General features: G+C 71.1%; 97 protein-coding genes and 7 pseudogenes (2 of these 104 cut by a window edge). 67 read left to right on the top strand and 37 right to left on the bottom strand.

Annotation, left to right across the window (positions count from 1 at the left end; all coding sequences use genetic code 11):
* Positions 1-846, bottom strand: partial view of a sensor histidine kinase gene (locus tag ACGFRF_RS27115; protein WP_393744195.1) — the 5' portion only. Its footprint begins 267 nt before the window's first position; 846 of the gene's 1,113 nt are visible here — the first part of the coding sequence; it begins with the start codon at positions 844-846; its stop codon lies beyond the left edge, outside the window.
* Positions 843-1,508, bottom strand: coding sequence for a response regulator (locus tag ACGFRF_RS27110; RefSeq protein WP_393744193.1), 666 nt, complete (start codon positions 1,506-1,508; stop codon positions 843-845). Before ACGFRF_RS27110 ends, ACGFRF_RS27115 begins: the two co-directional genes overlap by 4 nt.
* A 423-nt stretch (positions 1,509-1,931) precedes the next feature.
* Here ACGFRF_RS27110 and ACGFRF_RS27105 point away from each other — a divergent pair, with 423 nt between their 5' ends.
* The 11 genes from ACGFRF_RS27105 (at position 1,932) to pqqE (ending at position 13,873) form a co-directional block, all read left to right on the top strand.
* Positions 1,932-3,347, top strand: coding sequence for a DEAD/DEAH box helicase (locus tag ACGFRF_RS27105; protein WP_393744191.1), 1,416 nt, complete (start codon positions 1,932-1,934; stop codon positions 3,345-3,347).
* Positions 3,348-3,561: 214 nt separating this feature from the next.
* Entirely contained in the window at positions 3,562-3,804 is a 243-nt protein-coding gene (locus ACGFRF_RS27100; RefSeq protein WP_393744189.1) for a DUF5302 domain-containing protein, read from the top strand.
* A gap of 643 nt (positions 3,805-4,447) precedes the next feature.
* The gene (locus ACGFRF_RS27095; RefSeq protein WP_393744187.1) at positions 4,448-5,842 is read left to right on the top strand and encodes a LytTR family transcriptional regulator DNA-binding domain-containing protein; all 1,395 of its coding nucleotides are present in this window, start codon (positions 4,448-4,450) and stop codon (positions 5,840-5,842) included.
* Positions 5,843-5,884: 42 nt separating this feature from the next.
* A complete protein-coding gene (gene katG / locus ACGFRF_RS27090; RefSeq protein WP_393744185.1) occupies positions 5,885-8,122 on the top strand; it encodes a catalase/peroxidase HPI in 2,238 nt (745 codons plus the stop codon).
* A 280-nt stretch (positions 8,123-8,402) separates the two neighbouring features.
* Entirely contained in the window at positions 8,403-8,864 is a 462-nt protein-coding gene (locus ACGFRF_RS27085; RefSeq protein WP_393744183.1) for an MSMEG_3727 family PQQ-associated protein, read from the top strand.
* Positions 8,865-8,885: 21 nt separating this feature from the next.
* The gene (locus ACGFRF_RS27080) at positions 8,886-10,595 is read left to right on the top strand and encodes a PQQ-dependent dehydrogenase, methanol/ethanol family (protein ID WP_393744181.1); all 1,710 of its coding nucleotides are present in this window, start codon (positions 8,886-8,888) and stop codon (positions 10,593-10,595) included.
* Between the two features lie 47 nt (positions 10,596-10,642).
* Positions 10,643-10,738, top strand: a complete 96-nt coding sequence (pqqA, locus tag ACGFRF_RS27075) for a pyrroloquinoline quinone precursor peptide PqqA (RefSeq protein ID WP_100829469.1) — start codon at positions 10,643-10,645, stop codon at positions 10,736-10,738.
* 113 nt (positions 10,739-10,851) lie between these two features.
* Entirely contained in the window at positions 10,852-11,739 is an 888-nt protein-coding gene (pqqB, locus tag ACGFRF_RS27070) for a pyrroloquinoline quinone biosynthesis protein PqqB (protein ID WP_393744179.1), read from the top strand.
* A 4-nt stretch (positions 11,740-11,743) separates the two neighbouring features.
* Positions 11,744-12,442: a pyrroloquinoline-quinone synthase PqqC gene (gene pqqC / locus ACGFRF_RS27065; protein WP_393744177.1), complete on the top strand. Its 699-nt coding sequence runs from the start codon at positions 11,744-11,746 to the stop codon at positions 12,440-12,442.
* A 5-nt stretch (positions 12,443-12,447) separates the two neighbouring features.
* A complete protein-coding gene (gene pqqD / locus ACGFRF_RS27060) occupies positions 12,448-12,777 on the top strand; it encodes a pyrroloquinoline quinone biosynthesis peptide chaperone PqqD (protein WP_393744175.1) in 330 nt (109 codons plus the stop codon).
* Positions 12,770-13,873: a pyrroloquinoline quinone biosynthesis protein PqqE gene (pqqE, locus tag ACGFRF_RS27055; RefSeq protein WP_393744173.1), complete on the top strand. Its 1,104-nt coding sequence runs from the start codon at positions 12,770-12,772 to the stop codon at positions 13,871-13,873. Before pqqD ends, pqqE begins: the two co-directional genes overlap by 8 nt.
* Positions 13,874-13,978: 105 nt before the next feature.
* On the opposite strand, the gene ACGFRF_RS27050 is transcribed toward pqqE, so the two are convergent.
* The 4 genes from ACGFRF_RS27050 to ACGFRF_RS27035 all read right to left on the bottom strand — a co-directional run bounded on the left by ACGFRF_RS27050 (position 13,979) and on the right by ACGFRF_RS27035 (position 19,798).
* Complete coding sequence (locus ACGFRF_RS27050) at positions 13,979-14,572, bottom strand: manganese efflux pump MntP family protein (protein WP_393744171.1); 594 nt, start codon at positions 14,570-14,572, stop codon at positions 13,979-13,981.
* Between the two features lie 163 nt (positions 14,573-14,735).
* On the bottom strand, positions 14,736-16,928 hold the full coding sequence (gene katG, locus ACGFRF_RS27045) for a catalase/peroxidase HPI (protein ID WP_393744169.1): 2,193 nt from the start codon (positions 16,926-16,928) through the stop codon (positions 14,736-14,738).
* Between the two features lie 360 nt (positions 16,929-17,288).
* Entirely contained in the window at positions 17,289-18,440 is a 1,152-nt protein-coding gene (locus ACGFRF_RS27040) for a homoserine O-acetyltransferase (protein WP_393744286.1), read from the bottom strand.
* Positions 18,437-19,798, bottom strand: a complete 1,362-nt coding sequence (locus ACGFRF_RS27035; protein WP_393744167.1) for a bifunctional o-acetylhomoserine/o-acetylserine sulfhydrylase — start codon at positions 19,796-19,798, stop codon at positions 18,437-18,439. The genes ACGFRF_RS27040 and ACGFRF_RS27035 overlap by 4 nt, the downstream gene beginning before the upstream one ends.
* Before the next feature lie 584 nt (positions 19,799-20,382).
* On the opposite strand from ACGFRF_RS27035, the gene ACGFRF_RS27030 reads away from it, so the two are divergent.
* Genes ACGFRF_RS27030 through ACGFRF_RS27015 form a run of 4 tightly spaced genes read left to right on the top strand, consistent with a single transcriptional unit; the run spans position 20,383 to position 26,122 of the window.
* Positions 20,383-21,366, top strand: a complete 984-nt coding sequence (locus ACGFRF_RS27030; protein WP_393744165.1) for an ABC transporter permease — start codon at positions 20,383-20,385, stop codon at positions 21,364-21,366.
* A gap of 1 nt (position 21,367) precedes the next feature.
* Entirely contained in the window at positions 21,368-22,306 is a 939-nt protein-coding gene (locus ACGFRF_RS27025) for an ABC transporter permease (RefSeq protein WP_393744163.1), read from the top strand.
* Positions 22,303-24,387: a dipeptide ABC transporter ATP-binding protein gene (locus ACGFRF_RS27020; protein ID WP_393744161.1), complete on the top strand. Its 2,085-nt coding sequence runs from the start codon at positions 22,303-22,305 to the stop codon at positions 24,385-24,387. The genes ACGFRF_RS27025 and ACGFRF_RS27020 overlap by 4 nt, the downstream gene beginning before the upstream one ends.
* A 52-nt stretch (positions 24,388-24,439) precedes the next feature.
* Entirely contained in the window at positions 24,440-26,122 is a 1,683-nt protein-coding gene (locus ACGFRF_RS27015; protein WP_393744159.1) for an ABC transporter family substrate-binding protein, read from the top strand.
* 119 nt (positions 26,123-26,241) lie between these two features.
* On the opposite strand, the gene ACGFRF_RS27010 is transcribed toward ACGFRF_RS27015, so the two are convergent.
* Positions 26,242-27,066 (bottom strand): DUF1684 domain-containing protein, encoded by an 825-nt coding sequence (locus ACGFRF_RS27010; protein WP_393744157.1) that lies wholly within the window; start codon positions 27,064-27,066, stop codon positions 26,242-26,244.
* A gap of 79 nt (positions 27,067-27,145) precedes the next feature.
* Positions 27,146-28,069, bottom strand: coding sequence for an LLM class F420-dependent oxidoreductase (locus ACGFRF_RS27005; RefSeq protein ID WP_393744155.1), 924 nt, complete (start codon positions 28,067-28,069; stop codon positions 27,146-27,148).
* A 187-nt stretch (positions 28,070-28,256) separates the two neighbouring features.
* Between ACGFRF_RS27005 and arr the strand changes: the two genes are divergently transcribed.
* Positions 28,257-28,667 (top strand): NAD(+)--rifampin ADP-ribosyltransferase, encoded by a 411-nt coding sequence (gene arr, locus ACGFRF_RS27000; protein WP_393744153.1) that lies wholly within the window; start codon positions 28,257-28,259, stop codon positions 28,665-28,667.
* A gap of 554 nt (positions 28,668-29,221) precedes the next feature.
* On the opposite strand, the gene ACGFRF_RS26995 is transcribed toward arr, so the two are convergent.
* The 4 genes and pseudogenes from ACGFRF_RS26995 to ACGFRF_RS26980 form a co-directional block, all read right to left on the bottom strand.
* Positions 29,222-29,764 carry a TetR/AcrR family transcriptional regulator gene (locus ACGFRF_RS26995; protein WP_393744151.1) on the bottom strand — a complete coding sequence of 181 codons (543 nt, stop codon included), beginning with the start codon at positions 29,762-29,764 and terminating at the stop codon, positions 29,222-29,224.
* Positions 29,710-30,526, bottom strand: a pseudogene (locus ACGFRF_RS26990) (aldo/keto reductase). The gene ACGFRF_RS26995 and the pseudogene ACGFRF_RS26990 overlap by 55 nt, the downstream one beginning before the upstream one ends.
* A gap of 102 nt (positions 30,527-30,628) precedes the next feature.
* Entirely contained in the window at positions 30,629-31,141 is a 513-nt protein-coding gene (locus tag ACGFRF_RS26985) for a hypothetical protein (RefSeq protein WP_393744290.1), read from the bottom strand.
* Positions 31,142-31,244: 103 nt separating this feature from the next.
* Positions 31,245-31,700 (bottom strand): annotated as a pseudogene (locus ACGFRF_RS26980) (MFS transporter); the annotation flags it as partial.
* A 196-nt stretch (positions 31,701-31,896) separates the two neighbouring features.
* On the opposite strand from ACGFRF_RS26980, the gene ACGFRF_RS26975 reads away from it, so the two are divergent.
* From ACGFRF_RS26975 to ACGFRF_RS26965, 3 genes and pseudogenes are all read left to right on the top strand, one after another.
* Positions 31,897-32,496: a LysR family transcriptional regulator gene (locus tag ACGFRF_RS26975; RefSeq protein ID WP_393744149.1), complete on the top strand. Its 600-nt coding sequence runs from the start codon at positions 31,897-31,899 to the stop codon at positions 32,494-32,496.
* A pseudogene (locus ACGFRF_RS26970) lies at positions 32,379-32,683 on the top strand (LysR substrate-binding domain-containing protein); the annotation flags it as partial. The gene ACGFRF_RS26975 and the pseudogene ACGFRF_RS26970, both read left to right, overlap by 118 nt.
* Before the next feature lie 37 nt (positions 32,684-32,720).
* The gene (locus ACGFRF_RS26965; RefSeq protein WP_393744147.1) at positions 32,721-32,870 is read left to right on the top strand and encodes a hypothetical protein; all 150 of its coding nucleotides are present in this window, start codon (positions 32,721-32,723) and stop codon (positions 32,868-32,870) included.
* 335 nt (positions 32,871-33,205) lie between these two features.
* On the opposite strand, the gene ACGFRF_RS26960 is transcribed toward ACGFRF_RS26965, so the two are convergent.
* On the bottom strand, positions 33,206-34,987 hold the full coding sequence (locus ACGFRF_RS26960; RefSeq protein WP_393744145.1) for a PucR family transcriptional regulator: 1,782 nt from the start codon (positions 34,985-34,987) through the stop codon (positions 33,206-33,208).
* Between the two features lie 277 nt (positions 34,988-35,264).
* On the opposite strand from ACGFRF_RS26960, the gene dnaK reads away from it, so the two are divergent.
* The 11 genes from dnaK (at position 35,265) to ACGFRF_RS26905 (ending at position 45,759) form a co-directional block, all read left to right on the top strand.
* The gene (gene dnaK, locus ACGFRF_RS26955) at positions 35,265-37,166 is read left to right on the top strand and encodes a molecular chaperone DnaK (RefSeq protein ID WP_393744143.1); all 1,902 of its coding nucleotides are present in this window, start codon (positions 35,265-35,267) and stop codon (positions 37,164-37,166) included.
* Between the two features lie 8 nt (positions 37,167-37,174).
* On the top strand, positions 37,175-37,783 hold the full coding sequence (grpE, locus tag ACGFRF_RS26950) for a nucleotide exchange factor GrpE (RefSeq protein ID WP_393744141.1): 609 nt from the start codon (positions 37,175-37,177) through the stop codon (positions 37,781-37,783).
* Between the two features lie 6 nt (positions 37,784-37,789).
* A complete protein-coding gene (locus ACGFRF_RS26945; RefSeq protein ID WP_393744139.1) occupies positions 37,790-38,743 on the top strand; it encodes a DnaJ C-terminal domain-containing protein in 954 nt (317 codons plus the stop codon).
* Positions 38,740-39,147 (top strand): chaperone modulator CbpM, encoded by a 408-nt coding sequence (locus ACGFRF_RS26940; protein WP_393744137.1) that lies wholly within the window; start codon positions 38,740-38,742, stop codon positions 39,145-39,147. The genes ACGFRF_RS26945 and ACGFRF_RS26940 overlap by 4 nt, the downstream gene beginning before the upstream one ends.
* Entirely contained in the window at positions 39,138-41,777 is a 2,640-nt protein-coding gene (gene clpB / locus ACGFRF_RS26935) for an ATP-dependent chaperone ClpB (protein ID WP_393744135.1), read from the top strand. The genes ACGFRF_RS26940 and clpB overlap by 10 nt, the downstream gene beginning before the upstream one ends.
* Positions 41,774-42,220, top strand: coding sequence for a thioredoxin (gene trxA / locus ACGFRF_RS26930; RefSeq protein ID WP_393744133.1), 447 nt, complete (start codon positions 41,774-41,776; stop codon positions 42,218-42,220). The genes clpB and trxA overlap by 4 nt, the downstream gene beginning before the upstream one ends.
* Positions 42,221-42,225: 5 nt before the next feature.
* Complete coding sequence (locus tag ACGFRF_RS26925) at positions 42,226-42,489, top strand: UBP-type zinc finger domain-containing protein (RefSeq protein WP_393744131.1); 264 nt, start codon at positions 42,226-42,228, stop codon at positions 42,487-42,489.
* On the top strand, positions 42,489-44,303 hold the full coding sequence (locus ACGFRF_RS26920; RefSeq protein WP_393744129.1) for an FAD-dependent oxidoreductase: 1,815 nt from the start codon (positions 42,489-42,491) through the stop codon (positions 44,301-44,303). The genes ACGFRF_RS26925 and ACGFRF_RS26920 overlap by 1 nt, the downstream gene beginning before the upstream one ends.
* Before the next feature lie 48 nt (positions 44,304-44,351).
* Positions 44,352-44,852 carry an Hsp20/alpha crystallin family protein gene (locus ACGFRF_RS26915; protein WP_393744284.1) on the top strand — a complete coding sequence of 167 codons (501 nt, stop codon included), beginning with the start codon at positions 44,352-44,354 and terminating at the stop codon, positions 44,850-44,852.
* Between the two features lie 90 nt (positions 44,853-44,942).
* Positions 44,943-45,080, top strand: coding sequence for a hypothetical protein (locus tag ACGFRF_RS26910; protein WP_393744127.1), 138 nt, complete (start codon positions 44,943-44,945; stop codon positions 45,078-45,080).
* A 286-nt stretch (positions 45,081-45,366) separates the two neighbouring features.
* Positions 45,367-45,759, top strand: coding sequence for a DUF2267 domain-containing protein (locus tag ACGFRF_RS26905; protein ID WP_067043084.1), 393 nt, complete (start codon positions 45,367-45,369; stop codon positions 45,757-45,759).
* A 514-nt stretch (positions 45,760-46,273) separates the two neighbouring features.
* Here the strand turns inward: ACGFRF_RS26905 and ACGFRF_RS26900 are convergent.
* Positions 46,274-46,460 (bottom strand): annotated as a pseudogene (locus ACGFRF_RS26900) (serine/threonine protein phosphatase); the annotation flags it as partial.
* Between the two features lie 253 nt (positions 46,461-46,713).
* On the opposite strand from ACGFRF_RS26900, the gene panD reads away from it, so the two are divergent.
* On the top strand, positions 46,714-47,133 hold the full coding sequence (gene panD, locus ACGFRF_RS26895) for an aspartate 1-decarboxylase (protein WP_393744125.1): 420 nt from the start codon (positions 46,714-46,716) through the stop codon (positions 47,131-47,133).
* Between the two features lie 28 nt (positions 47,134-47,161).
* Entirely contained in the window at positions 47,162-47,506 is a 345-nt protein-coding gene (locus tag ACGFRF_RS26890) for a GNAT family N-acetyltransferase (RefSeq protein ID WP_393744123.1), read from the top strand.
* 610 nt (positions 47,507-48,116) lie between these two features.
* Here the strand turns inward: ACGFRF_RS26890 and ACGFRF_RS26885 are convergent.
* Positions 48,117-48,272, bottom strand: coding sequence for a hypothetical protein (locus ACGFRF_RS26885; RefSeq protein ID WP_393744121.1), 156 nt, complete (start codon positions 48,270-48,272; stop codon positions 48,117-48,119).
* A gap of 483 nt (positions 48,273-48,755) precedes the next feature.
* Complete coding sequence (gndA, locus tag ACGFRF_RS26880) at positions 48,756-50,195, bottom strand: NADP-dependent phosphogluconate dehydrogenase (RefSeq protein ID WP_393744119.1); 1,440 nt, start codon at positions 50,193-50,195, stop codon at positions 48,756-48,758.
* A 271-nt stretch (positions 50,196-50,466) separates the two neighbouring features.
* Between gndA and ACGFRF_RS26875 the strand changes: the two genes are divergently transcribed.
* The gene (locus ACGFRF_RS26875; protein ID WP_393744117.1) at positions 50,467-51,702 is read left to right on the top strand and encodes a transglycosylase family protein; all 1,236 of its coding nucleotides are present in this window, start codon (positions 50,467-50,469) and stop codon (positions 51,700-51,702) included.
* A gap of 700 nt (positions 51,703-52,402) precedes the next feature.
* On the opposite strand, the pseudogene ACGFRF_RS26870 reads toward ACGFRF_RS26875, so the two are convergent.
* Positions 52,403-53,230 (bottom strand): annotated as a pseudogene (locus ACGFRF_RS26870) (DMT family transporter); the annotation flags it as partial.
* A 252-nt stretch (positions 53,231-53,482) separates the two neighbouring features.
* Between ACGFRF_RS26870 and ACGFRF_RS26865 the strand changes: the two are divergent.
* The 8 genes from ACGFRF_RS26865 to ACGFRF_RS26830 all read left to right on the top strand — a co-directional run bounded on the left by ACGFRF_RS26865 (position 53,483) and on the right by ACGFRF_RS26830 (position 64,502).
* Positions 53,483-54,244: a (2Fe-2S)-binding protein gene (locus ACGFRF_RS26865; RefSeq protein WP_393744115.1), complete on the top strand. Its 762-nt coding sequence runs from the start codon at positions 53,483-53,485 to the stop codon at positions 54,242-54,244.
* A 40-nt stretch (positions 54,245-54,284) separates the two neighbouring features.
* Positions 54,285-55,436 carry a glycogen synthase gene (gene glgA, locus ACGFRF_RS26860; RefSeq protein WP_393744113.1) on the top strand — a complete coding sequence of 384 codons (1,152 nt, stop codon included), beginning with the start codon at positions 54,285-54,287 and terminating at the stop codon, positions 55,434-55,436.
* 50 nt (positions 55,437-55,486) lie between these two features.
* Positions 55,487-56,707, top strand: a complete 1,221-nt coding sequence (gene glgC, locus ACGFRF_RS26855) for a glucose-1-phosphate adenylyltransferase (RefSeq protein WP_393744111.1) — start codon at positions 55,487-55,489, stop codon at positions 56,705-56,707.
* Between the two features lie 288 nt (positions 56,708-56,995).
* Positions 56,996-59,317 carry a GH92 family glycosyl hydrolase gene (locus tag ACGFRF_RS26850; RefSeq protein ID WP_393744109.1) on the top strand — a complete coding sequence of 774 codons (2,322 nt, stop codon included), beginning with the start codon at positions 56,996-56,998 and terminating at the stop codon, positions 59,315-59,317.
* Positions 59,318-59,464: 147 nt separating this feature from the next.
* A complete protein-coding gene (locus ACGFRF_RS26845) occupies positions 59,465-60,796 on the top strand; it encodes a wax ester/triacylglycerol synthase family O-acyltransferase (RefSeq protein WP_393744107.1) in 1,332 nt (443 codons plus the stop codon).
* 880 nt (positions 60,797-61,676) lie between these two features.
* Positions 61,677-63,206, top strand: a complete 1,530-nt coding sequence (locus tag ACGFRF_RS26840; RefSeq protein ID WP_393744105.1) for an SDR family NAD(P)-dependent oxidoreductase — start codon at positions 61,677-61,679, stop codon at positions 63,204-63,206.
* Between the two features lie 579 nt (positions 63,207-63,785).
* Positions 63,786-63,959, top strand: a complete 174-nt coding sequence (locus tag ACGFRF_RS26835) for a hypothetical protein (RefSeq protein WP_393744103.1) — start codon at positions 63,786-63,788, stop codon at positions 63,957-63,959.
* A gap of 57 nt (positions 63,960-64,016) precedes the next feature.
* Positions 64,017-64,502, top strand: a complete 486-nt coding sequence (locus tag ACGFRF_RS26830; RefSeq protein WP_393744101.1) for a GNAT family N-acetyltransferase — start codon at positions 64,017-64,019, stop codon at positions 64,500-64,502.
* Positions 64,503-64,508: 6 nt separating this feature from the next.
* Here ACGFRF_RS26830 and ACGFRF_RS26825 read toward each other — a convergent pair whose 3' ends face one another.
* The 5 genes from ACGFRF_RS26825 to ACGFRF_RS26805 form a co-directional block, all read right to left on the bottom strand.
* On the bottom strand, positions 64,509-65,861 hold the full coding sequence (locus tag ACGFRF_RS26825) for an amidase (protein ID WP_393744099.1): 1,353 nt from the start codon (positions 65,859-65,861) through the stop codon (positions 64,509-64,511).
* A 24-nt stretch (positions 65,862-65,885) separates the two neighbouring features.
* Positions 65,886-66,746, bottom strand: a complete 861-nt coding sequence (locus ACGFRF_RS26820) for a transposase (RefSeq protein WP_393744097.1) — start codon at positions 66,744-66,746, stop codon at positions 65,886-65,888.
* A 454-nt stretch (positions 66,747-67,200) separates the two neighbouring features.
* A complete protein-coding gene (lepB, locus tag ACGFRF_RS26815) occupies positions 67,201-67,935 on the bottom strand; it encodes a signal peptidase I (RefSeq protein ID WP_393744096.1) in 735 nt (244 codons plus the stop codon).
* 111 nt (positions 67,936-68,046) lie between these two features.
* On the bottom strand, positions 68,047-68,595 hold the full coding sequence (locus ACGFRF_RS26810) for a hypothetical protein (RefSeq protein ID WP_393744094.1): 549 nt from the start codon (positions 68,593-68,595) through the stop codon (positions 68,047-68,049).
* An 83-nt stretch (positions 68,596-68,678) separates the two neighbouring features.
* Complete coding sequence (locus ACGFRF_RS26805) at positions 68,679-70,193, bottom strand: DNA/RNA non-specific endonuclease (RefSeq protein WP_393744282.1); 1,515 nt, start codon at positions 70,191-70,193, stop codon at positions 68,679-68,681.
* Between the two features lie 164 nt (positions 70,194-70,357).
* Here ACGFRF_RS26805 and ACGFRF_RS26800 point away from each other — a divergent pair, with 164 nt between their 5' ends.
* Both ACGFRF_RS26800 and ACGFRF_RS26795 read left to right on the top strand, forming a co-directional pair.
* Positions 70,358-70,876: a hypothetical protein gene (locus ACGFRF_RS26800; protein WP_393744092.1), complete on the top strand. Its 519-nt coding sequence runs from the start codon at positions 70,358-70,360 to the stop codon at positions 70,874-70,876.
* Complete coding sequence (locus ACGFRF_RS26795) at positions 70,873-73,317, top strand: FG-GAP-like repeat-containing protein (protein WP_393744090.1); 2,445 nt, start codon at positions 70,873-70,875, stop codon at positions 73,315-73,317. Before ACGFRF_RS26800 ends, ACGFRF_RS26795 begins: the two co-directional genes overlap by 4 nt.
* Positions 73,318-73,408: 91 nt before the next feature.
* Here the strand turns inward: ACGFRF_RS26795 and ACGFRF_RS26790 are convergent, their stop codons facing one another.
* Positions 73,409-74,131 (bottom strand): hypothetical protein, encoded by a 723-nt coding sequence (locus ACGFRF_RS26790; protein WP_393744088.1) that lies wholly within the window; start codon positions 74,129-74,131, stop codon positions 73,409-73,411.
* Between the two features lie 127 nt (positions 74,132-74,258).
* Entirely contained in the window at positions 74,259-74,687 is a 429-nt protein-coding gene (locus tag ACGFRF_RS26785) for a CU044_2847 family protein (RefSeq protein ID WP_393744086.1), read from the bottom strand.
* A gap of 263 nt (positions 74,688-74,950) precedes the next feature.
* Between ACGFRF_RS26785 and ACGFRF_RS26780 the strand changes: the two genes are divergently transcribed.
* Positions 74,951-76,978, top strand: a complete 2,028-nt coding sequence (locus ACGFRF_RS26780) for an endo-beta-N-acetylglucosaminidase (RefSeq protein ID WP_393744084.1) — start codon at positions 74,951-74,953, stop codon at positions 76,976-76,978.
* Entirely contained in the window at positions 76,975-77,124 is a 150-nt protein-coding gene (locus ACGFRF_RS26775) for a hypothetical protein (protein ID WP_393744082.1), read from the top strand. The genes ACGFRF_RS26780 and ACGFRF_RS26775 overlap by 4 nt, the downstream gene beginning before the upstream one ends.
* A 62-nt stretch (positions 77,125-77,186) precedes the next feature.
* Here the strand turns inward: ACGFRF_RS26775 and ACGFRF_RS26770 are convergent, their stop codons facing one another.
* Complete coding sequence (locus tag ACGFRF_RS26770; protein ID WP_393744080.1) at positions 77,187-77,594, bottom strand: LysR substrate-binding domain-containing protein; 408 nt, start codon at positions 77,592-77,594, stop codon at positions 77,187-77,189.
* A gap of 271 nt (positions 77,595-77,865) precedes the next feature.
* Positions 77,866-78,567 carry a FadR/GntR family transcriptional regulator gene (locus tag ACGFRF_RS26765; protein WP_393744078.1) on the bottom strand — a complete coding sequence of 234 codons (702 nt, stop codon included), beginning with the start codon at positions 78,565-78,567 and terminating at the stop codon, positions 77,866-77,868.
* A 165-nt stretch (positions 78,568-78,732) separates the two neighbouring features.
* Between ACGFRF_RS26765 and ACGFRF_RS26760 the strand changes: the two genes are divergently transcribed.
* The 8 genes from ACGFRF_RS26760 to ACGFRF_RS26725 are packed head-to-tail and all read left to right on the top strand — an operon-like array spanning position 78,733 to position 86,554.
* Positions 78,733-79,806 (top strand): sugar ABC transporter substrate-binding protein, encoded by a 1,074-nt coding sequence (locus ACGFRF_RS26760; RefSeq protein WP_393744077.1) that lies wholly within the window; start codon positions 78,733-78,735, stop codon positions 79,804-79,806.
* Complete coding sequence (locus ACGFRF_RS26755; protein ID WP_393744076.1) at positions 79,803-81,293, top strand: sugar ABC transporter ATP-binding protein; 1,491 nt, start codon at positions 79,803-79,805, stop codon at positions 81,291-81,293. Before ACGFRF_RS26760 ends, ACGFRF_RS26755 begins: the two co-directional genes overlap by 4 nt.
* Positions 81,286-82,314, top strand: a complete 1,029-nt coding sequence (locus tag ACGFRF_RS26750) for an ABC transporter permease (RefSeq protein ID WP_393744075.1) — start codon at positions 81,286-81,288, stop codon at positions 82,312-82,314. The genes ACGFRF_RS26755 and ACGFRF_RS26750 overlap by 8 nt, the downstream gene beginning before the upstream one ends.
* Positions 82,315-82,349: 35 nt before the next feature.
* The gene (locus tag ACGFRF_RS26745) at positions 82,350-83,690 is read left to right on the top strand and encodes an L-fuconate dehydratase (protein WP_393744074.1); all 1,341 of its coding nucleotides are present in this window, start codon (positions 82,350-82,352) and stop codon (positions 83,688-83,690) included.
* On the top strand, positions 83,687-84,442 hold the full coding sequence (locus tag ACGFRF_RS26740) for an SDR family NAD(P)-dependent oxidoreductase (protein ID WP_393744073.1): 756 nt from the start codon (positions 83,687-83,689) through the stop codon (positions 84,440-84,442). Before ACGFRF_RS26745 ends, ACGFRF_RS26740 begins: the two co-directional genes overlap by 4 nt.
* Positions 84,439-85,407 (top strand): aldo/keto reductase, encoded by a 969-nt coding sequence (locus ACGFRF_RS26735; RefSeq protein WP_393744072.1) that lies wholly within the window; start codon positions 84,439-84,441, stop codon positions 85,405-85,407. Before ACGFRF_RS26740 ends, ACGFRF_RS26735 begins: the two co-directional genes overlap by 4 nt.
* A complete protein-coding gene (locus ACGFRF_RS26730) occupies positions 85,404-85,718 on the top strand; it encodes an L-rhamnose mutarotase (RefSeq protein ID WP_393744070.1) in 315 nt (104 codons plus the stop codon). The genes ACGFRF_RS26735 and ACGFRF_RS26730 overlap by 4 nt, the downstream gene beginning before the upstream one ends.
* Positions 85,715-86,554, top strand: a complete 840-nt coding sequence (locus ACGFRF_RS26725) for an amidohydrolase family protein (protein ID WP_393744068.1) — start codon at positions 85,715-85,717, stop codon at positions 86,552-86,554. Before ACGFRF_RS26730 ends, ACGFRF_RS26725 begins: the two co-directional genes overlap by 4 nt.
* On the opposite strand, the gene ACGFRF_RS26720 is transcribed toward ACGFRF_RS26725, so the two are convergent.
* Positions 86,542-87,963 (bottom strand): lipase maturation factor family protein, encoded by a 1,422-nt coding sequence (locus tag ACGFRF_RS26720; RefSeq protein ID WP_393744066.1) that lies wholly within the window; start codon positions 87,961-87,963, stop codon positions 86,542-86,544. The genes ACGFRF_RS26725 and ACGFRF_RS26720 overlap by 13 nt on opposite strands.
* A 160-nt stretch (positions 87,964-88,123) precedes the next feature.
* Between ACGFRF_RS26720 and ACGFRF_RS26715 the strand changes: the two genes are divergently transcribed.
* Together ACGFRF_RS26715 and ACGFRF_RS26710 are read left to right on the top strand one after the other, a co-directional pair.
* Entirely contained in the window at positions 88,124-90,208 is a 2,085-nt protein-coding gene (locus tag ACGFRF_RS26715) for a SpoIIE family protein phosphatase (RefSeq protein WP_393744064.1), read from the top strand.
* Positions 90,209-90,263: 55 nt separating this feature from the next.
* On the top strand, positions 90,264-91,127 hold the full coding sequence (locus tag ACGFRF_RS26710) for an Fpg/Nei family DNA glycosylase (protein ID WP_393744062.1): 864 nt from the start codon (positions 90,264-90,266) through the stop codon (positions 91,125-91,127).
* A gap of 4 nt (positions 91,128-91,131) precedes the next feature.
* Here ACGFRF_RS26710 and ACGFRF_RS26705 read toward each other — a convergent pair whose 3' ends face one another.
* The 3 genes from ACGFRF_RS26705 to ACGFRF_RS26695 form a co-directional block, all read right to left on the bottom strand.
* Positions 91,132-91,785, bottom strand: a complete 654-nt coding sequence (locus tag ACGFRF_RS26705) for a zf-HC2 domain-containing protein (protein ID WP_393744060.1) — start codon at positions 91,783-91,785, stop codon at positions 91,132-91,134.
* 151 nt (positions 91,786-91,936) lie between these two features.
* Positions 91,937-92,452 (bottom strand): hypothetical protein, encoded by a 516-nt coding sequence (locus ACGFRF_RS26700; RefSeq protein WP_393744058.1) that lies wholly within the window; start codon positions 92,450-92,452, stop codon positions 91,937-91,939.
* A 142-nt stretch (positions 92,453-92,594) separates the two neighbouring features.
* Positions 92,595-93,164, bottom strand: a complete 570-nt coding sequence (locus tag ACGFRF_RS26695) for a sigma-70 family RNA polymerase sigma factor (RefSeq protein WP_393744056.1) — start codon at positions 93,162-93,164, stop codon at positions 92,595-92,597.
* Between the two features lie 216 nt (positions 93,165-93,380).
* Here ACGFRF_RS26695 and ACGFRF_RS26690 point away from each other — a divergent pair, with 216 nt between their 5' ends.
* The gene (locus ACGFRF_RS26690; protein ID WP_393744054.1) at positions 93,381-94,535 is read left to right on the top strand and encodes a CapA family protein; all 1,155 of its coding nucleotides are present in this window, start codon (positions 93,381-93,383) and stop codon (positions 94,533-94,535) included.
* Here the strand turns inward: ACGFRF_RS26690 and ACGFRF_RS26685 are convergent, their stop codons facing one another.
* Positions 94,536-95,960, bottom strand: a complete 1,425-nt coding sequence (locus ACGFRF_RS26685; protein ID WP_393744052.1) for an amino acid permease — start codon at positions 95,958-95,960, stop codon at positions 94,536-94,538.
* A 476-nt stretch (positions 95,961-96,436) separates the two neighbouring features.
* Entirely contained in the window at positions 96,437-96,907 is a 471-nt protein-coding gene (locus ACGFRF_RS26680) for a universal stress protein (protein WP_393744050.1), read from the bottom strand.
* On the opposite strand from ACGFRF_RS26680, the pseudogene ACGFRF_RS26675 reads away from it, so the two are divergent.
* Together ACGFRF_RS26675 and ACGFRF_RS26670 are read left to right on the top strand one after the other, a co-directional pair.
* Positions 96,843-97,664, top strand: a pseudogene (locus tag ACGFRF_RS26675) (hypothetical protein); the annotation flags it as partial. The gene ACGFRF_RS26680 and the pseudogene ACGFRF_RS26675 sit on opposite strands and share 65 nt — an antisense overlap.
* 167 nt (positions 97,665-97,831) lie before the next feature.
* Positions 97,832-98,662, top strand: a complete 831-nt coding sequence (locus ACGFRF_RS26670; RefSeq protein ID WP_393744048.1) for a polysaccharide deacetylase family protein — start codon at positions 97,832-97,834, stop codon at positions 98,660-98,662.
* Positions 98,663-98,692: 30 nt separating this feature from the next.
* Here ACGFRF_RS26670 and ACGFRF_RS26665 read toward each other — a convergent pair whose 3' ends face one another.
* Positions 98,693-99,364: a class F sortase gene (locus ACGFRF_RS26665; RefSeq protein WP_393744280.1), complete on the bottom strand. Its 672-nt coding sequence runs from the start codon at positions 99,362-99,364 to the stop codon at positions 98,693-98,695.
* 999 nt (positions 99,365-100,363) lie between these two features.
* Between ACGFRF_RS26665 and ACGFRF_RS26660 the strand changes: the two are divergent.
* Positions 100,364-100,768, top strand: a pseudogene (locus ACGFRF_RS26660) (hypothetical protein); the annotation flags it as partial.
* Positions 100,769-100,901: 133 nt separating this feature from the next.
* Here ACGFRF_RS26660 and ACGFRF_RS26655 read toward each other — a convergent pair.
* Positions 100,902-101,666: a hypothetical protein gene (locus ACGFRF_RS26655; protein WP_393744046.1), complete on the bottom strand. Its 765-nt coding sequence runs from the start codon at positions 101,664-101,666 to the stop codon at positions 100,902-100,904.
* A gap of 31 nt (positions 101,667-101,697) precedes the next feature.
* Entirely contained in the window at positions 101,698-101,826 is a 129-nt protein-coding gene (locus ACGFRF_RS26650; RefSeq protein ID WP_393744044.1) for a hypothetical protein, read from the bottom strand.
* A gap of 833 nt (positions 101,827-102,659) precedes the next feature.
* On the opposite strand from ACGFRF_RS26650, the gene ACGFRF_RS26645 reads away from it, so the two are divergent.
* The 3 genes from ACGFRF_RS26645 (at position 102,660) to ACGFRF_RS26635 (ending at position 106,851) form a co-directional block, all read left to right on the top strand.
* The gene (locus ACGFRF_RS26645) at positions 102,660-103,625 is read left to right on the top strand and encodes an SCO0930 family lipoprotein (protein WP_393744042.1); all 966 of its coding nucleotides are present in this window, start codon (positions 102,660-102,662) and stop codon (positions 103,623-103,625) included.
* 272 nt (positions 103,626-103,897) lie between these two features.
* Positions 103,898-104,710 carry an SAM-dependent methyltransferase gene (locus tag ACGFRF_RS26640; protein ID WP_393744040.1) on the top strand — a complete coding sequence of 271 codons (813 nt, stop codon included), beginning with the start codon at positions 103,898-103,900 and terminating at the stop codon, positions 104,708-104,710.
* Positions 104,707-106,851: a putative bifunctional diguanylate cyclase/phosphodiesterase gene (locus ACGFRF_RS26635; RefSeq protein ID WP_393744038.1), complete on the top strand. Its 2,145-nt coding sequence runs from the start codon at positions 104,707-104,709 to the stop codon at positions 106,849-106,851. The genes ACGFRF_RS26640 and ACGFRF_RS26635 overlap by 4 nt, the downstream gene beginning before the upstream one ends.
* Positions 106,852-106,971: 120 nt before the next feature.
* Here ACGFRF_RS26635 and ACGFRF_RS26630 read toward each other — a convergent pair whose 3' ends face one another.
* Positions 106,972-107,856 carry a LysR family transcriptional regulator gene (locus ACGFRF_RS26630; RefSeq protein ID WP_393744036.1) on the bottom strand — a complete coding sequence of 295 codons (885 nt, stop codon included), beginning with the start codon at positions 107,854-107,856 and terminating at the stop codon, positions 106,972-106,974.
* A gap of 120 nt (positions 107,857-107,976) precedes the next feature.
* On the opposite strand from ACGFRF_RS26630, the gene ACGFRF_RS26625 reads away from it, so the two are divergent.
* The 5 genes from ACGFRF_RS26625 to ACGFRF_RS26605 all read left to right on the top strand — a co-directional run bounded on the left by ACGFRF_RS26625 (position 107,977) and on the right by ACGFRF_RS26605 (position 113,299).
* Positions 107,977-108,648 (top strand): succinate dehydrogenase, encoded by a 672-nt coding sequence (locus tag ACGFRF_RS26625; RefSeq protein ID WP_393744278.1) that lies wholly within the window; start codon positions 107,977-107,979, stop codon positions 108,646-108,648.
* A gap of 1 nt (position 108,649) precedes the next feature.
* Positions 108,650-110,599 carry a fumarate reductase/succinate dehydrogenase flavoprotein subunit gene (locus ACGFRF_RS26620; protein ID WP_393744034.1) on the top strand — a complete coding sequence of 650 codons (1,950 nt, stop codon included), beginning with the start codon at positions 108,650-108,652 and terminating at the stop codon, positions 110,597-110,599.
* Entirely contained in the window at positions 110,596-111,345 is a 750-nt protein-coding gene (locus tag ACGFRF_RS26615; protein WP_393744032.1) for a succinate dehydrogenase/fumarate reductase iron-sulfur subunit, read from the top strand. Before ACGFRF_RS26620 ends, ACGFRF_RS26615 begins: the two co-directional genes overlap by 4 nt.
* A 308-nt stretch (positions 111,346-111,653) precedes the next feature.
* Positions 111,654-112,424: a GNAT family N-acetyltransferase gene (locus ACGFRF_RS26610; RefSeq protein ID WP_393744030.1), complete on the top strand. Its 771-nt coding sequence runs from the start codon at positions 111,654-111,656 to the stop codon at positions 112,422-112,424.
* Positions 112,424-113,299 (top strand): lysophospholipid acyltransferase family protein, encoded by an 876-nt coding sequence (locus tag ACGFRF_RS26605; protein WP_393744029.1) that lies wholly within the window; start codon positions 112,424-112,426, stop codon positions 113,297-113,299. Before ACGFRF_RS26610 ends, ACGFRF_RS26605 begins: the two co-directional genes overlap by 1 nt.
* Here the strand turns inward: ACGFRF_RS26605 and ACGFRF_RS26600 are convergent.
* Positions 113,275-115,343, bottom strand: the 3' portion of a protein-coding gene (locus ACGFRF_RS26600) for an ATP-binding cassette domain-containing protein (protein WP_393744027.1). It continues 262 nt past the right edge of the window; 2,069 of the gene's 2,331 nt are visible here — the last part of the coding sequence; its start codon lies beyond the right edge, outside the window; the stop codon is at positions 113,275-113,277. The two genes, ACGFRF_RS26605 and ACGFRF_RS26600, sit on opposite strands and share 25 nt — an antisense overlap.

Raw genomic sequence — 115,343 nt, 5'->3', positions numbered from 1 at the left:
GCGGTAGACGGCGCGCTGGACCGTGGGCGGGAGCTCCTCGGGCAGGTCGGCCTCCAGCCTCGCCTCGATGCCGCTGGACTCGACGAGGCGCTCCAGGTCGGCGAGGGAGGGCTGGGGGGTGAGCTCCGTGGGCCGACTGCCCGAGGCCCGCAGCACACTGACCATGTGCCGCAGTTCGTCCAGGGTCTGCACGCTGAGGCGGCGGATGGTGGCGGCGGCCTGTCTCGTCTCGGCGTCCTGGCTGCCCACCTGAAGCGCTCCGGCCTGTACGGCGATGAGGCTGACCTGGTGGGATACGACGTCGTGCATCTCCCGGGCGAGCTGGGCGCGTTCCTTCGCCAGAACGCTCTGGGCGGTCAGCAGCCGTTCGTGCTCGCGGGCCTCGGTGATGTCGGCGAGCCGCAGGGACAGTTCGCGTCGGGCCTGGACGAGTTGGCCCAGGAAGACGGGAGCGGCTGCGGTGGCCAAGGTGTAGCTGAGGTAGAACAGGCCGCTCGTCTGGGCGAGCTCTGTGGCATCCAGGGACGACCACGGCCAGGGCATGAAGTCGGTGACCGCGTACGTCAGGGCGCAGCCGGCCAGCAGCAGACGGTGGCGGCTGAGCGAGGAGAGGGAGTACAGCGCGGCCGTGGGGGCGACCACCGCGTCGGTGACCATGGCGGTGGGGAGCGTGAGGACGAAGGTCGTCAGGGGCAGGCGGCGACGCAGGGCGAGGGCAAGAGCGCCGAGCAAGGCGCACGCCATGGCCGCTTGATCTTCGATGTGGACGTTGGTCCATGCGTCCGCCAGCGCGAACCCGACCAGGGCGGTGTCGAGCAGCAGAGCCGGCGGCCGTCGCAGGCTCACCGGGCTCCCTCCTGCGATTGCGCGAGCAGCCCCGCGCGCTCGGCGATCAGCGCCGCCTGGACGCGGCTGCTGACCTGCAGTTTGCCGAGCACGTTGGTGACGTGGCCTTTGACGGTGCCGGTGCTCAGGTGCAGCCGTTCACCGATGTCGGGGTTGGCGAGCCCTTCGGCCATGAGGACGAGCACGGCACGCTCGCGCTCGGTCAGCCGGGCCACGAGGCGGACGGCGGTGGGCTCGTGCACGCCGTGGTCGAGGTAGCCCTCCACCACCAGGCGGGTGACCTTGGAGGACAGTACCGTCCCACCCTCGGCCAGCGTGCGCACCAGATGGGGAAGCTGCTCGGGGTCGGTGTCCTTGAGCAGGAATCCGACGGCGCCCGCGCGCAGGGCGGCCGCCACGTATTCGTCGGTGTCGAACGTCGTGAGCATGGCGACCACCGGGGCCTGCGGCATGCGGCGGAGGTCGGCCAGGATGGTGAGCCCGTCCACGTCCGGCATCCGGATGTCGAGCAGGACGATGTCGGGCTGCAGCTCCCGCACGGTGCGGACGGCCTCACCGCCGGGCACGGCAGCGACGACCTCGATGTCGTCCGCTGTGTTGAGAATGTGCGTGAAGCCCGTGCGGATCAAGGCTTCGTCATCGACCACCAGTACCCGGATCACGTGCGCTCCGCTCGTCGCATGCTCACCGTTCGATGCGTACCCCGCGCGGGCCGCCCTTGGGCGACCGGGACGGAATTCCCGCCGGTTGGCGGCGTGACACCAGCCGGTCGGCGGGGGCGCCTTCGGCCGGTCGGCGGCGCGACCACAACCGCCTGCCTCTGCTCACTGTCTGCGGTGGTCCTGGCCGATGCCGGTCCAGTGAGACGGGAACCCGCACACTGTGCCGCACAACTGTCGGGCCGCGTCGGGTCATCGCCGCGGGAGCGGGATCGGTATCACGGCGCGACGTCATGCCTTGTGTTAGTCTCATGCGTTTGCGTGGTCGTCGCGGTGGGCGATTCTGCCTGTTCGGTTCCACTGGTGCGTGGGCTGTTTCCATCCTGCCGGGCCTTCCTCGGTACGTTCCCCTGCGGAAGGCTGTTCATGAAGCATCCCCATGACTCCGGCATCGCTCACGGCGGTCCCGCCCAGCCCGGGGCCACGGCCCCGGCGCTGCCCCCGGCCGTCTCCTTCGTCGGCCTGGAACTGCCGGTGGAGGTGCTGCGGACACTGAGCGGTCTCGGGGTGCGCGAACCCTTTCCGATCCAGGCCGCCACACTGCCCGATGCCCTGGAGGGGCGCGACGTCCTGGGGCGCGGGCGCACCGGCTCGGGCAAGACGCTCGCCTTCGGCCTGCCGCTGCTGACACGTACGGCCGGGCGGCGCGCCGAACCGAAGCAGCCCCTCGCCCTGATCCTTGTGCCCACCCGGGAGCTGGCCCAACAGGTCACCCAGGCGCTGGCGCCGTACGCCGAGGCGCTGCGGCTGCGGATGGCCACGGTCGTCGGCGGCATGTCGATCGGCCGGCAGGTCGCCGCGCTGCGCCAGGGCGCCGAGGTGGTCGTCGCCACCCCCGGACGCCTGCACGACCTGATCGAGCGCAACGCCTGCCGCCTGGGACGGGTCAGAATCACCGTGCTGGACGAGGCCGACCAGATGTGCGACCTGGGATTCCTGCCGCAGGTTGTCGACGTGCTCGACCAGGTACACCCCGACGGTCAGCGGATGCTGTTCTCGGCCACTCTGGACCGCGACGTCGATCAGCTGGTCCGCCGCTACCTCCACGACCCCGTCGTCCACTCGGTCGACCCGTCCGCGGGCACGGTCTCGACGATGGAGCACCACGTTCTGGTCGTCCACGGCCCTGACCGCTACGCCGTCACCACGGAGATCGCCGCCCGCGACGGCCGCGTACTGCTGTTCCTCGACACCAAGCACGCCGTCGACCAGCTCACCCGGCATCTGCGGGCCAGCGGGGTGCACGCCGGGGCCCTGCACAGCGGCAAGTCCCAGCCACAGCGCACACGGACCCTGGCGCAGTTCAAGAACGGCCAGATCACCGTTCTGGTGGCGACGAATGTCGCGGCCCGTGGCCTGCACGTCGACGACCTCGATCTCGTGGTCAACGTCGACCCGCCCACCGACCCCAAGGACTACGTGCACCGGGCGGGCCGCACCGCCCGCGCCGGTGAGTCCGGCAGCGTGGTGACGCTCGTGCTGGCGGGCCAGCGCCGCGAGGCGAGCCGCATGCTGGCCGGGGCCGGCATCGAGCCGACCGTCACCAAGGTGCGCTCGGGCGAGGCGGAGCTGAGCCGGATCACCGGCGCCCAGGCTCCCTCCGGCACCCCGCTCGACGGCGGGCCCGCCGTCCCCCGGCCCAAGAACACCAACGCTCCCTTCCGAGGCCTCGGCACCAGCAAGGACCCCTCCCGCGGCGCCGGCGGCAAATCCCGAAAGGCCGGCGAGGCCCGCAAGCTCGCCGAGGCCCGCAAGGCCGCCCTCGTGCGCCGCAACGGCTGAGAGCCGTTGCCCTGTCAGCGAATGTCCTGGCCGCGGGAATCGACTCCCCTCGGCCCGGCCCGAAAGCCCGTCCTGTGCCCCCACCTGCGGGGCGAACGCCCTCGAACGCGAGAGGGATACCCGCAGAAACCGGGCAGGACGATGTCGGCGGCGCCCCGCACTGCGCCCGGCATGACAAGCTGTGCTTGCCTACCCCCGAACCCAGGAGGTCACCATGACCGCAGAGCCCGTATCGACGGAAGGTTCGGAGCCGGCCGACGCCGAGACGTCCCCACTGGCGCCTGACAGCGACGGCAACTACGACCTCAAGCGCAAGTTCCGCGAAGCCCTGGCGCGCAAGCGCGGTGCGCAGGCGGATGCGGCCGATGCTGCCGCCAACCCGGATGCGTCGAAGGTACGTGCGGCGCACGGCCCGGCTGCGACCCAGCGGTCGTTCAGGCGTAAGAGCGGCGGCTGAGTCGATCGGTCCCGCGGTCTTGCCGCCCTACCGGCACCCAGTGCGTTGTCCACTCGCGCGCCGGTGCCGTGGCCCGCAACGTGCGCATACCCGTGTGCGCGTTGCGGGCGAGGCGTAGCCGGGGTTCTCGCTGGAACGCGACCGAGCTGCGCGAGATCGTCGACCGCTCGCCGCGCACGATGAACGCGGTGCACGCGCCGGCGACCTGGGCGGCTCGCGGACCGTGGTCAGTGGCGGATCGGTGAGAGCGACCAGGGGCGAGTCGTCGAAACCGACGACGGGCCGGGCAGGGCCGCCCCCAGAAGACGCCGCACGCCGACCGAGCCCGACGGCGAGGCCTGAGGAGAAGGAGCCGCGCGGCCTTCCCCGGAGGCGAGCGTGGGCGTGGAGAACGCCCACGGCCGGCCAGGAAGCGGCATTTCGCGCATGCGTTCGGGGCAGATAGGTGCGCAGGCCGGCAACGGTACCTAGGGTGGGGAGTGCAGGTCTGTGACACAGCCACAGCCTGGAACGAGTGACGAAGCAGGAAGACGCGCGACGCAGGGCCCCATCCGCTGCAGGCCCGGCCGCGACGAGCGGCGGCCGGCACGGACGGCGCGCATGCCTTCGGGCGTTGGGGATGGACCAAAGGTGGTTCTGAACCATGAGGGATGTACATCAGCTCGAGCCCGGCTCGGCGAACCTGGACGGCGATGCCGTGCTCGCGGCTTGGGAACGGTTCGTGCAGGGCGAGGATCAGGTCCCGGACGTCCGGCCCCTGGTCGCGATCTCCTGGCATCGCTGCCGAGAGCAATACCGGGTCGATCCTCACCTCACCCAGGCTCCGGTGGCCGTCGCGGAGCTCGACCATACGCCCGAACACGATGTCGTCTTCGCTGAGCTGGGTTTTCGTGCCGCCTCCGTGGCACATGAAGTGCGCAGCCTCGGTGGCGTCGTCACGGTCACCGATGCCACGGGCCGGATCCTGGCCGAGTGGGGTGACCAAGCCACGCTCGCCAGAGCCGGCGACCCCCGTCTGGCGCCCTGGTTCTGCTGGTCCGAGTGCGCGGTCGGCACGAACGGCATGGGCACCGCGCTCGAGGCGCACGGCCCGGTACTGATCAGGGGTGCGGAGCACTGGTGCCGGGCGCTCCACGACTGGGTCGGCGCGGGCATCGCGGTGCGCGACGTGGTGACCAGGGAACCGATCGCGGTCCTGACCATCTGCCGCTGGCGCAGCCGGCTTCCCGCGTCCACGGAAAGCTGGCTGGCGAACGCGGCCACCATGACCCAGTGCCCCCTGAAGAGGCGCGCCCGGGACAGCGGTGCCGAGTTGGTCGCGGCCTACACCCAGGCCAGGGCACGCTCCGGTGCGGCACTCGCCGCGGTCGACACCGCGGGCAAGGTGGTGATCGCCGACGACATGGCCAGCGTGCTCCTGGGCGTCCCGGCCTGCACCCCGGCGGTCGATCCCACGCTGCGATGGAACCCCGGGCTGCCCGAATTGATCACTGCCGCCCGGTATGCCGCCAGGCAGGCGGCCCACAACCCTGACTGGGTCGGCTCGACGCAGATCTTCGCCCACCTCGCCGACGAGCCGACGTCGATCAGCATCCGACCCGTCTTCTCGTCCGGACGCCTGATCGGGAACCTGGTGTCGTTCGGTGCCTCCGACGGGGCGCGGTTGCCCCCGTCGGAGGGGGCCGCGCACCTTCGGGCGCAGCCGCGCCGACTGGTCGCGGTGCGGGACAACCGGATGGTGCTGCTGCGGCTGCCGGAAGTCTCCTTCGCCGAATCGCAGGGAAACGATGTATGGCTCTCCACCGATCAGGGGCGATTGCGAGCCGCCTCTCTGAGCCTGGACAAGCTCGAAGGTGAGCTGGCGGATGTCGGCTTCCTGCGGGTGCACCGCCGGTACGTGGTCAACCTCAGCCGTATCAGGGAGATAGCGCGCGGGCTCAAGGGCGAGCTGTCTCTGGTCATGGATGACCGGGCGAACGAGATGGTGCCTGTTTCCCGGCGGCACACCCCGGCCGTGCGTCGCGCGCTGGACATCTGAGCGCCCCCGCACACGACCTCTGTTCCCGGAAGGAAGAGTCCCGTGTCTGACAGTCCGGACGCCGTTGCCGGCGAGAAGAACGCCGGGGGCGCGGGCGGCCTCGGCCTTTCTGCCCCGGCCGGGCACCGCGGTCACGCGATGGGGGGTGCGAGCAACCGCGACTGGTGGCCGGACCAGCTCGACCTGGCCATTCTCCGGAAACACCCCGCCACGGCCGACCCCATGGGTGAGGACTTCGACTACGCCGCGCAGTTCCTGACGCTCGACCTGGACGCCCTGGCGCGGGACGTCGACGAGATGCTCACGACGTCGCAGGAGTGGTGGCCGGCCGACTTCGGCCACTACGGGCCGCTCATGATCCGGATGGTGTGGCACAGCGCGGGCACGTACCGCATCCACGATGGCCGGGGTGGGGCAGGCGCCGGCATGCAGCGTTTCGCGCCGCTGAACAGCTGGCCGGACAATCGCAACCTCGACAAGGCCCGTCGGCTGCTCTGGCCGGTGAAGAAGAAGTACGGCCGCACGATCTCCTGGGCCGACCTGATGATCTTCGCGGGCAACCGCGCCCTGGAGACGATGGGTCTGAGGACCTTCGGCTTCGCCGGCGGCCGGGCGGATGTCTGGGAGCCCGACGAGGACGTCTACTGGGGTCCCGAGCACGCCTGGCTCGGCGACGAACGCCACGGCGGCGTCCGCGCGCTGACGGCCCCTCTGGCCGCCGACCAGATGGGTCTCATCTACGTCAACCCGGAGGGACCGAACACCGTCCCGGACCCGCTCACCGCGGCCCGGGACATCCGCGAGACGTTCCGGCGCATGGGGATGAACGACGAGGAGACCGTCGCGCTGATCGCGGGCGGCCACACGTTCGGCAAGACCCACGGCGCGGCCGACCCGATCGCCCACCTCGGCCCCGAACCCGAGGGCGCCCCCCTCGAGGAGCAGGGCCTGGGCTGGAAGAACAGCTACGGCACCGGAAAGGGCACGGACACCATCTCCAGCGGGCTGGAGGGGACGTGGACACCCACCCCGACGAGATGGGACAACAGCTTCTTCGAGACCCTGTTCGGCTACGAGTGGGACCTGGAGCTGAGCCCCGCCGGTCTGTGGCAGTGGATCCCGAAAGGCGGCGGGGCCGGCACCGTTCCGGACGCCCACGACCCGTCGACGACACACGCCCCGACGATCCTGACGACGGACCTCGCGCTGCGGTCGGACCCGGTCTACGAGTCGATCTCGCGACGCTTCCTGGAGAACCCGGACCAGCTCGCGGACGCGTTCGCCCGGGTCTGGTTCAAGCTGACGCACCTCGACATGGGCCCGATCCAGCGCTACCTCGGACCGCTCGTCCCCCGGGAGACACTGCTCTGGCAGGACCCGGTCCCTGCCGTGGACCACGAGCTCGTCGGCGAGGCGGACATCGCCGCGCTCAAGAGCCAGGTCCTCGCCTCCGGGCTGTCCGTCTCCCAGCTCGTCTCGACCGCGTGGGCGTCGGCCTCGACGTTCCGCGCCAGCGACAGGCGTGGCGGGGCGAACGGCGCACGCATCCGCCTCGAGCCGCAGCGGGGCTGGGAGGTCAACGACCCCGACACCCTGGCACAGGTGCTGCGCACCCTGGAGGGGATCCAGGAGTCCTTCAACAGCTCCCGGACCGGGGACGAGAAGATCTCGCTGGCCGACCTCATCGTGCTCGGCGGAGCCGTCGCCGTCGAGCAGGCCGCCAGGACCGCCGGCCACGACGTCCAGGTCCCCTTCAGTCCGGGACGCACGGACGCCACGCAGGAGTGGACCGATGTGGAGTCCTTCGCCGCGCTCGAGCCGACCGCGGACGGGTTCCGCAACTACCGCGGCGAGGGCGGCCGGCTGCCGCCGGAGCACCTGCTGGTCGACCGGGCGAACCTGCTGAACCTGAGCGCGCCCGAGATGACCGTCCTCGTGGGTGGCCTGCGGGTGCTGGGCGCCAACCACCGGCAGTCGCCGCTGGGTGTCTTCACCTCGGCACCCGGGTCGCTGACCAACGACTTCTTCGTGAATCTGCTCGACCCGGGCACGGAATGGAAGCCGACATCCGCGACCGCGGAGACCTTCGAGGGGTACGACCGTGCCACCGGCGAGGTCAAGTGGACCGGTAGCCGCGTCGACCTCGTCTTCGGCTCGAACTCCGAGCTGCGTGCCGTCGCGGAGGTCTACGCGAGCGACGACGCCGGGGAGAAATTCGTGCGGGACTTCGTCGCCGCATGGGTCAAGGTCATGAATCTCGATCGGTACGACCTCGCTTGATCGGCGCGACGCAGTGCGGCCCGGCTGCTCTCAACGGTGGCACATCGGGTGCGAACGGCAGACGGGGGCGGGCGAACGGCATGATCCGGCCCGAGCCAGGACTGACCTTGTCGGTGTGATACGTCCGGCGTAGCGTGTTTCTTGACCATCGATTTCGCATCCTTTCCGGTGTTATTCATTCGGCGTGGCACGCACCTCGAGCAAACAAGTCATATTTCGAGGTGTGTGCAGCCGCCTGCGAAGTGGATACAGGGATTCGGATGAGGGGAGAGAAGCCCCGATGACGACCGCGCATGAGCGAGCCGACCTGCTGGACAAGCTCGGGTTGGCCACACAGAACAAAGCAGCGCTGGGCCAAGTGCTGGGGACCGGAAGTATCGGGCAGGCCACCGAGGGATCGGACGGCCGCATGAAGGCCACAATTCGTATCCACCCGGATGAGCTGACCTGGGATCCTTCTATTCTGGTCATGCCCCACGGAGGCGATATCGAACTCGAGCTCGTCAATGACGACATGAACACGCACTGCGCACTTCTGCCGAGCAATGGCGACAGGAAGTTCATCTGGTTGGTCAACCATTCGCACGGGCATGCGCACCTCAACCTCGACGGTCCGGGCTACTACTGGTTCGGCTCACCCACGGGCAACGACGAGGGCCGGGGGCTGACCGGGTCCATCGTGGTCCTGGGGGACGCTCCGCCGGAGGCCCGCCTCGACCGTCCCGAACAACCGCGGCCGTAGCAGAAGTAGGAGGTGGAGGACATGACCGTCGACTACGCCGACTACGTCGACGCGGGTGAGGCTGTCGATCAGGGAACCCTGAACTACAAGACCCCGGGCGGAGACGTCGCGCCGCCGGTAGTGGCCGGCGTCGACTACGAGCGCATACTCAATGCCCGCGAGGAACCCCAGAACTGGCTCACCTACTACGGCGCCTACAACGGGCAGCGCTACAGCCCGCTGGACCAGATCAACACGGACAACGTCAAGCGCATGGTCCCCGCCTGGGTCTTCCAGGCCGGCACGACCGGCCTGATCGCGGGCGCGTCGACCTACTCGTTCGAGGCCGCCCCGATCGTCGTCGACGGGGTCATGTTCCTCTCCGGCTGGGACGGCTGGGTCTGGGCCCTCGACGCGAAGACAGGTGTGGAGATCTGGCGGTACAAGCACGCGGTCCCCTTCGACGTGTCCTTGTGCTGCGGGAACGTGAACCGCGGGGTCGCCGTGGCTCAGGGGAAGGTCTTCTTCGTCACGGCGAACGCCCGTGTGCTCGCGCTCGACGCCACCAGCGGCAAGCGGGTCTGGGACAAGACCTACGGAGACGTCCGGGCCGGGGAGAGCGCCACGCTCGCCCCACTGGTCGTGAAGAACATGGTCATCGTCGGCAGTTCCGGCGGCGAGTTCGGCGTACGCGGCCACCTGGACGCGTTCGATCTCGAAACCGGAGAGCACCAGTGGCGCTGCTACACGGTGCCCAAGCCCGGGGAACCCGGCTCGGAGACCTGGCCCGCCGACGGCGAGGCCTGGGCCCGGGGCGGGGCGAACTGCTGGGTCACCGGCACCTTCGACCCGGAGACGAACCTGCTGTACGTGGGCACCGGCAACCCGGCGCCCGACTTCGACGGAGCGGTCCGCGAGGGCGACAACCTCTTCACCGACAGCATCATCGCCGTGGACGTGGACAGCGGTCAGATCCGCTGGCACTACCAGTGCACCCCGCACGACGTGTGGGACTACGACAGCATCGCCGAGTGCATCCTGTTCGAGCAGGACGGGCGCAAACTGCTCGGGCACTTCGACAAGAACGGCTACTTCTTCGTCCTCGACCGCACGAACGGCGAGAGGGTCTCGATCACTCCCTTCGTCGACCGCATCACATGGGGCGCGATCACGAGGGACGGACAGGTGACGGCGAAGGTGTACCCGGACAAGGAGGGAGAACCGGTCCACTTCTACCCGGGTCCGGCCGGTGCCAAGGAATGGACCCACGCGTCCTACAGCCCGAAGACCGGGCTCTTCTACGTCCCGGTCCAGGACACCGGTGCCACGGCCACCCGGCGGCGCCGGGAGTTCAAGGAGAGCATTCCCTACTGGGGCGCGGGCGTGCAGGTGGACATCGAGGACATGGCCGGGTCCGTCAGCGCGTTCGATGCGGGCGGCGAGGAGAAGTGGCGCTGGCGCAACGAACTCCCGATGTGTGCCTCGACGCTGGCCACCGGCGGTGACCTGGTGTTCGCCGGCGAGGCCTCCGGGGAGTTCAACGCGCTCGACGCCCGCACCGGGGAACTGCTGTGGCAGTTCCAGTGCGGAAGCGGCCACCACAGCAGCCCGACCACCTACATGGTCGACGGCAGGCAGTACGTGGCCGTGCCGGTCGGCTGGGGCGGATGGGCCGAGGGATTCCTCCCCGGCATGCTCGGCGCGGGACACGGAAGCGCCCTGATCACCTTCGCCCTCCCGGAACCGTCGTAGCGCGTGACCAGAGCCTGCCGTGATCCCGGCAGAGAGGAGGTGAATCCATGGAGTCTCAGCTCGCTGTGTGGGAGACCCCCGAGTTCGACGAGATCGCAGTCGCGGCCGAGGTGACCATGTACCTCGCTCGGTTGGAGGACTAGCGGACGTGGGGCGGCGCCGGACCTGGTCCGGCGCCGCCCGACGGCTCGGGAGGCCACGGACGGCCGGGTCGGCGACGGACCGGCCCTCGACGAACGACGGACGGAGTGTCGACGTGTTGCTGCGCGTGCTGGGCTCGGCGGCGGGGGGCGGCTCCCCGCAGTGGAACTGCGGCTGCCCCGTGTGCGCCGCGGTCCGCTCGCGGGCCGGCCTCGCGCGCACCCAGTCGTCGGTCGCGGTCAGCGCCGACCGCCGCCGGTGGTTCCTCATCAACGCCTCGCCCGACGTCCCCGCCCAGATCGAGGACTTCCCCGGCCTGCACCCGCGCGACGACCGGACGACGCCGCTGGAGGCGGTGCTGCTCACCGACGCCGAGCTGGACCACACCCTGGGCCTGCTCCTGTTGCGCGAGGCCCGATCCCTGCGGCTGTACACCACACCGGCGGTCCGCAAGACCCTGTCCGACGGCACGGGGATTCTGCGCACGCTCGAGCGCTACTGCCAGGTCGAGTGGCGGGCAGTGATCCCCGGCACCGGCTTCGCCCTGGCGGACGGGCTGTCCTGCCGGGCGTTCGACGCACCCACCACCAAGCGCGACCGGTTCGGGACCGGGGTGGACCACGGCCGCGTCGTGGGCTACCGGCTGACCGACGAGCGCAGCGGGGGAAGCCTGGTGTACCTGCCGGCGGTGCAATCACTGACGGCGGCAGTGCGCGCGCAGATCGAGGGCTGCGCATGCCTGCTGATCGACGGGACCTGCTGGCACGACGACGAGCTCGTACGGCTCGGCCTGGCCGGCAAGACCTCACGGGAGATGGGCCACCTGCCCATCGACGGCCCGGACGGCAGCCTGGCGCAGCTCCCGTCGCTGGGTGTGGAGCGGACGGTCTTCGTGCACATGAACAACACCAACCCGATCCTCCTGGAGGACACGCCCGAGCGACGTACCGTGGAGGACAGCGGCATGGAAGTGGCCATGGACGGCCTCGAGGTTCAGGTGTAGAGCCGTGACGACGACAACCACCACCACCGGCGCCGACGGCTTCGTCGAGACGTTGCGGGCCCACTCGCGGCGATACCACGACCAGCACCCGTTCCACGTCCGGATGAACGCCGGCCGGCTGAGCCGCCGGCAGATCCGGGGCTGGGTGGCCAACCGCTTCTACTACCAGGAGAACATCCCCCGCAAGGACGCCGCGATCCTCTCCAACTGCCCCGACCTCGAGGTCCGTCGCCGCTGGATCCGACGGATCGTCGAGCACGACGGCACCGCGGCGGGCGAGGGCGGCATCGAGGCGTGGCTGCGCCTCGGCGAGGCCGCCGGGCTGACCCGTGAGGAGGTCCGGGACCACCGGCACCTGGTACCCGGGGTGCGGTTCGCCGTCGACGCCTACGTGAACTTCGCCCGGACCCGCCCATGGGTGGAGGCGGTGGCGTCCTCGCTCACCGAGCTGTTCGCGCCCGACCTGATGGCGGCGCGGCTCGCCGCGTTCGAGCGGTGGTACCCGTGGATCGATCCCGAGGGCCTCGCCTACTTCCGCGCCCGCCTGGAACAGGCCCCCCGCGACTGCGAGCACGCCCTCGAGGTGGTCACCGCGCACTGCCTCTCCGCCGAGTCGCAGGCGCGCGCCGTCGACGCGCTGTCGTTCAAGTGTGACGTCCTGTGGAGCCTGATGGACGCCATCGACCAGGCCTACCTGGAGTGACCACCATGGACCCGACCCCTACCGGAACGACCCAGACCAGCAGCACGACCCGGCCCGGCGTCGGGGTGTCCGGCTCGGACCGGCCCCGGTTGGCGGCCCATGTCCGGCTCACCTTCTGCCGGACCAGGCAGCGTAAGGTCCTGCTGCACCCCGAGACGGTGGTGGTTCTGAACGGCAGCGGCGCGGCCATCCTCGAGCTGTGCGACGGGCAGCACACCGTGGCCGAGATCGTGGCCGAACTGGGCGCGCGCTACGAGACCGTCCCCGACGACGAGGTCCGGCAGTTCCTGGCCCGGCTCGTCGCCCGGCGTTGGATGGAGCTCACCGATGGATAGCCCCTTCGGGCTGCTCGCCGAGCTCACCTACCGCTGCCCGCTGGCCTGCCCGTACTGCTCCAACCCACTGAACCTGGCCGACTACCAGGACGAGCTGACCACCGACGAGTGGCTGCGGGTGCTGACCGAGGCCGAGGACCTGGGAGTTCTGCAGTGCCACCTGTCCGGCGGGGAACCGCTGCTGCGGCGCGACCTGGTGGAGCTCGTGACGCACGCCCATGCCCTGGGCCTCTACACCAACCTCATCACCAGCGCCCTGGGGTTCTCGCGACCGAGGGCCGAGCAGCTGCGCGCCGCCGGCCTGGATCACGTGCAGATCAGCATCCAGGCCGACGAACCGGCCATGTCGGACCGGATCGCCGGGATCCCGTCGTTCCGACGCAAGATCGAGGCGATGGGCGTGGTCAAGGAGCTGGGCTGGCCCCTGACCATGAACGTGGTGCTGCACCGGCACAACATCGACCGCGTCGCCGACGTGCTCGCTCTGGCCGAGGAGGTGGGCGCGGACCGGGTGGAGCTGGCCAACACCCAGTACTACGGCTGGGCCTGGCGGAACCGTGCCGCGCTGCTGCCGAGCCGGGACCAGCTCGAGGCCGCCGAGGCCGTCGTACGGGCCACCGCCGAGCGGTTGCGGGACCATATGGACATCATCTACGTCATCCCCGACTACTACAGCCGCTACCCGAAGCCCTGCATGGGCGGCTGGGCCTCCCGGCAGCTGACCGTCACGCCGAACGGCGACGTCCTGCCCTGCCCGGCCGCCCAGTCCCTGCCGCTGCCGCGGGCAAGTGTGCGGGAGGCCACGCTGGAGCGGATCTGGACCGATGCCCCCGTCATGACCGCGTTCCGCGGGACCGGCTGGATGCCGGAACCCTGCCGGAGCTGCCCCCGGCGGGAGGTGGACTTCGGCGGGTGCCGCTGCCAGGCGTTCCTGCTCACCGGAGACGCCGCCCGCACCGACCCGGTCTGTTACCTGTCGCCCGACCACGACCTGGTCGCACGGGCGGTCGAGGCCGCCAACGCCGACTCGCGGGACGACGATCTTCCGCTGGTCCCCCGCCCGCACCGACCCGGTCTGCCACCTGTCGCCCGGTGACGAACCGGTCGCCCGGGCGGTCGAGGCCGCCCCTGCCGACCTGGGGATCTGCGATCTTCCGCCGCTCCCCTCGCCGCAGGCCGGGCTGCCTCCCGCTGGAGCGGGTCAGCCGCCGAACCACAACGGCAGCGCCGCAGCGGCGATGATCAGGGTGACCCCGCTCAGCAGGTCCGAGCGGATCCGGATGAGGTGCGCCGCCGCCCGCCCGAGCTGCAGCCCGACCAGCGACAACACTGCCGTCATGGCACCGAAGACGGCGGCCGAGAACCACGGCGAGAGTCCGAGAACCCCCAGGCTCGCCCCGGCGAACAAGTTGTCCAGGCTCAGCGTCAACGGGATGCCGAACAACGCCCACGGATGGTCCAACTCGTCCGGCTCGGGCTTCCGGAGGGATGAGACGACGAGGTAGAGACCGTACCCGCCGAGCGCGGCAGCACCCACCACGTCGGCGACGTCCCCGACGGACTCCCCGATCTGGTGACCGATCAACAGCCCGACCAGGGGCATGATCGCGTCCCACAGCCCGAAGGCCAGCGCGACCTGCACCGCGCGCTTCAAACCGAAGGGCACCGTGCCGAGCGCGATCGATACTCGGAAATTGTCGAGACTGAGTACGAAACCCAGGACCAGTATTTCCCAGATCATGGCGACGCCGCTTCCCGATGAGGATCGGTGTCGGCGGAGACGACTTCGCGCCATCTCCCAGCCACCATAATTCTACGCGGTATCTCAGGGGGTTCGCACAATAAACCTGTCACGCCGATTTCCGGAGGATTTCCGGACACTACTTACCGACGGTGACCGGCGATGGAAAAGGCTCACACGTCCCGGCGGCCGGTGGGGGCCGACCGGGACGTCGGGCTCAGGCCAGGTCGAACCGGTCGAGGTTCATCACCTTGTTCCACGCCGCCACGAAGTCACGTACGAACTTCTCCCCCGCGTCCTGGGACGCGTAGACCTCCGCGACGGCTCGGAGCTGGGAGTGCGCACCGAAGATCAGGTCGACGGCGGTGGCGGTCCACTTGACCTCGCCGGTGGCGCGATCCCGGCCCTCGAACACGTTCTCGTCCGCGGCCGACACCTTCCACTCCGTGCCCATGTCGAGCAGGTTGAAGAAGAAGTCGTTGGTCAGGATTCCCGGCCGGTGGGTGAGGACACCGTGGGGGGATCCCTTGAAGCCGGTGTTCAGGGCCCGCATTCCGCCGATCAGCACCGTCATCTCGGGAGCGGTCAGCGTCAGCAGGTTGGCGCGGTCCAGCATGAGGGTCTCCGGCGACAGCTTCTCGCCCGCCGGAAGGTAGTTGCGGAAGGCATCCGCCTTGGGCTCCAGCACGGCGAACGACGCCGCGTCGGTCTGCTCCTGCGAGGCGTCCGTACGCCCCGGTGCGAACGGGACCGGGACGTCGTACCCGGCGTTCCTCGCGGCCTGCTCGACGGCCGCGCACCCGCCGAGGACGATCAGGTCGGCGAGGGAGACCCGCGTTCCGCCGGTCTGGGAGAGGTTGAAGTCCTGCTGGATCCGCTCGAGGGTGTGCAGTACCTCGGTCACCTCGGGGAGGTCGTTGAGCTCCCAGTCCTTCTGCGGCGCGAGCCGGATGCGTGCTCCGTTCGCCCCGCCGCGCTTGTCGGTGCCGCGGAAGCTCGCCGCCGACGCCCACGCGGTGGTGACCAGCTGGGAGACCGAAAGGCCCGAGCGGAGGATCCTGCCCTTGAGGGCAGCGATGTCCTCGTCCCCGACCAGTTCGTGCTCGACGGCGGGAACGGGGTCCTGCCACAGCTGCGGCTCGGGAATCCACGGGCCGAGGTAGCGCGAGAGGGGTCCCATGTCGCGGTGCAGCAGTTTGTACCACGCCTTGGCGAACGCCACCGCGAGCTCGTCCGGGTTCTCGTGGAACCTCTTCGTGATCGGGCCGTAGACCGGGTCCACCTTCAGCGCGAGGTCCGTCGTCAGCATCATGGGGGCGTGCCGCTTCGACGGATCATGGGCGTCGCGCACCGTGTTCCTGGCCGCGGGATCCGAGGGAGTCCACTGGTGGGCGCCGGCGGGGCTGCTCGTCAGCTCCCACTCGTACCCGTAGAGATTGTCCAGGTACCCGTTGTCCCACTGGGTCGGCTCAGTGGTCCATGCGCCCTCCAGACCGCTGGTGAGCGCGTGAGGCCCCGTGCCGCTGCCGTATGTGTTCCGCCAGCCGAGGCCCTGCTGCTCGATGGAGGCGGCCTCGGGCTCCGGGCCGATGTAACTGGCGTCGACCGCGCCGTGACACTTGCCGAAGGTGTGGCCGCCGACGATGAGTGCGACCGTCTCCTCGTCATTCATCGCCATGCGCCCGAACGTCTCGCGAACGTCCCGGGCGGCAGCCATCGGGTCCGGGTTTCCGTTGGGCCCCTCCGGATTGACGTAGATCAGCCCCATCTGCACGGCGGCGAAAGGACCGGTGAGTTCCCTGTCGCCGCTGTAGCGCTCATCTCCGAGCCATGTGTCCTCGGGCCCCCAGAAGATCTCCTCGGGCTCCCAGATGTCCTGTCGCCCGAAACCGAACCCGAACGTCTTGAACCCCATGGATTCCATGGCGCAGTTTCCGGCGAAGACCAGAAGATCGGCCCAGGAGATTTTCCGGCCGTACTTCTGTTTGACCGGCCAGAGCAGACGGCGCGCCTTGTCCAGGCTCGCGTTGTCCGGCCAGCTGTTGAGGGGGGCGAAGCGCTGTGCGCCGCTGCCGCCACCGCCGCGGCCGTCCTCGATGCGGTACGTTCCCGCGGCATGCCAGCTCATCCGGATGAAGAGCGGCCCGTAGTGACCGTAGTCGGCAGGCCACCAGTCCTGGGACGTCGTCATCACCTCGAAGACGTCACGCTTCAGCGCGTCGACGTCGAGGGTCGCGAACTCTTCCGCGTAGTCGAAGTCCTCGCCCATCGGGTTGGATCGGGGCGAGTGCTGGTGGAGAACCTGAAGGTCCAGCTGATTCGGCCACCAGTCCCGGTTCGTCCTGGGCCGTCGAGTCGGCGTGGGTGTGGGTGAAGGGATAGCCGGATTCTCGCTTTCACTGCCGGACATGCCCGTCCTTCTTCCTGTATCGGTGTTCCTTCTGCCGGCTGCGGCTCCTGACGTCGTTGGTTTCGCTGGTGACGAGCACGTCGCCGCACCGGCTGGAAATTGTGCTGTGCCGCGTCCGTATGGTCGCGCACGGAAGACCACACCTCCATGAAACACGCAGAGCATCCCGTATGACAGACGTGAGAGAAGTGGCGCTCTTTGCGGATGTTCGGCAGCGGCGGCGGACAGAGCGCCGACGTCGCAGGCCGTGACGGTCCGTGTTGGGCCGCCGACCGCGTGGGTCGTCGCCGAGGACGACGCGCCCGCCCGCGAACCACGCCGACCGGGTGCGTTCCTACCGACTCCACGTCGAAGAGTGGTCTAGCCGACGAGTTCTCCCACGAGTGCGGCGACTTGCTCCAGTTCGATGAGGAAGCCGTCGTGACCGCACGGGGATTCGATCACCCGGAGGTGATCCGCGGTAGGGATGCCGGCTGCCAACTCGGACTGCTGGGACAACGGATACAGACGGTCGGAGTCGACTCCGGCGACGAGTGTCCTGGCCGTCACACGGCTCAGGGCGGTCCGCGTACCGCCCCGGCCGCGACCGATGTCGTGACTGTTCATGGCCTGTGTCAGTGTGACGTAGCTGCCCGCGTCGAAGCGGCGCACGAGCTTGGCGGCGTGGTGGTCCAGGTAGGACTCGACCTGGTACCGGCCGCCGTTCCAGGGCTCCTCCGCACCCTGCGGTGTGCGCCCGAAGCGGGTCCGCAGCTCCGGTTCGCTGCGATAGGTGATGTGGGCGAGGCGGCGGGCCAGGCCGAGGCCGGCATGCGGGCCGAGCCCGGGGCCGGCGTCGTGGTAGTCCCCGCCGCGCCAGTGCGGGTCGCTGCGGATGGCATGGAGCTGGATGTTCGCCCAGGCGATGTGTTCCGCGCTCGCCGCGGCAGCCGTGACGAGCACCAGGAGCGCCCGCGTCCGTTCCGGACGCGACACGGCCCATTCCAGCGCCCGCATCCCGCCCATCGATCCGCCGACGACCAGTGCCCAGCTGTCGATGCCCAGGGCGTCGGCCAGGCCGGCCTCGGCAGCCACCTGGTCGCGTTGCGTCAGGAAGGGGAAGCGACCACCCCAGCGGCGTCCGTCCGGCGTGCGGGACGACGGTCCGGTGCTGCCCTGACAACCGCCGAGCACGTTCGGAGCCACGACGAACCAGCGGTCCGTGTCGAGCGCACGCCCTGGGCCGATGAGCCCGTCCCACCAGCCGGGAGTGGGGTGGCCGGGCTCGGCGGCACCGGCGGCGTGGCTGTCACCGGTCAGTGCGTGCAGCACGAGCACCGCGTTGGACCGGTCGGGTGCGAGCCGCCCCCACGTCTCGAACGCGAGCCGCACGCGCGGAAGTTCACCACCCGCCTCCAGGGCAAGGGGCTCCTCGCGCTCGTACCACTGGCGACGCCCGGCCGGGTCCCCCTCCCGCCAGGCCCCGGAGGCCGGCGGGAGGGGGACCGAGGAGGGCGTCAGTACGGTGTTCAGGACGCGCCCTTCGCCGCGCGGAACCCCGCCTCCAGGTCGGCCTTGAGGTCGGCGAGGTTCTCGAGGCCGACCGACAGGCGCACCAGGCCGGGGGAGGCGCCGGTGGCGGCCAGTTGTTCCTCGTCGAGCTGGCTGTGCGTCGTGGACGCCGGGTGGATGATGAGGCTGCGCACGTCGCCGATGTTGGCGAGGTGGCTGAACAACTCGACCGCGTCCACGAACCGCTTGCCGGCCTCGACTCCGGCTCGCAGTTCGAAGGAGACCACGGCACCCGCACCCCGGGGAAGATACCTCCGCCCCGCCTCGTACCACCTGCTGGTCTCCAGCCCCGGGTAGTGCACGGCGGCGACCTCGTCCCGCTGTTCCAGCCACTCGGCCAGGGCCTGGGCGTTGGCGGAGTGCCGTTCGATGCGCAGGCTGAGCGTCTCCACGCCCTGCAGGAGCAGGAAGGCGGAGTGCGGGGAGAGGGCCGGCCCGAGGTCGCGGAGCAACTGCACCCTGAGCTTGACGGCGAACGCACCCGGTCCGAGCGCGGGCCAGTACCGCAGTCCGTGATAGCTGGGGTCGGGCTCGGTGAAGTCCGGGAACCGCTCGGCGTGCGCCCCGAAGTCGAAGGTGCCGCCGTCGACGACCACACCGGCGATGGCCGTGCCATGCCCTCCCAGGAACTTGGTCGCCGAGTGGACGACGATGTCCGCGCCGTGCTCGAGGGGCCGCAGCAGGTAGGGGGTCGGGACGGTGTTGTCCACGATCAACGGCACCCCGGCCGCGTGCGCCACGTCCGCGACCCCCTGTACATCGAGTACGTTGCCGCGTGGGTTGCCCAGCGTCTCCGCGAACAGGGCCTTGGTGTTCGGCCGGATCGCCGCCCGCCACGCCTGAAGGTCGTCCGGGTCGTCCACGAACGACACCTCGATGCCGAGCCTCGGCAGCGTGTGCCGGAAGAGGTTGTACGTCCCGCCGTACAGGGACGTGCTGGAGACGATGTGGTCGCCGGAGCCCGCCAGGGTCAGGATCGCCAGGGTCTCCGCCGCCTGCCCGGAGGAGAGCGCCACGGCCGCGACCCCGCCCTCCAGGGCGGCGATGCGCTGCTCGAAGACGTCCTGGGTGGGATTGTGGATACGGGTGTAGATGTTGCCGGGCTCGGCCAGTGCGAACAGGTCGGCGGCATGCTGCGTGTCCCGGAACACGAACGACGTCGTCTGGTAGATGGGCGTCGCGCGGGCGCCGGTCGTCGGGTCGGGCGTGGCACCCGCGTGGATCTGCTTGGTCTCGAAGGACCAGGCGGAGGTGTCGGGACCGGCGGGTTCGTCCTCGGGGGTGTGGCCGGCGGTGACGGAGTCGATGGGCTGGCTCATGGTGGTGCTCCCTTGTGCAGAGGGGGAGATGCGCGCGGTGAGGCGCCGCGGATGCGCGAAAAGTGCCGCAGGGCTGCGAGCCGGGACCGGAAGAGGGCGGCGTTCAGCGCGGTGCGGTGGAGAAGAGACTGCTCAGAGGCAGCAGCGCGGCTTCAGCTCGCGGCAGGACAGCGCGTGGTGGTGACACGCACGTAGTCAACGTGGCGGCGGGTCACGAGCACGGTCATGGAGCCAGATAACCACACGGGCGTGGCGACGCACCAGCGAACGTGGTCGTTTCACCTGCCGGGACGCGCTGCTCGTCCAGCACGGGCACCTGCGGGAGCCGGCCGGGACGTAACGGACGCGCACTTCAAGATCAGCTGAATTGCATGGGTTTTCCGGACTCAGTGCTACGGCAACATGTCGACCTCATGGCGGCGCCAGGCGAAACCTGGTGCTGCGGCACAGCACGGACCAGGCTGACGTGCACACATCGCTCGCTCCGTTCCGTACCTGCAGAAAGCTTCACCCCGCATGTATTCGACCTGTCTGCCCGGTGCTCCTGAGGCGCACATCCCGTGTGTGGCGAGGAGGTGCCGCACATGGTGCGCCATGTGACACGCAAGGCGGTCGGCTGGCTCCTGATGATCGCGGTCGCGACGAACGCGACCTACTTCCTCGCCAGTTGGTTCCTGGACCCGCGGTCGAACTTCAAGGAACTGCGGCCCGTCCGCAGCGAGACACAGATCGACCGGGCCCTCGCGCCGTACAACCTGGACCCCAGGGTGCCGTTGGTGCACCGCTGGTGGGACTGGCTGACCTCGGTGACCCTCCACTTCGACTGGGGAAAGTCCCCCACCGGCGTCTCCGTCAACGGCGAAGTCGGCTACCGGGCGCTTGTCAGCGCGGAGTTGGTCGTCCTCGCCACCGTACTGTCCGTCGTGATCGGCGTTGCTCTCGGCGTCTACACCGCCGCACGGCAGTACGGCTGGGCCGATCGGGTGTCGCAGGCGGTGTCCATCGTGGTGTTCAACGTCCCCACGTCCGTCGCCGCCCTCGCCGTGGTCTTCGTCGCCATCTGGCTGAACCAGCACGCCGGGCTGCACTTCCTCTACGTCGCCGGGGAGAACTCGCCGGGCGTCGAAGGACTGCTCCCCACCATCGGTGACCGCCTCCTGCACCTGATCCTGCCGACTGTGACGCTCACGCTGATGGGCTATGTCGGCTACCACCTGACGCAGCGTTCACTGCTGCTCGACACGCTCAACGCCGACTTCGTGCGAACCGCCCAGGCCACCGGCCTCACCCGCAGTCAGGCCATCCGCAGGCACGCCCTGCGGGCCGCGCTCATCCCGACGGCGGCTTCCGTGGCGTTCAGCGTCCCGGCCGTCTTCACCGGTGCCGTCATCACGGAGACGATCTTCGGATGGAACGGCATGGGCCGCTACTTCATCCAGACCATCAGCAAGAACGACGTACACGGCGTGGTCGCGACGGCCGCCTTCGCCGCGGCTCTGACCGCGATCGGCGCCATCCTCGCGGACATCGCCACGGTCTTCCTCGACCCGAGAGTGCGGGTGAGCTGACGTGACCACCGACGCGCCCACCCGTCCGGCCGCGGAGCAGACTCCAAAAACCGCGACGACCGCGCCGAAGCACCCGAACCTCGGCCTCGGCCGGCTCTATCTGCGGCGCTTCCTGCGCAACCGCCTCGCCGTCGTCGGAGTGGCGATCTTCGCGCTGCTGGTGCTGTTCGGTGCCTTCGGTGACCGATTCACCTCCTACGCGTACACCGACGCCGACTTCACCGCGCTCACCCGGCCTCCGAGCAGCCTCCACCCGTTCGGCACCAACCAGGGTGGCAACGACATCTACGCCTGTGCCGTCCACGGACTCCGGCGCTCCCTGATGATCGCCGTGAGCGTGTCGGTACTGACGATCGTCCTCGCCGCGGTCATCGGCGCCGGCGCCGCGTACGTCGGGGGCCGGGTCGAGCGGGTGACCCTCGCCGTCATCCACTTCCTCCTGATCGTCCCCTCGTTCCTCATCCTCGCTCTGGTCTCCCACCGGCTGGCCGGCGACTGGCGCGCTCTCATCATCGTGCTGACCGCGTTCGGCTGGATGTCCACCGCGCGGGTGATCTGGTCCGTCTCGACCTCACTGCGCGAACGGGACTACGTGAAGGCGGCCGAGTTCATGGGAGTCGGTCCACTGCGGATCATCCTCCGCCACATCATCCCCAACCTCGGCTCCCTGCTGATCGTCAACCTCACGCTCGGAGTCGTGGCGACCGTGCTCGGCGAAACCGCCCTGTCGTTCCTCGGGTTCGGCGTCCAGACCCCGGACGTCTCACTCGGGACGATGCTCGCGGACGGCGCGAACAGCGTCACGAGTGCCCCCTGGCTCTTCGCCTTCCCCGCCGGCCTGGTCGTTCTGCTCACCGTCTCGATGACCTTCATCGGCGACGGCTTGCGCGACGCCCTCGACCCCACCTCGGTGACCGGCTCGGCAGGAGGCCGACGATGACCCTCGCGACACCGCTGCCAGCCCCGGCACCACCCACCGACGCAGCCCCCGTCCTCTCCGTGCGGGACCTGCGGATCTCCTTCCCCTCCGAAGCGGGCACCGTCGAGGCGGTGCGCGGCGTGAGCTTCGACCTGCTGCCCGGCCGGACCCTCTGCGTCGTCGGCGAATCCGGCTCGGGCAAATCGGCCACCGCGATGGGCATCATGGGCCTGCTGCCGCCCACCGCCGACCTGCGCGGCAAGGTGCTGCTCGGCGGACAGGACCTCATCGGCCTCGACGACCGGGCGCTGTCGAAGATCCGCGGCAACTCCATCGGCATGATCTTCCAGGACCCCTTGTCCGCCCTCACACCGATCTTCTCGGTGGGCAGGCTGCTCTCCGACGCCCTGCGGGTCCATCAGGACCTGACGAGGCGGGCGGCCTGGGAACAAGCCGTGCACCTGCTCGATCTCGTCGGCATCCCGGACCCGCGCGGCCGGGCCGCCGCCTTCCCGCACGAGTTCTCCGGCGGCATGCGCCAGCGCGTGGTCATCGCCATGGCCATCGCCAACAGGCCGTCCGTGCTCGTGGCCGACGAACCCACCACCGCACTCGACGTCACCGTGCAGGCCCAGATCCTCGACGTGCTGCGGCTGGCGCAGCAGGAGACCGGCGCCGGTCTCGTCCTGATCACGCACGACCTCGGGGTCGTCGCGGGCCACGCGGACGATGTCGCCGTCATGTACGCGGGCCGGTTCGTGGAACACGCGGGCGTCGAGGAACTCTTCCGTCGGCCGGTGATGCCGTACACAGCGCGGTTGCTGGCCGCCGTGCCGACCGTGGACGGCGGAACCCGCCGCACCCTGGTCCCCGTCGGTGGGGAGCCACCCGCCCCGGTGGCCCTCCCGGACGGCTGTCCCTTCGCACCCCGGTGCGCCGTCGCCCTCGACGCGTGTCGCTCCGACGAACCGGAACTGCGCCATGTCACCGGACACGGACACGTGGCCTGCCTGCGCGCCGCCGAGATCGCCGACGGATCCCTGGACCCCACGGGGGACGCCCCGCCCGTCGGCCGCCCGGCGCCCTCGCCTCGTGCCGGGAACGGCGACGTGGTGCTCCGTGTCGAGGACCTCGTCAAGACCTTTCCGGTCACCAAGGGTGCTCTCCTCAAGCGCCGGGTCGGTACGCTGCACGCCGTCAACCGGGTCAGCTTCGAGCTGCGCGCCGGCGAGACGCTCGGCCTGGTGGGGGAGTCCGGCAGCGGCAAGACCACGACGCTGATGGAGATCCTCCGGCTCGAACGGCCCGAAGGCGGCCGGATAGAGATCTCCGGCACCGACGTCGGCGCGGCCGCATCCGGCGCGCGCGCACGGGAGCTCCGGCAGGACGTACAGATCGTCATGCAGGACCCCCTGGGGGCCCTGGACCCCCGCATGCCCGTCTTCCACTTGCTGGCCGAACCCCTGCGGGCGATCGGGCGTGATCGCCAGTCGATCCGCGCACGGGTCCACGAACTGCTGACCCTGGTGGGTCTGGACGACTCGGTCGCCGACCGCTTCCCGGCCGCACTGTCCGGAGGCCAACGCCAACGGATCGGTATCGCCCGTGCTTTGGCGACCGAGCCGAAGCTGCTCGCGCTCGACGAACCGCTCTCCGCCCTGGACGTCTCCGTGCAGGCCGGGGTGATCAACCTGCTGGCGCGGCTCAAGCGTGAACTCGGCCTGGCCTACCTCGTGGTCGCCCACGATCTGGCCGTGGTCCGGTACATCTCCGACCGCATCGCGGTGATGTACCTGGGGCACATCGTCGAGACCGGCGACACCGAGGCGATCTTCTCCGATCCGAAGCACCCCTACACCCGTGCGCTGCTGTCGGCGATCCCGATACCCGACCCCGAGCGGGAACGCACCCGCGAACGCGTCGTGCTGGAGGGTGAGCAGCCGAACGCCGCGCGCCTGCCCGCCGGGTGTGTCTTCGTCGACCGCTGCCCGCTGTACCGCCTCGCCGACGAGGAGCTGCGGCACCGCTGTCGCACGCAGCCCCCCGTGCCGTCTTCCGCGCCTGGACTCTCCGCCCACCAGTACGCCTGCCACGGCGTCTGAACACCGGCCCCGGCGATGTTGTCCCTCACCGACCCCTAAGGAACCTTCCGTCATGCGCACGAGACCGGCCCTGCCTCTCGCTCTGATCGCCGCCCTTTCCGTCACCGCCACCGCGTGCCAGTCCTCGTCAGGGAAGGACTCCGCGCCGTCGGACGCGAAGAACGCTCCCTCGGCCGCACCGTCCGTCGCCGACTACAACCCCGAGCCGTACGACCGGATCAAGGAGGGAGGCACGTACACCACGGTCGGGACCTTCGACGATCAGGGCAACCCGTTCAACGTCAATGCCACGCTGACGGCGTCCCGTATCTGGGCCTGGTACAACGCGGACGCGATCACCTACTCGCCGACCGGTGACGTGCAGTACAACCCGGACTACTTCAGCGACGTCAAGGTATCCGTGGAAGGCGGGAAGCAGAAGGTCACGCTCACCATCAACCCCAAGGCCGTGTTCAACGACGGCACCCCGATCGACTGGACCGCGATCAAGGCCACGTGGCAGGCCGACAACGGTTCCGACAAGGCCTACGCCGCCTCCTCCACGGACGGCTACGACCAGATCACCTCGGTCGAGAAGGGCAGGAACGCCAAACAGGCCGTGATCACCTTCAAGGCAGTGAACCCTTCCTGGTCGAGCCTGTTCACCACCTTCCTGCACCCCAAGGCCGCAACGGTCGAGAACTTCAACAACGCCTACGTCAAGAAGGCCCACCCGGAGTGGGGCACGGGGCCGTACACGGTCGGCACGTGGGACACCCACTCGGGGAACATCACGTTCGTCCGCAACCCGAAGTGGTGGGGCAGGAAGGGCAAGCTCGACAAGCGCGTCTACGTCAACCTCGAATCGACCGCGGCGATCAACGCCTTCAAGAACGGGCAGCTGGACTACGTCTCCGCGGTCGACGCCGAGAGCCTCAAGCAGATCAAGGGCCTCAAGGGCACCGAGATCCGCAGTGGCGGAAGCCCCTTCGAGTACTCGCTCTACTTCAACACCGAGTCCTCCGTCCTCGCCGACGAAACCGTGCGCAAGGCCATCGAGGAGAGCATCGACCGCACGCAGATCGCGAAGATCCGGTTCCGGGGCCTGGACTACAAGGAGCCGCTGCCCGGTTCCGCCATCCTCTACAGCTTCCAGAAGGGCTACGAGGACAACGTCGCAGCCGTGCTGAAGTACGCGCCGGACGACGCCAGGAAGGCACTCGACGCGGCGGGCTGGAAGCCCGGGGGCGACGGCGTACGGGTCAAGAACGGCAAGAAGCTCGAAGTCGGCTACACCCTCCTCGGCGACGACCCGCTGGACAAGGCGACCGCCGGCGCCTTCGCGGCGATGCTGAAATCGGTGGGCATCCGCCTCGACATCAGGAAGGCGGACGAGGCGGATTTCTCCAAGATCCTCAGCGACCGCAAGTTCGATCTGTTCCTGTCGGGAAACCGCTCGATGGACCCGTTCGGCGCCCGCTACCTGTGCGACTTCTACTGCTCCGACCGCGACTCCAACATCACCGGTGCGGGTTCGCCCGCGCTGGACACGCAGATCCGTGCCACCAGCGAGATCGCCGACCTCGGCAAGCAGGCCGCGGCGGCCAACCGGGTCGAGCGGAAGGCGCTCCAGGAGTACGCCTTCCTCCCGCTGTTCAGCGGCCCCTCGACCTACGGCGTGAAGAAGGGCCTCGCCAACGTCGGCGCGACCATCTTCTACAACCCGCTCCCGGAGACGGTCGGCTGGGAGAAGTAGCCGGCCCGCGGGACATCGCCGCAGGACAGGCAGAAGGACCTGGGGAGCCTGACGCTCCTCCCGACTGAGCCGGGCGGGGCACGGCTGCCGGCCGCCGTCGACTCGGCCGGCAGTCCGGCTCAGGACCCGCCGCGCTCGCGGGGGATCTTCAGGCCCGCCTCGATCGCCACCGGCAGCCGGTTCTCGGCCGGTGGCAGCGGGCAGGTGGCCAGGTCCGTGTAGGCGCACGGCAGGTTCGCGGCACGGTTGAAGTCCAGGACGACCGTGCCGTCGGCGGCAACCGGCTCCAGGGCCAGGAACCGGTTGGCGGCGTAAGTGGTGACCCCGGAGGTCGAGTCGGTGAACAGCACCATCAGCCGGCCGGCACCATGTCCGGGGAACGCGGTCAGGGACAGCTGACGCCCGTGCAGCTCGAACTCGATCCTGCCCGGAGCGTCGTACACATGCTCCAGGCCCTCGACGGCCGCGCCCACGGTGGTCGGCCGCGGCTCGTCGAAGGGGACGTACCGGCCGGTCACGGCCCAGCGCGGGTCGGGGGCGTAGGCGGGTGTTCCGGTGAAGGCGGTGCGCAGCGGCGCGTCCGGGTGCCGGGGGCGCACGATGTCGTGGCCCCCGCGCCTGGCGACCTCGATGACGGCGTCTTGCCAGACCGCGTCGACGCTGCTGCGCTCGGCAAGCACGCCGAAGCGGTGTTCACCCCGCACCGGCGTTCCGTCGACGACCAGTTCCTCGCCGTCGTCGAGCTCTACGACGACCCCCTCGGGGCCGGTGTGCCACGTACCGGGCGCGTCGGGGAATCGCTGCGGCCGGTCGTCGAGCCAGTGCAGGCTGGTGATGGCCAGGAACCCGTGCGGGTCGGCGAGCCTGGCCTCCTGGGCGCGGTACCAGTCCAGCCAGTTCTCGGTGAAAGCCTGGAGGTCTGTCGTGGTGACCTCAGTCGTCATGAGTTCTCCTCGGTCGAGCGAGGCTCGGCCTCGCACAGGGGTGTGGGGCATCTGCCGGGTCGAGGCCCGGTGGGTGCGCTCATCCGGCCAGTTCGCCGAGGAGTGCCCAGGTGCGACGGCGGTCCGCCTCACCCGCGATCTCGGTGCCCGAGAACACGACCTCGGTGGCGCCGGCGTCGCGGTAACGGCGTACCTCGGCCTCGACCGCCTTCTCGTCGCCGATCACGGCCACGTCGGCGGCCCGGCGGCCGCCGGAGAGTTCGATGACCCGTGCGTAGGACGGGATCTGTTCGTAGAACGCGAGGCTGTCGGTGGCCTTCGTCCGCACCGCGTCCACGTCGTCCGTGACCACCCCCGGCACCAGGGCCACGATCCTGGGCGCCGGACGGCCGGCGGCCTCCGCCGCGGCGGTCAGGGCGGGGACGATGTGTTCCGCCAGGGCACGCGGGCCCGCCAGGTACGGCAGGATCCCGTCCGCCAGCTCACCGCTGACCCGCAGCGCCTGCGGCCCCATCGCGGCGACGAGCACGGGGACGCCCCCCTCGGCGCCCGGTACCCGTGCCGGAACCGGGGTGGTGGCGGTGAGCAGCTCACCGTGGAAGTCCGCAGTGCCGGTCTGGGTCAACTGCCGTAGCGCCGTGAGGAATTCACGCAGACGGGCGATGGGGCGCTCGAAGGGCAGGCCGAAGCCGGTCTCCGTGAACAGTTTGGTGCCCAGGGCCAGACCGAGGTGGTAGCGGCCGTGCGTCGCGGCCTGGGCGGTCTGGGCCTGGCTGGAGACGAGCAGTGGATGCCGCCCGAAGACGGGGATCGCGGAGGTGCCGACCTGCAGTCCGGGCACTTCGCGCCCGACGATCGCCGCGAGCTGGGGTGAGTCCGCGCCGAAGGTCTGGCCGAACCAGGCCGACCGCAGACCGGCGGCCGCGGCCTCCCGGGCCAGCTGCACGCTGGCGTCGACCTGGTTCTGCGCGCCGGAGGCGTTGAGTGCTACTCCAACAGTCATGCCAGTCAGAACGGGCGCCCGCCGGACCCGCATTCCGGTACGTGTGTGACAGCTTTTTGTCAGTCATGTGTACGGGAGCCGTATCTCCCCGCATCACCAGCGCGGGCATACCGGCGTCGGCCCCGTCGACGAGCGCTAAGCGGTGTCATCTCGCCGTCGCGACAGCCCGGGTTGATAGCCTGTGGCGATGGACGAGGCGTTGGACCAGGGGCCGTTCTTTCACGGCACAAAGGCCGACCTGCGGGTGGGAGATCACCTCACCGCCGGTTTCCGTTCCAACTACCGGCCCGACATCGTGATGAACCACATCTACTTCACCGCGTTGCGTGACGGCGCGGGACTCGCCGCCGAACTCGCCGCCGGCGACGGGGCCCCGCGAGTGTATGTCGTCGAACCGACTGGGGAGTTCGAGAACGATCCAAACGTCACCGACAAGAAGTTCCCTGGCAATCCCACCCGCTCCTATCGCAGCAGGGAACCGCTCCGAATCGTTGGAGAGGTCACCGACTGGACGCGACAGACACCCGAAGCTCTCCAGATATGGCGAGACCGGCTGGCCGCAATCCGCCTGGATGACCGCGCCGAAATCATCAACTAAGCGTTGCCGTAACTGCTGGTCACGGGTGAGATGATCTTGTCGTGGCTGGTGTGATCACGGCGTAGGAGCCGTCGTGATCTCTGCGGGGCCGGGCGCGGAAAGATCCCGGCCGCAGCCCACAGCCGGACCGCGTCGATCTTGTCGTGCCGTAGTGGCCGGCCTCGCTTTGGAGGTAGCGGCTGCGGCACCGGCCTGCTCACCGCCGCGAGATCCTCGGGCGCTGGACGCGCCACAATCCGGACTTCACGACCGAGCCGCTGCTTGGCCTGGTGGTGACCAGCTTCGACATTCCGGCCTGCCGGCACCGCTGAGTCTCGTGCTCCAAGCCACCACGGCCCCCTTCCTGGCCGCCCGCCTCGTGGGAAACTGCACGTCGGCACCGTCGGGCGGCACGATCCGCTTCCGGGACCGTCGCCGCCCAGCACGAAGGAGGACCTCGGCAATCGTTGCGGCAGGAGGGCGGGCAGGCCACCGTATCCGTTTGCCCTCCGGTGCCGGCCGGAAGTGTGGCGCATAGGGCAGCGGTGTGGCGGGGAGCGAGTCGCACCGCCGGGTCAGGGTCGAGGCAGCTGGGACAGCGCGGCGTGGCCGATCTGCAGGAGGGCCGATCCGTCCATGTTGGTCTTGGCGAGGAACTCGATGCCCTGCAGGACCGCGAGGAGCAGGCGTCCGAGCTCTTGCGCGTCGGCACTGGGATCCAGGTCTCCTTCTCGCTGTGCCTCCTTGACGCAGGCGATCAGGAGGTCTTCGACACGCTGATAGGTCGTTCGGGCTCGGGAGACCACCTCGGGATCCTGGCTGTGCAGCTCGGACGTGCTGTTGACCATGAAGCAGCCGCGTCGCTGCGCGTCTCCGGCGAAGCCGTTGGCCGCGCCTTCCAGGAGGTGGGTCAGGCGCTCCAGGGCCGGCCCTGGTCCGGTGAGGATCTGCCGGACGCTGGTGAGCTGCTCGTCGCGATAGCTGTCCAGTACGTGCAGGAAGAGCTGGCGCTTGTCACCGAACGCTCCGTACAGGCTTCCTTTGCCCAGACCTGTGGCGGCCGTCAAATCCTGGAGCGATGTGGCTGCATAGCCGCGGTTCCAGAACTGCTCGCGCACGGACTCCAGAACCTGGTTCTCACCCGAACGTGGTCGGGTGATCCGGAACGCGGGATCGCGGCCACCCCCTGTTCCAGCACCCAGCGAGTGCCACCTGGGCCGGCGTGGCGCCGAGGGCCCGGCCCACGGCACCCAAAGCCTCGACCTTCAGCAGCCGCCCCTGCTCGACCGGGGAGTAGGCCATGACCGTCACCCCGGCCTCGCGGCACCAGGGGAGCAGATCCCACTCGATGCCGCGCCGGAGAAGTTGTACAACACCTGGTCGACGGCCACGGCGTCGCCGCCGGGGAGGGTGGTCAGCTCGGTCATGCCGGTGACGTCCAGATTGCTCACGCCCCAGTAACGGATCTTCTCCGCCTCCATCAGGTCGGTGAATCCCGCAAGGGTCTCCTCGAGTGGCCACCGTCCCCGCCAGTGCAGCAGGTAGAGGTCCAGCCGTTCCGTACGGAGCCGCCGCAGGCTGCTCTCGCAGGCGGCGACGGTGCCTTTCCGGGTTGCGTGGCCGGGCAGCACCTTGCTGACGAGGAAGACCTCTTCCCGGCGTCCCCGGATGGCCTCCGCGACGAGTTCCTCGGATGCGCCGTCGCCGTACATCTCCGCCGTGTCGACGACGGTCATGCCCAGGTCCACGCCCAGCCGCAGCGCGGCGATCTCCTGTTCACGCCGGGCCGGGTCCTCGCCCAGGTACCAGGTGCCCTGCCCGAGCGCCGCGATCTCCTCACCGGAGGGGAGCGCGATCGTTCTGGCCGATGGCGCAGACATCTCGGGCCTCCCGTCTGCCGCGGGTCCGCGTCACGCGCGCCCGCACCGGGTGCCCGGGTCCGCGCCTCCCAGACAACCGGTGTCGCATGCGCCGCAGGGAGGTCAGTAGGGGCGAGCGGACTGCGCCGAGAGCGCGCCGGGACCGGGTGCGCGGTCGCGCAACGCGACGGCGACCGACACGACGGCGCCGCAGGAGAGGACCGCCGCGAAGCCGATCATCGCGGTCTGCACGGCGAAGTGCCGCAGGGCGATGCTGAACAGGACGGAGGGCAGGCCCATTCCCAGGTACGCGACGACGAAGAACACGGCGAGGACCCCCGCGCGTGAGGCGGGCGCGGCCACTGAAACGGCACGTTCGACGCCTCCCTTGAACAGCAGCCCGGAGCCGGCTCCCGACAGGGACACGGCGACCAGGTAGAGCCAGAGCGCCGGGTGGTAGAGGGCGACGGCGCACAGGACCAGGCCGACCGGGAAGGCCACTGCCCCCACGGTCAGGAGCCGGGGCAGTAGGAGGCGGCCCAGCACGAGCTGGGCGGCCGCCGCGGAACCGAACATGAGGAAGGCCGCCAGGCCGACCACGAGGTGCGAGTCGGTGTGCAGGGTGCCGTGGAGCACGCTCGCCCCGAGAGAGGAGATCAGGCAGCTCCAGGTCCACGGTCTCCGGCGTGGACAAGACCAGCACCAGGCACACTGCCATGGCGAGCGTGAAGATCGCCTGGGTGGTGATCAGGGGCGTGGGAAGCCATTCGGCGGCGGCTCCGGCGATCAGGGGCCCTGAGGCCAGGCCGCCGAGGTTGGCGGCGGTGGTGGCCACGATGCCGGGCAGCACCGGACCCGTCCGTTCCGGACGGGCCTCGTGGTGGAGGTCGTGGAGGTACGTCGTCGCGGTCGAGGCCATCAGCCCCAGTCCGACACCGTTCAGGATCCTGCCCGTGATCAGCTCCGGCAGGTCCCGCCACACGATCAGTACGACCGATGCGACGATGCCGACCAGCAGCGCCGGGACGATGATGCGTCGCCGGCCGAGCCGGTCCGACAGGTGACCCAGTCCGAGGAAGGCGGCAGCTGCGCCCACGACCATCGAGGCGTACGCCATCGTGACCGTGGTCGCGCCGAAGTGGTCCCGGGCCTGGTACAGCGGCCACAGCGGGGTCGGCGCCGTGCCGAAGGCCATCAGCACGGTGAAGGCCACCGCTACGAACCAGAACCGGTCGTGTGCGAGGCTCGGCGCCGGGCGGGGGCGCGGGGCGGCAGGCCGGCGGGAGCGGGTGCTGGGATCCGGTGGGTCGGGTCGTCGGAAGCGTCGGCTGTGGGACGGCTCAGCGCGTCGGAAACGGCAGGCAGGGGTACCCCTCCTCGGGAGGAAGTGGATGGCGCTTTCCCTCCTCACCAGGCAGGATCAATGCCAACGAATGTTTCTGCTGAGCTCGAGCAAGGCGAGTGTTACTTCTCGTGTGGAGCTACGTCAGCTGGAGCACTTCATCGCGGTCGCCGAGGAGCTGGGTTTCACGCGTGCCGCACGTCGGCTGCACGTGGTGCAGTCGGGGGTGTCCGCCGCGATCCGCTCCCTGGAGCGCGACCTCGGCGGCGCGCTGTTCGAGCGCACGTCGCAGCAGGTCCGGCTCACCGGGGCGGGCGCGGCGCTGCTGCCGGAGGCTCGGGCCACCCTGCACGCCGCCCAGGCGGCCCAGGACGCCGTGCGCGCCGCACAGGACACGCTGCGCGGCACGGTGAATGTGGGCGCCATGGCCTCGGTCGAGGTGGTGGACCTGCCTGCGCTTCTCGGGCAGTTGCACGCGCGGCATCCGGCGATCGACGTCGGCTGCGGCTGGCCACGACCGGATCGGCGGGACTGGCGCACGCGCTGCTCAGTGGCGACCTGGACGTGGCCTTCCTGTCGCTGCCCGAACGCAAGCCCGCCGGGATCGACGCACGGGAGCTGGCCACCGTGCCGCTCGTCCTGGTGGTGAGTGCGGCCATCCGCTCGCGCAGCGGGAAAAGGTGGCACTTGCGGACCTCGCGGGGGAACCCTTCGTGGACTTCCCGCCGGGCTACGGCTACCGCGAGGTGGTCGACCGGGCGTTCGCGGCGGCGGGCGTCGTACGCCGGGTGGCACTGGAAGTGCCCGACATCGACATGGGGGCGGCACTGGTCCGGCACGGTCCGGGCATCGCCTTCCTGCCCGCGTTCGCCGTTGCCCGCACCCCCCGGCCTGCACGTCCTGGACATCCACGACGCCATGCTCCGCTGGAGCATGCATCTCGGCACGTCGTCGACCCGACGGCCCAGCGCGGCTCTGCGGGCGCTGCTCGACCTGGTCGACCTCCACGTCATCGCCCTGTGACGCCCGGGCCGCGGCCCGGACGTCACCCGTCGGTGGTGTCCGGCCCCCTGCGTTCGCCTCGCTCCGGCCGCGACACCTGCCGCAGCATCCGCTGACGCTCCCGCTGCCGTGGTCCACAGGCGGCGTCGGACACCTTCTCGGCCCCTCCGAGGCTGGTGCGGAAGGCCACGCCGGTCATAGCGATGGCGGTGATGAACCAAGGCCCCCATCTTCTGGCGCGACGCGACCTCGCTGGATCAATCCGGGGAAGGGCCACCCACCCACTGCAGCGCTGTAGCAGGGCAGCCCGCCCAACTGCTACCGACACCGCTCGGCGCAAAAGTTCCAGTGAGGCATCAGCCCGGTCCGCCCAGCACGATCTTCCACACTCGGGTCGCCACCTGGAGGTTCAGCCGGTCCTCGACGTTCGCGAGGTCGTGGCCGCTGATGTCGCGGATGCGCTGGAGCCGATAGCGCAGCGTGCTGCGGTGGATCGCGAGGGAGTCGGCGGTCTCGTCGTAGTTGCCGCCGCAGTCGAAGTACCAGGACAGGGTCTCCACCATGGCCGCGTGGTGCCGGGAGTCGTAGTCGATGAGCTGCCCGAGCCACTCGTGGACGAACGTCTCCAGTTCCCGGTAGTCATTGCCGGGTCCCAGGATGCGGTAGAGGCCGAGCTCGTCGAAGAACGTCGTGCCGTAGCGCTCGTGGGAGTGGCGGCGCACGTCCAGGGCGCGCTGCGCCTCCTGGTAGTGGTGGGGGATGTCGTCCACGGCGTCGCAAGGGGCGCTCACCCCGATCGTCCCGGACCGTGTTCCGGTCTCCCGGGCGAGCGCCTCGTACAACGCGCGGGCGTGCGGCCTGTCGCCAGTGATGAGGACGACGTGGTCGGAGCGGCGGGTCAGTAGCGAGCGCATGCCCACCGCAACGGCCGCCCGACTCACGGTCTGCGCGAAGGAATCGTCGGCGGTCCGGTTCGACCACTGCACCACGACGACGTAGTGGCTGCCGTGCAGGTCGTGTCCGACTGCCTCGGACCGGGCGTAGGCGCTCGGCTCGTCCGTCCCTGCCAGGAGGTCGTCGGCCAGCTCGCGGTGCAGCCTCAGCTCCACTTCGGCCAGATTGCGCAGGTGCGTCAGCTCCAGGGCGAGCGACGCGGCGGCGTATCCAAGCGCGAGTACGGTGTGCTCGTCGGCCTCGTCCCGGGCATCGACCAGGGCCAGCACGCCCAGGATCTCGCCGTGCGGGCGGATCAGGGTGATCAGCCGGTCCCTTATCCGCACCGGCCCGGTCTCTTTGGCGACGGCGTGCAGCATGTCGTCCTGGCGCACGGGGTCCGGTTCGGGATAGGGGACGGGGCGGTCGGGACCGGTCCAGGACCTCAGCCGACCGAAGCGGTCCTCGACCAGCGCGGGAAGTCCAGTGAGCCCGTGCAGTGCGCGGGTGACAGCTTCGTCGCCGCCGCCGGAGGCAGCGACGTCGGCCATGAGAGCGTGAACGGCTCGCTCGTAGCCCAGCTCAGCCACCACAGAGATCAGCTGCCGATGGAGGGCTGTGCGCTCCTCCCTGAGTCGGCGCAGCTCCAGCGCGTCCTCGCGTTGGCGGCGGTGTACGAAGGCGACCGACAGTGCAGCAGTGGTGTGCCGGACGAGCAGGGCGAGCAGGGATCGCTCGGCCCTGGTGGGCCGGGAGCGGGATGTGACCACGAGGTAGCCGTGGAGTCCCTCAGGTCCGCGTAGCCCCAGGGCTCGGCCCCAGGGCCTGCCGGCCACGGTCACGTTGCCGTCCTGCCCGCCCAGCTCGCGCACCCTCCGGCCCACGGCCAAGGCATGCGGCTGCCTGCTCCTCGGGCTGGGGACCAGGTCGTCGTCCATCTTGAGGTATCCGGCCTCGGCGCGGTATGGCCCCGCGGCGGCTATGTGGTCCATGGCCAGGCGCAGGATCTCGCCTTCGTCCGGAGCGTCGAACAGGGCGCGGGAGAGCGCGACCAGTTCGTGGAGGGCATGGTCGGCTGGGGTGCGAGCGGGCAGGCGGGGTCCCCTGCGCGCGGCCGTGGGGCGCCGCCCGACGCTGCGCCGTGGAAGGCTGCCCTTTCGGTCGGAGTACCGGTGGTACGGGCTGTATGCCCGACTGCCGACCATGGGATCACTCCGTCCTTCGGAGGTGAGCGGCTTTCGCGTACCCGCTCCCGGGCCGGCTACCCGAGACGTGTGGGTTCTTTGTCTCGTACTCGTGGGGCGACCGGACCCGTGCGTTCCTGACTCGCCAGGCGCAGGCGTGGAGCCACCCGGTTCGTCACCCTGGGGAGTGCTCGAGACCCTCCGTGCGCACCGGTGGGAAACCGGCGGAGTCCCACCTCTACCTGAGCGAACGTGATCCGGAGAGTCGACGCAGGCGCTGCACCGGGAGGAGTTCCTCATGGCCAAGGCAGTGGGCATCGACCTGGGCACCACCAACTCGGTGATCGCCGTGTGGGAGGGCGGCGAGCCGTCCGTCGTGCCCAACAGCGAGGGCAACCGCACGACACCGTCCGTGGTGGCCTTCACCGACACCGGGGAACGTCTGGTGGGCCAGCTGGCCCGGCGCCAGGCGATCCTCAACCCCAAGGGCACCATCTACTCGGCCAAGCGGTTCATCGGCCGGCACTTCGACGAGATCTCCGACGAGGCCAGGGCGGTGGCGTACGACGTCGTCGAAGGCGACGGCGGGGCGGCCCGCTTCAAGGTGCGCGACAAGCTGTACGCGCCTGAGGAGATCAGCGCACAGGTGCTGCGCAAACTCGCCGACGACGCGTCCAAGCAGCTGGGGGAGCGGGTCACGGAGGCGGTCATCACGGTGCCCGCCTACTTCAACGACGCTCAGCGCACCGCCACCAAGGACGCCGGGCGGATCGCCGGACTGGAGGTGCTGCGGATCATCAACGAGCCGACGGCGGCCGCCCTCGCGTACGGCATGGACAAGAAGGAGCACGAGACCGTCCTCGTCTTCGACCTGGGCGGCGGCACCTTCGACGTGAGCATCCTCGACGTCGGCGACGGCGTGGTGGAGGTGCGCTCCACCGCCGGTGACAGCCACCTGGGCGGCGACGACTTCGACCGGCGTCTGGTGGACTACCTGGCGGACGGCTTCCAGAAGGAGAACGGCATCGACCTGCGCAAGGACCCGCAGGCGCTGCAACGACTGTTCGAGGCGGCGGAGAAGGCCAAGACCGAGCTCAGTTCGGTGACGCAGACGCAGGTCAGCCTGCCGTTCATCACCGCTGACGCCTCGGGCCCCAAGCACCTCACCGACTCGATCATGCGGTCCACGTTCGAGCAGATCACCGGCGACCTGGTGGAGCGTTGTCTGGGACCGGTCCAGCAGGCCATGGCCGACGCCAAGGTCGGCGAGAGCGACATCGACGAGGTCATCCTCGTCGGCGGTTCCACCCGCATCCCCGCCGTCCAGGCTCTGGTCCGCCGGCTGACCGGCGGCAAGGAACCCAACATGAGCGTCAACCCGGACGAGGTCGTGGCCCTGGGCGCAGCGATCCAGGCCGGGGTGCTCAAGGGCGAGGTCAAGGACGTCCTGCTGCTCGACGTCACACCCTTGTCGCTGGGCGTGGAGACGCGCGGCGGAGTGATGACGAAGATCATCGAGCGAAACACCACCATCCCCGTGCGCCGCAGCGAGACCTTCTCCACCGCCGAGGACAACCAGCCGGCCGTCGATGTGGTGGTCCTCCAGGGCGAGCGCGAGCGGGCCGCCGACAACCGGGTGCTGGGCCGGTTCCAGCTCACCGACATCCGGCCGGCGCCGCGGGGCGAACCACAGATCGAGGTCACCTTCGACATCGACGCCAACGGCATCCTCAACGTCAAGGCCCGCGACCGGGACACCGGCAAGGAACAGGGCATCACCATCAGCGAGAGCTCCAACCTGGACCGCAGTGAGGTCGAACGCATGGTCCAGGAGGCCGAGCGCAACCGGGGCCAGGACCAGGCACTCCGCGAGGCCGTCGACGCCCGCAACGAACTCGATGCCGTCGCGTACCAGGTCGAGAAGCGCCTCGCCGAACTGGGTGACGCAGCGCCCGCGCACGAGAAGGCACGCGCCGAAATGCTCGTGTCCGACGCCCGGGCGGCGGTCAAGGAAGAGGCGGGCGTAGAACGCGTGCGGCCTCTGACCTCCGAACTCCAGCAGGTACTCGCCGGGCTGGCGGCCCATCAGGGCGCCGCCGCCACAGGGGGCGGTCCCGGCCAGGACGCCGCCACCGGCGGTCCCGCGAGTGGCGGTGGCGGTGACGATGATGTCATCGACGCCGAGTTCGACAAGAGCTGAGGCGCGCCATGCCCACCCACCCCCAGGAACCCGACCGGGCCGCGTCGGATCCGGGCGCACGGGTCCCGGAAGGCGCCGGACCTCCTCCTCGCGGGGATTTGCCCCAGCCGGCCCCGCCCCGGCCCGGAGCGGCGAACGGCGAACCGGGACCGGATGCCGCCGGCCCCGTGCCTGCCGAGGACGAATACACGACCGCGATCCAGGAAGTGGAGGACCGCTGGCGGCGCGCACTCGCCGACCTCGACAACCTTCGCAAGCGTCACGCCAGGGAACTGGAGCGCGAACGGGCGGTCGAGCGGTCCCGCACGGCGGCCGCCTTCCTACCCGTCCTCGACAACCTCGAACTCGCCCTGACCCACGCCGGCGCCGATCCGGGCGCGATCGTGGAGGGCATCCGGGCCGTACGCGACCAGGCGGTGAACGTCCTCGAACTGCTCGGCTACCCGCGGCATGCGGAGGCCGGCGTCGCCTTCGACCCGGCCCGGCACGAGGTGGTCGGTGTCGTCCAGGACCCCGACGCCCCACCGGGCACCGTCGTCGAGGTACTGCGCCCCGGCTACGGGGACGGCGAACGGCAGCTCAGGCCCGCCGCCGTGACGGTCGCGAAGCGGGAGTGACCGGTCATGGCACGGGACTTCTACGAGGTGCTGGGCGTGTCGCGGACCGCGAGTCAGGACGAGATCCAGCAGGCATATCGCAAACTCGCCCGCAGGTACCACCCAGACGTCAACAAGGACCCCGAGGCGGAGGAGCGTTTCAAGGACCTCAATGAGGCATACAGCGTCCTGTCCGATCCCAAGACCCGGGTCCGCTACGACCGCTTCGGCGAGGATTTCCGGAAGATCCCGGAGGACTTCGACGAACGGGTCGCGGCGGGAGCGGGCGGCGGCTTCCGCGGTCGGAGGACCGCAGGCGGTGGCGGTCCTCGCGTCCGGTACGCCACCGGCTTCGGCGACGACTTCGGCGCGGAGGGCATCGACATCGAGGACCTGCTCGGCTCCATGTTCGGAGCCGGCGCCGCCCGAGCCGGCGTCCCCGGAGCGGACCAGGAGGCGGAACTGCCGCTCACTGTCGAGGAGGCGTACCGAGGCGGCCGTCGCACCGTCACACTCGCCGGTCCCACCGGGCAGCCGCGGCGGTACGAGGTCGATGTGCCGCCGGGCGTCACCGACGGGCAGCGCATCCGGCTGGCGGGTGAGGGCGGCCGGGGCACTGGTGACGCCGCCGCGGGCGACCTGTACCTGCGGGTGCGTATCCAGCCCCACCCCCGGTTCCGGCTGGACGGCCGTGACGTGCACGTCCAGGTCCCGGTCGCCCCGTGGGAGGCGGCCCTGGGCACGACCGTGCCGGTGCCCACGCCCGGCGGCGGCACGGCGAAGGTCACGGTGCCTGCGGGCTCGTCCAGCGGCCGGCGGCTGCGGCTGCGCGGCGAGGGCATGCCGAACCCGCGGGGCGCGAACGGCGACCTGTACGCCGAACTTCGCGTCATGGTGCCTCCCGCCCTCGGCGACCGGGAGCGCGAACTGTTCGAGGAGCTCGCCGCCACTTCCTCGTTCGACCCCAGGAGGACGCGATGAACGACCGACCCGCGGGAGCGGGGGGCATCGGCCGGGCCGGCGTGGGCGCCCGTCCGGTACGAGCGGACGCCGACATCACCGCCTCGACGGCTGTCCGGTACGCGCTCGTCCCCGTCCCCAGGCTCTCCCTGGCCGCCGTGGCCCTTCGCTCGGGCCTCCACCCTGATCTGATCCGCCGGTTCGTCGCCCTCGGCCTGGTCGAGGCCGAACGCGACTCCGCGGGGCGACTGGTGTTCGACCCCACGGCCCCGGCGGTTCTCGCCCGTATCCAGCGGCTGCGCACCGGACTCTGCCTCAACTACGCATCCATCGGCCTGGTGCTCGACCTGCTCGACCGCATCAGCCTGCTCGAAGCCGCCCTGCGCGGCCGCGGCACGAGGAGTGAAACACCCCCATGGACATGAACCGTCTCACCCAGAAGTCCCAGGAAGCCCTCCAGGAGGCCCAGAGCGCGGCCGTCGGTATGGGGCAGACCGAGGTCGACGGGGAACACCTGCTGCTCGCGCTTCTCGATCAGGAGGACGGTCTGATCCCACGGTTGCTGCAACAGGCCGGCACCGAGCCGAAGGAGCTGCGCGCGGCCGTGCGCGAGGAACTCTCCCGCCGCCCGAAGGTCACCGGTCCCGGCGCGGCACCCGGTCAGGTCTTCGTCACCCAGCGCCTGTCCCGCCTGCTCGATGCCGCCGAGCGGGAGGCCAAACGCCTCAAGGACGAGTACGTGTCCGTGGAGCACCTCCTGCTCGCCCTGGCCGAGGAGGGCTCGGCGACCGCCGCCGGGCGCCTGCTCAAGGAGTACGGCGTGACCCGGGATTCGTTCCTGAGCGCGCTCACCCAGGTCCGTGGCAACCAGCGCGTCACCTCCGCCAACCCTGAAGTGGGCTATGAGGCTCTGGAGAAGTACGGCCGCGACCTGGTCCTCGAGGCTCGGTCCGGGCGGCTCGACCCGGTCATCGGCCGTGATGCGGAGATCCGCCGCGTCACCCAGATCCTCAGCCGCAAGACCAAGAACAACCCCGTCCTCATCGGCGATCCCGGCGTCGGCAAGACTGCCATCGTCGAGGGCCTGGCCCAGCGCATCGTTCGCGGCGACGTCCCAGAGGGCCTGCGCGACAAGACGGTGTTCGCTCTCGACATGGGCTCCCTGGTCGCGGGCGCCAAGTACCGCGGCGAGTTCGAGGAACGACTCAAGGCCGTGCTGTCCGAGGTGAAGGCCGCCCAGGGACGCATCCTGCTCTTCGTCGACGAACTCCACACCGTCGTAGGCGCGGGCGCCGCCGAAGGGGCCATGGACGCGGGCAACATGCTCAAGCCGATGCTCGCCCGCGGCGAACTCCACATGATCGGCGCCACCACCCTCGACGAGTACCGCAAGCACATCGAGAAGGACGCCGCCCTCGAACGCCGCTTCCAGCAGGTGCTGGTCGACGAGCCGAGCGTGGAGGACACCATCTCCATCCTGCGCGGACTGCGCGAACGCCTCGAGGTCTTCCACGGCGTGAAGATTCAGGACACCGCGCTGGTCTCCGCGGCCACCCTCAGCCACCGCTACATCACCGACCGGTTCTTGCCCGACAAGGCCATCGACCTCGTCGACGAGGCGTGTGCCCGGCTGCGTACCGAGATCGACTCGATGCCCGCCGAACTCGACGAGATCACCCGCCGCGTCACGCGCCTGGAGATCGAGGAGGCGGCTCTTTCCAAGGAGACCGACGCCGCCAGCAGAACTCGCCTGGAGGAACTGCGCAAGGAACTGGCCGACCTGCGCGGCGAGGCCGACGCCAAACGCGCCCAGTGGGAGGCCGAACGGCAGGCCATCCGCCGCGTGCAGGAACTACGCCAGGAACTGGAGCAGGTCCGCCACGAGGCGGAGGAGGCCGAACGCGCCTACGACCTCAACCGCGCCGCCGAACTCCGCTACGGCCGCCTCCAGGACCTGGAGCGCCGACTGAAGGCCGAGGAGGAGCAACTGGCCACCAAACAAGGGCAGAACCGGCTACTGCGCGAGGTCGTCACCGAGGAGGAGATCGCCGAGATCGTCGCCGCCTGGACCGGCATCCCCGTCGCCCGCCTCCAGGAGGGCGAACGCGAGAAACTGCTGCGCCTCGACGAGATCCTGCGCGAGCGCGTCATCGGCCAGGACGAGGCCGTCAAACTCGTCGCCGACGCCATCATCCGCGCCCGCTCCGGCATCCGCGACCCGCGCCGCCCCATCGGCTCGTTCATCTTCCTCGGCCCCACCGGCGTCGGGAAGACCGAGCTGGCCAAGACCCTCGCGGCTGCCCTGTTCGACTCCGAGGAGAACATGGTCCGCCTCGACATGAGTGAGTACCAGGAGCGGCACACCGTCAGCCGGCTCATGGGCGCACCCCCCGGATACGTCGGCTACGAGGAAGGCGGCCAGCTCACCGAGGCCGTCCGCCGCAAGCCGTACTCGGTCGTGCTGTTCGACGAGATCGAGAAGGCGCACACCGATGTCTTCAACACCCTGCTGCAGGTCCTCGACGACGGCCGCATCACCGATGCTCAGGGCCGCACCGTCGACTTCCGCAACACCGTGATCATCATGACGTCCAACATCGGCTCCGAGCACCTCCTCGACGGCGCCACCGCCGAGGGTGAGATCAAGCCGGACGCCCGCGCCCTGGTGATGGGCGAGCTGCGCGGGCACTTCCGCCCGGAGTTCCTCAACCGCGTCGACGACATCGTGCTGTTCAAGCCGCTCGGTGAGCGGCAGATCGAGCGGATCGTGGAGCTGCAGTTCGACGAGCTGCGCCGCCGGCTCGCCGAACGCCGCATTACCGTCGAACTCACCCAAGCTGCACGGGAGTTGATCGCCCACCAGGGCTACGACCCGGTGTACGGGGCCCGGCCGCTGCGCCGCTACATCTCCCACGAGGTCGAGACGATGGTCGGGCGCGCCCTGCTGCGCGGTGACGTCCAGGACGGCGCGACGGTCCGCGTCGACGCCGAACATGGAGAGCTGGTGGTCACCTACGACCAGCCCGAGGACGTGAAGGGAGCGCGGGCGGCATGAGCACGATGCATGCGGCGACCGTCAGTTGTCCCCACTGCGGGCGCACCAACCGGGTGCCCGTGGCCGCGGAGGGCCGGCCCAAGTGCGGCCACTGCAAGCAGCCCCTTCCGTGGATGGTGGACGCGGGCGACAACGACTTCACCGAGGTTGCCGAGCGGGCCGATGTCCCCGTCGTGGTCGACCTGTGGGCCACCTGGTGCGGCCCCTGCCGCATGGTCAGCCCCGCACTGGAGAAGGTCGCCACCGATCTCGCCGGCCGAATCAAACTCGTCAAGGTCGACGTCGACAAGAACCCGCGACTGTCGCAGCGTTTCGAGGTCCAGGCCGTACCGACACTGCTGATCCTCGACCGGGGCGAGACGGTCGCCCGGCAGGCGGGGGCGGCGCCCGCCCCCGCTCTTCGCCGGTGGGTGGAACAGTCGATCACCGCCCGGAAAGGGTGATCCGGATGACCCTGCATGCAGACCCCCACCTCGCGCTTGTCCGGCCGGTCCAGCCGCTGAGCCCAGAAGGGTGTCAGGAGTGTCTGATGCTCGGCTCCCCGTGGGTCCACCTGAGGCTCTGCCTGACCTGCGGGCACGTCGGCTGCTGCGACTCCTCGCCGAACAAGCACGCGCGCACGCACGCAGCTGCCGTCGCCCATCCGATCGTGCAGTCGTTCCAGCCCGGCGAGGAATGGCGCTGGTGCTACGTGCACGAGGCGTTCGTCTGATGTCCGGCGACCAGTCGCTGCCGGGCGGAGAACCGGTGCCGGAGAAAGCGGACGAGGCCGCCTTCTGGGAGACCCCGGACATCTACGGCGCGTATCCGCGCCTCACGGAGGACCAGACAGCACGTCTGGCGGACCACGGGCAACGCCGGACCATGGCTCCGAACGACGTGCTGATCCGGGAGGGGGAGCGCTGCGAGACGTTCTTCGTCGTCCTCAGCGGTACCGTCGCCGTCGTCGAGGGCTACGGCACTCCCGAGGAGCACGTGCTGCGCGTGCACGGCCCAGGTCGCTTCATCGGCGAACTCGGCCTGCTGTACGGACAAGTGGCCTTCTACACCGCTGTCGCCAGGGAGCCGGGCGAGGTCCTCGTCGTCTCCTTGGACCGGTTGCGCCACCTGGTGTCCCAGGACTCCACCATCGGGGACATCGTCCTGCGCGCCTGTCTGTGCCGTCGCGCGCTGCTCGTCGGACAGGGCGCCGGCTTCCGCATCATCGGCTCGCGCTACTCGCCCGACACCAGGCGGCTGCGCGAGTTCGCCGTCCGCAACCGGCTGCCGCACCGCTGGATCGACCTGGAGACGGATGAGGAGGCCGAGGAGCTGCTGCGCCGCTTCGGCGTCGGCCCGGCGGAGACACCACTCGTCATCTGGCGGGACACCACCCTGTTGCGCAACCCCAGCAACGCGGAACTGGCCCGGCTCATCGGCCTGCCGTCACTACCCGCCGGAAACCGTCACGGCGACGTCCTCATCGTAGGCTCCGGACCCGCCGGCCTTGCCGCCGCGGTCTACGCCGCCTCCGAGGGCCTGAGCACCACGGTGGTGGAGGCGATGGCCACCGGCGGCCAGGCCGGCACGTCGTCCCGCATCGAGAATCTGCTCGGCTTCCCATCCGGCATCTCCGGCGCCGAACTCACCGAACGCGCCGTACTCCAGGCCGACAAGTTCGGCGCCAGGATCAGCCTTCCGCTGGAGGCGACCGGTCTCCATCCCAAGGACGACGACCACTACGTCGTGGCGTTCGCCGACGGCAGCGAGATCGCCGCCCGCGCCGTCGTCCTGGCCATGGGTGCCCGCTACCGCCGGCTCCAGGTGCCCGGCATCGAACGCCTGGAGGGAACGAGCGTGCACTACTCCGCGACCGTCTACGAGGCCCAGCAGTGCCGCACCGACCCGGTGGCCGTCGTCGGCGGAGGCAACTCAGCGGGCCAGGCGGTGCTGTTCCTCGCCGGGTACGCGCCGAAGGTGCACCTGCTGGTCCGAGGAGCCAGCCTTGAGGCCAACATGTCCCGCTACCTGGTCGACCAGGTCGAGCGCCATCCGCGGGTGGAGGTCATGCTGCACACCGAGGTCACCGAGGTCATCGGCCAGGAAGTGCTGGAGGAGCTCGACGTGGTCGACAACCGCACGGGCGTGCACCGCCGGCTCGCGGTACGGAGCCTGTTCGTCTTCACCGGTGCCGAACCTCACACCGAGTGGCTCGCCGGCATCATCGCCCTCGACTCCCGCGGCTTCGTCCTCACCGGGCCGGAGGCCCAGGAAGCCTGCGCCCACCCCGAGGTGTGGCACGGCCGAGGGCGCTCGTGCATGACCCTGGAGGCCAGCCTGCCCGGGGTCTTCGCGGTAGGGGACGTCCGTAGCGGCTCGGTCAAGCGGGTGGCCTCCGCGGCCGGTGAGGGCGCGATGGCCATCCACTTCGTGCACCGGCACCTGGGGCACTCGGCCGTACCCGGCACCACGGGCACGTCAGCTGTGGCGGGCCACTCGGACGTCTCCCCACGCGTACGTCACAAGGAGTCCGCATGGCTCGCATGACGAATGGCGGACGACGAGATCACGAGAAGGAAGAAGGAGGCGATGGCGATGGCCATGCCCGTCCGGCGCCACCGCGGTGGCGGCCTGCAGGAAAGGCCCGTCTGGGCACCCACCCCTCTCAATCCCCTGGCCGAGTTCGACGAACTGCTCAATCAGATGAGCGGCCTGCTGGAGTCGACGGTGGGCGCGGCACCCGCGGTTGCGTGGACGCCTCTCGCGGACGTGTCGGAGTCCGAGGACGCGTTCCACATAGAGATCGAACTCCCCGGAGTGAAGAGCAAGGACATCGACGTAGAGGCCAACGGTCCCGAACTCGTGGTCACCGGAGAGATCAAGGAGCGGGAACGCAAGGGTGTCCTGCGCCGCAGCACCCGCCGCGTCGGAGCCTTCGAGTACCGTTTGCGGCTGCCCGGAGAGTTGGACACCCACAAGATCAAGGCTGAGATGCAGGACGGAGTGCTCAGCATCACCGTCCCCAAGGCCGACGTCGCAAAGCCGCGACACGTCGAGATCAGCGAGACGAGTGAAAGTACCGAGAGCAGCGGCTGAGGCGCGAGCGCCGCGGTTCCGGGCACCCATCCGGGACTGCGGCCGGGCCGGCGAGGCTCGACACCCCTCACGGCGGCGGAGACGCGCTGCGTGGCTCCCCACCGTTGGTGGTTCTTCCTGCTGGTCTCGCTGACCTTATTCGTGGCGTACGCGGGAGCGAACTCGGCCGGTCTGACGGTGAGCGAGGTCCTGAAAATCGCCGACCTCACCGCCCGCCGCCGGGAGTAGTAGCGCGCCGGAGTCCGCCGTTACCGCCCGGGCACCGGACCGGGCAGCACCCTGTACTAGCCGAGGATGGCCGGCACCGCGGGCACGGCAAGTCGTACGTCCGCCACGGCCGGACAACGCCTCGGCCGTTCCTGGGGCTCCGGGCGCTTGCGCCGTGCCCTGCGTGAGTCTCTGGCCAAGGGCCTTGCGAACGGCAGCTACGCGCCGGCGGACGGACGCGGCCGCCCCGACGGCGCTCCGGCCGCCCCCCATGACCAGCGGTGACCAAGGCAGAAGGAAGTCAGCTATGAAATACGATGGATTCCTCGCCCGTGTGCGCGAGCGAGGCGAATACAACGACCAGGACGAAGCCGCGGACGTCACCAACGCCGTGCTGGAAGTGCTGGCCCAACGGATCAGCCCGGGAGAGGTCAAGGACCTCGCATCCCAGCTGCCCGGCCCGCTGGGACAAGTCCTGGACCATGCGGCGCCGCAGCAGGCGCGAAGCTTCGGGATCGAAGAGTTCTACCGCCGGGTCGCCGAGCGCACCCATGCCCGACCTCGTACGGCGCAGTGGGACGCCAGCGCGGTCCTGACCACCGTCGCCGACGCTGTCACCGGCGGAGAGCTGAATCAGATCATCAGCCAGCTCCCCTCCAGTTACGCGGTCCTGTTCGGCAAAGCCGACCTTGCGGACTGAGCCCGTGAGGCGCGGTGGCTGCTGAGCGTAATGATCGTCTGGCTTCTATGGGATGGATTTTCGTGGTCCTGCTGCCGAAGTGTGAGGGGTCCAAAACGCTCTGTCCGGAACTTCCGGAAGTACCACTTATGCGTTCGAGGGGCCGGCTGCCGGCACAGGACCGCCGGTCGCTGAGCAGCGCCAGCATCGGCCGGTCCGTCCAGCAGTCCGGCCCGATGGCTGGCTCCTCCAATGCGGCGACAACCTGGACCAGGTCATGTCGGGCAGCGAAGAGGGAACCCGGGAGTTGATTTCCACGATGGGTACGAGCCGGGAACAGCTCCAACCCGGCGCAATTCCGCAAGAGCGTCGTGGATCCGTTTCCGCCGGACGCCATGGCGGCCGGCTGCGAGACGGTGTATCTGCGGCTGGACACCACGGAACCCGTGCCTTCGGCAACATCCACCGGTAAACAGGGCGCGCGGCGGCGTCCTCGCAGTGCCGACACCACGGCTGCACCCTCCGGCTCTTGCGGTCACGGATCAGGGGGCTGCCACTCGAACATCCAAAGCGTGGCGTCGTCGCTGACTTTGTTGTGTCGATGCTCGAGGATGGCATGGATGAGCAGGCGCAGCACTTCTGGGGCGCTTCTGCCCCGCTGCGGTCGACCGGATGAAGTAGTCGGTGAAGCGTTCCAGACCGAACTCTTCGCCCGCCTCGTCGCCGGCCCGGTCTGACGTATCGTCAAGCAAGTCAGCGTCTGATCAGCATCAGTCCCCGGAGGGTCTTCCTGGCAGCCGTCTGATCGGCGGCGTCACAACAGCCTGGTTCGCACGGCAACGCAGGCAGGGAACCCTGTCGCCTGAGTGAAGCGACGTTCCTCACAATCATCGACTCCGACGCGTGCCGGTGTACAGTAAAGACCGCCCTTGACCTGCACAAAGCAGGCAGGGAGCCGTCTTCCAGGAGTCCAAAGTGCTGCGTACTCTGTTCAAGTCCAAGATCCACCGTGCCACCGTCACCCAGGCCGACCTGCACTACGTGGGATCGGTGACCATCGACGCGGACCTCCTCGACGCCGCCGACCTGCTGCCGGGCGAACTCGTGCACATCGTCGACATCACCAACGGCGCCCGGCTGGAGACGTACGTCATCGAAGGCGAACGCGGGTCCGGGGTGATCGGGATCAACGGGGCGGCAGCCCACCTCGTGCACCCCGGAGACCTGGTGATCATCATCAGCTACGCTCAGGTCACCGATGCCGAGGCACGGCAACTGCGGCCGCGGGTCGTACACGTCGACGGCGACAACCGGATCGTGTCCCTCGGCGCCGACCCGTCCGAGCCGGTACCCGGCTCCGACCAGCAGCGCAGCCCGCAGGCCGTCCAGGCCTGACCGGCGGACCCAGACCAGGAGCGTGCTCATGAGCCAGATCGAGATCCGCGACGACCGGGCGGCGGGCCGCCTGGAAGCTGTCGGCGAGGGCGAAGTGGTCGGCCACATCGAGTACTTCGTTCTGGAGGAGCCCGCGCGCGCCCTGGTTCCGGTGCACACGATCGTGGAGCCGGCCCACGAGGGCAAGGGCATCGCCGGTTCCCTGGCCCGTGAGCTGTACGCCCTCGCCGAGCGCGAGGGCGTCCCGGTGGCCCCGCTCTGCCCGTACGTCGTCAAGTGGGCCGAACGCCACCCCGACGTGGCTCCGCCGGCCGATCCCCGGTTGCTGGCGGCCGCGAAGGACTGGCTCCGGGCCCACCCCGGTAAGTTCTGACCGACCCCGACCGACCCGGACCGACTCTGACCGAGCGGGGCCCGCCAGCCCTCGGGACCCCGCCTCGGTGGCCGAGCCCCGGCGCGGGTCTCTGCCTGCAGTCCTCAGCCGCCGAGCCCCGCCGGAACCCGGTCCGAGCAGCCAAGCCCCACCAGAACGCCAACCTCGGCAAGATCTCGGCTGGGCGCGCTGGACGCCCCGATCGGTCCCGGGTTCCGGTGCCCGAGCCACTGGGGCCGGCTCGCGGTGTCCTGCGCTGGTGCGCTGGGGGCAACTCGCGGACTCCTGCGCCGGCGCGCTGGGGCGGGCTCGCCGACTCCTGCGCTCGGCCCGCTGGAGCCGGCTCGCGTACTTGGTGCCCGGCCGCTGCGGTCAGGTCGGGGACTCGGTGCTCGGCCGTTGTGGCCGACTCCCGGATTCCGGCGCCCGGGCCGCTGGGGGCCGGTTCGCGGATTCCGGTGCCCGGCCGTTGTGGTCAGGTTGCGGATGTCCGTGCTGCCGGCCCTGGCCGGCTCGCGGGCCCCGTGCCTGGGCCGCTGGGGCCGGCTCGCGGAGTCCGTGCCCGGGCCACTGCGGTCCGGCCGCCGCTTTCAGGCCCGTCGACGTGCCCTCACTGCAGCGCCGCCTGCCCTCCCCCGCAGAGCAGAGCCGCGTGCCCGCCCGGCAGAGCCGCGTGCCCGCCCGGCAGAGCCGCGTGCCCGCCCGGCAGAGCCGCGTGCCCGCCCGGCAGAGCCGCGTGCCCGCCCGGCAGAGCCACGTCCCCCACGGCCCCCACCCACCCGGACCCGTCCAGTGCTGCCGTCGGGTGAGTGCCGGAGCAGGTGTCGGGTAGGCGGGGGAGTAGTCCAGAGGCGACGTCCAGTGACTGCCCGGAGGACACCGATGACGAACCCGCACCCCGACCCCGTACCGCCGGGACCGGGCCCGACCCCGCCGGACCCGTATCCCAGCCCCGTCCCGCCCCCGCAGCCGGGACCCCAGCCCACCCCGCCGGGCCCCGGGCCGGAGCCGACGCCGCCCGCACCGGGCCCCGACCCGACCCCGCCCCCGGCACCACCGGCCCCGGGCCCGCCGGAACCCTCACCGTCCCCGATCCCCCCGGGCCCGGAGCCCGTACCGAATCCGGAACCCGGGCCGCCGCTGACGTGAACACGCCGAAGGGGCGCGGGGAACGGCGCGACCGGCGACGACGAAACCGCACTCGCGCCGAACAGTTCCCCTCGCCCCCTCAGGCGCGCACAACCACCGCTCAGGCCGAGACCTCCGACCGGTCCCCGCCCCACAGCGTGTGGAACGACCCCTCCTGGTCCACCCGCCGATACGTGTGGGCCCCGAAGAAGTCCCGCTGGCCCTGGGTCAGCGCGGCCGGCAGGCGTTGCGCACGGAGCGCGTCGTAGTACGCGAGCGCCGCGGCGAAGCCGGGGGTCGGCACGCCCTGCCGGGTCGCGGCGACCAGGACCTCGCGCCAGTCGTCCTGGGCGCCGGCGATCTCCCGTGCGAACGTCTCGTCCGACAGCAGGCTCGGCAGGTCGGCGCGGGCGTCGTAGGCGGCGCGGATGCGGTCGAGGAAGGCCGCGCGGATGATGCAGCCGCCCCGCCAGATCGCGGAGACGGCACCCAGGTCGATGTCCCAGCCGTACTCCTCGCTGCCGGCGGCCATCTCGTGGAAGCCCTGGGTGTACGACACGATCTTGGACGCGTACAGCGCCTGCTCCACCCGGTCCGCGAACGCGGCCGCCTCCGACTCGCTCAGCGCGGACGCCGTCGGACCGGCCAGGTCCCGCGAGGCCTCGCGCAGCGCCGCGTGGCCGGACAGGGAGCGGGCGAAGACCGCCTCGGCGATGCCGGAGACCGGTACGCCCAGGTCGAGGGCGATCTGCACGGTCCAGCGGCCGGTGCCCTTCTGCTCGGCCTGGTCGACGACCACGTCGACGAACGGCTTGCCGGTCGCCGCGTCCACGTGGGACAGCACCTCGGCGGTGATCTCGATCAGGTACGAGTCCAGCCGACCGGTGTTCCAGGTGCGGAAGATGTCCGCGATCTGCGCGGGGGAGTACCCGGCGACGTCGCGCAGCAGCTGGTACGCCTCACCGATCAGCTGCATGTCGGCGTACTCGATGCCGTTGTGGACCATCTTCACGAAGTGCCCGGCGCCGTCGGGGCCCACGTGCGTCACGCAGGGCGCCCCGTCCGCCGCCTTCGCGGAGATCTTCTCCAGCATCGGACCCAGGGACTCGTACGACTCCTTCGAACCGCCCGGCATGATGCTCGGCCCGTGCAGCGCGCCCTCCTCGCCGCCGGAGATGCCCGTGCCGACGAAGTGGATGCCCCGCTCGCGCAGCTCCCGCTCCCGGCGCCGGGTGTCCGCGAAGTGCGCGTTGCCACCGTCGATGATCATGTCACCGGGCTCCAGCAGCGGTGCGAACTCCTCGATCACCGCGTCGGTCGGCTCGCCCGCCTTGACCATGACGACCAGCCGGCGCGGGCGCTCGAGCGCCGCCACGAAGTCCTCGGCGGTCTCGGCCGCGATGAAGTCCCCCTCGTGCCCGAACTCCTCCACCAGCGCCTTCGTCCGCGAGACCGTACGGTTGTGCACGGCGACCGTGTAGCCGTTGCGGGCGAAGTTGCGGGCGAGATTGCGGCCCATGACCGCGAGTCCCGTGACGCCGATCTGCGCTGAAGTGCTCATACCGCCTGCTCCCTAGCTGCCTCGTGACTACGGCTCCGTCAGTACGGACCCTCGCCCATCCTTACGTGCCGCCACGGCGAGCGCATATCCGACCCGCCACGCTTGATTACGCGGCGACAGCGCCCTGAGCCTCAGTCTTCGGTGATCCCGTCCAAGGACCGGCCGTTCCCGGCCACTTCGCAGGGCCGCAAGGCCGATTTGCTGTCTTGTCATGGCCTGTTCGCCGCGCTTACTTTTGCCCCTCCTGACGCATGCCGAGGGGATTTCGGACATGGCAGTACGCGGCCGGCACCGCCGGTACCAGCCGAACAGGATCAACCGCGCCTCACTCACCGTCACCGCGGGCGGCGCCGGCCTCGCGATCCCGCTGGTCGCCGCCGGCACCGCGGACGCCGCCGACGCGGCCACCTGGAACAAGGTCGCCGCCTGCGAGTCCAGCGGCACCTGGGACATCAACACCGGCAACGGCTACTACGGCGGACTGCAGTTCACCCAGTCCACCTGGGAGGCGTACGGCGGCACCCGGTTCGCACCGCGCGCCGATCTCGCGACCCGGGGCCAGCAGGTCGCCGTCGCCGAGAAGGTGCTCGACGGGCAGGGGCCAGGAGCCTGGCCGGCGTGCTCGGTGCGGGCCGGGCTGACGCGAGGCGGTGCCGAACCCGATCTGCACACGGACGGCGTCGCCACGCAGCCGGCGCGGAGCGGCCAGGGGACCCGGGCCGCGAAGGCCGTCCCGGTGCAGGACGTGCGGCCGCAGACCACCCCGCAGTCCCGCGCCGGCCGGGCCGAGATGTACACGGTCGTGCACGGCGACACCCTCTCCGGGATCGCCGGCGAACAGCACGTCCGGGGCGGCTGGCGACAGCTGTACGCGGGCAACCGGGCGACCATCGGTGCCGATCCCGACCTGATCCTGCCGGGCCAGCGGCTCAGCCTGCGCACCACCGGTGCCGCGCCCGACGCCCGCACGACGACCAAGTCGCCGAAGAAGAAGGCGCCTTCGGAGAAGAAGAAAGCTCCTGCAGAGAAGAAGAAAGCGCCTGCGGAGAAGAAGGCCCCCGCGGAGAAGAAAGCGCCTCCCCGCCACACCTCCCCGGCCGGACACGCGCTCGTGGCGCCGGTGGACGCGCCCGTCGGCACCAGCTATCGCGTGGCGGGCTCGCACTGGTCGAAGGGCTACCACACGGGTGTCGACTTCCTCGTGCCGACCGGGACCTCCGTGCGGGCGGCGGAGGCCGGGCAGGTGGTGTCCGCTGGGTGGGGCGGCTCGTACGGCTACCAGGTCGTGCTCCGGCACGCCGACGGCCGCTACAGCCAGTACGCGCACCTGTCGGCCATCTCCGTGCGGGCCGGTCAGCATGTCACCACGGGCCAGCGCCTCGGCCGCTCCGGTGCCACCGGCAACGTCACGGGCCCGCATCTGCACTTCGAGGTGCGGACCGGGCCCGGCTTCGGCACGGACATCGACCCGCTCGCCTATCTGCGGGCCGGTGGCGTCAGGATCTGACGCGGGTGCGGGGCCGGTCCAGGGCCGGCAGCGGCACGAAGATGCTCAAGGGCAGCTCGGCGTACGGCGGCGGGGGCACGGGGCGGGCCGGCGGTTCGCCGCCCTCGGTGTCGCCGCCGCTGCCCTGCGGGCCCGGTCCCGGTACGAGCAGCTCCCGCAGGCCCGGCTCGTCCGCCTCTCGCACGCCGACCGGTTCCCCCGGGCCCCCTGGCACCGGTTCCCCCGGCTCCCGCAGGACCGGGTCGGCCGTGTCCAGCAGAACGCCCTCGCCCGAGTCCGGCAGGACGCGCTCGTCCGGCTCCAGCACTACCGGGTCGGCCGTGTCCAGCAGGGCGCCCTCGCCCGGCTCCCGCAGGACACGCGCGCCCGACTCCCGCAGGACCGGCTCTGTGCACCCTCCGCCAGCCCCGTCCAGCTCCCGCCGGACCGGCTCCACAGACCCGCTGTCGGCCCCGCCCGGCTCCCGCCGGCTCGTCCTCTTCGCCTCGGGTTCCGCCGCCGGCCGCTGCTGCGGCACCGTGCGGAGCAAGCCCCGCGCGGGAGCCGACTCGGAGGCGGCAGAAACGGACTCCGGCACCCCGGAGGTCCCGATGTCCCCAGCCGTCCCGAGGCCGGCAGTCGTCCCGGTGCCTGCACTGGTCTTTGTCGCCAAAGTGGTCCCCATGCGCGCACTGGTCTCCGTGCCCACAGCCGCCCCCGTGCCCTCCATCCGCTCTGTCGTCAGCATGATCAGGCCGCCCGCCGCCACCACACCGCAGCCCAGGGCGAGCACCGTGCCGGTGCCGCCGTAGCGGAACGTCTCGCCGAACATCAGGATGCCGACCGCGGCGGCCAGCACCGGGTTGACCACCGTCAGCGTGGCCAGCGGGGCGGCGAGGCCGCCGCCCCGGTAGGAGGCCTGGGACAGCAGTACACCGGCGGTGGCGAACACCCCGATCGCCGCGAGGGCGGACAGGTCGCCCAGGCCGACGTCCTGGGACCAGTCGACGGCGACGGTCTTGGTGAACACCGACGACATGCCGAACGCTATGCCGGAGGCGGTGGCGAGCAGCACGCTGCGCACGGCCGGGTGCCGTTGTGCGGCGAGGCCCGCGCACATCAGCGCCACGACCGCCCCGCCCGTGACGAGCGCGACCGCCACCCGCTGGGCGGCGTCCAGCGAGTGCGCGTCGGCGGAGCCGACCAGGGACAGCAGGACGGCGAGGCCCACCGTGGCCATCAGGGCGCCGCGCCAGGCGGTCGCGCCCGCCTTGCGGCCGACGAACAGCGCCGCCATGGGCAGGGCGAAGACGATGGTCAGGGCGCCGAGCGGCTGGACGAGGCTCAGCGGGCCGTAGGCCAGCGCCACGACGTGCAGCACGCCACCGAGGCCGTTGAGGGCGAGCGACCCCCACCAGCTCGGCCGGCGCAGCGGCATGTAGGCGCTGTCGGGTGAGGACACCGCGACCTGCTCCTGCACGATCGCTCCGCCCGCGTAGGCGAGGGCGGAGACGAACGACAGGAGCACGGACACCGCGAGGGCGCTCATCGGCGTCTCCTCCGGGTGAGGCGGGGGCCCCGGCCCTGCGAGTGGCGAGGACCCGGAGCCCGGCGCGGCGGGCAGTCGGCTTCCATGGGCAACACTCTGCCCGCCCCGGGGCTTCCCGTCGTCGTACCTGAGCACGCAATGCGTCCTACTGCCGATGGAGTACACCAGCGGCGCGATCATCCCCTGGAGGGGTGACGTTGCGTGCCGACCCCGTGTCCCGGCCTCCTGTCCGGCCTGGTACTAGTGCCTGTCGTGGACCTCGACCCCGATCTCGCCGCGCTCCGCCCGCTCGGCGGCTTCTTCGTCCTGCGCACGCTCCCGACCCCGGCCGGAGCGGCCGGCGGGCCGGAACCCGCAGGGCTGCCGACCCTCGCTGAGACCTACGGACAGGGGACCTCGGACGTTCACCGCAACGCGCTGTCGTTGCGGGTCGCCACGGTCGCGGACCGGCTGCGTACCCCTGAGCCGCGGGTCTCCGCCTCCGTCGCGCAGCAGGGGCTGGCCGCCCGGCTGTGGTCGGTGGCCCTCGGCTGTGCCGTCCTGTACGGCCGGCTGCCGGACCTCGACGCACGCCTGCTGCGCTGGGACCCTCTCGCGTCCGCCCCCGACGACCTGTGGCTCACCGAGCCGCACCCGCTGCCCGGCGACGCGGCCACCCTCGCCGATACCGTGCTGCTCGCGCATCTGGAACCCCTGGGGGCAGCGCTGAGGACGCGCTACGGCCTCGCGGCGGGCCTGCTGTGGGGCAATGCCGGTTCGGCGCTCGCCGGCGCGGCCCGCGAACTGGACCGCTGGGCCCGCGCCCACGGCCGTACCGATGTGGCGGACCGGGCCCGCACCCTCACCGACGACCTCTTCGCCCACCCCCTCCTGCGCACCACCGGCACCCGCACCGGCACGGCCTTCCGCCGCCGCAGCTGCTGCCTGTACTACCGGGTGCCCGGCGGCGGAGTCTGCGGCGACTGCTGCTTCACCCGGCCGCCGCGCTCTTCCCCGCGCGCCGCATCTGGGTGACCATGAGGGGAACCTGCCGCCGAGATCAGGGGGTTGTCGGGTGCGAGTGGGACTGCTGACCCGGGAGTACCCCCCGGATGTGTACGGCGGCGCCGGTGTCCATGTGGAGTTCCTGGCACGGGAGTTGGGCTCCCTGGTGGACCTGGAGGTGCACTGCTGGGGCGAGGGCCGCGGCGTGGGCGTCGTACGCCACCGCCCCTGGTCCGTCCTCGACGGCTCCAACGACGCGCTGCGCACCTTCTCCGTGGACCTGTCCATCGCCGCCGCCCTCGAGGGCCGTGAACTCGTCCACTCCCACACCTGGTACGCGAACCTCGCGGGCCACTTCGCCAAACTGATGTACGGCATCCCGCACGTGGTCACCGCTCACTCGCTGGAGCCGCTGCGCCCCTGGAAGGCGGAGCAACTCGGCGGCGGGTACGCGCTGTCCGGCTGGGCCGAGCGTACCGCGATCGAGGCCGCCGACGCGGTGATCGCCGTCTCCGGGGCCATGCGCGAGGACATCCTCGCCTGCTACCCGGCCCTCGACCCGGCCCGGGTCCACGTCGTCCACAACGGCATCGACACGCACCTGTACCGGCCCGACCACGGCACCGACGCCCTCACCCGGCACGGCATCGACCCCGCGCGTCCGTACGTCCTGTTCGTCGGCCGGATCACCCGGCAGAAGGGCGTGCCCCATCTGCTGCGTGCCGTCCGGGAGATCGAGCCGGGCGCGCAGGTGGTCCTGTGCGCCGGCGCGCCGGACACCCCCGAGATCGACCGCGAGTTCCGCGAGCTGTACGAGGAGCTGAGCCGGGTCCGCGAGGGCGTGTTCTGGATCTCGCAGATGCTGCCGCGCCCCGAGGTGATCCAACTCCTCACGCGGGCCACCGTGTTCGTCTGCCCGTCGGTGTACGAACCGCTCGGCATCGTCAACCTGGAGGCGATGGCCTGCGGCACCCCGGTCGTGGCCTCCCGGGTCGGCGGGATCCCCGAGGTCGTGGACGACGGCCGTACCGGCCTGCTGGTCGACGTGGACGACGACTTCGAGGCGGGCCTCGCCAGGGCGCTGGACACCGTCCTCGGTGATCCGGACGCCGCCCGGCGGATGGGGCAGGCCGGACGGGAGCGGGCGGTCGGCGAGTTCGGCTGGGACGCGGTGGCCCGGCGCACGGCCGGGCTGTACGAGGAGATCCTCAAGCAGGCTTAGTCCGGCCCGCTCGGGGCATCCATGGTTCATCCAGGGTGAGGGGAGCGGCGATGCGTCGTGGTGGGCCTTCGGTTCTCGGGATCGTACTGGCGGGCGGGGAGGGCAAGCGCCTGATGCCGCTGACCGCCGACCGCGCGAAACCAGCGGTCACCTTCGGCGGAACGTACCGCCTCGTCGACTTCGTCCTCTCCAACCTCGTCAACGCCGACGTCCTGCGCATCTGTGTGCTGACCCAGTACAAGTCGCACTCGCTGGACCGGCACATCACCACCACCTGGCGGATGTCCAGCCTGCTCGGCAACTACGTCACCCCGGTCCCGGCCCAGCAGCGCCTCGGCCCGCGCTGGTACCTGGGCAGCGCCGACGCGATCCTGCAGTCGCTGAACCTGGTCCACGACGAACAGCCCGAGTACGTGGCCGTGTTCGGCGCCGACCACGTCTACCGCATGGACCCGCGGCAGATGCTCCGGCAGCACATCGAGGGCGGCGCGGGCGTGACGGTGGCCGGCATCCGGGTGCCCCGCTCGGAGTCCTCCGCCTTCGGTGTGATCACGCCGGGCTCGGACGGCCGCGCTGTCGAGCGCTTCCTGGAGAAGCCGGCCGACCCGCCCGGTCTGGCCGACGATCCCGAGTGCGTGTTCGCGTCGATGGGCAACTACATCTTCACCACGAAGGCCCTCATCGAGGCGCTGCACCGGGACGCCGAGGACGGGCAGTCCGTGCACGACATGGGCGGTTCGATCCTGCCCCAGCTCACCGCACGGGGCGAGGCGCAGCTGTACGACTTCAGCGACAACCATGTGCCGGGTGAGACCGCCCGCGACCAGGGATACTGGCGCGACGTCGGCACCCTGGACGCCTACTACGAGGCGCACATGGACCTGATCGCCGAGCGCCCCGCCTTCAACCTCTACAACCGGCAGTGGCCCATCTACACCCACTCGGGCCAGCTCTCGCCGGCCCGGTTCAACGCGGGCGGCATCGCGAGCGAGTCCATCATCAGCGCGGGCTGCCTGATCCGCGGGCAGGTCACCCGGTCCGTGCTGTCCCCGGGCGTACGCGTCGACCCGGGCGCGGTCGTGCAGGGTTCGGTGCTGCACGACAACGTCCGCATCGGCCGGGGCGCGGTGGTCCGCGGTGCGGTCCTGGACAAGAACGTCGAGGTCCCGCCCGGCGCGACGATCGGCGTCAACCCGGAGCGGGACGCCGAGCTGTACACCGTCTCCGAGGGCGGGGTCATCGCGCTGGGCAAGGGGCAGCGGGTGCCGTAGGGGCCGCGTCCGTGACCGGAGGGGCGCGGCGCGCCGGACCGGCCGGGTCGGGGCCGACGCCATGTCACCAGCGACCCGAGCCGCCAGGACGCCCACCGTTTGTGCACCGGCACCGGGTTCGCCCGCAGCCACGAGGGGTTCGGGCCGCCCCGCTGACCTCCCGTCACCGCTCAGCCGTCGTCGCCTCCCCGCGACGCGTTCTGCGAAATCCTCTCAGGATGCCCGGGTTTGCGTCGTTCGCCCTTCAGGATGCAGGCAACGATGTCGAACCTGCGGAGGTCATCCGACATGAGAGGGACCCGGCGCACGCGGCTGTGCCTGGCCGGGGTGATGGCAGCGTCCACGCTGATCGCCACCCCCGCCGCACGGGCCGCCGAGCGGACCGACGGCCACCTCACCGACCTGGTCAACCCCTTCATCGGGAGCCAGAACGAGGGCAACACCTTCCCCGGCGCGGCCGTGCCCTTCGGCATGGTGCAGCTCTCCCCGGACACCGGGCACAACACCGGCTACGACTACACGCAGAACCGTATCCGTGGCTTCTCGCTGGTCCACCTCTCGGGCGTCGGCTGCCGCATCGGCGGCGACCTGCCCGTGCTGCCCACCACGGGCGACGTCACGCAGACGGACTACGCCCAGTACGCGGCAGGCTTCTCGCACGACGACGAGGAGGCGAGCCCCGGCTACTACCGTGTCGGCCTCGCCTCCGGCATCCGCGCCGAGCTGACCGCGACCGAGCGCACCGGCGTGCAGCGCTACACCTTCCCGGCCACCGACAAGGCCAACCTCCTGTTGAACGCGGCCCAGTCGCTGCACAAGGCGGTCGGCAGCGCCGTGGAGATCCTCGACGACCGCACCGTGCGCACCGAGATCACCGGCCGCGGCTTCTGCCGGGACACCGGCCCCTACACGGTCTACACGATCACCCGCTTCAGCCGGCCCTTCACCGCGTACGGCACCTGGGACGGCCAGGCCGTCACCCCGGGCGCCCGGAGCGGACGCGGCGGCGCCTACGTCCGTTTCGACACCACCGAGGACCGTACCGTCGAGGCGACCACCGCCCTGTCGTACGTGGACGCGCGCGGTGCCGCGACCAACCTGCGCGCCGAGGGCGGCCGGCCCTTCGACGCCGTGCGCCACCGCGCGCGCGAGGAGTGGGAGCGCCGGCTCGACGGCGTCCGTGTCCAGGGCGGCACGTCCCCGCTCCGCCGTACGTTCTACTCCTCGCTGTACCGGTCGTTCCTCGCGCCCAACATCGGCAGCGACGCCGACGGCCGCTACACCGGCTGGGACCGCCGTACCCACCGAGCCCGGGGCTTCACGTACTACCAGAACTGGTCGCTGTGGGACACCTACCGCACCCAGGCCCAGCTCCTCGCCCTGCTCGCCCCGCGCGAGGCGCGGGACATGGCCCGGTCGGTGCTCGCCATCGACGAGGACGGCGGCTGGCTGCCCAAGTGGGGCTACGGCCCGGTCGAGACGAACGTCATGAGCGGCGACCCGGTCACCCCGTTCCTGACCACCGCGTACCACATGGGCCTGCTCAAGGGGTTCGAGGAGCGGACGTACCGCGCGCTGAAGAAGAACGCCGACGGCGTGCCGCCCGCCGAGTACCCGGGCATCGGCCGGGAGGCCAACGCCGAATACATCGCGGGCGGTTTCGCGCCCTACGTCAAGGGCCGGCCGCTGGCCAAGATGGGCGACTCCGACTACCACCACGGCGCCTCCGTCACCTTGGAGTACGCGCTCGCCGACGCCATGCTCGCCCAGATGGCGCGCGGTCTCGGCCACGAGGAGGACGCCGCCCGCTACGCCGCCCGGTCGCGCCACTACCGCAACATCTTCGATCCCGCCACCGGCTTCTTCCGCGCCCGCGACGCCTCCGGCGCCTTCACCGGCACGGCCGACCCGGCCCGCAGCCCCGGCTTCCACGAGGGCAGCGCCTGGCAGTACCAGTGGCTCGTCCCGCAGGACCTGCCCGGCATGGTCGGCCTGATCGGCGGCAAGCGCGCGGCCAACGACCGGCTGGACTCCTTCTTCGCCTACGACCGGCTGCTCGCCGACCCCGAGAAGACCGCCCGCGAGGTGTGGGTGCACGGGGACGCGTACGACTACTACAACGCCGACAAGTACAACCCGATGAACGAGCCCGACCTGATCGCGCCCTACACCTACCTGGCCACCGGCCAGCCCTGGAAGACCACGGACGTGGTGCACGCGGCGCTGACCCTGTTCACCGACAGCCCCACCGGCATGACCGGCAACGACGACCTCGGCACGATGTCCGCCTGGAACGTCCTGTCGTCCATCGGGATCTTCCCGATCCAGCCGGGCTACGACACCTGGGGCCTGTCCACCCCGGTCTTCGACCGCGTCCACCTCAGGCTGGACCGCCGGTACTGGCCGAGCGGCGGGCTGACGATCAGTGCGCCCGGCACCTCCGCCGCCGACCGGTACATCCAGGCCGTCCGCACCGACGGGCGGCCGCACGGGCGGACCTATCTGACGACCGGAGGGCTGCGCTCCCTGCGCGCGCTCACGTTCACGGTCGGCCCGCGCCCGTCTGAGTGGGGCACGGCACCCGGTGCCGCGCAACCGGTCCTGAGGTGACCTCGCCTGTCACCTGGGTCCCGCCCCTTTCAGAGGGGCGGGGCTTAATCTGCTGTTAACTGTGCGTAGCCTGATCGTACTTGACCGTAATCGGCTCGCGGAGATTGACTGCAGATCCCCCCGTCCGTCGACGCGCGAGGCAAGCCCGTGACTTCCGATCTACTCGCTCCCCTCGACCTGGCCTTCTGGAACATGGAGTCCGACCGGCATCCGATGCACCTCGGAGCGCTCGGTGTCTTCGGCGCGCATTCGCCCACGGCCGGCGCCCACGCCGCCGACCTGCTCGCCGCCCGCGCCGCCGCCGTACCGGGCCTGCGCATGCGCATCCGCGACGTCTGGCAGCCGCTCGCCTTCGGCGGCGCGGCACGCGAGACCGACCCGGACTTCGATCCGCTCGACCACGTACGGCTGCACGCACCGACCTCCGACTTCCACGCGGTCGCCGGCCGGCTGATGGAACGCCCGCTGGAGCGCGGCCGGCCGCCGTGGGAGGCGCACGTGCTGCCCGGGGAGGACGGGGTGTCCTTCGCGGTGCTGTTCAAGTTCCACCACGCCCTCGCCGACGGGCTGCGCGCCCTCAAGCTCGCCGCCGGCGTCCTGGACCCGGTGGACCTGCCCGAGCGCGCGCCCCGCCCCGTCGAGCCGCCCCGCGGCCTGCTGCCGGACGTGCGCAAGCTGCCCGGCCTCGTCCCGGACCTGGTCAAGGGCGCGCTGTCCGACGTGGGCCGGGCCCTGGACATCGGTGCCTCGCTCGCCCGCTCCACGCTCGGCATGCGCCCGTCCTCCGCGCTGACCTCCGCGCCCAGCGGCACCCGCCGCACCGCCGGGGTCGTTGTCGACATCGACGATGTGCACCGGGTGCGCAAGAGCGTCGGCGGCACCGTCAACGACGTGCTCATCGCCGTGGTCGCCGGTGCCCTGCGCCGCTGGCTGGACGAACGGGGCGACGGCAGCGCGGGCGTGGCGCCCCGCGCCCTCATCCCCGTCTCCCGGCGCCGTCCGCGCACCGCCCAGCCACAGGGCAACCGGCTCTCCGGGTACTTGATACCGCTTCCGGTCCACGAGCCCGACCCGCTCGGCCGGCTCGCCACCGTGCGCACCGCGATGGTCCGCAACAAGGACGCGGGCCCCAACCGGGGCGCCGGCGCGGTGGCGCTGCTCGCCGATCACGTGCCGGCGCTCGGCCACCGGCTCGGCGGGCCGCTCGTCGGCCAGGCCGCCCGGCTGTGGTTCGACATCCTGGTCACCAGCGTGCCGCTGCCGGGGCTCGGGCTGCGGCTGGGCGGCCATGAGCTGAGGGAGGTGTATCCGCTGGCCCCGCTGGCGCCGGGCCAGGCGCTGGCGGTCGCGATCTCGACGTATCGCGGGGGCGTGCACTACGGGCTGGTCGCCGACGCGCAGGCCGTGCCTGACCTGGATGTGTTCGCTCGGGCGGTGTCGGACGAGGTGGAGACACTGCTGGCCGTCTGCGAACCCTGAGCACGCCCCGGCCTCCGGCCTCCGGCGGGTGCCGGGTTCCCCATCGGCATCCCCGGCTTTCGGCGGGTGCCGGGTTCCCCTGCACCGCCGGCCTTCGGCCGGTACCGGGTTCCCACCGCACCACCCGTGCGGCTTTCGTCGCCGGGCGCGGGTGGCCCCCGTGGGGCGTCTCCATCGTCGGCGGCTGCGGAGGAGGCCGGGCACGGAGGTGCCTGGCGAGGTGCCGGGGGTGGGTGTGACGGGCTACGGAGCGTGGGCGGTGGGGTGTGACGGCTGCGGAAAGTCCCGCCCACCCGACAGCCAGCCCCGCGCACCCTCACCACAAGTCCCGACACGGCACGTCGGCCAGCCCTCGCCCCGCACCCTCGCCCAGCCTCACCGCGAGCACCCGCACGTCCGGCAGCGCTACCCCGCCCGGCCTCCGGTTGCGCGCACCCTCACCCGGCCCAGCGACGCGACCCCGCCCGCCGCGGCAGCGCAACCCCCACCCGCCGAGCAGCGGCCCCGCCCGGCCCGGCATCGGGCGCCCCACCGCCGAATCCCTGGGGGCCCGCCACGCCGCTAGCCCGACGCCTCCGCGGCCCGTCACACCCCCACCCGACGCCTCCGCAACCCGTCACACCCTGGCGCCTCGGTGGGGCTGGCTGTCGGGCGGGCGGGACTTTCGGCGGGGGTGGGGCTGGCTCTCGGGCCGAGCGGGGCTTGCGGTGAGGGTGGCGGCTGTCGGGGCGGGTTTGTTCGGCTGTCGGCCGGGTGGTGGGGGTTTCGGGGTGCGAAGCGGGCGGGTTTGGTCGTAGGGGCCGCCGCTCCGTAGAATTCCCCGTTCGAAAGCGGGCGCGAGTCGGAGCGCTGCGCGGGTGATCAGGGAAGCGGCAGCGCGATGACGGTGACAGAGGACGGGTCGACGTCCATGGAGACCCCCATGGATGTCCCCACGGACGCCTCCATGGACGAGGTGGTCTACGGACCCGGTATCGACCCGGAGCGGCTGGCCGTCTGCCTGAGCGTGCTGGAGGAACTGGACCGGCTCGACGTCGACCACCCCGACGCGATCAAGGTGCGCCGGGCCACCTCGCAGATTTACCGGACGGTCAAGCAGCGCCGCCGCCAGGAGCGCCGGGCCGCCAAGACCGCGCACGACCGGGCCGTCACGGAGGCGACGGCCACCGGCTCCGCCGAGCGCATCGACGACGAGACCGAGGGCATCCTGCCCTCCTCGAAGGTCGAGGAGGGCAGGATCGCGGGCATACTCCAGCGTCCGCGCTCCTGCTACACCTGCAAGACCCGGTACGTGGAAGTCGACTACTTCTACCACCAGCTCTGTCCGGACTGCGCCCGCGTCAACCGGGAGAAGCGCGACGCCCGCGCCGACCTCACCGGCAAGCGCGCCCTGCTCACCGGCGGCCGCGCCAAGATTGGCATGTACATCGCGCTGCGGCTGTTGCGCGACGGTGCGCACACGACCGTCACGACGCGGTTCCCCAAGGACGCCATCCGCCGTTTCAAGGCGATGGACGACTCGGCGGACTGGATGCACCGCCTGGAGGTCGTCGGCATCGACCTGCGCGACCCGGCCCAGGCCGTCGCGCTGGCCGATCAGGTCGCCGAGGCGGGCCCGCTGGACATCCTGATCAACAACGCCACGCAGACCGTGCGCCGCCTGCCCTCCGCCTACGCCGCCCTGGTCGAGGGCGAGAGCGCCCCGCTGCCGGCCGGGGAGCTTCCCGCCCACCACGTCATCGGCGCCTTCAATTCCGGCGCGGTCGACGGTCTGGCCGCGCTGCCCCTCGGCACCAGTGGCCTCGACGCACAGAAGGTCGCCGACCTCGCCCTGGTCGCGGGCAACGCCAGCGTCGCCCGGCACCTCGACGGCACCGCCATCGACGCGGGCGGCCTGGTCCCCGACGTCGTGGAGACCAACACCTGGGTGCAGACGATCGAGCAGATCTCCCCGGTGGAGCTGCTCGAGACCCAGCTGTGCAACTACACGGCGCCGTTCATCCTGATCAGCAAGCTCCGCCCGGTCATGGCCGATGCCGCCAGGAAGGCGCCGAGTGGACGGGCGTACGTCGTGAACGTCTCGGCCATGGAAGGCGTCTTCGGCCGCGGCTACAAGGGCGCGGGCCACCCGAACACCAATGCCGCCAAGGCCGCGATGAACATGGTGACGCGGACCAGCGCCCAGGAGATGTTCCAGACCGACGGCATCCTCATGACCTCGGTCGACACCGGCTGGATCACCGACGAGCGCCCCCACTACGACAAGCTGCGCCTCGCCGACGAGGGCTTCCACGCGCCCCTCGACCTGGTCGACGGCGCCGCCCGCGTGTACGACCCGGTCGTGCGCGGCGAGGCGGGCGAGGACCTGTACGGCGTCTTCCTGAAGGACTACGCACCCGGCAAGTGGTGAACGCGGAAGGCGGGGCGCGAGTCGCCGGGCGGCAGGGCGTGAGCCGCCGGGCGGCGGGGCGGGAACCGGTGGCCCGCCGGGCGGCCGCCAATCCGGCACGCGGTGCCGTGAGTTGCGGGCCACCACCGGTTCCGGGACCGCTGCGCACACGGCACGTGGACCGCGCCGCGCCCCGACGCACCGAAACCCCTGGTCCGGGATCGAAGAAGCGTTCGGTCGTGTAGGCCGAGTGGGTGATTCACCTTGTTGCGCAGGTGATGCGCGTTGTTACAAATAGCCGCATATTGGGGGGCATTGAGATGCCGGGCGACGCGCATGAGTTACAGCTTGTTTGCATTCCCTATCGAGCGGACGTCCGCTCATTTGGTTAATCTAAGGGGGACGGACAGCAGTACGGGGTCCCACCCACACCCACCGTCCGTCCCGGGGCGGGCCGGTCGACAACGGCCTGCTCGACACGAGGTACCGGCGCCACCGCGTCCGAACTGGCCTTCCATCCAGACCCGAGCGGGCGACGAGTGCCGGAGCGCAGACTGTCCGGTATGCCCCGAGGGTGACCCGACACATAAGGAGTGCGCGGTGACACCGGAGAAGACGAATCGCGAAAAGCGCCCCAAGGAACGCACGGAGCGCCCGGGCCGCCGTGCCGGAGAACTCGGCAGTCTCGAGGTGTGGGCCCGGTCCGCCCCCATCCGCCTCGCGGGCTACGAGGACGACCTCGCCGAACCCCACATCCTGCCCAGCGTGGACTGACGCCGGGGCCGGACCCGTCGCGATCGCCGATGGCATGGGCGTGGCAGACTCGCGCCCATGCTGATCAGAGAAGCCGCGGCCGACGACTGGCCGCGGATCTGGCCTTTCTGGCACCGGATCGTCGCCGCCGGCGAGACCTACGCCTGGGACCCGGAGACGACCGAGGAATCGGCCCGCGCGCTCTGGATGGACCCCGCCAAGCGCGTCTACGTCGCCGAGGACCCCGCCGGAACCGTGGTCGGCTCCGCGTACCTCACCCCCAACTACGGCGGACCCGCCGCCCGCGTGGCCAACGCCGGCTTCATGGTCGACCCGGACCACACCGGCCGCGGCGTCGGCCGCGCGCTCGCCGAGCACATCCTCGCCGAGGCCAAGGCCCACGGATACCGCGCGATGGTCTTCAACGCCGTGGTCGAGACGAACCCGGCCGTGGGCCTGTGGACGTCCCTCGGCTTCACCGTCCTGGGCACGGTCCCGGAGGCGTACGAGCACCCGCGGCACGGCAGGGTGGGGCTGCACATCATGTACCGGGCGCTGGACTAGACCCCGCTACCGCTGATCCACCACCGGTGCCGTCCGCTGCCACGGGCGCAGCCGCTCCAGTTCCTCCGCCAGATCCAGCAGGACGGGCTCCGTGCCGGGGCGGCCCACGAGCTGTACGGCGCAGGGGGCGCCCGAGGGCAGGCTGCCGAACGGGACGGACATCGCGGGCCAGCCGGTCAGGTTCCACGGCGGGGTGAACGGCGAGTAGGCGGTGTTGGCGAGGACGTTGCGCAGCCAGCCACGCTCGTGCCACGGGCCGGCCTTGGGGGAGCGGCGGGCCAGCGCCGGGGTGAGCAGGACGTCGTGCTCGGCGAAGAAGGGCGTCAGCCGGTCGCGCAGGCGCTCGCGACTGTCGCCGGTGCCGACCGCACGGACGAAGCGCCGGCCCACCGCCGCGTGCACCCGGGTCCGCCGGGCCAGCCGCGCCGGATCCAGACCCTCGGCGTCCACCGCGGTCCCGGCCGTCCAGTGCCGCAACGAGGTCACCCCCAGGTCGAGGGGGTACGGCGGCTCGGCCCGCCGCACGCGGTGCCCGGCCCGGGCCAGCAGCCCGGCCGCCTGCCGGACCGCGGTCGTATACGGCCTGCTCACGCTCACCCCGGCCAGCGGGCTGCGTACGCCGACGGCGATCGTCCTGCGTGCCGGCTCCTCCGGCCGGGCGAGACCGGTGCCCGCGAGGACCTCGAACATCAGCCGCAGGTCCTCGACCGTGGTGGTCAGCGGACCGTTCTCCGACATGCCGAACCAGTCGCCGTTGCCGATCCCCGCCGGAACCACCCCGTGCCCCGGCTTGAGCGTGACCAGCCCGCAGTTCGCGGCCGGGATGCGCAGCGAGCCCATGCCGTCGTTGCCGAGCGCGATCGGCACCAGCCCCGCGGCCACCGCCGCCGCGCTGCCGCCCGAGGACCCGCCCGCCGTCCGCGAGAGGTCCCACGGATTGCGGGCGATGCCGTACACACCCTCCGTGGTGCCGAAGACGCACAACTCGGGCACGTTCGTCAGGCCCACGACCACCGCACCGGCCGCCCGCAGCCGGGCCACCGTGACATGGTCCTCGGCGGCCGGGCTGTCCGGACCGGCGGCGGTGCCGTTGCGGTGGGACTCGCCGCGCACCGCCAGGTTGTCCTTCACGGCCACCGGCACGCCCGGGAGCGGCAGTTCGGCCAGGTCGGCACGGGAGGCCACCTCGTCGGCCTCGGCGAGCGCCGCCTCCGCCCGCACCTTCCGGAACGCCTCGATCCGTCCGTCGAGCCGCTCGATGCGCGCGAGATGCTCGGCCACCACCTCCCGTGGCGTCACCCGCTTCTCGCGCACGGCGTCGGCGATCCCGGCGGCACTCCGCCCGGCCCAGTTCCCCACGGGCACTCCTCGGTCAGTCATCGGCTACTCGCTGGTACACATCACGGCGCAGGGAGAACTGTGCCCGGTCGGGGGCGGCACGTCGAGAGGCCGGTGGCGGGGCCCGTGCGTCGGACCTGGCGACGCCGGCGCGTCAACTCCCGTCTGTGCCGCGCAGATCCGGCGGGAGTAGGTCCGGTATGCGGGTCCCCTGCGCCTCCGGGACACCGGGCTGTCGGGCCAGCCCGAACAGGCCGAGATGGGCTTCGGCCGCCTCACGGAGGGCGATGAGGGTCTCCGCGGCCTCGATGCGGGCCACGGCGGGGCGGCGGGATCGCCGAGCACGGTGCGGAGGGCCTGCCTGGCGACGTGCCGTACCGGGCGGTACCTGGCGAGGCCTTCCGCCGCCTCCACCCGGTGCCGGGCTTTCCCGCCGCCGGTGTCCAGGGCACGGCGGTAGGCGGCCACCGCTTCGTTGCCCGCGCCCGGCCGGTGTGCTCCGGCCACCACGTGGGCGCAGGCTATGCGCCCGGCGGTGCCGGTGTACTGGCGCTGGACGCCCGCCGCGGCGCGGCCCTTCTTCACGAAGCCGGTCTCGTCCACGATCAGCACCGCGCTGTCGGCGCCGAGGTGATCGACGGCGTAGGCGCGGATGTCGTCGCGGACGGCGTCGGCGTCCCAGCGGGCGTAGCGCAGCAGCCGCTGCATCGGGCCCGGCCGGGTCAGGCCGGCCTGTTCGGCCAGCTGCCAGCAGTTCTTCCGCTCGACACGCGACAGCAGCCCGAGCAGGTAAGCGCGGACGGTCGCCCGGGGTTCAACTCGGCTGAACCGGACCGCGATCCAGGCCGTGGCCTGCTCGAACATCGCCCGCCATCGGGCGCCGTCTATGCTGTGACCTGCGGCCACCACACGATCGTCATGAGTCCATACAACCCTTGATGATCACGCGGTGGCCGTTCCAGTTCTCACGCGGGTCCGACCCAGAATCACGAAACCAGACTGGAGTGCTAGGCCCCTCGCGAGACAGCAGACTGACGCTGTAACAGACCGACACGCCAGGTTTGACGAGAGCCGCGACACGCTTCTCGAACTGGTGGTACATGTTCGCGGAATTCGTCGGATTCTGTGCACGGGTGAAGAGGTGGTTCTCACGGGTACCATCGCCGCCGAGCTTGTTCCCCATGTGGCACCGGGGCACATTGAGCCGTTTCCAACTTGGCTGAGAGGCTGAGAAGTTGGTGGGGCTGGCGTCCGAGAAGAGGTGAAGCTCCTGGTAGATGGTTTGCCGACCAAGATCAACCTATCCACCCGGAGCTTCACGTGCTTGCCAGCGAACTGGCCCGGCTGCAGCACGGCGTGGTCAAGCCGAGATCCGCGAACCCCGTGCCGTGCGCCTGACGGTCGCGGCGACGGCTGCCGCGACCAGGCCCACGGCCGCCGTCGCCGCGCCTACCCACATCCACGGACGACCGGAGGAGGGGACACTCGCGTGGTCCACCACCATGCCGACGACGGCAGAGCGGGCGATGGTTCCGCTGTGCTCGGAGAGATGGGCGCGTGAGTCGACCGCGGCCACCCGGTGGTCGCCGAGGAGGAAGAGCCGCCCGGGAGGCACGATGACCTCCACGGGAGGGCCGTACGCGGGATCGCCCGCGGAGAGATACGGCTCTCGCAGGGTCTTGTTGTCGACGCTCACTCTCCCGGTCTCGCTGATGACGACATGATCGCCGCCGACGCCAATCACCCGCTGCATGAAGACCTGGTCCACGCCCCAGTCCCGGGCGGAGAACACCACCACGCGCCCACGCGCGGCCTCCGAACCGTCGATGCGCATCACCGTGACGTCGCTCCCCTCGGGGTACGTGGGTTCCATCGACCCGCTCGGCACTCGTATCGTCCGGTAGTCCCCGGTCCCGCCCGTGGGCAACAGGATGCTGACCACCGCCAGCACCGCGCCGACCACCGCGACCCCCAGCGCCACCGCCAACGGCACGCGACTGGCCGCCCGGCGCGCCACCGGCGGCTGCGGCCACCCGTACGGCGCGGCGGTCGGTTGCTCAGACCCGTACACCTGCGGCCCCCGCCCGTCCCTCACAGCGAACCCCTCCTCTACTCAGCGGCCCATGCGGCTCATTCCATTCCTCCGGGGCTGCCGGGACGGACCGTGCCGGCCAACCGGAGGTCATCACGCAGCCGTCCATACCTCTCACGCACGCCCCGGAAGCTGAGGCAGCGGCTGGAAGTACGGGTCGGGGAAGACACCGGCCACGGAATACGGGCGGAATTCCTGATCGGTCAGGACTCGCACGACGAACTCCGCGGTCGAGATGTCGAAACGATCCCAGTCGGAGTCCACGAATCTGGCAATGACCGGCCATTCGTTCGGATCACCTGAATTCGCCAGCCAATAGAATTCGCATTCCGTCTGGGTGACACCCCATGGAATCAGGCCTGCAGGGCGGTCTCGCTCAAAGATCCGGTACGGCGCGAACAAGGGATGCGGGCTCTCCGGGGTCTCCCGGTCAGCGGCCACTTCGACGCACGCGCGCCACTGCTTAAGGATATCGGGACCCACCCCTTCATTCACACACAAGACGTCCAGGTACTCCGAGAACTCGCCGGGGCCGAATGACTCGCACAAACGCTTGTAGTCGCTCGGCAGGGTCACCCCGAGTTCGCCCTCGACACGCGCCCAGTTCATCGGCAGCCCCAGGGGCTCCCAGCGCACCGCGGAGATCAGCTGATCGATCCACATGGTCACTCCTACCAGATATGCCTGCGGGGCAGGAGTTCCGCACGAGAACTCCTGCCCCGTCCGTGACCCTTAAAGAATGAGGGTCACGGGGTGTTGGGTAGGTTCACCGTATCACTCTCCCCTGTCGTCATACTCCACCACGAAATGTTTACGGAATCCGGCACGAGATTGTCGCCCGTGTATCCCGCGGTCACCTCGTAGTACATCGTCTCGTGGTTGGCGATCCGGTCCGCGACGACCTTCTCCACCCTGCTCATCCGGGGACTATTGACCGCCGTGTAGAGAGGCAGGAGATTCCTTCTGTCAAGCCCGGTACCGCCGAGCTGATTCGCCAGAATATGCCCTCGCTGCATCAGGCCACTGATGAATCCGCGGGGAGTCGACTCGCGGTCCGGCGGGAACGGAGTCGGGCTCCCGAAAATCCCCCACGTGGTGTTGAAGTTCGTCGACGCCTGGTCCGACAGGACCATCGTGTCCTGCGAGTCCGTCGGCGACGGCGCGATCGTGATCGTCGGGTCGATGACGACCGGGTACTGGCGGTCCTTGGACGCCAGCCACTTCGCGTCCAGGGTCACCGTCAGCTTCCAGGACGTGCCGTCCCGGGCCAGCCTCTGCGTGACCTTCGTGCTGTAGGTCTCGCCGAAGACGGACCTGTCCGCCTTCCTGGCGTCCGTCATGAACGGCGCCGGGATCACCATCACCGGCGTGTGCGGCAACTCGCCGTACAGGGCGACCGAGCCGTCCTTGCGCGCCCTCGGCGTGAGCCCGTCGGTGTCCAGCGTGAACGTGAACTTCAGCGGGCCTGTGGGGCGCTCGGCGAGGGTGATGTTCTCCTTCACCCGGCCACGGCCGACCCCGTACTCCAGGTCCGCGCCGTGCACCGCGTCCCGGTACGTGACCGTCGAACCCTTCACCTTCGGCTTCAGCCTGCCGTGCGTGCCCTGAAGGCCGAGAGTGACCGAACGGCCGTCCGGCGACCGGAAACGCACCAGCCGGCCCGCGTCCGAGCCGAACCAGCTCCGGCCCTCATTCGTCGTGTTGGCGAAGTCGAAGCCCTTCGCGTCCGTCGCGTGGACGGCCGTGTCGATCGGCTTCCAGGCCGCCTTCTTGCCCGAGCCCGAGCGGTACGACGTCGGCACCGCCGACAGCTCCGCCTGCACCCGGCCGTCGGACAGCTGCCAGAACCGCGCCGTCGAGGTCCGTCGGCCCTTCAGCTCCTTGACCCGCCGGGCCTTCGGCGCCTTCTTGCCCTTCGGCAGCTTCTGCCGGTCGGCCACGTCCAGCTCGTCGTGGGACGGCGGCCCGGCGAGCTGGTGATCGTCGTCATCGTCGCTGAACCAGCCCTTGACGGTATCGACAATCCCCTTTCCGCCACCGTCGTCCGAATCAGACGCCGCATACGCGGCCTGCGGCAACGCGGTAGTCACCACCGCGGACACCACAAGGCACGCGATAAGCCTGCCCAATCTGGGTTTCACCACAACCCTTTCTTGTTGTCTGACGTCATAAACATCAATCCGGAAAATCCGGCCAACTCCCCATCCGTGACAGGCCAGACGCACCGGCGGCGGAGGTTGTAACCATCTGGCTGACGGCATGTCAAGCAACTTCGCATATCACGAAAGATTCACCCAACACCCAAAAACGGCGCCCGGTTTGTCCACACGCCGGCGAACCCCATTCAGCGTCGTGTATAAGAGCCCGGATCCGTAAATTCCGACGCACGTATAGGCCCGAGCGGCCGATTTCAAAGGGAATGTTCATGGGTGACGAAGAGCGGGAAATACCAGCGGATGCTGCCGAGAGCGGGCAAGTCGCCGGGGATTCCGGACCCGCTGACGCGGCACGGGCCCACCGCCCTGAGCGCACAGGTCTCCTCATCGGCGCCGCCCTGCTGGCCACCTGCGGCGGACTCGTCCTCTACGGCGTGCTCGACACCGCCGACAAACCCGGCAAGCCCACCGTCCCGACCGCCGCCGTGACATACGAGGTCACCGGCGACGGCACCGCCGACATCGCCTACCAGGGCCGCAGCGAGACCGGAACCGCCACCGTCGACCATGCCGTCGCACTGCCCTGGAAGAAGACCGTCCAAGTACCTCTGGGCAGGCCGCCGCTGGTCTCCATCACGCTCGGCGAGAAGGGCGGCCGCGCCAGCTGCTCGCTCGCCGTACGCGGCAAGCACGTCCAGACCGCATCCGCCTACGGCACATTCGGCCGCGCCACCTGCCAGTCCGAGCTGGCGTCGGCGACGCCGAAGCGGACGGAGGCCGCCGGATGAGTTCCCTGCGCCGGAACGCGAGCCGGCTCGCCCTCGCCACCGCCGTCGTCCTGAGTGTCGTGGCCCTGTCGGCCCGGCACGCGACCTCAACCACCGCTGCCGACGCACCGATTCCGCGCGGGAGCCTGCACACCGTCCCCGTGCACGCCGGCACCGACCCGGCCCACCGTGCCTTGTCGGCGCGCAGCACCGCGCCCTTCCGTCTCGTCGGGATCACCTGGTCCGACGCGCGGGCCGAGCTGGGCGGCCGTGCCCAGGTGCGCACCCGGGACGCGGCGACCGGCCGCTGGTCGGCCTGGCGCACGCTCGGCCTGGAGCTGCACGCTCCCGAGGCGGGGCCCGACAACACTGCCCAGGGGCTGCGCGGCGGCACCCAGCCGCTGTGGGTCGGCCCGTCGGACGGCGTGCAGGCACGGGTCACCGGCACCGGACTGCCGGGCGGGCTGCGGGTCGACCTGGTGGATCCCGAGGCCGGTGCCGACGTCTCGGAAACCGCGGTGACCTCGGCCTTCTCCCCCACGGCCGCCGGGCAGCCCGACATCGTCCCGCGCTCCGGCTGGGGCGCCGACGAGTCGCTGGTCCAGGACCCGCCCACGTACACGACCGACACGAAGGCCGTGTTCGTGCACCACACCGCGGGCAGCAACGACTACACGTGCGCCGAGTCGGCCTCGATCATCCGCGGGATCTTCGTCTACCACGTGCAGAGCAACGGCTGGAACGACATCGGGTACAACTTCCTGGTCGACAAGTGCGGGACCGTCTTCGAGGGCCGCGCGGGCGGGGTCGACAAGCCGGTCCTCGGCGCGCAGACCTACGGCTTCAACACCGACACCAGCGGGGTCGCGGTCCTCGGTGACTACAACACCGCGACCGCGACGGACGCCGTGCGGACCTCGCTCGCGAAGCTCGCCGCGTGGAAGCTCGGGCTGTACGGCATCAACCCGTCCGGAACCGTGGTGATGGCCGCCGCGGCCGACAACGGCCTGTACACGCAGGGCCAGTTGGTGACCCTCAACCGCATCTCCGGTCACCGCGACGGCTATCCGACCGAGTGCCCCGGCGACAACCTCTACGCCGACCTGCCCGCCATCCGTACCCTCGCGTCCGCCGCCGGCTCCCCCGCCGCGACCGACGACATGAACCGCGACGGACGCGCCGACCTCGCCGCAGGCGTCCCTGGCGCCACCGCGGGCAGCCAGGCCGGGGCCGGGCAGGTCACCGTCGTGCCGGGTGCGCGTTCGGCCCCGTACAGCGGGAACCGGGCCGTGATCACCCAGGAGTCGGACGGCGTGCCGGGCGGTTCGGAGTCCGGGGACGGATTCGGGTCCGCCATCGCGTACGGCGACTTCGACCACGACGGCTACCGGGACCTGGTCGTCTCCTCGCCCGGCGAGGAGGTGACCTCCGGCGCGGGCGACGAGGGTGCGCTGAGCCTGCTGCGCGGCACGGCGAACGGGCTCACCGGACAGGCCGGGATGCTCAACGAGCCGGCCGGGTCGCGCGCGAGCGGCGCCCGCTTCGGTGCCGCCGTCGCCACCGGTGACTTCGACGGGGACGGCGGCGACGACATCCTCGCGGTGGCGCCGGGCGCCGGCCGCGCCTGGGCGATCGACGGTATGGACCGTTCGTTCTCCTCGGCCGTGCCGCTGTCCCGACTCGCCGGTGAGGGCGGGGCGGTGACCGACGCAGCCGTGGCGACCGGCGACTTCGACAAGGACGGGTACGCGGACGCCGCCCTCACCTTCCGCACCGCCGGCGGCGCCACGCCGCTCGTGGTGCTGCGGGGGTCGGCGACCGGGCTGCGTACGGACGCGCCCACCGTGCTGCTGGGCGCCGGCGGCGGGGCGCTCGCCGCGGGCGACCTCGACGGTGACGGCTATGCCGACCTCGCCGTGGGGCGCCCGGAGGCCGGCGACGGCGGTGAGATCGCCACGTTCCACGGCTCGGCCGAGGGGCTCACCAGCACCGGGGCGCCGGTCATCGGCGGCACGGCCGCCCCTGGCGACCGGTTCGGCGCCTCGCTCGCGACAGCCGACGTGAACGGCGACGGCTACGCGGACGTGCTCGCCGGGGCCCCCGGCACGGATGTCCAGGGCGCCGCCGACGCGGGTGCCGCCCTGCTGCTGCACGGCGGCTCGGGCGGGCTCACCGCGGCGGGCGCGCAGGAGTACGACGCCGACCTGCTCGGAGTCCCGGGTGCCGCCGAGGCCGGCGACCGGCTGGGCGACGCGGTGTCGCTGGCGGACCTGACGGGCGACGGCGTCCCGGACCTTGCGCTCGGCTCCGACGGCGAGAACGCGGGAGACGGCACCGTCCTCACGCTGAACGGCGGCCCGGACGGGACGCCGGTGCCGGAGAGCGGCACGTACTACGGGCCGGTGGCCCTCGGCCTCGCCACTGGTTCCGGTCTCGGGGTGGGCGATGTGCTCGCCAAGTGACGTTCGGCCGGACCTGTGCGCTGAGTTAGTGGCACCCGTGACTCGTGGTGCTCGTGATTAGTCGTCTAGTACTCCAGTGCGGTTTCGTGATCTATCCGGTCAGTTGGTCGGTCGACCGTCGTCGGTAGTGGCTGCGGCGGGCTGTTGCCTGGTGGCGTCTGCGCCAGATTGACCAGTGCAGCAGCCCGGCCGCTGTCACGGCTGGTGGGAGGAAGGCGACGACGAGTAGGTGGCGGATCTCGGGGACGGTCAACGTGATCGGGTCGCTGCCGCGGGCGGGGTGGTGGGGATCGATGGGCCGGTCGGCAGCCGCGTCAGCTGCGAGGGCGGTCAGGAAGGCCAGTGCGAGCATGGCGAGCGTGATGTGACGGTGCCATGAGGTCCAGTTGCGGACCTGGTAGTCATCGAGTCCGACCTGGCCCTTGGCGGCCTGGAAGCATTCTTCGACGCTCCAGCGGACACCGGCGACGCCGACCAGTTCCAGAGAGCGACCGGGGTGGGTGACCAGCACAGGTAGAAGGCGATTTCCCCGGTGGTGCGGTTGCGGCGGATGAGCAGGTGGCGGTGTTCGTCGGTCCCGATGTGGATCCAGGCCCAGTCGTAGTGGCGCGGGCCTTTCGCGCCGAGGCCGGCGCTGTGCCGCTGCCAGGCGGTGGCGGGCAGGCGTTCGGCGAGGGTGTCCGCGGAGGGGGGTGCGGCCGTGGTTGATCCGCACCCTGGTCGAGCAGGCGACGGCCATCACGTAGCCGGTCCCGCGTGCCTCCAGGGCGGCGTGGAGCTGCGGATCCTGGCCGTAGGCTTCGTCGCCGGTCACCCATGGTGCCTGTGACCTGCGGCCACCACACGATCGTCATGAGTCCACACAAACCTTGATGATCACGCGGTGGCCGTTCCAGTTCTCACGCGGGTCCGACCCAGAATCACGAAACCAGACTGGAGTACTAGGTGACCTTCCAGGTGGACTTGGACGACGCCTTGCCCACCACGGCGAGGAACTGGCCTGTGTCGAAGGAGACGTCACAGCCGAACTCGACGGTCGCCTTCGGCGCCCCGGTCTGCTGCAGCCGCGTGCCCATGGCGCGGGCCACCGCCGTCAGGCCGTCGAGCACGGGCTCCAGGCGGGGCCGGCGCCAGCCGATTTCCTGTTCCTCGCCGAGTTCCGGAGCTGCGAACCCTCCTCCGGGCCGACCGACAACAGCACTTTCTGCCCGTCGACCTCGACCGGAACGAAGGTTCTCCGATCCCGTGTCCGGTTCCGCGTCCGATCCCGTGCCCCTTCCCCCGCGCCAGAGTCGGCCGGACCGCCCGTCGGAGTGGCGACGACTGCCTGTTGGGCGAGTCCTGGGCGTGCACGGGGCGGTTCGGCTCAAGCGACTGCTAATGCGCTTGAGCGTGCCGACTCTAAAGCGCCTTAGCGATGACGGCAATAGGCGAACTCACACCTGCGAGCAGGGATTTGGCAGCACTAATGACTTTAGCTGGGTCACATCCATTGACGCGTACAGGAAACGCTGGGCACAGTCGCCCCCGGCACCTCAGGCCGCGTCCCACCGCACAGCAGACCGGTCGCCGGCGCACCGGGCGGCAGGGTGCCGCCGCAGGTACTCCCCACCCCACAAGGAGCCCCCCGCTCGTGAAACCCACCAGACGGACCGTGCTGATCGCCGCGACCGCGGCCGCCCTCACGCCCTCCCTGCCCGCCGCCGCGGCCCCGCGTGCCACCGCCGCGACCCCGCCGTACGCCTCCTACTGGTACCCGGACTCGCTCCCCTCCGGCAGCCCCGGCGCCGGCATCACCTGGCGGAGCCTGAAGACCTGGCGCGCGGCCGACGACCCGGACCTCGCCTTCAACGCCGCCTCCGTGCCGCTCGCCGCCCGCTTCACCCCGACCCCCGCCAACACCACCGCCCGCTCCGGCCAGGCCCGTGTCCAGGCACTGGTCTCCTTCGGCCCCACCTCCAGCAACCCCTCGCAGGGCTCGGCCACCGCCGACTACTACGCCCTCACCCACTGGGCGTACCTGGATGAGCTGGTCTTCTGGGGCGGTTCGGCCGGCGAGGGGCTGATTCTGGCCCCGAACGCACCGATCGTGGACGCGGCCCACCGGCACGGCGTCCCCGTCCTCGGCAACATCTTCCTGCCGCCCACCGCCTACGGCGGACAGCTCCAGTGGACCCGCGACCTCGTGCAGAAGGACGCCGACGGGCACTATCCGCTCGCCGCCCAGCTCGTCGCGGTGGCCGCGGCCTACGGCTTCGACGGCTGGTTCGTCAACGCCGAGACTGGCGGCGGCAACACCGCGCTCGGCACGGCCATGCTCGGCTTCGTCAAGGAGCTGAAGGCCCTCGCGGCGGCCAAGGGGCAGCGGGTGACCTGGTACGACGCGATGACCGTGAACGGCACGGTCAGCTGGCAGGGTGCCCTGAACAGCCAGAACCAGGCGTTCTTCCAGGCCGCCGACACCCTCTTCGTGGACTTCCGGTGGAGCGCGGCCACGCTGGCCGCCTCGGGCACGAAGGCGGATCAACTGGGACGCAGCTGCTACGAGTTGTGGGCGGGCGTCGATGTCGAGTCGAACGGGTCGGGCACGTCCGTGGACTGGGACGCGATCGTGCCGGCCGGGAAGCCGCACATCGCCTCGATCGGTTTCTACCGGCCGGAGTGGACCCGTAACCACCTGCCCGCCGACCAGCGCGCTCCCGAGGACTTCCACGCCGCCGACGACCGCTTCTGGAGCGGGCGGTCGCTCGATCCGTCCCGGCCCGACGGCACGGACCCGTGGCGGGCGCCGGCCGTGTCGGTGGCGGACCGCTCGACGGTGACCTCGGTGCCGTTCGCCAGCGTGTTCAACACCGGGCACGGGCTGCGGTGGTACGAGCAGGGAGCCGTCGCCGCGGAGACTCCCTGGAACCACCTCGGGCTCCAGGACCGGCTGCCGTCGCGGCGGTGGGTGGTACGGACGGCGGGGGAGCGGCCTGCCGTCTCCTTCGACTTCGCCGACGCCTGGCGGGGCGGCAGCAGCGTGCTGGTGGCCGGTGCACTGGATCAACCGGTGGTGGTGGATCTGTACGCGACCCGGCTGCCGATCGGTGTGAACACGGTTGTCGAGCTGACGTACCGGACGGAGACCGGCGATGTGAACGCCGAGCCGGCGGTGGCGACCGCTGAACCGAGCGGAGCCGGGGCGGCCCCGCCGTACACCTATCTCACCGTGAACCCGGCCGACAACGGTGCCCGTGTGAGGTCCGTCAACGGCTGGCAGACCGTGACCTTTCCGCTCACCGGGCTGTCCGGTTCCGTCCACGCCCTCGGTGTCCGCCTCACCGCCGCACAGGGCCCGGTCCGCTGGCGGCTGGGCGGCCTGGCCGTCCGGGACGCGGTCACCACGCCCGCCGCTCCGACCGGCGCCCGCGTCACCGCGGCGAGCGGCGGCGACCTCCGCCTCGCCTGGAGCGCCGCCCCGGGCGCCGTCCGCCACTACACCCTCCACCGCCTGCTTCCCGACGGCAGCCGCCGCTTCCTCGGCGCCACCGGCCAACGCGCCTACTTCCTGTCCGGCCTGCGGCCCGAACAAGGCGAGACGGCCGCACGGTTCGAGGTGCGCGCCGTGGGGGAGCTGTACAACACCTCGGCCCCCGTGACCGTCACCCACCCTTGGTGACCGACTCGGCGGCCGCGGACGTCACCGTCCCGGACCCGCTGGAACGGCCGGGCGGCGACGGGGAGCTGTGGGTGTGCGAGAGCGACCGGATCACCGTACGTCCGCGCCCGTTCGAGCCGATGCCCCTGCGATCGAGCAGGGGCTGAACGCCCGTCGCGCGGTGCCGGGCGGGGGCTTGTCGTGTGGTGCGCGGCGCCGGGCGGGCTCGTCATGCGTCGTGGGGCGCCTGTTCGGCGAGGCGGTCCAGGACGTGGCGGGTACCGGGGTGCCCGCCCGTCCCGGTTCGGTACACGACGTGGACGCCGCGGCGCACCGGGACCCGGAGCGGGTGCACGCTCAGGCCGGGCGCGGCGGGGTCGGGCAGCGCGAGCCGGGGCACCAGGGCACTGCCCGCGCGCCGGGCGGCCGACGCGCACAGCACCGCGAAGACGCTCGCCACGGCCACCGGCCCCGGCACGAACCCCGCCGCACCGCAAGCCCGTCGGGTCATCTCGGGGCAGGCGGTGTCGGCAGCGGGCAGCAGCCGGGCCGCGTCCGCGAACGTGGCCGGGTCGGCCGCCGCGCCGGGCGCCGGACCGCGTTCTTCCGCCTCGGTGGAATGCAGGACCAGGAACACCGGCTCCTCGATCAGGTCCGGCGCTAGGGAGCGGACGCGGCGGCAGGGTGGACGAGTCGGTCACCGCGAGGTCGACCTCATGTCCGCCGAGCGCGGCCTCGGCCCGGTCGGGTTCGAGCTCGACCGCGAGGGTGAAGCCCAGACGGTCGTAGAACAGACGCGCGCCACTGGCGACGGCGCCCGGCAGACGAGTCACCCACCGCCTGACACGGGGTCGGGCCTGGCGAGGAGTGGTTCCCGACCTCGTACAGGGGAGACCGTGCGGGTCCGCCTAGCCCCCCAGCTGAGCCCGTAGCCACTCCTCCACCTCGCCCACGTGGGCCGCTGCCGCGGCACGTGCCGCCTCCGGGTCGCGGGCAGCGAGGGCGCGGTGGATGGCGGCGTGCTCGCGGCGGGTGCGGGCGAAGGCGCCCTCCTCCTGGTAGCCGCGCCAGACGCGGGCGCGGAAGGTGCGCGAGGACAGGCCCTCCAGGATCGCGGCCATGGTCTCGTTGCCCGCGGCGGCGGCGATCTCACGGTGGAAGGCGAGGTCGTGGGCGAGGATCTCCTCGGGATCGTCGGTGGCGTTCATCGCCGCCAGGTGCTTCTCCACGGCGGCCAGCCGGTCCTCCGTGATCCGGGCGGCGGCCAGCGCGGTCGCCGTGGACTCCAGGATCCGGCGCACCTCCAGCAACTCCACCAGCCGCGGCCCCCGGGACAGGTCGGCGACCACGCCGAAGGTCTCCAGCAGGTCGCCCGCCTCCAGTGCGGTGACGTAGATGCCGGAGCCGTGCCGGGCCTCCAGGACGCCCATGACCGTCAGGGCGCGGATCGCCTCCCGCATCGAGCTGCGGGAGATGCCCAGCTGGGCCGCGAGGTCCCGCTCGGTGGGCAGCCGCTGGCCCGGCTCCAGCCGGCCCTCGGCGATCATCGCCTTGATCTCCTCGATGGCGCGCTGGGTCACCGTGCCCTTCTGCGGGGCTGCCTCGTCCACGCCACTCCTCCAGTCACCAGGGTGCGTCGCAGTCTAGCCAGCAGAGTGGTCCGACCACTACGCCGAAGAAGCTCGATTTTCCGCTGCAAGAGGGTGTTCTGCGGTCCGAGTGGTCTGATAAGTATCCAGGCATCTGCTCGAACACCCTCGACGAGGAGCCGCGAGATGCCCGCCAGAACAGCGAGGAAGCAGAACAGGTCACGGATCACCGGCGCAACGGCACTGGCCGTCGGCGCCTCACTCCTGCTCGCCGCGTGCGGCAGCACGAAGGACACGGCCGCCGCCGGCGCGGGAGGCGGGGACGGCTCGGGCAAGGTCGGGGTGATCCTGCCGCTGCTGACCTCCCCGTTCTGGCAGTCGTACAACGACTACGTGCCGAAGATGGCCGAGTCGGAGGGTGTCGACGCGCTCAAGACGGTGAACTCCAACAGCGATCCCTCGCAGCAGATCACGGACATCACCAACGAGCTGAACCAGGGCGTGAAGGGTCTCGTCGTCGCCCCACTGGACAGCGCCGCCATCCAGGCGGGTCTCGACCAGGCCGAGCGCAAGGGCGTGCCGGTCGTCGCCGTGGACGTCGCGCCCGACAAGGGCAAGGTCGCCATGGTGGTGCGCGCCGACAACGTCGCCTACGGCAAGAAGGCCTGCGACTACCTCGGGCAGCACGTCACCGACGGCAAGGTCGTGCAGATCATGGGCGACCTCGCCTCGGTCAACGGCCGTGACCGCTCCGAGGCCTTCCGGGCCTGCGTGAAGAAGAAGTACCCGAAGCTCAAAGTGCTGGAGATCCCGGCGAAATGGGAGTCCGACACCGCCGCCGCCAAGCTCGACACCCTGCTCAACGCCAACCCGGACATCAAGGGCATCTATCTGCAGGCCGGCGGGGTCTACCTGGCTCCGACCCTGCAGACCCTGAAATCCAAGAACATGCTGAGGACGGCCGGGCAGAAGGGCCACATCGTCATCGTCTCCAACGACGGCATCCCGCAGGAGTTCGACGCCATCCGCAAGGGGCAGATCGACGCCACCGTCTCCCAGCCGGCCGACGCCTACGCCAAGTACGGCATGTACTACATCAAGGCCGCGATGGCGGGGAAGACGTTCGAGCCCGGGCCGACCGACCACGACTCGACCATCGTGAAGCTGCCGAGCGGCATCCTCGAGGACCAGCTGCCCGCGCCCCTGGTCACCAAGGACAACGTCGAGGACCCGAAGCTCTGGGGCAACACGGTCGGATGAGCACTCCACTCGTCGAAGCCCGGGGGATCGTCAAACGGTACGGCCCCACCGTCGCCCTCGCCGACGGCCGGCTCACCGTGCTCCCCGGCGAGTCCCACGCCCTGGTCGGCCGCAACGGCGCCGGCAAGTCCACCCTGGTCAACGTCCTCACCGGCCTGCAGTCCCCGGACGAGGGCACCGTCCACTTCGACGGCGAGCCCGCACCCCCGCTCGCCGACCGGGACGCCTGGCGCCGCAGGGTCGCCTGTGTGTACCAGAAGCCCACGGTCGTACCGGAGCTGACGGTCGCCGAGAACCTGTTCCTCAACCGGCAGCCGATGAGCCGCGGGTTCATCAGCTGGCGCCGGCTGCGCGGCGAGGCCGCCGACCTGCTCGCCACCTGGGACGTGGACGTCGACCCCGAGGCACGTACCGCCGACCTCAAGGTCGAGGACCGCCAGATGGTGGAGATCGCACGGGCGTTGAGCTTCGGTGCCCGGTTCATCGTGCTGGACGAGCCCACCGCCCAGCTCGACAGCCGGGAGATCGAGCGGCTGTTCACCCGCATGCGCGCCCTGCAGGAGTCCGGGGTCACCTTCCTGTTCATCTCGCACCACCTGCAAGAGGTGTACGAGGTCTGCCAGACGGTCACCGTGCTGCGCGACGCCCGCTGGATCACCACCGCCCCCGTCGCCGACCTGCCGAAGGCGGCACTGGTGGAGGCGATGGCCGGCGAGTCGATCGCCGAACAGGCCGTACCGGCCAGGGGAGTGGACGAGACCGCCCCCGTCCTGCTGGAGGCCCGCGGTCTCCGCTCACCGGCGTACGAGGACGTCGACCTCACCGTCCGCCGCGGCGAGGTGGTCGGACTCGCCGGCTCCAGCGGCAGCGGCAAGACCGAACTGGCCGAGTCGTTCGCCGGACTGCACACCCCGACCGGAGGCAGCGCCCGGCTCGGCGGCGAACAACTGCGGTTCGGCGATGTGCGGGCCGCCCTCGCCGCCGGGATCGGCTGTGTCCCGCGCGACCGGCACGAGCAGGGCCTGGTGGCCGGCCTGAGCATCGGCGACAACGCCACCCTGAGCGTGCTGGACCGGCTCGGCCGCCTCGGTTTCGTCGCGACCGAGCGCAGACGCGCCTTCGCCGGCGAGCTGATCGACCGCCTCGACATCCACGCCGAAGGCCCCGACCAGCCCGTGGCGGACCTGTCCGGCGGCAACGCGCAGAAGGTCGTCATGGCCCGCGCACTCGCCTCCGACCCCCGTCTCCTCGTCCTGATCAACCCCACCGCGGGCGTCGACGTGAAGTCCAAGGAATCGCTCCTCGCCCGCATGGACAGCGCCCGTGACGACGGCACGGCCGTCCTGGTCGTCTCCGACGAACTCGACGACCTGCGCCGCTGCGACCGCGTCCTGGTCCTCTTCCACGGCCGTGTCGTCGCCGAGCATCCGGCCGGCTGGCGCGACCACGAGCTGATCGCCTCCATCGAAGGAGTTGACCATGGCTGACACCCGGGCGGCCCCGCCGCTCGCGCCCACGAAGACCCCGGACGCCCGGTCGGCCAAGGCGGTCCTGCTCCGCCGGGCCCGCGAACTCGCCCTCGTGCCGGCGCTGTTGCTGCTGCTGGTGCTGGGCGCGGTGGTCAACGACTCGTTCCTGACCGAACGCAACCTGATCTCCATCCTCGGCGCCTCCGCCGCGCTCGCCATGGTGGTGCTCGCCGAGTCCCTCGTGCTGATCACCGGCAAGTTCGATCTCTCTTTGGAGTCGGTGGTCGGTATCGCACCCGCCGTCGGCGCCCTGCTGGTGCTGCCCGCGCACCAGTCCGGCTGGGGCACCGGCTTCCCGGCCGCGCTCGCCCTGCTCGCGATCCCCGTCGTCGGCGCGGCCATCGGCGCCTTCAACGGCATCCTGGTCGTCAAGTTCCGGCTGAACGCGTTCATCGTCACGCTCGCGATGCTCATCGTGCTGCGCGGCCTGCTGGTCGGCGCGACCAAGGGCAAGACGCTGTTCGGCATGCCCGACGCCTTCTACTCACTGGCCACCACCACCTTCCTCGACGTCCCGATGTCCGTGTGGCTCGCCGCGGCCGCCTTCGCGGTCACCGGGCTCGTGCTCAGGTACCACCGCACCGGCCGCGCCCTGTACGCCATCGGCGGCAACGCGGACGCCGCCCGCGCGGCCGGTATCCGCGTCGACCGCGTCATGCTCGGCGTCTACGTCGTCGCCGGTGTGCTCGCCTCCGTCGGTGGCCTCCTGCAGACCGGATACGTCGGCGCGATCAGCGCCAACCAGGGCCAGAACATGATCTTCACCGTGTTCGCGGCCGCGGTGATCGGCGGCATCAGCCTGGACGGCGGCAAGGGCACCATGGTCGGCGCCCTGACCGGCGTCCTCCTCCTCGGCGTCGTCCAGAACCTGCTCACCCTCGCGCAGGTGCCGTCGTTCTGGATCCAGGCCATCTACGGCGGGATCATCCTCGTCGCCCTCGTGATCGCCCGCGTGACGACGGGACGCGCCCAGGACTGATGAATCGTCAACCACCGCTGAACGAAAGGACTTCAGTGCCCCAGGCTCCCGCCCGCGTCATCGCGGTCGACACCCACGACATCCGTTTCCCCACCTCGCGCGAGCTGGACGGCTCCGACGCGATGAACCCCGACCCCGACTACTCGGCGGCCTACGTCGTGCTGCGCACCGACGCCGCCGACGGGCACGAGGGACACGGATACACCTTCACCATCGGGCGGGGCAACGACGTGCAGGTCGCCGCGATCGACGCCCTGCGGCACCATGTGCTCGGCCGCGACGTGGACGCCCTGTGCGCCGACCCCGGCTCGCTCTTCCGGGACCTGATCGGCGACAGCCAACTACGCTGGCTCGGCCCCGAGAAGGGCGTGATGCACATGGCCATCGGGGCCGTCGTCAACGCCGTGTGGGACCTCGCCGCCCGGCGGGCCGGCGCACCGCTGTGGCAGCTGCTCGCCGACGCCGATCCGGAGTGGCTGGTCCGGCAGATCGACTTCCGCTACCTCACCGACGCGCTCACCCCCGAGGAAGCCCTCGGCCTGCTGAGACGGGGCAGGGAAGGCGCCGAGGAGCGCCGGGCCCGGCTGCTGGAGCGCGGCTACCCCGCCTACACCACCTCCCCCGGCTGGCTCGGCTACGACGACGACAAGCTGAGCCGGCTCGCCGCCCAGGCCGTCGCCGACGGCTTCCGGCAGATCAAGCTCAAGGTCGGCGCCGACCTCGACGACGACATCCGCCGCTGCCGGGTGGCCCGCGCGGTCATCGGACCGGACGTGCGCCTGGCCGTCGACGCCAACCAGCGCTGGAACGTGGACGAGGCGATCCGCTGGACCAAGGCCCTGGCCGAGTTCGACCCGTACTGGATCGAGGAGCCCACCAGCCCCGACGACGTCCTCGGCCACGCCGCGATCCGCCGTGCGGTGAGCCCGGTCAAGGTCGCCACCGGCGAACACGTGCAGAACCGGGTCGTGTTCAAACAGCTGCTCCAGGCCGGCGCCGTCGACATCGTCCAGATCGACGCCGCCCGGGTCGCCGGGGTCAACGAGAACCTCGCCATCCTCCTGCTCGCCGCCAAGTTCGGCGTCCCGGTCTGCCCGCACGCGGGCGGGGTCGGGCTGTGCGAACTCGTCCAACACCTGTCCATGTTCGACTACCTGGCGGTCTCGGGCACCACCGAGGACCGGGTCATCGAGTACGTCGACCACCTCCACGAGCACTTCCTCGACCCGGTCGTCGTCCGCGACGCCCACTACACGGCACCCACCGCGCCAGGCTTCTCCGCCGCCCTGCGCCCGGAGTCCGTCGCGCGGTACACCTTTCCCGGCGGCACCTTCTGGGCCGCCGACCCCGAGACCCGGAAGGGACAGGCCGCATGAGCGACTTCGAGGGCCTCAAGGCCCTGGTCACCGGCGGTGCGTCCGGCATCGGCCGGGCCACCGCCGACCTCCTGGCCGCGCGCGGCGCGCAGGTCGCCGTCCTCGACCTGGACCCGTCGGCGGTGGACAAGCCGCTCCTCGCGCTCCGCGCCGACGTCACCGACGACCGCTCGGTGCGCACCGCCGTTCAGGAGGCCGCCGAAGCCCTCGGCGGCCTGGACATCCTCGTCAACAACGCCGGGATCGGCGCCCAGGGCACGGTCGAGGACAACGACGACACCGAGTGGCGGCACGTCTTCGACGTCAACGTCCTCGGCATGGTCCGCACGGCCCGCGCGGCCCTGCCGTACCTGCGCCGCTCCCGGCACGCGGCGATCGTCAACACCTGCTCCATCGCCGCCACCGCCGGACTCCCGCAGCGCGCCCTGTACAGCGCCACCAAGGGCGCCGTGTACTCGCTGACCCTCGCCATGGCCGCCGACCACGTCCGCGAGGGCATCCGCGTCAACTGCGTCAACCCCGGCACGGCGGACACCCCGTGGATCGGCCGGCTGCTGGACGCGGCCCCGGACCCGGCCGCCGAGCGGGCCGCGCTCGAAGCCCGCCAGCCCACCGGGCGCCTGGTGTCGGCCGCCGAAGTCGCGGGCGCCGTCGCCTACCTGGCCGCCCCCCTGTCCGGCGCCACCACCGGCACCGCGCTCGCCGTCGACGGCGGCATGCAGGGCCTCAGGCTGCGGCCGGTGGGCCAGTGAGAGCGCTCGGCCGCGGCGTCGAGGTCACCCCGCTCGGCTTCGGCGCCGCCGGCATCGGCAACCTCTACACCCCGCTGGACGACGAGCAGGCGTACGACGCCGTGCGGGCCGCCTGGCAGCGCGGCATCCGCTACTTCGACACGGCCCCGCACTACGGGCTCGGCCTGTCCGAACGCCGGCTCGGCACGGCCCTGCGCGCGTACGACCGCTCCCGGTACACCGTCTCCACCAAGGTCGGCCGCCGTCTGGACCCCGCCGACGGCACCGGCGACGACCTCGCGAACGGCTTCGCCGTGCCCGCCACCCACCGGCGCGTGTGGGACTTCAGCGCCGACGGCATCCGCCGCACCCTGGAGGCGAGCCTGCAACGGCTCGGCCTGGACCGCGTCGACATCGTCTACCTGCACGACCCGGACGACCACGCCGAGCAGGCCTTCCGCGAGGGCTACCCGGCCCTGGAGAAACTGCGCGCGGAGGGCGTCGTGGGGGCCATCGGCGCGGGCATGAACCAGACCGGGATGCTCACCCGGTTCGTCCGCGACACCGACATCGACGTGGTCCTCTGCGCGGGCCGCTACACCCTGCTCGACCAGAGCGCCGCCACCGAGCTGCTGCCCGCGGCCGCCGAGCGGGGTGTGTCGGTCGTCCTCGGCGGAGTCTTCAACTCGGGCCTGCTGGCCGACCCGACTCCCCGGTCCACCTACGACTACGGCCGGGCGCCCCGCGAGTTGCTGGACCGAGCCCTGCGGATGAAGGAGGTGGCCGAGCGGCACGGCACCACCCTGCGTGCCGCCGCGCTGGCCTTCGCGTGCGCCCACCCGGCCGTCACCGCCGTGCTGACCGGACCCCGGTCGGCGGCCGAGGTCCACGACAGCGCCGACCAGTTCGCGGCACCCGTACCGGACGCCTGCTGGCAGGAACTGCGGGACACCGGCCTGCTGCCCCGTGAGGAGAACCCGTCATGAGAGTCGCCCTGCACACCAAGGTGCGCCCCGACCGCATCGCCGACTACGAGGCCGCCCACCGCGAGGTCCCGGCCGCGCTCACCGACGCCATCCGCGCCGCCGGGGCCACCTCGTGGACCATCTGGCGCAGCGGCAGCGACCTGTTCCACCTGCTGGACTGCGAGGACTACGCCCGGCTGCTCGCCGAACTGGAGCAGTTGCCGGTCAACGTGGCCTGGCAGGCCCGCATGGCCGAGCTGCTGGACGTCGTGCACGACTACTCGCGCGTCGGCGCGGACGCCGGCCTGCCCGTGGTGTGGGAGCTGCCGTGACCGTGGACGCCCACCACCACGTCTGGGACCTGTCCGTCCGCGACCAGGACTGGATCCAGGGGCCACAACTCCAGCCGCTGCGAAGGAACTTCACGCTCGCCGACCTGGAACCCGAGGCCCGCGCCGTCGGGGTGGACCGTACCGTCCTCGTGCAGACGATCACCGTGGCCGAGGAGACACCGGAGTTCCTCGCCCTCGCCGCCGCACACGATCTCGTCGCCGGGGTCGTGGGCTGGACGGACCTCACCCGCCCCGACATCGCCGACGAACTGGCCCGGCTGCGCGAACTTCCCGGCGGCGGCCACCTGAAGGGCATCCGCCACCAGGTGCAGGGCGAGCCCGACCCGGAATGGCTGCTGCGGGCGGACGTCCAGCGCGGACTGACCGCCGTCGCCGAGGCCGGCCTCGTCCACGACGTGGTGGTCCAGCCCCACCAGCTTCCGGCCTGCGTCAGGACGGCCGCCGCCCTGCCCTCCCTCGTGCTCGTCCTGGACCACCTGGGAAAGCCACCCATCGCCTCGGCAGAACGCGAGCCCTGGGTCTCCCACGTGCGTGCCCTGGCCGCCCTCCCCAACACCGTCGCGAAACTCTCCGGCCTGGTGACCGAGGCCGACCCCGCCACCTGGACGGTCGGCGACCTGCGCCCGTACACCGAGATCGCCCTGGAGGCCTTCGGCCCCGACCGCCTCATGTTCGGCTCCGACTGGCCGGTGTGCACCCTGGCGGCCACCTACGCGGAAGTGCTCGACACGGCGCGGGAGCTGACCGATCACCTCAGTACGGCGGAACGCGCGGCCGTGTACGAGGGCACGGCACAGCGCGTCTACGACCTCTGAGCCACCCCCGCCAGCCGGGTCGGCGGCAGATACTCGCGCACGTAGGTCCGCTCCCAGCAGGCGCCCGTCTCCCGCAGCTCCCGCCAGGTGGTGTAGCGGTAGCGGAACAGACGGGCGCGGACGTAGCGGGGCGGGGTGTCCGGCGGGAAGGGCGAGCGGCGCAGGAGCCTGAGGGTGTCGCGGTCGTTGTCCAGGAGCCGTTCCACCAGGCCGCCGAACCACTCCCCGGCGTAGGCGGGCGACAGCGCGGCGAACCACATCAGCCAGTCCAGGCGCAGGTGGTACGGCGCGAACTGACGTGGCCAGCGCCGAGGAGCACCGGGTTTGCCCCGGAACTCGTACTCCCGCCAGTCCGAGTCCTGACTCGGCACGTCGTCCAGCGTGCCCTCGACCACCACCTCGTAGCGCACCCGGCTGACGCTGCCGAAGGCGCCGTAGGTGTTCACCAGGTGCAGCGGGTCGAAGGAGCGGTTCATGACCTGGCGGCGGGAGATCATGTTCCGCACCGGTTGGTAGCTCAGGAGGAGCAGCAGTGCGGCGACCGCGAGGACCACGACCTCGTACCACAGCGGTGCCGACGGCACGGACGGCGCGGTCCCCGGGAGCCGGAGCGCGGACACGGCCAGCACGATGGTGATCCAGTTCAGCCATGAGAAGTTGCCGGAGAGCACCAGCCACAGCTGGGTGACGATCATCAGGGCGGCCGCGGCCGAGGCGATCGGCTGCGGAGCGAACAGCAGGACCGGGACCACCAGTTGGGTCACATGGTTGGCGGCCACCTCCACCCGGTGCAGCGGCTTCGGCAGATGGTGGAAGAACCAGCTCAGCGGACCCGGCATGGGCTGCGTCTCGTGGTGGTAGTCCAGGCAGGTCAGCTTGCGCCAGCAGGCGTCCCCACGGAGCTTGATCAGTCCGGCGCCGAACTCGACCCGGAACAGGATCCAGCGCAGCAGGAACAGCACGACGACGGGCGGCGCCACCTCGTCGTTGCCGAGGAACGCCGCGAGGAAGCCGGTCTCCAGCAGCAGCGACTCCCAGCCGAACGCGTACCAGGTCTGGCCCACGTTGACGATCGACAGATACAGCGCCCAGGGCACCAGCCACAGCAGGATCCCCGCCCACAGCGGCAGTTCGGAGTCCGCCCCGGTGAGCAGGGCCACCGACACCGCGCAGCCCGCCCAGGCGCAGGCCGCGAAGAACCGGTCCGAGTAGTGCGCGTGGAACAGGCTCGGGGCCCGTGTGAAGGACACCCGCGCCACGAAGCGCGGGATCGGCAGCATGCCGCGCTCCCCGAGCAGCGCCCGGAACTGCAGGGCCGCCGTCAGGAACGCGAAGAGATACACGGCGGCCAGGGCCCGCTGGAGAACCAGCCGGCTCAACCAGTAGTCCGGTGCGGTGAACCAGTCCACGGCGATGCGCGCCCTTCCTCGCGGTCAGACCCTTGCCGAGTTGCCCGGCGGGCCCCGTGCAATGCAGACGATAGTGGCGAATCACCCACAGTGATGCGGCGTGTACGCTGCGAATGGCCACCGATTCGAAGAATCGGGCAAATACTGGCAAGGTGGCCCCATGGCTGATCGGGGAGCGCGTGCCCTGTCACTCCCGGAGGACTGGCTCGCCCATCCGGACCCGATTCTCGCGCTCAACCGCATGGGCAGCTTCGACTGGGACCTGGACAGCGGTCAGTTCCACATGGACGCCCAGGCCTGCGAGGTGTTCGACGTGCTCCCCGAGGAGTACGACGGCCGCCCGGAGTCCCTCGCCGTACGGGTGCCGCCGCCGGAGGCGGCCCGGCTCGACGCGGTGGTCGCCCGGGCCATCAAGGACGGCAGCGAGAACTACGGCACCTACTTCCGCATCCGCTGCCGCGACGGCACCTCGCGCTGGACGCACACCCAGGGCTACATCCGGCGCGACGAGTCGGGCCGCCCGCGCCGCGTCGTCGGCATCGTCCGCGACGCCACCCAGGAACTCGCCGACAGCGAATCCCGCAGCCTCAGGGCCGCCCAGGACGAGGCGCTGCGCCAGCAGACCAACGTCGTCCAGGTCATCTCCGCCGCCCTCGCCCACGCCCGCAGCGTCCAGGACGTCATCGACGTCCTCAAGGACACCCACGGCATCCGCCACCTCGGCGCGGCCAGCCTGGTCATGGGGCTGGTGGAGGCAGGGCGCATCCGGCTCGTCGCCGAGGGCCCCGCAGGCAGCTTCGTCCCCGGCACCCGTGTCACCCGGACGGACGAGCCGTACCCGATGAGCGAGGTCGTCCGCACGCTCGTCCCGCGGTTCATCGAGTCCCCGGAGGAGTTCGCCGAGGGCTACCCGATCCTCTGGCCGCACCTTGCCGATCTGCACATCACCTCGGCCGCCTATCTGCCGCTGATCGCCCAGGCCCGGCCGATCGGCGCCATGGGCCTGCTCTACAGCGACCGGCGCGGCTTCTCCGCCGAGGAGCGCGCCGTGCTGGTCGCGCTCGGCAGCAGCATCGCGCAGAGTCTCATGCGGGCCATGCTCTACGAGCAGGACAAGGACCTCGCCCAGGGCCTCCAGCAGGCCATGCTGCCCCGCACCATCCCCAGCGTCCGCGGCGCCGACGTCGCCGTCCGCTACCGTTCGGCAGCGCTGGGCCGGGACATCGGCGGCGACTGGTACGACCTGATCCCGCTTCCCGGGGGTAGCCCCTCCGGGGGAGGCCGGGTCGGTGCGGTGATCGGCGACGTGCAGGGCCACGACACGCACGCGGCGGCCGTGATGGGCCAGCTGCGGATCGTACTGCGCGCCTACGCCGCCGAGGGGCACACCCCGGCCACCGTGATGGCCCGCGCCTCCGTCTTCCTCCACGAACTCGACACCGACCGCTTCGCCACCTGCCTGTACGCGGAGGCCGACCTGGCCACCGGCGTCGTCCAGGTGGTCCGCGCCGGCCACATCGACCCGCTGCTCCGGCACGCCGACGGCACCTGCCGCCGGGTCGCCGTCGAGGGCGGACTGCCGCTCGGCCTGTCCGCCGAGTTCGGCCGCCTGGAGTACCCCGTCTCCACCCTGGAACTCGACCCCGGCCACACCCTGCTGCTGTGCACCGACGGACTTGTCGAGCAGCCCGGCGCCGACCTCGACGACGGGATGCGCGGCCTGACGGCGGTGATCGCGGACGGCCCGGACGACGTGCGCGCCCTCGCCGACCGGCTGATCAGGATGGCCGAGGAGCGGGGCGGTGACGACGACGTGGCCCTGCTCCTGCTGCGCCGCGGGGTCCCGCAGACCCCGCGGGCCGGCGGCCGGCTCCGGCAGCATGTGGCGCCCGGCGACCCCGAGGCCCTGGTCCAGGCCCGGCACATGATCCGCGCCGCCGTCCGCGCCTGGGGCGCCCACGAGCGCGCCGACGAGATCGAGCTGGTCGGCGACGAGCTGATCACCAACGCGCTGATGCACACCGAGGGCTCGGCGATCGTCACCCTGCGGGCCCTCGACAGCAGCGGCCGCACGCTCCGCATCGAGGTCGAGGACTCCTCCAGCGCCCTGCCGCGCCGCCGGGAGGCGGGGGCGGAGGGCGTCTCCGGCCGCGGGCTGCTCCTCGTGGACCGGCTCGCCGATGTCTGGGGCGTCGAGGCACGCGGTGGCGGCAAGGCGGTGTGGTGCGAGTTCCGGGCGCCGTGACGGCCGGCCCCGCGGACCGCATGGCGTTGTCGGTGCCGGATGGCACTCTGGACGTATGCCCGAACTGCCCGAGGTAGAAGCGCTGACGGACTTCCTCACCGAGCACCTGGTCGGCCGCCGGGTGGTGCGGGTGATGCCGGTCGCCGTCAGCGTGCTGAAGACGTACGACCCGCCGGTCACCGCCTTCGAGGGCGGCGAGGTGACGGCCGTGCACCGGCACGGCAAGTTCCTGGACCTGGCGGCGGACAGCGGGCTGCACCTGGTGACCCACCTGGCCCGCGCGGGCTGGCTGCAGTGGAAGGACCGGCTGCCGGACGGCCCGCCCAAGCCGGGCAAGGGCCCGCTCGCGCTGCGCGTGGCACTGGAGACCGGGGAGGGCTTCGACCTCACTGAGGCCGGCACCCAGAAACGGCTCGCGGTGTACGTCGTCCGCGACCCGCGGGAGGTCCCGGGCATCGCCCGCCTCGGCCCCGACCCGCTCGCCGGCGACTTCGACGAGGACCGCTTCGCCGCCCTCCTGGCAGGTGAGAGACGCCGGCTCAAGGGTGCGCTGCGGGACCAGTCCCTGATCGCGGGTGTCGGCAACGCCTACAGCGACGAGATCCTGCACGCCGCGAAGATGTCGCCGTTCAAGGTCGCCGCGTCCCTCACCCCGGAGGAGACCCATCACCTCTACGAGGCCCTGCGCGGCACGCTCACCGAGGCGGTCGAGCGCTCCCGGGGAGTGGCCGCCGGACGGCTGAAGGCGGAGAAGAAGAGCGGCCTGCGCGTCCATGGCCGCACCGGCGAACCCTGCCCGGTGTGCGGGGACACCATCCGCGAGGTCGCCTTCAGCGACTCCTCGCTCCAGTACTGCCCCACCTGCCAGACGGGCGGCAAGCCCCTGGCGGACCGCCGGCTGTCCCGGCTGCTGAAGTGAGTCCCTATGGCGCCTGGAGGGTCACCAGGGGCTGTCCGTCCGCCGTGCGGACCTCGTAGCGGGCGATCTGGTCCGGGTGCATCTCGGCGGCGCCGAGCGTCGTGGTGGGCCCGGTGCCCCGGCCGGGGTTGGTCCAGCCGGCGACGACCTGTTCCGTGCCGTCACGCCCGATCGCCACGAGCCGGCAGGCGCGCGAACCCGAACCGTCCTTGACCTCCAGCCGCAGGTCGCTGCCCCAGTCCTCGTCCTCGGAGGTGACCCGCGCCCACACCCCGGAGTGCGGATCGGTCGCCGCGGTGACACGCGTGGCCGGGTCCGTATGGCCGGCGAAGGCCACGATCCCGGGTCCTGCCACGGCCAGCACCACCGAGGCGGCCAGGCCGTACAGCAGCCGGCGGCGCCGTGCCCGCCGGCGGCGGGAGAGGTCGCCGAGCAGCCGGTCCAGCAACCGGGGACCGGGCTGTGCCATGGGGTGCACGAAGCGCGGCGTGGCCCGGCGGTAGAGCATCAACTGCCGGGCCGCGGGTCCATATTCGGTCACGTGTGCCGCGCACTGAGGGCACTCCATGAGGTGGTCCTCGAAGCGGAAGGCCTCCGCCTCGTCCAGCACGCCGAGCGCGTACGCGCCGACGTCGCGATGCCTTTCCAGGGACCTCATGCCGAATCCTCGTGCCGAAGGGTGGGGGAAGGGTTACTCCTTGCTCCCACCCGTACGCAGCCGACAGCCGAATCACTCAAGCCAGGCACAGAATCACGGACAAGAGATTCGGAGCGGTCCGGCCCGCGGATTGGTGTGAATTTCGGTCTGGTCAGAAGAGATGGATCGCGAGGTGCCCGAGGGGCAGCCCGAGCCGCCAGGCAGGCGTCCACACCTTCGGCCCGTCGTCCTCGCCGAACACCGCGCCGCCGCCCGGTACGGCGTCCAGATCCGGCGCGAGCAGCTCGGTCTCCTCCAGCCAGCGCCAGGCGTCCGCGGCGAGCGCCAGGTCGGGCGAGGGGCTGCCCGCCTCGGCGTCCCCGGCGGTCAGCTCGGCCAGGCGTTCGCGCACCCAGTCGCGCCACGGCTGGTCGTAGGCGGTCAGTGACAGCCAGTGCTCCAGCTGTGAGATCACCCGGATCCCGGAGAGTTCCCCGTCGGTGTCGGACAGGAAGACGGTCAGCGCCAGCGCGTCCCGGCCGGCCCGGAACTCGAAGGACGTCGGCGGCATCAGATCGCCGGTGCGCAGCAACTCGTCGGCGATGTACTCGGCGTACAACCAGGCCATCGGGACGGTCAGTTCACCGCCGCCGGTGCCGTCCGTGCTCTCGTGACCTCTGTGCAGCATCCCTTCCTGCCCTTCCTCCGGTACGTGCGCGTCGCCCGAACCCCCGGACCCCGCCCCCGCCCGGAACGCGGATGAGGACAGCCCATGCCCGAACGGGGGCCACAGCAAGGCGCTTTACCGAGGTTTGACCTGGCTTCCGGTTTCACCGCAGGTCGGCCGCGTAACCCGGAAGGACCCGGCGCAGGGCGCGCAGCGCGTAGAACGCGCGAGACTTCACGGTACCGGGTGGGATGCCCAGGGTCTGCGCCGCTTCCGCCACACTGGCCCCGCGGAAATACACGAGTACCAGAACGTCACGGTGTTCCGGCGTGAGTGTCTTCACAGCTTCCCGGACATCCAGCACCGCGGCGGCCCGCTCGGCGTGGTCGGCGGTCACCCGGGCGTTCTCCGGGACCGCGTCGCCGACCTCGGGCGGCCGGGCCTGCCGGGCCCGCCGGGCGTCGATCGCGAGCCGCCGGGCGACGGTCAGCAGCCAGGGCCGTACGGAGTCGAAGTCGTCGGCGTGCAGCGCCTCGGGATGCTGCCAGGCGCGCACCAGGGTCTCCTGCACGAGGTCCTCGGCGCGCTGCCGGTCCCCGTCGCAGAGCCTGAGCAGCAGGGCGAACAGGGGCCCGCCGTGCTCGCGCTGGAGTGCGGCCAGCTCGTGCTCGGCGGTCGTCGTCCCGTGGGTCGGTGTCGTCGTCCCGTGGATCAGTGAGGTTCCGGCCGTCATGGCCGTATGGCAGCGCAGGGCGCGGCCGGGGCACAGGGGGTGCGCACGGCTCTGCGGCGGGCGGTCGATCGCGTCGGCGAACGGTCGGACAAACGGTCCGGCAGGGCACCGGACGGGTTAATGAGACCGCCTGGGCCGTTTACGCGGGGAGCCAGATTCGTACCCATATGCCCGTCACGGCTTTGTCTGTAAATACGAAGATCTTGGGGTGAGCTGATGATCCGTCGCAGGCAGCAGATGGCCCTGGCCCTGGCCCTGACCGCCCTCCTCGCGGCGGCGGCGGCCTGCCAGAACCAGGACCGCCAGGAGTCCAAGCATCCGGCGCCCACCGCCTCCGCCGTCCGCGGCTTCACCCTCGTCGCCTCCGGCGACGTCCTGCCGCACAACTCCGTCATCGACCGGGCGGACTTCGACGCGAACGGCAGCGGCTTCGACTTCCGTCCCATGCTCTTCGGGGTCGAGCCGGTCGTCTCCCGCGCGGACCTGGCACTGTGTCACCTGGACACCGTCTACGGCGCCGACGGCGACTACTCCGGCTACCCCACCTTCAAATCCCCGCCGCAGATCGCCCAGGGCCTCGCCGCGGCCGGCTACGACGGCTGCTCCACCGCCACCAACCACGCCCTGGACGACGGCGCCCGGGGTATCCGGCGCACCCTCGACACCATGGACCAGGCGGGCCTCAGACACGCCGGTACCGCCCGCAGCGAGGCCGAGGCCCGCTCGGTCACCGTGCACCAGGCGGGCCCGGCCAAGGTCGCGCACCTGTCGTACACGTTCGGCACGAACGGCCACCCGCTGCCGTCCGGACAACCCTGGGCCGTCAACCTGATCGACCCCGACCGCATGATCGCCGAGGCCCGGGCCGCCCGGCAGGCCGGCGCCGACGTGGTCGTGCTCTCCGTGCACTGGGGCACCGAATGGCAGGACGAGCCCGACCAGCTCCAGCTCGGCCTCGCCCAGCGGCTGACCGCCTCGGCGACCAACGGCCGCCCGGACATCGACCTGATCCTCGGCACCCACGCCCACGTCCCGCAGGCGTACGAGAAGGTCAACGGCACCTGGGTGATCTACGGCATGGGCGACCAGATCGCCGGCGAGATGTACAACGACCACGGCGTCCAGGACCGGCGCGGCAACGAGTCCACCCTGGGCCGCTTCACCTTCGTCCCGCCCACCGGACCGGGCGGCCGCTGGCAGGTCGCCAAGGCGGAGTTCGTCCCGCAGCTGTACGACCTGGACGCCGGCCGGGTCGTCAACCTCAACCAGGCGATCGCCCAGGGCGCCGAACTGGAGAACGTGCGCGACCGGATCAGGGACGTGGTCCTCAGCCGCGGGGCCGCCGAGGACGGCCTGGTCATGGGGGAGTGATCACCCGGCGGGTGGCCGCTCGGCGAGCACCGAGCGCCGGTAGGAGTAGCCGAAGTAGATCACGCACCCGATCGCGAACCACACCGCGAACCGCACCCAGGTCTGCCACTGCAGGAACGTGATCAGCCAGATGGAGAAGACGATGCCCAGCGCGGGCACGAACGGCATCCACGGCGTACGGAAGGTACGCGGCAGCTCGGGCTGCCGGTAGCGCAGCACGATCACCGCCGCGCACACCACCACGAACGCCAGCAGGATGCCGATGTTGGTGAGTTCGGCCGCCTGCCCGATCGGGACGAACCCGGCGATGGCGGCCGACGCGAGCCCGACGATCCAGGTGACCCGGGTCGGCACGTGCCGCGTGGGATGCGTCTTGGCGAACCACGTGGGCAGCAGCCCGTCACGGGACATCGAGAACCACACCCGGGTCACGCCCAGCATGAACGTGAACATCACCGTGAGGATGCCGATGATCGCACCCACGGCGATCACGTCCGCGAGCGCGCCCAGCCCCACCGACTTGAACGCCGTCGAGAAGCCGCTCTCCGGGTCGATGTCCTTGTAGTTCTGCATGCCCGTCAGCACCAGACAGGCCGCCACGTACAGCACCATGGAGATCGCCAGCGAGTAGATGATCGCCTTCGGCATGTGCCGCTGCGCGTCCTTCGACTCCTCCGCCGCCGTCGACATCGCGTCGTAGCCGAACACCGCGAAGAACACCGTCGCCGCACCGGTGAACGCCCCGCTGATGCCGAACGGGAAGAACGGGTGATAGTTCGCGGTGCTGATGTGGAACAGGCCCACCCCGATCACCAGCAGCACCACCAGCACCTTCAGGGCCACCACGAACGTCTCGAAGCGGGCCGCGGTGCGGATGCCCAGGTTGAGCAGCCAGGCGATCAGCACGCACAGCACGGCCGCGAACAGGTCGACCTGATGCCCCTGTCCGGTGCCGGGCGCGCCCAGCATCCAGTCCGGCAGGTTCGCGCCCATCTCCTCGACCAGGAAGCCGAAGTAACCGGAGATGCCGATGGCCACCACGGCCACGATCGCCGTGTACTCCAGCAGCAGGTCCCAGCCGATGAACCAGCCCGCGAACTCACCGAGCACCGCATAGCCGTAGGTGTACGCCGATCCCGCCTTCGGGATCAGCCCGGCGAACTCGGCGTACGACAGCGCCGCGCAGGCGCTCGCGACACCGGCGATCAGGAAGGACACCAGCACCGCGGGCCCGGCGATGCCGTTGGCCACCGTGCCGGCCAGCGTGAAGATGCCCGCGCCGATGATGCCGCCCACGCCGATCGCGGTCAGCTGCCAGAGCCCCAGCGACTTGTCCAGGCGGGTGCCCTCGCCGACCTCCGTCTCCTCGATGTGTTCGATGGGTTTGCGGCGGAGAATCCCCTCACCCGTACGGAGCTTGGCCATGCGCCTCACCTCTTCGCCGAAGGCAAACGGCTGACGGCGGATCATGATGTCTCAGGCGCGCCCCGGACGGAAGACGCCACGCACGGCCCAGGCGGGCGTCCCTGTACTGGATGCGGAACGGCCGGGGACCGGGCGGCGCGATGGGCACGCAGGGCGGCGAGCCCGCTCGGTCGCGCCTTCGTCCCCCGGTGGCCGCTCCCGCTGCTGGTGATGGCGGTCGGGGCCGGCCTGATCACCTGCGTGTGCGTGCCCGACCCCGTCCTCGCCACCCGAGCGCCTCGACCCGAGCCCGGCCGACCGGGTCGGCCCGTACCCCGCCGCCCGGTCGGTCACCGGCAAGCCCGTCACCGCCGCCCTGCCCGCCGTGTGCGGCCTGTTCGTCGTGTGGGGGCCCGCTCGCCGTCCTCACCGGCCCGCGCACCGCGCTGTTCTGGCCGGAGTGCCGCGGCTCGCGGCCCCGCTGCCGGTGCGGCGCCCTACGGGACGACCGTCACCGGCCAGCGCCCCGCCTTCACCAGCCGCACCGCCACCGAGCCGATGATCCGGTGCCCGGCCTGCTCCGAGGCACCCACCACCACCGCGTCCGCCTTGAGTTCGTCGGCCGCCTTCACCAGGCCGTTGTAGGGGTCGCCGCGGAAGGTGTGGAACTCCCAGCGCAGATCGAATATGCCCTTGACCCGCTCGGCCGCCTCGCGGATCTGCGCGATCAGGTCCTCGGCGATCTCGTCGGTCGTCTCCGCCACCGGCGCCCCGAGCGCCGCCCCGGCCGCCAGCACCGGCTGCACGTACACCAGGGCCAGCAGCGCGTGCTGCCGCCGGGCCAGACCGCCCGCGTAGGCGGCGGCACGCAGCGAGGAGTCGGAGCCGTCCACCCCGACCAGGATGACCTTCGGCCCGTCCGTCCCCCGCTCGAACCGGTGCGCATGCTGTTCGTGCTGTTCCGTCACGGCCGTGAGGCTATCGGAACCAGCAGCTCCGACCACGAAGCGGGGCCGCTCGCCGGGCCCCGCGCCCGGCACCCGGCACGTCCCGGCGCATCCCGCGCCCGGCACCGGCGAGGGCGCCCGCATCGGCGCCGGACCCGTCCTGCGGCTCTGGCGCCGCCTGCTGCTGTTCTTCTCCCGCTGGTGGCAGTTGGAGGCCCTGTACCGCTCCGACGCCAGTGCCGCCCGGAGTGGTACCCGCGGGAAAGGGGCACCCGAGGTCCGGGCAGCGGCCCGTCACCAAGGAAGGGCTGCCGTCCCCGACGGCGCTCGGCCTCGACGGAGGGGACCAGGCCGGGCCCGCCGCCCCGGACGCGGACCTGCCCGACCAGGTCCGCGTCCGGCACCGCAGGCTCGACCGGCCGAGCGAGGGCGGCACCGACCCCTATCCCGTCGGCGTCCCGCCCCCACCCACGCCCTCGCCGACGTACCGCCCGACGAGGACGTCACCGTGGCCGGACGCCTCATGGCGGTCCGGGACTTCGGCGGCACCGTCTTCGCCGTGCTCCCCGCCCGCTCCGCCGCCGTGAAGGACTTCTCGGCCGACGTCTCCCCGTTCCCCCGGCAGCACCACACCGACCCGCGGCTCGCCGAACGCCGGGACCTCGTCGCCTCCGGCACCCAACTCGGCACCGCCTACGCGGAGCTGGACGAGTACGTCCTGGAGGCCCTCGCACACGCGATGCCCCCGACCGGCGGACTCGGCGTCGGCGTCGGCGTCGACCGGCTGATCATGTTCCTCATCGGCCTGACGATCCGTGAGACGCTGCCGTTCCCGCTCGTACGCCGTCGCTGTCACCTGCGTTCACTGGGCCGTCCGGGTGCATTCGCGCCGCCGCACCGGTGTCGTTGTGGTGCGCCGGAGTCTGCCGGGGCGACTGATGAGTCATGCAGAAGGATCAGTTGTTCACGCGGCGCCGGATGCTCCTGGCCGGCGCCGCCGCCGTGGGGGCCGCGGGCACCGCCGGAGTCGTCCTGGCAGGCGGCGAGGAGACCGCCGGGACCGCCGCCCCCGTCTCCGGTCCGCAGGCCCAGCAGGCCCTCAAACCCTCCGCCTTCCGGCTCCAGCCGCTCACCGGATACGGACCGCCGCGGGCCGCGCCACGCAAGCTCGAGGTGCGCGAGGAACCCATTCTGCGGGTCTCCGGCCGCGGCCGGCGCATGGTGCTGACCTTCGACGACGGACCCAACCCGGAGTACACCCCGCACATCCTGGACACCCTCGCCAAGTACGACGTCCGGGCGATGTTCTTCGTGTGCGGCGAGATGGCCGTGGACAACAAGGAACTGCTGGCCCGGATGGCGGCCGAGGGGCACGTCGTCGGCAACCACACCTGGACGCACCCGCTGCTGACGACCCTGGACCGCGGGGAGATCCGCGCCGAGATGGAGAGCACCACGGAGGTCATCGAGGACGCCTACGGCGAACGCCCCCAGTGGTTCCGGGCACCCTACGGCGCCTGGAACCGGGCCGCCTTCCAACTGGGCGCCGAGATGGGCATGGAGCCGATGGCCTGGACCGTCGACACCACCGACTGGGAGGAGCCCGGCACGAGCACCATCGTCGACCGCGTGGAGGGCGGCGCCGCCCCCGGCGTCGTGGTGCTCTCCCACGACGCCGGCGGCGACCGTTCGCAGACCGTACGGGCGATCCGTGAATGGCTGCCCTACCTGATCGACTCCGGATACCACCTCACCGTCCCGCGCCGCCGTACGTGACCGGGTTCTCGCCCGCCCGGCCGCACGGCCTCAGGTGACCGCGACCAGGCGGGCGAAGGCGACGACGTTGCCGTCGTAGCCCTTCTGTTTGGAGAAGTCGCCACCGCAGGTGATGACCCTGAGTTCCGGATTGCCCTTCGAGCCGTACACCCGGTCGCCGGGGAAATTGCTCTTCTCGAAGACCTCGACCCCGTAGATGTCGAACACGGCGGTCTTTCCGTCCTTGCGCAGGATCTCGACCCGGTTTCCCTTCTTCAGGGCCCCGAGACCGTAGAACACGGCGGGGCCCTGTTTGTTGTCGACGTGGCCGACGACGACGGCGGTGCCCTTCTCGCCGGGGGAGACCGCGCCGGTGAACCAGCCGGCCAGGTTGGGGTCGTCCGGCGGTGGCGCGCCGACCCAGCCGTTCGTGTCCAGCCCGACCGGAATGACCGGCGCGTCGACCTGGATCGCGGGGATCCGGATCCGGTCGACGGCGGAGAACGGCAGCGAGGTGGGCGCTGCGGCGAAGGTGTCGGGGGTGGTGCGGCTGTCCGGAGCCGCCGCGGACGCGGGCTGCGGGGGGCCGACGTCGAACTCCCCCGAACCGTTCCGAATGAGCGCCAGGCCGGTCAGCAGAACAAGCGCTATCACGCCCCAGGGGGCGCGTTTCTTCCGCCGCTCCTCCGCTTCGGCAAGCTCGGCCAACTCGGACGCCAACATTCGCCATCCCCTCTCGACGCGGCCGCCGCCACGTCCGTCGCGCATGGGAAAACGCTAAGTCCCGCGCGCGCGAAGGGCGACGGGGCGAACGGCGAACGGGTGGCCCGGCGCTTTCCCGGTGCGCCATCCGAGTTGCAGCCTCCAGGATTTTTCTGACGGTCCGTGACCTGCGGCAATATCCGATTGTGTGGTTTTCGTTCGGCGTGTCGCCTCACCAGGACGGACCATTCTCGACATGCGGGCGTGTTCCGGGGGTCTGAGGGTCTCTCCTGGGAGGTGTTTTCTCGCCGATCGACCGGGGACGGGACCCGGGCGCCTCCCGCGGAGGATCACATGCGAAACCAACGTGCCCTGGCGGCCGCGCTCGCCGCGGTCGCCGCGCTCGGGCTAGCCGCCCCCGTGGCCGTCGCGGACGGCATGGGCAACGGGGGCGGGCCGAGCAGCACCGGCGGCACCGGCATCACCGGCGGCACTGGCATCGGCGGCATCGGCATCGGGGGCATCGGCGGCATCGGCGGCACCGGCATCGGCGGCACCGGCAGCACCGTCATCGTCCCCGGCACCGGCGGCGTCATCGGCAATGGAAACGGCATCGGCAACGGAAACGGCTTCCCCAACGGGAACGGCTTCGGCAACGGCTTCCCCAACGGCAACGGCTTCCCCAACGGGAACGGCTTCCCCAACGGCAACGGTTTCGGGAACGGCTTCGGTAACGGTCACGGGAACGGCAACGGTTTCGGGAACGGCAACGGTTTCGGCAACGGTCACGGGAACGGCAACGGTTTCGGGAACGGCAACGGTTTCGGCAACGGTCACGGGAACGGCAACGGTTTCGGCAACGGTCACGGGAATGGGAACGGCTTCGGTAACGGTCACGGGAACGGATTCGGCAACGGATTCGGCAACGGGAACGGATTCGGCAACGGGAACGGCCGGGGCAACGACAACTTCGGCCCTGGGGACAACTTCGGGGGCTTTGGCGGTGATTTCGGCGGCCGGGGCGGGGACGGCAACCCGCGCAACATCGTCGCCACGCCCAGTGTGATCCCCGCCGGGGGCCGGCTCACCGTCACCGTGGACGGCTGCCGAGGCGGCGAGATGGCCTCCCGTGCCTTCCGTCCCGCCCCGCTCACGCCGTTCCGGGGCGACACCGCGCGGGGCGTCGTCACCGTCGACCGTGGCGCCCGGCCCGGCCGGTACGACATCACCGTCCGCTGCGACGGCCGTACGCTGACCCGTCCGGGGGCCTTCACCGTGCTCGGCGGTGTGCAGGGCGGCCTCGGTGGCAGCAAGTCCGGCGGCGCGACGCCCGCGGACATGGCCATCGGCGGTGGTCTGGTGGCCATGGCCGTGCTCGGCGGTGGTGCCTTCTGGCTGCGCCGCCGGCACGAGAAGCGCGTCTGAGCCCCGTTGCGGCCGTCCCCACGGCACGGCGCGGCGCACGTTCACCAGGCTCTGGCCCCGGTACCTCGTGGGAACCGGGGCCGAGGTCTGCCGTGACACGCGCCGCCGGGGCAGAGCCCCCGGCGGCCGGGGATCACCCCGTCATGGTCGGGAACAGGTTCAGGAAGGGCTCGGCGGTCACCGCGATGCCCCGGCTGTAGGGGGCGTCGAAGTCCCAGATGAGGAACAGCATGAACGCGATGGTCGCGGAGAAGAGTCCGGCCAGGACCAACTCGCGTTTCGTCCGCCGGATCTGCAGCGCGAACACCATGCCGATGGTGATCACCGCCCCCGCGAGCAGCCCCCACCACACCACCGGCGGCATGGTGGCCCCCGTGGAGTCGGCGCGCGCGTTGCGGGCCTGGTCGGCGGTGGCCATCTGGTCCAGCAGCGGCTGATAGGCCTGCGCCTCGAAGTCGCTCCTGGGCTGGTAGTCGGTGACGTCCTGGCGGACCCTGTGGAGCAGTTCGGTGCCTCGGTCCGTGACGTGCCCGTCGTCCCCCATCGTCTTCCACTCGGTGTGCACGACGTAGCCGACGTAGGCGTCGATGTCGTCCCGGACGCGGTCCCGGACGTCCGGCGGATAGACCCGGACCCGCTCCGAGATCTCGTGCAGCGCCTGGGCCTCGGACTGCACGTGGTCCTGGGCGGAGTTGCGGGCCTCCCACACGCCCGCGATGGCCAGGCCCAGGACGATGGCGTACACGACGCCGATCCACATCGTCATGTACTCGATGACGTCCGGGGTCTCGCTGGGATCCTCGTCCTCGGGAGCCCTCTTGTGCCGCACCAGGGTGACGACCACCACCACGGCACAGGCCCCCAGCATCGCGAGGACGAGAACAAGCCAATCCGACAACAGGTGCCTCCAGAGGTGAGCGGCCGGCGCGTCAGCGCGGGCGCAGCGCCGCGACGGCGACGATCGCGGGGACGGTGATGAGCAGGACGTAGGTGACCGGCGTGGTGCGGCCGGGCGCGTGGTGGCCGGCCGGATGGGGGTGGTACGCCGGGTAGCTCACCGGGGTCACCGACGGCCGCGGGGTCGGCTTCGGCTTCGGCGTCGGCTTGGGCTCGGGTGCCGGCGGCGGCGGAGGGGGCGTGGGAACCGGCCGGGGTGCCGGGGGAGCCGGGACGGGCCGGGCGGGCGGCGTCGGCCGGGGGGTGGGTTTCGGCGTCGGTTTCGGTGTCGGCCGCGGAGTCGGTGTGGGCTTCGGCGGTGGCGGTGGCGGTGGCGGGGGTGGGGGTGGGGGTGGTGTCGGAGTCGGCGTCGGTGTGGGCGGGCACGGCGGCGGTGTCGGCTCCGGGCAGGGCGGGGGAGTGGGCCAGTGGTGGCCGCCGGCGTAGGCCACCGCCACCGCGCCGTCCGGGCCCGTCGAGGCGGACGCGCAGGCGTCGGCCGACGCGCTGCCGACCGGGCAGCCCACCAGGGTCCAGGTCAGCGTCAGCAGGGCCAACGCCTTTGCGGCGGGCGCGCATCGGGTCACTTCGGGTCCATGCACGACGAAGATCATGGGGTGCGGAACACGGTCGTACGCCGTAGTGCGTCGGGATTGCTCCGAAGGAGGGACATAGTGCCATCAATGGTTTGACCCACCGAAGAGTCCCGACCGGCACGATCCGTACGCCCGTACGCCCGTACGCCCGTACGCCCGTACGCCCGTACGCCCGTACGCCCGTACGCCTTTGCGGGCCTCCGTCGACGGCACGTGTCACAGCGTTCGGGAAGAAAATCGCGAAGAACTTCGCGTCCCGTTGAACGCTCCGGCCCCTCCGCCCCGTACCCATGGCCGTGCGGCGGCGCAGCAGGGCGCTGCAGGCGCTGCAATATTCAGGCGAATATGGGGAGTTGACGATGAAGACCTCCTGGCGGACCGCCGCACTGGTGGCCACAGCCGCTTCGGTGCTGGCGCTGACGACGGCGTGCGGTCAGGACAACGCCGGCGCTCCCGCGTCGTCGGCCCAGAACGTCGGGGCCACGGCGCCCGCGGGCGACTACGGCAACCCGGGCACCGGGACCGCGACCGGCGCGGGCAACGGTTACGGCGCCGACGGCAACCAGAGTTCCAGCTCCCCGGCCCCGGCCGCCCCCGCGGGCAAGCTGACCGTGGCCACCAATCCCGACCTGGGCAATGTGCTGACCGACGGTTCCGGCCTGACCCTGTACCGGTTCGACAAGGACACCGCGAATCCGCCCAAGTCGAACTGCGACGGCGACTGCGCCACCACCTGGCCGCCGGTGCCCGCCGACGACGCCACCGCCGGCGCCGGCATCGACAAGGCGCTGCTCGGTGAGGTCACCCGCGCCGACGGCAGCAAGCAGCTCACCGTCGGCGGCTGGCCCGCCTACCGCTACGCCAAGGACGTCAACGCCGGTGACGTCAACGGCCAGGGCGTGGGCGGCAAGTGGTTCGCGCTCGCCCCCAACGGCAAGAAGGCCGCGCTGTCGTCCCTGCCCGGGCTGTCCGTCCGCAAGGACCCCAAGCTCGGTGACATCGTCGTCGACAAGAACGGCAGGACGGTCTACCGCTTCATGAAGGACCAGGCCTGGCCGAAGTCCGTCTCCAACTGCACCGGCGCCTGCCTGGAGAAGTGGCCGGCCGTCGCCCCGGTCGGCGCCGACGACACCGAGGGCGTGAAGAAGAAGGGGCTCATGCCCTTCACCCGGCCCGACGGAGTGAAGCAGATGACCGTCAACTGCTGGCCGATCTACACCTTCTCCGGTGACAAGGCCCCCGGGGACACCAACGGTCAGGGCGTGGGCGGCACCTGGTACGCCGTCTCGCCCGACGGCAAGCCGGTCGGCGCGCCGGGCAACTAGATCACCTCCCCAGGGTCGATCACCCCGCCCGACCGGCGCGCGACCGAAGGTCCGCCCCCTCCGCACCGCACGGAGGGGGCGGACCGTTGTACGTACGGCGTCGGTTGCCGGCGCAGCCGTCACGCAGCGGGGTCATACGGGCACTTGCCGCAGGCAGTGACCGGGAACGGATGGTCAATTTCCGTTTCAGGTCGCTCCTTCGGCAGGCGATCAGTAGCCTCTGCTCGAACACCGGATCGCCTACGCCTGTCGTCCACGCCTTGGAGAGATACATGGAGCGTCCCGCCTGGGCCCCCCGGAGCATCGACATCTCGGTGCCCAGCGTCTCGCGGATCTACGACTACTACCTGGGCGGTTCGCACAACTTCGAGGTCGACCGGGAAGCGGCCCGCAAAGCCATGGAGTTCATGCCGGGCCTGCCGAAGATCATGCAGGCGAACAGGGCGTTCATGCGCCGGGCCGTGCGCTTCGCGGCCGAGGAGGGCATCAGCCAGTTCCTCGACATCGGCTCCGGCATCCCCACCTTCGGCAATGTGCACGAGGTGGCCCAGGCAGTCGTACCCGGCGCCCATGTCGTCTACGTCGACCACGACCCGGTCGCCGTCGCGCACAGCCAGGCGGTCCTCGAGGGGAACGACCACGCGGACGTCGTCGCCGCGGATCTGCGCAAGCCGCAGGAGATCCTGTCAAGTCCCCGACTGGAGCGGCTGATCGACCTGAATCGGCCAGTGGCCCTCCTCCTCGTTGCCATACTGCACTTCGTGGAAGACGCGGACGACCCGTACGGTGCGGTGGCCGAGCTGCGCGAGGCGCTCGCGCCCGGCAGCCTGCTGATCCTCACCCATGCCTCGTACGAGGGAATCCCGGCGCCTGCCGAGCGGGCCGAGGGCGCGGTGGACGTATACAAGGACATTCGCAACCCGCTGATCATGCGCTCGCGCGACGATATCGCGCGGTTCTTCGAGGGGTACGACATGGTGGAACCCGGACTGGTGCCGATGCCGCACTGGCGCCCGGAGTCGGCGCCGGAGGACGAGGATCCGTATGCCTTCTCCGGATTCGCCGGCGTGGGGCGTACGGCGTGAGCGCGGAGCCGGACGGGCCGGAGGACAGACTGCGCCGGCTGACGACGATCTGGGGCCGGGCGGTCTTCCCGGTGACCTCGACGTCGCTCACCCGCGCGGAGTTCGAGGAACGACTGCTGCCGCTCGCACGCCGGTTGAGCGAGCTGCTGCGGGCGCGGCTCTTCGACGCGGACGGCGCGCGGGCGGTCGGGGCCGCGCTGGTCGAGGCGCACTGCACCGACCCCGAGGCGCTCACCCGCACCCTGGACTGCGTCGACGCCTACCTGGTCCTGTACTGCGGCGATGACGGCCCCCAGGACGAACTGCGGCTGCGTTCCTCGCGGTTGCAGCACGCGATGGCCGCCGGGTACGCGCAGGCGCTGCGCGACCGCACGCTCGCCGAACAAGAGGCCATCGCACAGGCCGCGTTGCGGGCCCAGGGAGTGGTGGCGCAGGCGCTGCACGCCAGCGAGGCCCGCTTCCGCGCGGTCTTCGAGGGCGCTGCCATAGGAATCGGCATCGCCGACCTCGAGGGCAACGTCCTGCAGGTCAACAAGGCCCTCCTGCGCATGTTCGGCCTCTCCGAGCAGTCCCTGCGCGGCCGCCGGGTGCTGGACTGGACCCACCCCGAGGACGCACCGCAGACCTGGCGGCTGTACGAGGAACTCGTCCGCGGCCAGCGCGAGCACTACCACGTGGAGAAGGCGTTCAACCGCACCGACGGCACGGTCCTGTGGACCAATCTGACGGTCTCCCTGCTGCGCGACGCCGACGGTAATCCGCAGTACCAGCTCGCCCTCATGGAGGACACCACCGAACGCCGGCTGCTCAACCTCCGGCTGCGCTACGAGGCCACCCACGACGCGCTCACCGGACTGCCCAACCGCACCCTGTTCTTCGAGCGGCTGGAGAAGGCCCTGAGCGCCGGCGAGGGCCAGCGTTTCGGGCTGTGCTACCTCGACCTGGACGGCTTCAAGACCATCAACGACAGCCTCGGCCACGCGGCCGGCGACCGGCTGCTGGTGGAGGTCGCCGACCGGCTGCAGTCCTGCGCGACCGCGCCCGGCGAGATGGTCGCCCGGCTCGGCGGCGACGAGTTCGTGGCGCTGACCACCGGGCCCGGCACCGAGCGCACGGTGGACGAACTCGCCGAGCGGATCATGAACGCGCTGGTCACCCCGATCAGCATCGACGGCCGGGACCTCATGGTCCGCGGCAGCCTCGGCATCGTCGAGGGCCCGGCGGGCGAGCGCACCGCGGCGGAGGTGCTGCGCAGCGCCGACATCACCATGTACCGGGCCAAGTCGGCGGGCGGCAACCGCTCGGAACTGGCCGATCCGGAGGCCGACGCCCGCGCGATCACCCGCCACGGCCTGACCACGGCCCTGCCCACCGCCCTGGAGCGCGGCGAGTTCTTCATCGAGTACCAGCCGCTCGTCCATCTCGGCGACGGCAGCGTGCGCGGCGCCGAGGCCCTGGTCCGCTGGCTGCACCCGCAGCACGGTGTCCTCGGCCCCGACCGGTTCATCCCGCTCGCCGAGCACACGGGCCTGATCGTCCCGCTGGGCCGCTGGGTCCTGGAGGAGTCCATCCGCCAGGCCCGCGCCTGGCGAGAACGGCACGGCGACGAGACGGCCGCCGGCCCGCTGCGCATCAACGTCAACCTGTCGCCCGTCCAGCTGAGCCACTCCGGTCTGGTGCAGGACACCGTCGACATCCTCGAACGCGCGGGCGTCGCGCCGGACGCGCTGTGCCTGGAGGTCACCGAGTCGGCGCTGATCGGCGCCGACGACGATCTGCTCAAGCCGCTGCGCCGGCTGGCGGAGATGGGTGTCGACATCGCCCTGGACGACTTCGGTACCGGGTACTCCAATCTGGCGAACCTGCGCCGCCTGCCGGTGAGCATCCTCAAGCTGGACCGCTCCTTCACCCAGGGCATGCAGCAGTTCCCCGCGGACCCGGTCGACCTCAAGATCGTCGAGGGCATCGTCTCCCTCGCCCACAGCCTCGACCTCGCGGTCACCGTCGAGGGCGTGGAGACCGGTGCCCAGGCCGAGCAGCTGCGCATCCTGGGCTGCGACACCGCCCAGGGCTGGTACTACGCCCGCCCGGGCCCACCGGAGCGGCTGCACGACCTGGCACTGGTGGACGCCACGGGCTGAGCAGGCGGGTGCGGGCAGGCGCAGTTCCCCAGGGGTGCGGGAAACTGCGCGGCACACCACGCCGCACCCGCGCCCCCGAACGCCGCTCGCCACACGGACGCGTCCGGGGCGGATCCGCCCTCACCGCTCGAGCAGCATCCGCTGCAACTCCCGAGCGGCCCGAGGCGGAGCCACATCACTGCGGTGGGCCAACGCGATCGTGCGGTGCAACCCCGGCCGGGCGAGCGGAGTGACCCGCAACCCCCGCCCGGCCCGGGTGGCCACCATCCGCGGCACCACGGCCAGCCCCAGCCCCGCCCGGACGAACCCCAGCACCGCGTCCATCTCGCCGCCCTCCACGGCGAAATCCGGCTCGAACCCGGCGGAGCGACACGCGGCCACCGTCAGCTCGCGCAGGTCGTAGCCGTGCCGGAACATCACCAGGCGCTCGCCCTCCAGGTCGCCGATGTCGACCACCCGGCCACCCCGCCCCGGGGCCGGCACCTCCGGCGAGGACACCACCACGAGGTCCTCCCGCAGCAATTCCACCGTGGTCAGTGCGGGGGCGGGCGTCGGCAGCGGCAGCACGACCAGGGCCAGGTCGAGCGCCCCGCGGGCCAGCTCCCGCACCAGATCGTGCGAGCCGCCCTCCTCGATCAGCAGCTGGATGCCGGGATAGCGGTCGTGGAAGGCGCGCAGCACGTCCGGCAGCAGCCCCGTGCACAGACTCGGCGTCGCCCCGAGCCGCACGCGTCCCCGGCGCAGCTGCACCAGCTCCTGCACCTCGTGCCGGGCCGTGTCCGCGTCCGCCAGGATGCGCCGGGCCAGCGGCAGCAGCGCCTCGCCCGCGTCGGTCAGCGTGATGTTGCCCCGGGCGCGCAGGAACAGATCCGCGCCCAGCTCCCGCTCCAGCGCCTTGATCTGCTGCGACAGCGACGGCTGGGCGACATGGACCAGCTCGGCGGCCCGGGTGAAGTGCCGGGTCTCGGCGACGGCGACGAAGTACTGGAGCTGCTGGAACTGCATCCTGCCAGGATAGCTGTCGCCTATGGAAACAAGCCGTACCATGTCTTGGACCGATCGGGCCCTTCGGCCCTAGCGTGCTGTTCCATGGCTCTGGCAACGCGGACGGACCGACGGCCGTCCATGGCGCGCACGATGTGGGACTCCTCCGTCGGCAAGAAGACGGTGATGGCCGTCAGCGGCGTGATCATGCTGCTGTACCTGGTCGCGCACGTCATCGGCAACCTGAAGATCTTCTTCGGCGCGGGGGAGTTCAACCACTACGCGCACTGGCTGCGCACGGTCGGCGAACCCTTCATGCACTACGAGTGGACGCTCTGGCTCATCCGGATCGTCCTCGTCGCCGCCGTGGTCGCCCACGCCACGTCCGCCTACCAGCTCAGCCGCCGCGACATCAAGGCACGGCCCAGCAAGTACGTGCACAAGAAGCCGAGGGCCAGCTACGCGACCCGCACCATGCGCTGGGGCGGGATCATCCTCGGCCTGTTCATCGTCTGGCACATCCTGGACCTGACCACCGGCACCGTGCACCCGGGCGGCTTCCAGGAGGGGCACCCGTACCAGAACGTCGTGGACACCTTCTCCACCTGGTACGGCAACGTCATCTACATCGTCGCGATGCTCGCGCTCGGACTGCACATCCGGCACGGCTTCTGGAGCGCCGCCCAGACCCTCGGCGTCGGCAGCCGCACCCGCGACCGCGCCCTGAAGACCATCGCCGACGTCCTCGCGCTGCTGCTCACGGCCGGCTTCATCGCCGTACCCGTGGGCGTCATGACCGGAGTGGTGAGCTGACATGACTACCTACGCGGACTACGCAACCGGAGAGCCGGTCGTCGACGGCAAGGCACCCTCCGGCCCCATCAACGAGCGCTGGGACAAGCGCCGCTTCGAGGCGAAGCTGGTCAACCCGGCCAACCGGCGCAAGCACACGATCATCGTCGTCGGCACCGGCCTCGCGGGCGGCTCCGCGGGCGCCACACTCGCCGAACAGGGCTACCACGTCGTCCAGTTCTGCTACCAGGACTCCCCGCGCCGGGCCCACTCCATCGCCGCGCAGGGCGGAATCAACGCGGCGAAGAACTACCGCAACGACGGCGACTCGGTCCACCGGCTGTTCTACGACACCGTCAAGGGCGGCGACTTCCGGGCGCGCGAGTCCAACGTGCACCGGCTGGCGCAGATCTCCGTGGAGATCATCGACCAGTGCGTGGCCCAGGGCGTGCCGTTCGCCCGGGAGTACGGCGGGCTGCTCGACACCCGTTCCTTCGGCGGCGTCCAGGTGTCCCGCACGTTCTACGCCCGTGGCCAGACGGGCCAGCAGCTGCTGCTGGGCGCCTACCAGGCGCTGTCCCGGCAGATCGCCGCCGGCAACGTGGAGATGCACCCGCGCACCGAGATGCTGGACCTGATCGTGGTGGACGGGCGGGCCCGCGGCATCGTGGCCCGTGACCTCGTCACCGGCAAGATCGACACCTACTTCGCGGACGCGGTCGTCCTCGCGAGCGGCGGCTACGGCAACGTCTTCTACCTGTCGACCAACGCCATGAACTCCAACGCGACCGCCGTCTGGCGGGCGCACCGGCGCGGCGCGTACTTCGCCAACCCGTGCTTCACCCAGATCCACCCGACCTGCATCCCGCGCACCGGCGACCACCAGTCCAAGCTGACGCTGATGAGCGAGTCGCTGCGCAACGACGGCAGGATCTGGGTGCCCAAGGCGAAGGGCGACAACCGGCCGCCGAACCAGATCCCCGAGGACGAGCGCGACTACTACCTGGAGCGCATCTACCCGTCCTTCGGCAACCTGGTCCCGCGTGACATCGCCTCCCGCGCCGCGAAGAACGTCTGCGACGAGGGCAGGGGAGTGGGCCCCGGCGGCCAGGGCGTCTACCTGGACTTCGCCGACGCCATCGAGCGCATGGGCCGCAAGGCCGTCGAGGCCAAGTACGGCAACCTCTTCGACATGTACCAGCGGATCACCGACGAGGATCCGTACGAGGTGCCGATGCGGATCTACCCGGCCGTGCACTACACGATGGGCGGCCTGTGGGTCGACTACGACCTCCAGACCACCGTCCCCGGCCTGTTCGCGATCGGCGAGGCCAACTTCTCCGACCACGGCGCCAACCGGCTCGGCGCCTCCGCGCTGATGCAGGGCCTGGCCGACGGCTACTTCGTCCTGCCGGCCACCATCAACGACTACCTGGCCCGCAACCCGCACCAGGACCCGGTGACCACCGGGCATCCGGTCGTCCAGGAGGTGCTGGCGGAGACCGAGGACCGGCTGAGCCTGCTGCTGGCGGTGGACGGCGACCGCACCCCGGACTCCTTCCACCGCGAACTCGGCGAACTGATGTGGGAGTTCTGCGGCATGGCCCGCACCGACTCCGGCCTGCGCAAGGCCCTGGAGCGGATCCCGCAGATCCGGGAGGAGTTCTGGCGGCGCATCAAGGTGCCCGGCACCGGCGAGGAGTTCAACCAGTCGCTGGAGAAGGCCAATCGGATCGTCGACTACCTGGAGCTGGCCGAGCTGATGTGCCTCGACGCGCTGCACCGCAGCGAGTCCTGCGGCGGCCACTTCCGCGAGGAGTCCCAGACCCCCGACGGCGAGGCCGCCCGCAAGGACGACGAGTTCTCCTACGCCGCCGCCTGGGAGTTCACCGGCACCGGCGAGGCGCCCGTCCTGCACAAGGAAGACCTGGTCTTCGAGTACGTCCACCCCACCCAGCGGAGCTACGCATGAAGCTCACCCTGCGCGTCTGGCGGCAGAAGAACGCCGGCGCCGAAGGAGCGATGTCCACCTACGAGGTGGACGACATCTCGCCCGACATGTCCTTCCTGGAGATGCTGGACGTCCTCAACGAACAGCTCATCCTCTCCGGGGAGGAGCCGGTCGCCTTCGACCACGACTGCCGCGAGGGCATCTGCGGCGCGTGCAGCCTGGTCATCAACGGCGACGCGCACGGACCGGAGCGGACCACCACCTGCCAGCTGCACATGCGGTCCTTCAAGGACGGCGACACGATCGACATCGAGCCGTGGCGGGCCGCCGCCTTCCCGGTGATCAAGGACCTGGTGGTCGACCGGTCGGCGTTCGACCGGATCATCCAGGCCGGCGGTTACATCACCGCCCCGACCGGATCCGCTCCGGAGGCACATGCCACGCCGGTGCCGAAGGCCGACGCCGACTTCGCGTTCGAGCACGCGGAGTGCATCGGGTGCGGGGCGTGTGTGGCCGCGTGCCCCAACGGCGCGGCGATGCTGTTCACCTCCGCGAAGGTCAACCACCTCAACGTCCTGCCACAGGGGGCGCCCGAGCGGGAGACGCGGGTGCTGGACATGGTGGCGCAGATGGACGAGGAGGGCTTCGGCGGATGCACGCTGACCGGTGAGTGTGCCACCGCCTGCCCGAAGGGCATTCCGCTGGTGTCCATCACGAGCATGAACAAGGAGTGGCTGCGGGCCACCCGGAAGGCGGGCAAGAGGTAGCGACCGCCCTGGTGGGGTCGCTCTCGGGCCGCGGGTGCGTGGGGGCCGGTCGCGCAGTTCCCCGCGCCCCGAGCGAGGACACCGAAACGTTCGCCGGGTGGCGAACGGGCGGGGCCGGGGCAGGTGCTCGCGCCGGCCCCGTCTGGTGTTCCACCGGGATGCCCGTCCACGCCGTTCAGCAACCCCACACCCCCTCTCCCGCCATCGGTCACGCGTACGCCAACCGGCGTCGGCAGAACAGGAGCGGCAGGCCGGAGCGCCGGTCTGCCGCTCCTCGCCGACCCCGGCCCGTGACCATGGAGAGAGCCATGACCGGCGTCACCACGCTTCCCCGACCTCCGCAGCCCGCGGCACCCACCCGCTACACCGTCACCCTCGCCCGCGACGAGGGCGACGTCCGTGCCGCACAGCGGCTGCGGCACGACGTCTTCGCCGGGGAGATGGGCGCCCTGCTCACCACCGCGGAGCCGGGTCACGACATCGACGCGTTCGACGCGTACTGCGACCACCTGCTGGTGCGCGACACCGTGACCGGGCAGGTCGTCGGCACCTACCGGCTGCTGCCGCCGGAGCGGGCGGCGGTCGCCGGGCGGCTGTACTCCGAGGGCGAGTTCGAACTGACCGCACTCGACGCGATCCGGCCCGGCCTGGTCGAGGTCGGCCGCTCCTGCGTGCACCCCGACCACCGTGACGGCGCCGTCATCGGCCTGATCTGGGCCGGCATCGCCCGCTACATGATCGACCGGGGTCACGAATGGCTGGCCGGCTGCTGCTCGGTGCCGCTCGCCGACGGCGGCGCCCTCGCCACCGCCACCTGGGAGCGGGCGCGCGCCAAGCACCTGGCACCCGAGGAGTTCCGGGTACGGCCGCTGCTGCCGTGGATCCCGAACACCGGGGCCCCGGCCGGACGCCCTGAGCTGCCCGCCCTGCTGCGCGGCTACCTCCGCCTCGGCGCCTGGGTGTGCGGCGAGCCCGCGCACGACCCGGACTTCGGGGTCGCCGACCTGTACGTGCTGCTGTCGATGCGCCGGGTCGACCCGCGCTACCTGCGGCACTTCCTCTCCCTCGTGCCGGCCTGATGAGCGCCTGGCTGCCCAGCGCGCCCTGCACCCCGGGCGCCTGCGTGGAGCCGGCCCGGACCGCCGCGGCCGTACCCCGTGCCGTACTGCGGCTGACCGCGGTCACCGCGCTGGTGCTGGCCGGGATCGTGCTGGCCCCGTTCGCCCGGCGGCGGGGGCGGATCCCCGCCGAGTGGGTCGGGCGGTGGTGCCGGATGATCGTGCGGGCCGTCGGGGTCCGGGTCGGCCTCACCGGCGCCGCGCCACCGGCCGGCGGGCTGCTGCTGGTCGCCAACCACGTCTCCTGGCTGGACATCCCGCTGCTGACCGCCGTACGCCCCGCCCGGATGCTCGCCAAGGCCGAGGTCGGAAAATGGCCGGTGGCGGGCGCGCTGGCCGCGCGTGGCGGGACCCTGTTCATCGAGCGGGACCGGCTGCGCGCCCTGCCGGGCACGGTCGCCCGGATCGCCGGCGCCCTGCGCGGGGGCGCGGCCGTGACCGCCTTCCCGGAGGGCAGCACCTGGTGCGGGCGGGCCCACGGGCCCTTCCGCCGGGCCGTCTTCCAGGCCGCGCTGGACGCGGGCGTGCCCGTGCAGCCGGTCAGCCTGCGCTACCGGCAGCACGGCGGCGGGCCCGGCACCGCGGCGGCGTTCGTCGGCGACGACACCCTGCTCGCCTCCCTGTGGCGGGTGGCCCGTACCCGGGGCCTGGTCGCCGAGGTGGAGATACGGCCGGTGATCCCGCCGGGCAGCCACCCCGACCGCCGCGCCCTCGCCCACGCGGCCCAGCCTCCCACCCCCGGGCCCGCCTGGACCCACACGGCCCTGCTCGCGGACCGACCGATGACGTCGCACACCGCGCCACCCACCGCTCAGGGCATGACCCGCGCCAGATAGGGCGCTGTCGCGCCGGCCGGCTCCCGGGCCACTCGCTCCGGGGGACCGGCCGCCACGATCCGGCCGCCTCGGTCGCCGCCGCCCGGTCCCAGGTCGATCACCCAGTCGGCGCCGGCGACCACCGTCATGTCGTGCTCGACCACCACGACCGTGTGCCCGGCGTCGACCAGCCCGTGCAGCCGGTCCATCAGCACCTCGACGTCGGCCGGGTGCAGTCCGGTCGTCGGCTCGTCCAGCAGGTAGAGGGTGTGGCCGCGGCGGCCGCGCTGCAACTCGCTCGCCAGCTTGATCCGCTGCGCCTCGCCGCCGGACAGCTCGGTCGCCGGCTGGCCGAGGCGCAGATAGCCGAGGCCCACGTCGAGCAGCGTGCCCAGGCTGCGGGCCGCGGCCGGGATGTCCGCGAAGAACTCCGCCGCGGTCTCCACCGTCAGGTCGAGCACCTCGGCGATGGTGCGTCCCCGGTACGTCACCCGCAGCGTCTCGGGCTGGTAGCGGGCGCCCCGGCAGTCGGGGCAGGGGGCGTAGGTGCTGGGCAGGAACAGCAGCTCCACGCTGACGAACCCCTCGCCCTGGCAGGTCTCGCAGCGCCCTCCGGCCACGTTGAAGGAGAAGCGTCCGGCGCCGTACCCGCGCGCCCGCGCCTCCTCGGTGGCGGCGAACACCTTGCGTACGACGTCGAACAGGCCCGTGTAGGTGGCCAGGTTGGAGCGCGGCGTGCGCCCGATCGGCCGCTGGTCCACCCGGACCAGGCGGTCCACCCCCGCCAGGTCCTCCGTCAACGCGCCGATGAGCGTGGACTTCCCGGAACCGGAGACGCCGGTGACGGCGGTGAACACGCCGAGCGGGAACTCGGCCGTCACCGCGCGCAGGTTGTGCCGGGTCACGGGGCCCACCGTCAACCAGCCGCGCGGCTCACGGACTTCCCGTCCCGGTCCCGGTGACTCGTCGAAGAGGAACGCGGCGGTCGCCGACTCCTCGACCGACGCCAGTTCCGCAGGCGGCCCGCTGTACAGCACGCGTCCGCCGTGCTCGCCCGCGCCGGGACCCACGTCCACCAGCCAGTCGGCGCCGCGCACCACCTCCAGGTGGTGCTCCACGACGAACACCGAGTTGCCCGCCGCCTTGAGCCGGTCCAGCACGGTCAGCAGCGCCTCGGTGTCCGCCGGGTGCAGTCCGGCGGACGGCTCGTCCAGCACGTACACCACGCCGAAGAGCCCGGAGCGCAACTGCGTGGCGAGCCGCAGCCGTTGCAGCTCGCCCGCCGAGAGCGTGGGCGTGGGCCGGTCCAGGCTCAGATAGCCGAGGCCCAGTTCGACCACCGGTGCGATCCGGGACGTGAGGTCCCGCATGAGGACCCTGGCGGTCTCGGAGGGGCCGGCCGGCAGCGCGGCGAGGTCGGTCAGCGGCAGCGCGGCCAGTTCGGCGATGGTCCGGCCGCCGAAGGTCACCGCCAGCGCCTCGGGCCGCAGCCGGCTGCCCCCGCAGACGGAGCAGGGCACGCTGGTCAGGAAGCGCTCGGCTTTCGCCCGCAGCGTCGGGGACTTGGTGTCCGAGAAGGTCTTCAGCACATACCGGCGGGCGCTCATGTACGTGCCCTGGTAGGGGCGCTGGATGCGGTCGGCGTCCCGGACCGGGTGCACGGTGACGACCGGCTGCTCGTCGGTGAACAGGATCCACTCGCGCTGTCCGGCGGGCAGCTCGCGCCAGGGCCGGTCCACGTCGTAGCCGAGCGCGTCGAGGATGTCCCGCAGGTTCTTGCCCTGCCAGGCACCCGGCCAGGCGGCGACGGCGCCCTCGCGGATCGACAGCGAAGGGTCCGGGACCAGCAACTCCTCGGCGGTCTGGTGCACCTGACCGAGACCGTGGCACGCGGGGCAGGCACCGGCCGCGGTGTTCGGCGAGAACGCGTCCGAGTCCAGCCGCTGGGCGCCCGGCGGGTACTCCCCGGCGCGCGAGAACAGCATGCGCAGGGAGTTGGAGACGTTGGTGACCGTGCCCACCGAGGAGCGCGCGGTGGGGGCCGAGCGCCGCTGCTGCAGCGAGA

The organism is Streptomyces sp. NPDC048521 (assembly GCF_043199855.1).
GTDB lineage: Bacteria > Actinomycetota > Actinomycetes > Streptomycetales > Streptomycetaceae > Streptomyces.
Note: the sequence above shows the minus strand (reverse complement) of the source record. Positions and strands in the feature narration are given on the sequence as shown.

Excerpts from the sequence above, each read along its gene's own strand:
- ACGFRF_RS27105 (WP_393744191.1), top strand. The coding sequence starts at position 1,932 with ATGAAGCATCCCCATGACTCCGGCATCGCTCACGGCGGTCCCGCCCAG.
- ACGFRF_RS27100 (WP_393744189.1), top strand. The coding sequence starts at position 3,562 with ATGACCGCAGAGCCCGTATCGACGGAAGGTTCGGAGCCGGCCGACGCC.
- ACGFRF_RS27095 (WP_393744187.1), top strand. The coding sequence starts at position 4,448 with ATGAGGGATGTACATCAGCTCGAGCCCGGCTCGGCGAACCTGGACGGC.
- ACGFRF_RS27085 (WP_393744183.1), top strand. The coding sequence starts at position 8,403 with ATGACGACCGCGCATGAGCGAGCCGACCTGCTGGACAAGCTCGGGTTG.
- ACGFRF_RS27080 (WP_393744181.1), top strand. The coding sequence starts at position 8,886 with ATGACCGTCGACTACGCCGACTACGTCGACGCGGGTGAGGCTGTCGAT.
- pqqA (WP_100829469.1), top strand. The coding sequence starts at position 10,643 with ATGGAGTCTCAGCTCGCTGTGTGGGAGACCCCCGAGTTCGACGAGATC.
- pqqD (WP_393744175.1), top strand. The coding sequence starts at position 12,448 with ATGGACCCGACCCCTACCGGAACGACCCAGACCAGCAGCACGACCCGG.
- pqqE (WP_393744173.1), top strand. The coding sequence starts at position 12,770 with ATGGATAGCCCCTTCGGGCTGCTCGCCGAGCTCACCTACCGCTGCCCG.
- ACGFRF_RS27050 (WP_393744171.1), bottom strand. The coding sequence starts at position 14,572 with ATGGCGCGAAGTCGTCTCCGCCGACACCGATCCTCATCGGGAAGCGGC.
- katG (WP_393744169.1), bottom strand. The coding sequence starts at position 16,928 with ATGTCCGGCAGTGAAAGCGAGAATCCGGCTATCCCTTCACCCACACCC.
- ACGFRF_RS27035 (WP_393744167.1), bottom strand. The coding sequence starts at position 19,798 with ATGAGCCAGCCCATCGACTCCGTCACCGCCGGCCACACCCCCGAGGAC.
- ACGFRF_RS27030 (WP_393744165.1), top strand. The coding sequence starts at position 20,383 with ATGGTGCGCCATGTGACACGCAAGGCGGTCGGCTGGCTCCTGATGATC.
- ACGFRF_RS27020 (WP_393744161.1), top strand. The coding sequence starts at position 22,303 with ATGACCCTCGCGACACCGCTGCCAGCCCCGGCACCACCCACCGACGCA.
- ACGFRF_RS27015 (WP_393744159.1), top strand. The coding sequence starts at position 24,440 with ATGCGCACGAGACCGGCCCTGCCTCTCGCTCTGATCGCCGCCCTTTCC.
- ACGFRF_RS27010 (WP_393744157.1), bottom strand. The coding sequence starts at position 27,066 with ATGACGACTGAGGTCACCACGACAGACCTCCAGGCTTTCACCGAGAAC.
- ACGFRF_RS27005 (WP_393744155.1), bottom strand. The coding sequence starts at position 28,069 with ATGACTGTTGGAGTAGCACTCAACGCCTCCGGCGCGCAGAACCAGGTC.
- arr (WP_393744153.1), top strand. The coding sequence starts at position 28,257 with ATGGACGAGGCGTTGGACCAGGGGCCGTTCTTTCACGGCACAAAGGCC.
- ACGFRF_RS26975 (WP_393744149.1), top strand. The coding sequence starts at position 31,897 with ATGGCGCTTTCCCTCCTCACCAGGCAGGATCAATGCCAACGAATGTTT.
- ACGFRF_RS26960 (WP_393744145.1), bottom strand. The coding sequence starts at position 34,987 with ATGGTCGGCAGTCGGGCATACAGCCCGTACCACCGGTACTCCGACCGA.
- dnaK (WP_393744143.1), top strand. The coding sequence starts at position 35,265 with ATGGCCAAGGCAGTGGGCATCGACCTGGGCACCACCAACTCGGTGATC.
- grpE (WP_393744141.1), top strand. The coding sequence starts at position 37,175 with ATGCCCACCCACCCCCAGGAACCCGACCGGGCCGCGTCGGATCCGGGC.
- ACGFRF_RS26945 (WP_393744139.1), top strand. The coding sequence starts at position 37,790 with ATGGCACGGGACTTCTACGAGGTGCTGGGCGTGTCGCGGACCGCGAGT.
- ACGFRF_RS26940 (WP_393744137.1), top strand. The coding sequence starts at position 38,740 with ATGAACGACCGACCCGCGGGAGCGGGGGGCATCGGCCGGGCCGGCGTG.
- clpB (WP_393744135.1), top strand. The coding sequence starts at position 39,138 with ATGGACATGAACCGTCTCACCCAGAAGTCCCAGGAAGCCCTCCAGGAG.
- trxA (WP_393744133.1), top strand. The coding sequence starts at position 41,774 with ATGAGCACGATGCATGCGGCGACCGTCAGTTGTCCCCACTGCGGGCGC.
- ACGFRF_RS26925 (WP_393744131.1), top strand. The coding sequence starts at position 42,226 with ATGACCCTGCATGCAGACCCCCACCTCGCGCTTGTCCGGCCGGTCCAG.
- ACGFRF_RS26920 (WP_393744129.1), top strand. The coding sequence starts at position 42,489 with ATGTCCGGCGACCAGTCGCTGCCGGGCGGAGAACCGGTGCCGGAGAAA.
- ACGFRF_RS26915 (WP_393744284.1), top strand. The coding sequence starts at position 44,352 with ATGGCCATGCCCGTCCGGCGCCACCGCGGTGGCGGCCTGCAGGAAAGG.
- ACGFRF_RS26905 (WP_067043084.1), top strand. The coding sequence starts at position 45,367 with ATGAAATACGATGGATTCCTCGCCCGTGTGCGCGAGCGAGGCGAATAC.
- ACGFRF_RS26890 (WP_393744123.1), top strand. The coding sequence starts at position 47,162 with ATGAGCCAGATCGAGATCCGCGACGACCGGGCGGCGGGCCGCCTGGAA.
- gndA (WP_393744119.1), bottom strand. The coding sequence starts at position 50,195 with ATGAGCACTTCAGCGCAGATCGGCGTCACGGGACTCGCGGTCATGGGC.
- ACGFRF_RS26875 (WP_393744117.1), top strand. The coding sequence starts at position 50,467 with ATGGCAGTACGCGGCCGGCACCGCCGGTACCAGCCGAACAGGATCAAC.
- glgC (WP_393744111.1), top strand. The coding sequence starts at position 55,487 with ATGCGTCGTGGTGGGCCTTCGGTTCTCGGGATCGTACTGGCGGGCGGG.
- ACGFRF_RS26850 (WP_393744109.1), top strand. The coding sequence starts at position 56,996 with ATGAGAGGGACCCGGCGCACGCGGCTGTGCCTGGCCGGGGTGATGGCA.
- ACGFRF_RS26840 (WP_393744105.1), top strand. The coding sequence starts at position 61,677 with ATGACGGTGACAGAGGACGGGTCGACGTCCATGGAGACCCCCATGGAT.
- ACGFRF_RS26830 (WP_393744101.1), top strand. The coding sequence starts at position 64,017 with ATGCTGATCAGAGAAGCCGCGGCCGACGACTGGCCGCGGATCTGGCCT.
- ACGFRF_RS26810 (WP_393744094.1), bottom strand. The coding sequence starts at position 68,595 with ATGTGGATCGATCAGCTGATCTCCGCGGTGCGCTGGGAGCCCCTGGGG.
- ACGFRF_RS26805 (WP_393744282.1), bottom strand. The coding sequence starts at position 70,193 with ATGCCGTCAGCCAGATGGTTACAACCTCCGCCGCCGGTGCGTCTGGCC.
- ACGFRF_RS26800 (WP_393744092.1), top strand. The coding sequence starts at position 70,358 with ATGGGTGACGAAGAGCGGGAAATACCAGCGGATGCTGCCGAGAGCGGG.
- ACGFRF_RS26795 (WP_393744090.1), top strand. The coding sequence starts at position 70,873 with ATGAGTTCCCTGCGCCGGAACGCGAGCCGGCTCGCCCTCGCCACCGCC.
- ACGFRF_RS26760 (WP_393744077.1), top strand. The coding sequence starts at position 78,733 with ATGCCCGCCAGAACAGCGAGGAAGCAGAACAGGTCACGGATCACCGGC.
- ACGFRF_RS26755 (WP_393744076.1), top strand. The coding sequence starts at position 79,803 with ATGAGCACTCCACTCGTCGAAGCCCGGGGGATCGTCAAACGGTACGGC.
- ACGFRF_RS26750 (WP_393744075.1), top strand. The coding sequence starts at position 81,286 with ATGGCTGACACCCGGGCGGCCCCGCCGCTCGCGCCCACGAAGACCCCG.
- ACGFRF_RS26740 (WP_393744073.1), top strand. The coding sequence starts at position 83,687 with ATGAGCGACTTCGAGGGCCTCAAGGCCCTGGTCACCGGCGGTGCGTCC.
- ACGFRF_RS26730 (WP_393744070.1), top strand. The coding sequence starts at position 85,404 with ATGAGAGTCGCCCTGCACACCAAGGTGCGCCCCGACCGCATCGCCGAC.
- ACGFRF_RS26715 (WP_393744064.1), top strand. The coding sequence starts at position 88,124 with ATGGCTGATCGGGGAGCGCGTGCCCTGTCACTCCCGGAGGACTGGCTC.
- ACGFRF_RS26710 (WP_393744062.1), top strand. The coding sequence starts at position 90,264 with ATGCCCGAACTGCCCGAGGTAGAAGCGCTGACGGACTTCCTCACCGAG.
- ACGFRF_RS26705 (WP_393744060.1), bottom strand. The coding sequence starts at position 91,785 with ATGAGGTCCCTGGAAAGGCATCGCGACGTCGGCGCGTACGCGCTCGGC.
- ACGFRF_RS26700 (WP_393744058.1), bottom strand. The coding sequence starts at position 92,452 with ATGCTGCACAGAGGTCACGAGAGCACGGACGGCACCGGCGGCGGTGAA.
- ACGFRF_RS26695 (WP_393744056.1), bottom strand. The coding sequence starts at position 93,164 with ATGACGGCCGGAACCTCACTGATCCACGGGACGACGACACCGACCCAC.
- ACGFRF_RS26690 (WP_393744054.1), top strand. The coding sequence starts at position 93,381 with ATGATCCGTCGCAGGCAGCAGATGGCCCTGGCCCTGGCCCTGACCGCC.
- ACGFRF_RS26685 (WP_393744052.1), bottom strand. The coding sequence starts at position 95,960 with ATGGCCAAGCTCCGTACGGGTGAGGGGATTCTCCGCCGCAAACCCATC.
- ACGFRF_RS26670 (WP_393744048.1), top strand. The coding sequence starts at position 97,832 with ATGCAGAAGGATCAGTTGTTCACGCGGCGCCGGATGCTCCTGGCCGGC.
- ACGFRF_RS26665 (WP_393744280.1), bottom strand. The coding sequence starts at position 99,364 with ATGTTGGCGTCCGAGTTGGCCGAGCTTGCCGAAGCGGAGGAGCGGCGG.
- ACGFRF_RS26645 (WP_393744042.1), top strand. The coding sequence starts at position 102,660 with ATGAAGACCTCCTGGCGGACCGCCGCACTGGTGGCCACAGCCGCTTCG.
- ACGFRF_RS26640 (WP_393744040.1), top strand. The coding sequence starts at position 103,898 with ATGGAGCGTCCCGCCTGGGCCCCCCGGAGCATCGACATCTCGGTGCCC.
- ACGFRF_RS26630 (WP_393744036.1), bottom strand. The coding sequence starts at position 107,856 with ATGCAGTTCCAGCAGCTCCAGTACTTCGTCGCCGTCGCCGAGACCCGG.
- ACGFRF_RS26625 (WP_393744278.1), top strand. The coding sequence starts at position 107,977 with ATGGCGCGCACGATGTGGGACTCCTCCGTCGGCAAGAAGACGGTGATG.
- ACGFRF_RS26620 (WP_393744034.1), top strand. The coding sequence starts at position 108,650 with ATGACTACCTACGCGGACTACGCAACCGGAGAGCCGGTCGTCGACGGC.
- ACGFRF_RS26615 (WP_393744032.1), top strand. The coding sequence starts at position 110,596 with ATGAAGCTCACCCTGCGCGTCTGGCGGCAGAAGAACGCCGGCGCCGAA.
- ACGFRF_RS26610 (WP_393744030.1), top strand. The coding sequence starts at position 111,654 with ATGACCGGCGTCACCACGCTTCCCCGACCTCCGCAGCCCGCGGCACCC.
- ACGFRF_RS26605 (WP_393744029.1), top strand. The coding sequence starts at position 112,424 with ATGAGCGCCTGGCTGCCCAGCGCGCCCTGCACCCCGGGCGCCTGCGTG.